123 protein-coding genes, 16 tRNA genes, 1 rRNA gene and 4 riboswitches are annotated in these 111,760 nt (G+C 51.0%); of the genes, 29 read left to right on the top strand and 111 right to left on the bottom strand.

Annotated elements, in window-relative coordinates; genetic code table 11:
- Positions 1-69 precede the first annotated feature (69 nt).
- The gene (locus AB9R92_RS06365; RefSeq protein WP_370668623.1) at positions 70-999 is read right to left on the bottom strand and encodes a phosphotransferase family protein; all 930 of its coding nucleotides are present in this window, start codon (positions 997-999) and stop codon (positions 70-72) included.
- A 196-nt stretch (positions 1,000-1,195) separates the two neighbouring features.
- On the opposite strand from AB9R92_RS06365, the gene AB9R92_RS06360 reads away from it, so the two are divergent.
- The 3 genes from AB9R92_RS06360 (at position 1,196) to AB9R92_RS06350 (ending at position 4,520) form a co-directional block, all read left to right on the top strand.
- Positions 1,196-2,524: a cytochrome P450 gene (locus tag AB9R92_RS06360; RefSeq protein ID WP_370668622.1), complete on the top strand. Its 1,329-nt coding sequence runs from the start codon at positions 1,196-1,198 to the stop codon at positions 2,522-2,524.
- A 717-nt stretch (positions 2,525-3,241) separates the two neighbouring features.
- A riboswitch (PreQ1 riboswitch) is annotated at positions 3,242-3,289 on the top strand.
- Between the two features lie 94 nt (positions 3,290-3,383).
- Positions 3,384-3,878 carry a preQ(1) synthase gene (queF, locus tag AB9R92_RS06355; RefSeq protein WP_058382035.1) on the top strand — a complete coding sequence of 165 codons (495 nt, stop codon included), beginning with the start codon at positions 3,384-3,386 and terminating at the stop codon, positions 3,876-3,878.
- A 12-nt stretch (positions 3,879-3,890) separates the two neighbouring features.
- Positions 3,891-4,520 carry a queuosine precursor transporter gene (locus AB9R92_RS06350; RefSeq protein WP_370668621.1) on the top strand — a complete coding sequence of 210 codons (630 nt, stop codon included), beginning with the start codon at positions 3,891-3,893 and terminating at the stop codon, positions 4,518-4,520.
- A gap of 64 nt (positions 4,521-4,584) precedes the next feature.
- Here AB9R92_RS06350 and AB9R92_RS06345 read toward each other — a convergent pair whose 3' ends face one another.
- The 6 genes from AB9R92_RS06345 to AB9R92_RS06320 form a co-directional block, all read right to left on the bottom strand.
- Positions 4,585-5,421: an endonuclease/exonuclease/phosphatase family protein gene (locus AB9R92_RS06345; protein WP_370668620.1), complete on the bottom strand. Its 837-nt coding sequence runs from the start codon at positions 5,419-5,421 to the stop codon at positions 4,585-4,587.
- Positions 5,422-5,518: 97 nt separating this feature from the next.
- Entirely contained in the window at positions 5,519-6,265 is a 747-nt protein-coding gene (locus tag AB9R92_RS06340; RefSeq protein WP_370668619.1) for an endonuclease/exonuclease/phosphatase family protein, read from the bottom strand.
- Positions 6,266-6,360: 95 nt separating this feature from the next.
- Complete coding sequence (locus AB9R92_RS06335) at positions 6,361-7,122, bottom strand: MerR family transcriptional regulator (protein ID WP_370668618.1); 762 nt, start codon at positions 7,120-7,122, stop codon at positions 6,361-6,363.
- Positions 7,123-7,184: 62 nt separating this feature from the next.
- Entirely contained in the window at positions 7,185-8,924 is a 1,740-nt protein-coding gene (locus AB9R92_RS06330) for an ABC transporter ATP-binding protein (RefSeq protein ID WP_370668617.1), read from the bottom strand.
- 32 nt (positions 8,925-8,956) lie between these two features.
- A complete protein-coding gene (locus AB9R92_RS06325) occupies positions 8,957-10,171 on the bottom strand; it encodes an MFS transporter (RefSeq protein ID WP_370668616.1) in 1,215 nt (404 codons plus the stop codon).
- A 140-nt stretch (positions 10,172-10,311) separates the two neighbouring features.
- The gene (locus AB9R92_RS06320; protein ID WP_370668615.1) at positions 10,312-11,502 is read right to left on the bottom strand and encodes a class I SAM-dependent rRNA methyltransferase; all 1,191 of its coding nucleotides are present in this window, start codon (positions 11,500-11,502) and stop codon (positions 10,312-10,314) included.
- 121 nt (positions 11,503-11,623) lie between these two features.
- Here AB9R92_RS06320 and AB9R92_RS06315 point away from each other — a divergent pair, with 121 nt between their 5' ends.
- Positions 11,624-11,827, top strand: coding sequence for a hypothetical protein (locus AB9R92_RS06315; RefSeq protein WP_370668614.1), 204 nt, complete (start codon positions 11,624-11,626; stop codon positions 11,825-11,827).
- A 709-nt stretch (positions 11,828-12,536) separates the two neighbouring features.
- Here AB9R92_RS06315 and AB9R92_RS06310 read toward each other — a convergent pair.
- Positions 12,537-12,893 (bottom strand): SpoIIAA family protein, encoded by a 357-nt coding sequence (locus tag AB9R92_RS06310; RefSeq protein WP_370668613.1) that lies wholly within the window; start codon positions 12,891-12,893, stop codon positions 12,537-12,539.
- 6 nt (positions 12,894-12,899) lie between these two features.
- Complete coding sequence (locus tag AB9R92_RS06305) at positions 12,900-13,259, bottom strand: SpoIIAA family protein (RefSeq protein ID WP_370668612.1); 360 nt, start codon at positions 13,257-13,259, stop codon at positions 12,900-12,902.
- Positions 13,260-13,422: 163 nt separating this feature from the next.
- Between AB9R92_RS06305 and AB9R92_RS06300 the strand changes: the two genes are divergently transcribed.
- Positions 13,423-14,085, top strand: coding sequence for a GntR family transcriptional regulator (locus tag AB9R92_RS06300; protein WP_370668611.1), 663 nt, complete (start codon positions 13,423-13,425; stop codon positions 14,083-14,085).
- Positions 14,086-14,130: 45 nt separating this feature from the next.
- On the opposite strand, the gene brnQ is transcribed toward AB9R92_RS06300, so the two are convergent.
- Positions 14,131-15,504 carry a branched-chain amino acid transport system II carrier protein gene (gene brnQ / locus AB9R92_RS06295; protein WP_370668610.1) on the bottom strand — a complete coding sequence of 458 codons (1,374 nt, stop codon included), beginning with the start codon at positions 15,502-15,504 and terminating at the stop codon, positions 14,131-14,133.
- Positions 15,505-15,839: 335 nt separating this feature from the next.
- Here brnQ and AB9R92_RS06290 point away from each other — a divergent pair, with 335 nt between their 5' ends.
- Positions 15,840-16,214 (top strand): CidA/LrgA family holin-like protein, encoded by a 375-nt coding sequence (locus tag AB9R92_RS06290; protein ID WP_370668609.1) that lies wholly within the window; start codon positions 15,840-15,842, stop codon positions 16,212-16,214.
- A gap of 2 nt (positions 16,215-16,216) precedes the next feature.
- Positions 16,217-16,906, top strand: a complete 690-nt coding sequence (locus AB9R92_RS06285; RefSeq protein WP_370668608.1) for an LrgB family protein — start codon at positions 16,217-16,219, stop codon at positions 16,904-16,906.
- Between the two features lie 96 nt (positions 16,907-17,002).
- Here AB9R92_RS06285 and AB9R92_RS06280 read toward each other — a convergent pair whose 3' ends face one another.
- From AB9R92_RS06280 to AB9R92_RS06265, 4 genes are read right to left on the bottom strand one after another with little or no spacing between them, the layout of a single operon-like run.
- On the bottom strand, positions 17,003-17,380 hold the full coding sequence (locus tag AB9R92_RS06280) for a VOC family protein (protein ID WP_370668607.1): 378 nt from the start codon (positions 17,378-17,380) through the stop codon (positions 17,003-17,005).
- Positions 17,381-17,393: 13 nt separating this feature from the next.
- Positions 17,394-18,995 (bottom strand): ABC transporter permease, encoded by a 1,602-nt coding sequence (locus tag AB9R92_RS06275; RefSeq protein ID WP_370668606.1) that lies wholly within the window; start codon positions 18,993-18,995, stop codon positions 17,394-17,396.
- Positions 18,995-19,900, bottom strand: coding sequence for an ABC transporter ATP-binding protein (locus AB9R92_RS06270; protein WP_370668605.1), 906 nt, complete (start codon positions 19,898-19,900; stop codon positions 18,995-18,997). Before AB9R92_RS06270 ends, AB9R92_RS06275 begins: the two co-directional genes overlap by 1 nt.
- The gene (locus AB9R92_RS06265) at positions 19,897-20,517 is read right to left on the bottom strand and encodes a TetR/AcrR family transcriptional regulator (RefSeq protein ID WP_370668604.1); all 621 of its coding nucleotides are present in this window, start codon (positions 20,515-20,517) and stop codon (positions 19,897-19,899) included. Before AB9R92_RS06265 ends, AB9R92_RS06270 begins: the two co-directional genes overlap by 4 nt.
- A gap of 221 nt (positions 20,518-20,738) precedes the next feature.
- Here AB9R92_RS06265 and AB9R92_RS06260 point away from each other — a divergent pair, with 221 nt between their 5' ends.
- The 6 genes from AB9R92_RS06260 to AB9R92_RS06235 all read left to right on the top strand — a co-directional run bounded on the left by AB9R92_RS06260 (position 20,739) and on the right by AB9R92_RS06235 (position 26,303).
- Positions 20,739-21,572: a transporter substrate-binding domain-containing protein gene (locus tag AB9R92_RS06260; protein ID WP_370668766.1), complete on the top strand. Its 834-nt coding sequence runs from the start codon at positions 20,739-20,741 to the stop codon at positions 21,570-21,572.
- 276 nt (positions 21,573-21,848) lie between these two features.
- Positions 21,849-22,547 carry a 5-oxoprolinase subunit PxpB gene (gene pxpB, locus AB9R92_RS06255; RefSeq protein ID WP_370668603.1) on the top strand — a complete coding sequence of 233 codons (699 nt, stop codon included), beginning with the start codon at positions 21,849-21,851 and terminating at the stop codon, positions 22,545-22,547.
- The gene (locus AB9R92_RS06250) at positions 22,531-23,511 is read left to right on the top strand and encodes a 5-oxoprolinase subunit C family protein (RefSeq protein WP_370668602.1); all 981 of its coding nucleotides are present in this window, start codon (positions 22,531-22,533) and stop codon (positions 23,509-23,511) included. Before pxpB ends, AB9R92_RS06250 begins: the two co-directional genes overlap by 17 nt.
- Positions 23,508-24,278 (top strand): LamB/YcsF family protein, encoded by a 771-nt coding sequence (locus AB9R92_RS06245; RefSeq protein ID WP_370668601.1) that lies wholly within the window; start codon positions 23,508-23,510, stop codon positions 24,276-24,278. Before AB9R92_RS06250 ends, AB9R92_RS06245 begins: the two co-directional genes overlap by 4 nt.
- A 22-nt stretch (positions 24,279-24,300) precedes the next feature.
- Positions 24,301-25,506, top strand: a complete 1,206-nt coding sequence (locus tag AB9R92_RS06240) for an NRAMP family divalent metal transporter (RefSeq protein ID WP_370668600.1) — start codon at positions 24,301-24,303, stop codon at positions 25,504-25,506.
- A gap of 14 nt (positions 25,507-25,520) precedes the next feature.
- Positions 25,521-26,303, top strand: a complete 783-nt coding sequence (locus AB9R92_RS06235) for a putative hydro-lyase (RefSeq protein WP_370668599.1) — start codon at positions 25,521-25,523, stop codon at positions 26,301-26,303.
- A gap of 211 nt (positions 26,304-26,514) precedes the next feature.
- Here AB9R92_RS06235 and AB9R92_RS06230 read toward each other — a convergent pair whose 3' ends face one another.
- The 8 genes from AB9R92_RS06230 to mtnK all read right to left on the bottom strand — a co-directional run bounded on the left by AB9R92_RS06230 (position 26,515) and on the right by mtnK (position 34,204).
- On the bottom strand, positions 26,515-26,991 hold the full coding sequence (locus AB9R92_RS06230) for an NUDIX hydrolase (RefSeq protein ID WP_370668598.1): 477 nt from the start codon (positions 26,989-26,991) through the stop codon (positions 26,515-26,517).
- Positions 26,981-27,451 (bottom strand): GNAT family N-acetyltransferase, encoded by a 471-nt coding sequence (locus tag AB9R92_RS06225; RefSeq protein WP_370668597.1) that lies wholly within the window; start codon positions 27,449-27,451, stop codon positions 26,981-26,983. Before AB9R92_RS06225 ends, AB9R92_RS06230 begins: the two co-directional genes overlap by 11 nt.
- 22 nt (positions 27,452-27,473) lie before the next feature.
- Positions 27,474-28,232: a hypothetical protein gene (locus AB9R92_RS06220; protein WP_370668596.1), complete on the bottom strand. Its 759-nt coding sequence runs from the start codon at positions 28,230-28,232 to the stop codon at positions 27,474-27,476.
- 93 nt (positions 28,233-28,325) lie between these two features.
- The gene (locus AB9R92_RS06215; RefSeq protein ID WP_370668595.1) at positions 28,326-29,357 is read right to left on the bottom strand and encodes an ABC transporter permease; all 1,032 of its coding nucleotides are present in this window, start codon (positions 29,355-29,357) and stop codon (positions 28,326-28,328) included.
- Complete coding sequence (locus AB9R92_RS06210; protein WP_370668594.1) at positions 29,329-30,837, bottom strand: sugar ABC transporter ATP-binding protein; 1,509 nt, start codon at positions 30,835-30,837, stop codon at positions 29,329-29,331. The genes AB9R92_RS06215 and AB9R92_RS06210 overlap by 29 nt, the downstream gene beginning before the upstream one ends.
- Before the next feature lie 39 nt (positions 30,838-30,876).
- A complete protein-coding gene (locus AB9R92_RS06205) occupies positions 30,877-31,959 on the bottom strand; it encodes a sugar ABC transporter substrate-binding protein (RefSeq protein WP_370668593.1) in 1,083 nt (360 codons plus the stop codon).
- The gene (gene mtnA, locus AB9R92_RS06200) at positions 31,956-33,017 is read right to left on the bottom strand and encodes an S-methyl-5-thioribose-1-phosphate isomerase (RefSeq protein WP_370668592.1); all 1,062 of its coding nucleotides are present in this window, start codon (positions 33,015-33,017) and stop codon (positions 31,956-31,958) included. Before mtnA ends, AB9R92_RS06205 begins: the two co-directional genes overlap by 4 nt.
- Positions 33,014-34,204: an S-methyl-5-thioribose kinase gene (gene mtnK, locus AB9R92_RS06195; protein WP_370668591.1), complete on the bottom strand. Its 1,191-nt coding sequence runs from the start codon at positions 34,202-34,204 to the stop codon at positions 33,014-33,016. Before mtnK ends, mtnA begins: the two co-directional genes overlap by 4 nt.
- Before the next feature lie 77 nt (positions 34,205-34,281).
- Positions 34,282-34,434, bottom strand: a riboswitch (SAM riboswitch).
- 315 nt (positions 34,435-34,749) lie between these two features.
- Positions 34,750-34,863, top strand: a riboswitch (SAM riboswitch).
- Positions 34,864-34,933: 70 nt separating this feature from the next.
- Here mtnK and AB9R92_RS06190 point away from each other — a divergent pair.
- The 4 genes from AB9R92_RS06190 to AB9R92_RS06175 are packed head-to-tail and all read left to right on the top strand — an operon-like array spanning position 34,934 to position 37,985.
- Entirely contained in the window at positions 34,934-36,157 is a 1,224-nt protein-coding gene (locus AB9R92_RS06190) for a 2,3-diketo-5-methylthiopentyl-1-phosphate enolase (protein WP_370668590.1), read from the top strand.
- Positions 36,154-36,819, top strand: a complete 666-nt coding sequence (locus AB9R92_RS06185) for a 2-hydroxy-3-keto-5-methylthiopentenyl-1-phosphate phosphatase (RefSeq protein WP_370668589.1) — start codon at positions 36,154-36,156, stop codon at positions 36,817-36,819. Before AB9R92_RS06190 ends, AB9R92_RS06185 begins: the two co-directional genes overlap by 4 nt.
- Positions 36,816-37,430 (top strand): methylthioribulose 1-phosphate dehydratase, encoded by a 615-nt coding sequence (locus AB9R92_RS06180; protein ID WP_370668588.1) that lies wholly within the window; start codon positions 36,816-36,818, stop codon positions 37,428-37,430. Before AB9R92_RS06185 ends, AB9R92_RS06180 begins: the two co-directional genes overlap by 4 nt.
- 21 nt (positions 37,431-37,451) lie before the next feature.
- Positions 37,452-37,985 carry a 1,2-dihydroxy-3-keto-5-methylthiopentene dioxygenase gene (locus AB9R92_RS06175; RefSeq protein WP_068871525.1) on the top strand — a complete coding sequence of 178 codons (534 nt, stop codon included), beginning with the start codon at positions 37,452-37,454 and terminating at the stop codon, positions 37,983-37,985.
- 109 nt (positions 37,986-38,094) lie between these two features.
- Here the strand turns inward: AB9R92_RS06175 and AB9R92_RS06170 are convergent, their stop codons facing one another.
- The 26 genes from AB9R92_RS06170 to flgB all read right to left on the bottom strand — a co-directional run bounded on the left by AB9R92_RS06170 (position 38,095) and on the right by flgB (position 59,058).
- Complete coding sequence (locus AB9R92_RS06170) at positions 38,095-38,445, bottom strand: PilZ domain-containing protein (RefSeq protein ID WP_370668587.1); 351 nt, start codon at positions 38,443-38,445, stop codon at positions 38,095-38,097.
- Positions 38,446-38,472: 27 nt separating this feature from the next.
- On the bottom strand, positions 38,473-38,907 hold the full coding sequence (locus tag AB9R92_RS06165) for a YaaR family protein (RefSeq protein ID WP_370668586.1): 435 nt from the start codon (positions 38,905-38,907) through the stop codon (positions 38,473-38,475).
- Positions 38,908-38,920: 13 nt separating this feature from the next.
- Entirely contained in the window at positions 38,921-39,334 is a 414-nt protein-coding gene (locus AB9R92_RS06160; protein ID WP_370668585.1) for a DUF6115 domain-containing protein, read from the bottom strand.
- Positions 39,335-39,355: 21 nt separating this feature from the next.
- Positions 39,356-40,114 (bottom strand): FliA/WhiG family RNA polymerase sigma factor, encoded by a 759-nt coding sequence (locus AB9R92_RS06155; RefSeq protein ID WP_370668584.1) that lies wholly within the window; start codon positions 40,112-40,114, stop codon positions 39,356-39,358.
- Between the two features lie 27 nt (positions 40,115-40,141).
- Entirely contained in the window at positions 40,142-40,999 is an 858-nt protein-coding gene (locus AB9R92_RS06150; RefSeq protein ID WP_370668583.1) for a MinD/ParA family protein, read from the bottom strand.
- Positions 40,992-42,077, bottom strand: a complete 1,086-nt coding sequence (flhF, locus tag AB9R92_RS06145) for a flagellar biosynthesis GTPase FlhF (protein ID WP_370668582.1) — start codon at positions 42,075-42,077, stop codon at positions 40,992-40,994. Before flhF ends, AB9R92_RS06150 begins: the two co-directional genes overlap by 8 nt.
- Positions 42,074-44,113: a flagellar biosynthesis protein FlhA gene (flhA, locus tag AB9R92_RS06140; RefSeq protein ID WP_370668581.1), complete on the bottom strand. Its 2,040-nt coding sequence runs from the start codon at positions 44,111-44,113 to the stop codon at positions 42,074-42,076. The genes flhF and flhA overlap by 4 nt, the downstream gene beginning before the upstream one ends.
- A gap of 238 nt (positions 44,114-44,351) precedes the next feature.
- Entirely contained in the window at positions 44,352-45,443 is a 1,092-nt protein-coding gene (gene flhB / locus AB9R92_RS06135; RefSeq protein WP_370668580.1) for a flagellar biosynthesis protein FlhB, read from the bottom strand.
- 1 nt (position 45,444) lies between these two features.
- Positions 45,445-46,221 carry a flagellar biosynthetic protein FliR gene (gene fliR / locus AB9R92_RS06130; protein ID WP_370668579.1) on the bottom strand — a complete coding sequence of 259 codons (777 nt, stop codon included), beginning with the start codon at positions 46,219-46,221 and terminating at the stop codon, positions 45,445-45,447.
- A 6-nt stretch (positions 46,222-46,227) separates the two neighbouring features.
- Positions 46,228-46,497, bottom strand: a complete 270-nt coding sequence (gene fliQ / locus AB9R92_RS06125; RefSeq protein WP_058382069.1) for a flagellar biosynthesis protein FliQ — start codon at positions 46,495-46,497, stop codon at positions 46,228-46,230.
- 17 nt (positions 46,498-46,514) lie between these two features.
- The gene (fliP, locus tag AB9R92_RS06120; protein WP_370668578.1) at positions 46,515-47,198 is read right to left on the bottom strand and encodes a flagellar type III secretion system pore protein FliP; all 684 of its coding nucleotides are present in this window, start codon (positions 47,196-47,198) and stop codon (positions 46,515-46,517) included.
- A complete protein-coding gene (locus tag AB9R92_RS06115; RefSeq protein WP_370668577.1) occupies positions 47,195-47,803 on the bottom strand; it encodes a flagellar biosynthetic protein FliO in 609 nt (202 codons plus the stop codon). Before AB9R92_RS06115 ends, fliP begins: the two co-directional genes overlap by 4 nt.
- A 25-nt stretch (positions 47,804-47,828) precedes the next feature.
- The gene (gene fliN, locus AB9R92_RS06110) at positions 47,829-48,872 is read right to left on the bottom strand and encodes a flagellar motor switch protein FliN (protein WP_370668576.1); all 1,044 of its coding nucleotides are present in this window, start codon (positions 48,870-48,872) and stop codon (positions 47,829-47,831) included.
- Positions 48,862-49,806, bottom strand: coding sequence for a flagellar motor switch protein FliM (gene fliM, locus AB9R92_RS06105; protein WP_370668575.1), 945 nt, complete (start codon positions 49,804-49,806; stop codon positions 48,862-48,864). Before fliM ends, fliN begins: the two co-directional genes overlap by 11 nt.
- An 11-nt stretch (positions 49,807-49,817) precedes the next feature.
- On the bottom strand, positions 49,818-50,033 hold the full coding sequence (locus AB9R92_RS06100) for a flagellar FlbD family protein (RefSeq protein WP_058382074.1): 216 nt from the start codon (positions 50,031-50,033) through the stop codon (positions 49,818-49,820).
- A 28-nt stretch (positions 50,034-50,061) separates the two neighbouring features.
- The gene (locus tag AB9R92_RS06095) at positions 50,062-50,844 is read right to left on the bottom strand and encodes a flagellar hook-basal body complex protein (protein WP_370668574.1); all 783 of its coding nucleotides are present in this window, start codon (positions 50,842-50,844) and stop codon (positions 50,062-50,064) included.
- Positions 50,845-50,875: 31 nt separating this feature from the next.
- A complete protein-coding gene (locus AB9R92_RS06090; RefSeq protein WP_370668573.1) occupies positions 50,876-51,334 on the bottom strand; it encodes a flagellar hook capping FlgD N-terminal domain-containing protein in 459 nt (152 codons plus the stop codon).
- 17 nt (positions 51,335-51,351) lie between these two features.
- Positions 51,352-52,641: a flagellar hook-length control protein FliK gene (locus AB9R92_RS06085; protein WP_370668572.1), complete on the bottom strand. Its 1,290-nt coding sequence runs from the start codon at positions 52,639-52,641 to the stop codon at positions 51,352-51,354.
- Complete coding sequence (gene fliJ, locus AB9R92_RS06080; protein ID WP_370668571.1) at positions 52,638-53,099, bottom strand: flagellar export protein FliJ; 462 nt, start codon at positions 53,097-53,099, stop codon at positions 52,638-52,640. The genes AB9R92_RS06085 and fliJ overlap by 4 nt, the downstream gene beginning before the upstream one ends.
- The gene (fliI, locus tag AB9R92_RS06075; protein WP_370668765.1) at positions 53,096-54,418 is read right to left on the bottom strand and encodes a flagellar protein export ATPase FliI; all 1,323 of its coding nucleotides are present in this window, start codon (positions 54,416-54,418) and stop codon (positions 53,096-53,098) included. Before fliI ends, fliJ begins: the two co-directional genes overlap by 4 nt.
- Complete coding sequence (locus AB9R92_RS06070) at positions 54,402-55,190, bottom strand: FliH/SctL family protein (RefSeq protein WP_370668570.1); 789 nt, start codon at positions 55,188-55,190, stop codon at positions 54,402-54,404. Before AB9R92_RS06070 ends, fliI begins: the two co-directional genes overlap by 17 nt.
- Positions 55,183-56,199 carry a flagellar motor switch protein FliG gene (gene fliG, locus AB9R92_RS06065; RefSeq protein WP_370668569.1) on the bottom strand — a complete coding sequence of 339 codons (1,017 nt, stop codon included), beginning with the start codon at positions 56,197-56,199 and terminating at the stop codon, positions 55,183-55,185. The genes AB9R92_RS06070 and fliG overlap by 8 nt, the downstream gene beginning before the upstream one ends.
- Before the next feature lie 11 nt (positions 56,200-56,210).
- Positions 56,211-57,860 (bottom strand): flagellar basal-body MS-ring/collar protein FliF, encoded by a 1,650-nt coding sequence (gene fliF / locus AB9R92_RS06060; RefSeq protein WP_370668568.1) that lies wholly within the window; start codon positions 57,858-57,860, stop codon positions 56,211-56,213.
- Between the two features lie 22 nt (positions 57,861-57,882).
- Positions 57,883-58,179: a flagellar hook-basal body complex protein FliE gene (fliE, locus tag AB9R92_RS06055; RefSeq protein ID WP_058382082.1), complete on the bottom strand. Its 297-nt coding sequence runs from the start codon at positions 58,177-58,179 to the stop codon at positions 57,883-57,885.
- Positions 58,180-58,204: 25 nt separating this feature from the next.
- A complete protein-coding gene (flgC, locus tag AB9R92_RS06050; RefSeq protein ID WP_058382083.1) occupies positions 58,205-58,657 on the bottom strand; it encodes a flagellar basal body rod protein FlgC in 453 nt (150 codons plus the stop codon).
- A 5-nt stretch (positions 58,658-58,662) separates the two neighbouring features.
- The gene (flgB, locus tag AB9R92_RS06045) at positions 58,663-59,058 is read right to left on the bottom strand and encodes a flagellar basal body rod protein FlgB (RefSeq protein ID WP_370668567.1); all 396 of its coding nucleotides are present in this window, start codon (positions 59,056-59,058) and stop codon (positions 58,663-58,665) included.
- Positions 59,059-59,135: 77 nt separating this feature from the next.
- Positions 59,136-59,222: riboswitch (cyclic di-GMP riboswitch) on the bottom strand.
- Positions 59,223-59,437: 215 nt separating this feature from the next.
- On the opposite strand from flgB, the gene AB9R92_RS06040 reads away from it, so the two are divergent.
- Together AB9R92_RS06040 and AB9R92_RS06035 are read left to right on the top strand one after the other, a co-directional pair.
- A complete protein-coding gene (locus AB9R92_RS06040; protein WP_370668566.1) occupies positions 59,438-60,241 on the top strand; it encodes a flagellar hook-basal body protein in 804 nt (267 codons plus the stop codon).
- 15 nt (positions 60,242-60,256) lie between these two features.
- On the top strand, positions 60,257-61,069 hold the full coding sequence (locus tag AB9R92_RS06035) for a flagellar hook-basal body protein (RefSeq protein ID WP_370668565.1): 813 nt from the start codon (positions 60,257-60,259) through the stop codon (positions 61,067-61,069).
- A gap of 184 nt (positions 61,070-61,253) precedes the next feature.
- On the opposite strand, the gene flgL is transcribed toward AB9R92_RS06035, so the two are convergent.
- The 13 genes from flgL to AB9R92_RS05970 form a co-directional block, all read right to left on the bottom strand.
- Positions 61,254-62,135 carry a flagellar hook-associated protein FlgL gene (gene flgL, locus AB9R92_RS06030; RefSeq protein WP_370668564.1) on the bottom strand — a complete coding sequence of 294 codons (882 nt, stop codon included), beginning with the start codon at positions 62,133-62,135 and terminating at the stop codon, positions 61,254-61,256.
- Positions 62,136-62,159: 24 nt separating this feature from the next.
- Positions 62,160-63,350, bottom strand: coding sequence for a flagellar hook-associated protein FlgK (gene flgK / locus AB9R92_RS06025; RefSeq protein ID WP_370668563.1), 1,191 nt, complete (start codon positions 63,348-63,350; stop codon positions 62,160-62,162).
- 27 nt (positions 63,351-63,377) lie between these two features.
- On the bottom strand, positions 63,378-63,854 hold the full coding sequence (locus AB9R92_RS06020; RefSeq protein ID WP_370668764.1) for a flagellar protein FlgN: 477 nt from the start codon (positions 63,852-63,854) through the stop codon (positions 63,378-63,380).
- A gap of 40 nt (positions 63,855-63,894) precedes the next feature.
- Entirely contained in the window at positions 63,895-64,167 is a 273-nt protein-coding gene (gene flgM, locus AB9R92_RS06015) for a flagellar biosynthesis anti-sigma factor FlgM (RefSeq protein ID WP_058382090.1), read from the bottom strand.
- Between the two features lie 20 nt (positions 64,168-64,187).
- On the bottom strand, positions 64,188-64,604 hold the full coding sequence (locus AB9R92_RS06010; protein WP_370668562.1) for a hypothetical protein: 417 nt from the start codon (positions 64,602-64,604) through the stop codon (positions 64,188-64,190).
- A 108-nt stretch (positions 64,605-64,712) separates the two neighbouring features.
- Complete coding sequence (locus AB9R92_RS06005) at positions 64,713-65,129, bottom strand: flagellar basal body-associated FliL family protein (protein ID WP_370668561.1); 417 nt, start codon at positions 65,127-65,129, stop codon at positions 64,713-64,715.
- Positions 65,130-65,139: 10 nt separating this feature from the next.
- Positions 65,140-65,919: a flagellar motor protein MotB gene (gene motB / locus AB9R92_RS06000; protein ID WP_370668560.1), complete on the bottom strand. Its 780-nt coding sequence runs from the start codon at positions 65,917-65,919 to the stop codon at positions 65,140-65,142.
- Positions 65,903-66,700, bottom strand: coding sequence for a flagellar motor stator protein MotA (gene motA, locus AB9R92_RS05995; RefSeq protein ID WP_370668559.1), 798 nt, complete (start codon positions 66,698-66,700; stop codon positions 65,903-65,905). The genes motB and motA overlap by 17 nt, the downstream gene beginning before the upstream one ends.
- A 315-nt stretch (positions 66,701-67,015) precedes the next feature.
- On the bottom strand, positions 67,016-67,390 hold the full coding sequence (gene fliS, locus AB9R92_RS05990) for a flagellar export chaperone FliS (protein WP_370668558.1): 375 nt from the start codon (positions 67,388-67,390) through the stop codon (positions 67,016-67,018).
- Between the two features lie 15 nt (positions 67,391-67,405).
- Complete coding sequence (gene fliT, locus AB9R92_RS05985; protein ID WP_370668557.1) at positions 67,406-67,786, bottom strand: flagellar protein FliT; 381 nt, start codon at positions 67,784-67,786, stop codon at positions 67,406-67,408.
- A complete protein-coding gene (fliD, locus tag AB9R92_RS05980; protein WP_370668556.1) occupies positions 67,786-69,294 on the bottom strand; it encodes a flagellar filament capping protein FliD in 1,509 nt (502 codons plus the stop codon). The genes fliT and fliD overlap by 1 nt, the downstream gene beginning before the upstream one ends.
- A gap of 18 nt (positions 69,295-69,312) precedes the next feature.
- Entirely contained in the window at positions 69,313-69,657 is a 345-nt protein-coding gene (flaG, locus tag AB9R92_RS05975) for a flagellar protein FlaG (protein ID WP_370668555.1), read from the bottom strand.
- A 126-nt stretch (positions 69,658-69,783) separates the two neighbouring features.
- Entirely contained in the window at positions 69,784-70,512 is a 729-nt protein-coding gene (locus tag AB9R92_RS05970; RefSeq protein ID WP_370668554.1) for a glucosaminidase domain-containing protein, read from the bottom strand.
- A 256-nt stretch (positions 70,513-70,768) separates the two neighbouring features.
- Between AB9R92_RS05970 and AB9R92_RS05965 the strand changes: the two genes are divergently transcribed.
- Positions 70,769-71,647, top strand: coding sequence for an endonuclease (locus AB9R92_RS05965; RefSeq protein WP_370668553.1), 879 nt, complete (start codon positions 70,769-70,771; stop codon positions 71,645-71,647).
- A 44-nt stretch (positions 71,648-71,691) separates the two neighbouring features.
- Here AB9R92_RS05965 and AB9R92_RS05960 read toward each other — a convergent pair whose 3' ends face one another.
- From AB9R92_RS05960 to AB9R92_RS05950, 3 genes are all read right to left on the bottom strand, one after another.
- The gene (locus AB9R92_RS05960; protein ID WP_211652903.1) at positions 71,692-71,868 is read right to left on the bottom strand and encodes a YjfB family protein; all 177 of its coding nucleotides are present in this window, start codon (positions 71,866-71,868) and stop codon (positions 71,692-71,694) included.
- Positions 71,869-71,938: 70 nt separating this feature from the next.
- Positions 71,939-72,040, bottom strand: coding sequence for a flagellin (locus AB9R92_RS05955; RefSeq protein ID WP_271853727.1), 102 nt, complete (start codon positions 72,038-72,040; stop codon positions 71,939-71,941).
- Positions 72,041-72,395: 355 nt separating this feature from the next.
- Positions 72,396-73,406, bottom strand: coding sequence for a flagellin N-terminal helical domain-containing protein (locus tag AB9R92_RS05950; RefSeq protein WP_370668552.1), 1,011 nt, complete (start codon positions 73,404-73,406; stop codon positions 72,396-72,398).
- Positions 73,407-73,605: 199 nt separating this feature from the next.
- Here AB9R92_RS05950 and AB9R92_RS05945 point away from each other — a divergent pair, with 199 nt between their 5' ends.
- Complete coding sequence (locus AB9R92_RS05945) at positions 73,606-74,055, top strand: PH domain-containing protein (protein ID WP_370668551.1); 450 nt, start codon at positions 73,606-73,608, stop codon at positions 74,053-74,055.
- 45 nt (positions 74,056-74,100) lie between these two features.
- Here the strand turns inward: AB9R92_RS05945 and csrA are convergent, their stop codons facing one another.
- From csrA to AB9R92_RS05910, 7 genes are all read right to left on the bottom strand, one after another.
- Entirely contained in the window at positions 74,101-74,322 is a 222-nt protein-coding gene (gene csrA, locus AB9R92_RS05940) for a carbon storage regulator CsrA (RefSeq protein ID WP_058382099.1), read from the bottom strand.
- Positions 74,323-74,325: 3 nt separating this feature from the next.
- On the bottom strand, positions 74,326-74,772 hold the full coding sequence (gene fliW, locus AB9R92_RS05935; RefSeq protein ID WP_370668550.1) for a flagellar assembly protein FliW: 447 nt from the start codon (positions 74,770-74,772) through the stop codon (positions 74,326-74,328).
- Positions 74,773-74,801: 29 nt separating this feature from the next.
- A complete protein-coding gene (locus AB9R92_RS05930; protein WP_370668549.1) occupies positions 74,802-76,610 on the bottom strand; it encodes an adenylate/guanylate cyclase domain-containing protein in 1,809 nt (602 codons plus the stop codon).
- A gap of 9 nt (positions 76,611-76,619) precedes the next feature.
- The gene (locus AB9R92_RS05925; RefSeq protein WP_370668548.1) at positions 76,620-76,964 is read right to left on the bottom strand and encodes a DUF3307 domain-containing protein; all 345 of its coding nucleotides are present in this window, start codon (positions 76,962-76,964) and stop codon (positions 76,620-76,622) included.
- Positions 76,961-78,106 carry an HD domain-containing phosphohydrolase gene (locus tag AB9R92_RS05920; protein WP_370668547.1) on the bottom strand — a complete coding sequence of 382 codons (1,146 nt, stop codon included), beginning with the start codon at positions 78,104-78,106 and terminating at the stop codon, positions 76,961-76,963. Before AB9R92_RS05920 ends, AB9R92_RS05925 begins: the two co-directional genes overlap by 4 nt.
- Before the next feature lie 228 nt (positions 78,107-78,334).
- Positions 78,335-79,165: an STAS domain-containing protein gene (locus tag AB9R92_RS05915; protein ID WP_370668546.1), complete on the bottom strand. Its 831-nt coding sequence runs from the start codon at positions 79,163-79,165 to the stop codon at positions 78,335-78,337.
- 142 nt (positions 79,166-79,307) lie between these two features.
- Positions 79,308-79,769, bottom strand: a complete 462-nt coding sequence (locus tag AB9R92_RS05910; protein WP_370668545.1) for a DinB family protein — start codon at positions 79,767-79,769, stop codon at positions 79,308-79,310.
- Between the two features lie 220 nt (positions 79,770-79,989).
- Here AB9R92_RS05910 and AB9R92_RS05905 point away from each other — a divergent pair, with 220 nt between their 5' ends.
- Positions 79,990-80,991, top strand: coding sequence for an EAL domain-containing protein (locus AB9R92_RS05905; RefSeq protein WP_370668544.1), 1,002 nt, complete (start codon positions 79,990-79,992; stop codon positions 80,989-80,991).
- Positions 80,992-81,282: 291 nt separating this feature from the next.
- On the opposite strand, the gene AB9R92_RS05900 is transcribed toward AB9R92_RS05905, so the two are convergent.
- The 4 genes from AB9R92_RS05900 to AB9R92_RS05885 are packed head-to-tail and all read right to left on the bottom strand — an operon-like array spanning position 81,283 to position 83,201.
- Complete coding sequence (locus AB9R92_RS05900; protein WP_370668543.1) at positions 81,283-81,816, bottom strand: GNAT family N-acetyltransferase; 534 nt, start codon at positions 81,814-81,816, stop codon at positions 81,283-81,285.
- Positions 81,817-81,855: 39 nt separating this feature from the next.
- A complete protein-coding gene (locus AB9R92_RS05895) occupies positions 81,856-82,224 on the bottom strand; it encodes an iron chaperone (protein WP_370668542.1) in 369 nt (122 codons plus the stop codon).
- Positions 82,225-82,256: 32 nt separating this feature from the next.
- Positions 82,257-82,703, bottom strand: coding sequence for a PaaI family thioesterase (locus AB9R92_RS05890; protein WP_370668541.1), 447 nt, complete (start codon positions 82,701-82,703; stop codon positions 82,257-82,259).
- Between the two features lie 27 nt (positions 82,704-82,730).
- Complete coding sequence (locus tag AB9R92_RS05885; protein ID WP_370668540.1) at positions 82,731-83,201, bottom strand: HIT family protein; 471 nt, start codon at positions 83,199-83,201, stop codon at positions 82,731-82,733.
- Between the two features lie 140 nt (positions 83,202-83,341).
- Between AB9R92_RS05885 and AB9R92_RS05880 the strand changes: the two genes are divergently transcribed.
- The 4 genes from AB9R92_RS05880 to AB9R92_RS05865 all read left to right on the top strand — a co-directional run bounded on the left by AB9R92_RS05880 (position 83,342) and on the right by AB9R92_RS05865 (position 87,503).
- Entirely contained in the window at positions 83,342-84,016 is a 675-nt protein-coding gene (locus AB9R92_RS05880) for a response regulator (protein WP_370668539.1), read from the top strand.
- Complete coding sequence (locus AB9R92_RS05875; protein WP_370668538.1) at positions 84,013-85,398, top strand: sensor histidine kinase; 1,386 nt, start codon at positions 84,013-84,015, stop codon at positions 85,396-85,398. The genes AB9R92_RS05880 and AB9R92_RS05875 overlap by 4 nt, the downstream gene beginning before the upstream one ends.
- A 396-nt stretch (positions 85,399-85,794) precedes the next feature.
- The gene (locus tag AB9R92_RS05870; RefSeq protein ID WP_370668537.1) at positions 85,795-86,835 is read left to right on the top strand and encodes an ABC transporter permease; all 1,041 of its coding nucleotides are present in this window, start codon (positions 85,795-85,797) and stop codon (positions 86,833-86,835) included.
- Positions 86,832-87,503, top strand: a complete 672-nt coding sequence (locus AB9R92_RS05865; protein ID WP_370668536.1) for an ABC transporter ATP-binding protein — start codon at positions 86,832-86,834, stop codon at positions 87,501-87,503. Before AB9R92_RS05870 ends, AB9R92_RS05865 begins: the two co-directional genes overlap by 4 nt.
- Positions 87,504-87,546: 43 nt before the next feature.
- Here AB9R92_RS05865 and abc-f read toward each other — a convergent pair whose 3' ends face one another.
- Together abc-f and AB9R92_RS05855 are read right to left on the bottom strand one after the other, a co-directional pair.
- Positions 87,547-89,187: a ribosomal protection-like ABC-F family protein gene (gene abc-f / locus AB9R92_RS05860; RefSeq protein WP_370668535.1), complete on the bottom strand. Its 1,641-nt coding sequence runs from the start codon at positions 89,185-89,187 to the stop codon at positions 87,547-87,549.
- A gap of 282 nt (positions 89,188-89,469) precedes the next feature.
- Positions 89,470-90,231, bottom strand: coding sequence for a TerC family protein (locus tag AB9R92_RS05855; protein WP_370668534.1), 762 nt, complete (start codon positions 90,229-90,231; stop codon positions 89,470-89,472).
- A gap of 589 nt (positions 90,232-90,820) precedes the next feature.
- Here AB9R92_RS05855 and AB9R92_RS05850 point away from each other — a divergent pair.
- Positions 90,821-91,876, top strand: a complete 1,056-nt coding sequence (locus AB9R92_RS05850; RefSeq protein WP_370668533.1) for a hemolysin family protein — start codon at positions 90,821-90,823, stop codon at positions 91,874-91,876.
- A gap of 172 nt (positions 91,877-92,048) precedes the next feature.
- Positions 92,049-93,098: a hemolysin family protein gene (locus AB9R92_RS05845; protein ID WP_370668532.1), complete on the top strand. Its 1,050-nt coding sequence runs from the start codon at positions 92,049-92,051 to the stop codon at positions 93,096-93,098.
- Between the two features lies 1 nt (position 93,099).
- On the opposite strand, the gene AB9R92_RS05840 is transcribed toward AB9R92_RS05845, so the two are convergent.
- From AB9R92_RS05840 to AB9R92_RS05760, 17 genes are all read right to left on the bottom strand, one after another.
- Entirely contained in the window at positions 93,100-93,858 is a 759-nt protein-coding gene (locus tag AB9R92_RS05840) for a DUF1129 family protein (protein ID WP_370668531.1), read from the bottom strand.
- Between the two features lies 1 nt (position 93,859).
- A complete protein-coding gene (locus tag AB9R92_RS05835; protein ID WP_370668530.1) occupies positions 93,860-94,189 on the bottom strand; it encodes a PadR family transcriptional regulator in 330 nt (109 codons plus the stop codon).
- Between the two features lie 150 nt (positions 94,190-94,339).
- Positions 94,340-94,762 (bottom strand): GNAT family N-acetyltransferase, encoded by a 423-nt coding sequence (locus AB9R92_RS05830; protein ID WP_370668529.1) that lies wholly within the window; start codon positions 94,760-94,762, stop codon positions 94,340-94,342.
- A gap of 8 nt (positions 94,763-94,770) precedes the next feature.
- Positions 94,771-95,139: a VOC family protein gene (locus AB9R92_RS05825; RefSeq protein ID WP_370668528.1), complete on the bottom strand. Its 369-nt coding sequence runs from the start codon at positions 95,137-95,139 to the stop codon at positions 94,771-94,773.
- An 18-nt stretch (positions 95,140-95,157) separates the two neighbouring features.
- Positions 95,158-96,024, bottom strand: coding sequence for a YitT family protein (locus AB9R92_RS05820; RefSeq protein WP_370668763.1), 867 nt, complete (start codon positions 96,022-96,024; stop codon positions 95,158-95,160).
- A 174-nt stretch (positions 96,025-96,198) separates the two neighbouring features.
- Positions 96,199-96,771, bottom strand: coding sequence for an NADPH-dependent FMN reductase (locus tag AB9R92_RS05815; RefSeq protein ID WP_370668527.1), 573 nt, complete (start codon positions 96,769-96,771; stop codon positions 96,199-96,201).
- A gap of 124 nt (positions 96,772-96,895) precedes the next feature.
- A complete protein-coding gene (locus AB9R92_RS05810; protein WP_370668526.1) occupies positions 96,896-97,771 on the bottom strand; it encodes an AraC family transcriptional regulator in 876 nt (291 codons plus the stop codon).
- A 141-nt stretch (positions 97,772-97,912) separates the two neighbouring features.
- Positions 97,913-99,715 carry a glutamine--fructose-6-phosphate transaminase (isomerizing) gene (gene glmS / locus AB9R92_RS05805; protein WP_370668525.1) on the bottom strand — a complete coding sequence of 601 codons (1,803 nt, stop codon included), beginning with the start codon at positions 99,713-99,715 and terminating at the stop codon, positions 97,913-97,915.
- Positions 99,716-100,171: 456 nt separating this feature from the next.
- Positions 100,172-100,354, bottom strand: a complete 183-nt coding sequence (locus tag AB9R92_RS05800; protein WP_370668524.1) for a hypothetical protein — start codon at positions 100,352-100,354, stop codon at positions 100,172-100,174.
- Between the two features lie 523 nt (positions 100,355-100,877).
- Positions 100,878-102,227, bottom strand: a complete 1,350-nt coding sequence (gene glmM, locus AB9R92_RS05795; protein ID WP_370668523.1) for a phosphoglucosamine mutase — start codon at positions 102,225-102,227, stop codon at positions 100,878-100,880.
- A 71-nt stretch (positions 102,228-102,298) separates the two neighbouring features.
- Positions 102,299-103,303 (bottom strand): CdaR family protein, encoded by a 1,005-nt coding sequence (locus tag AB9R92_RS05790; protein WP_370668522.1) that lies wholly within the window; start codon positions 103,301-103,303, stop codon positions 102,299-102,301.
- Complete coding sequence (gene cdaA / locus AB9R92_RS05785; RefSeq protein ID WP_370668521.1) at positions 103,296-104,132, bottom strand: diadenylate cyclase CdaA; 837 nt, start codon at positions 104,130-104,132, stop codon at positions 103,296-103,298. The genes AB9R92_RS05790 and cdaA overlap by 8 nt, the downstream gene beginning before the upstream one ends.
- A gap of 577 nt (positions 104,133-104,709) precedes the next feature.
- Positions 104,710-105,330 (bottom strand): zf-HC2 domain-containing protein, encoded by a 621-nt coding sequence (locus AB9R92_RS05780; protein WP_370668762.1) that lies wholly within the window; start codon positions 105,328-105,330, stop codon positions 104,710-104,712.
- Between the two features lie 12 nt (positions 105,331-105,342).
- The gene (sigW, locus tag AB9R92_RS05775) at positions 105,343-105,906 is read right to left on the bottom strand and encodes an RNA polymerase sigma factor SigW (protein WP_370668520.1); all 564 of its coding nucleotides are present in this window, start codon (positions 105,904-105,906) and stop codon (positions 105,343-105,345) included.
- A 269-nt stretch (positions 105,907-106,175) separates the two neighbouring features.
- Positions 106,176-107,084 carry an arginase gene (rocF, locus tag AB9R92_RS05770; RefSeq protein ID WP_370668519.1) on the bottom strand — a complete coding sequence of 303 codons (909 nt, stop codon included), beginning with the start codon at positions 107,082-107,084 and terminating at the stop codon, positions 106,176-106,178.
- A gap of 67 nt (positions 107,085-107,151) precedes the next feature.
- Positions 107,152-107,718 (bottom strand): GNAT family N-acetyltransferase, encoded by a 567-nt coding sequence (locus AB9R92_RS05765; protein WP_370668518.1) that lies wholly within the window; start codon positions 107,716-107,718, stop codon positions 107,152-107,154.
- A gap of 71 nt (positions 107,719-107,789) precedes the next feature.
- A complete protein-coding gene (locus AB9R92_RS05760) occupies positions 107,790-108,671 on the bottom strand; it encodes a LysR family transcriptional regulator (RefSeq protein WP_370668517.1) in 882 nt (293 codons plus the stop codon).
- A 103-nt stretch (positions 108,672-108,774) separates the two neighbouring features.
- Between AB9R92_RS05760 and AB9R92_RS05755 the strand changes: the two genes are divergently transcribed.
- Positions 108,775-109,854 carry a citrate synthase/methylcitrate synthase gene (locus AB9R92_RS05755; protein ID WP_370668516.1) on the top strand — a complete coding sequence of 360 codons (1,080 nt, stop codon included), beginning with the start codon at positions 108,775-108,777 and terminating at the stop codon, positions 109,852-109,854.
- Positions 109,855-109,916: 62 nt separating this feature from the next.
- Here the strand turns inward: AB9R92_RS05755 and AB9R92_RS05750 are convergent.
- The 17 genes from AB9R92_RS05750 to rrf all read right to left on the bottom strand — a co-directional run bounded on the left by AB9R92_RS05750 (position 109,917) and on the right by rrf (position 111,589).
- A tRNA-Ala gene (locus AB9R92_RS05750) sits at positions 109,917-109,989 on the bottom strand.
- A 24-nt stretch (positions 109,990-110,013) separates the two neighbouring features.
- A tRNA-Lys gene (locus tag AB9R92_RS05745) sits at positions 110,014-110,086 on the bottom strand.
- A gap of 12 nt (positions 110,087-110,098) precedes the next feature.
- Positions 110,099-110,173 (bottom strand) — tRNA-Gln (locus tag AB9R92_RS05740).
- Positions 110,174-110,188: 15 nt separating this feature from the next.
- Positions 110,189-110,272 (bottom strand) — tRNA-Tyr (locus AB9R92_RS05735).
- Between the two features lie 16 nt (positions 110,273-110,288).
- Positions 110,289-110,372 (bottom strand) — tRNA-Tyr (locus AB9R92_RS05730).
- 30 nt (positions 110,373-110,402) lie between these two features.
- Positions 110,403-110,478 (bottom strand) — tRNA-Val (locus AB9R92_RS05725).
- A 5-nt stretch (positions 110,479-110,483) separates the two neighbouring features.
- Positions 110,484-110,558 (bottom strand) — tRNA-Glu (locus tag AB9R92_RS05720).
- A 56-nt stretch (positions 110,559-110,614) separates the two neighbouring features.
- Positions 110,615-110,687: transfer RNA gene (locus AB9R92_RS05715), tRNA-Thr, on the bottom strand.
- A 47-nt stretch (positions 110,688-110,734) separates the two neighbouring features.
- Positions 110,735-110,810, bottom strand: a tRNA-Thr gene (locus AB9R92_RS05710).
- A 14-nt stretch (positions 110,811-110,824) separates the two neighbouring features.
- Positions 110,825-110,900: transfer RNA gene (locus tag AB9R92_RS05705), tRNA-Phe, on the bottom strand.
- A gap of 17 nt (positions 110,901-110,917) precedes the next feature.
- Positions 110,918-110,993 (bottom strand) — tRNA-Asp (locus tag AB9R92_RS05700).
- A gap of 3 nt (positions 110,994-110,996) precedes the next feature.
- Positions 110,997-111,073 (bottom strand) — tRNA-Met (locus AB9R92_RS05695).
- A gap of 43 nt (positions 111,074-111,116) precedes the next feature.
- Positions 111,117-111,192 (bottom strand) — tRNA-Val (locus AB9R92_RS05690).
- Positions 111,193-111,197: 5 nt separating this feature from the next.
- A tRNA-Glu gene (locus AB9R92_RS05685) sits at positions 111,198-111,272 on the bottom strand.
- A 21-nt stretch (positions 111,273-111,293) separates the two neighbouring features.
- Positions 111,294-111,383: transfer RNA gene (locus tag AB9R92_RS05680), tRNA-Ser, on the bottom strand.
- Positions 111,384-111,388: 5 nt separating this feature from the next.
- Positions 111,389-111,463: transfer RNA gene (locus AB9R92_RS05675), tRNA-Asn, on the bottom strand.
- A 10-nt stretch (positions 111,464-111,473) separates the two neighbouring features.
- Positions 111,474-111,589: ribosomal RNA gene (gene rrf, locus AB9R92_RS05670) — 5S ribosomal RNA — on the bottom strand.
- Between the last annotated feature and the right edge of the window lie 171 nt (positions 111,590-111,760).

Here is a 111,760-nt window from a genome sequence, read left to right as displayed (position 1 = left end):
CCTCCTCCAAATACTCGCTTGTGCTATATATATTGCCTTTCTCGGAGAAATCAAACCTCAGGGCGCAGCTCAGAAATCATCGAAGCGGTCCATTAAGCTCATCAAATACTCATCCAAACGGTAACGGACCAATTCGTCGGACAGGCCGGTCAGGCCGAATGTCTTCCATCCAGGATAAACCGCCGGGCTGCCGTCCAAAGTATCGATCAGCGACAGCAAGTCCCAGTATGGATCGTAAGCAAACGACTCGCCGGCATGGCGTTCGTAAGCATCCAAAAATTCGTTGGCGACCCGGGTGCCGTAAAGCTGTGCCAAATTGACGCGGCAATGCCCGACATCAACTCCCGCCGGCCCGCGGCACGTATTGACCCAATCAACGACCGCGCTCACACGCCCCTCTTCCCATAGAATATTTCCCGGGTGATAATCGCGGTGGATCAAGCAATACTCCACTGGCGGCCCACCCGCGGCTACAATATAGAACGCGCGCATCCAATCGCCTTCCACACGCGACCATTTCGGCCGCTCGAGGCGCCTCGCATCGTTATAGGCAAAATATTCATAAGGAAAGCCTTCTGCTTTGTGGCGATGGATCTCAGCTAGCGTCCCAGCAAGCCCGTCAAGCCACGCTGCATCATATGCAGGGGGCAAGATGACCGCCCCCGGAACTTTTGTCATCAACACGGCCGGCATGCCGCACGCTTCGCCGCTTTCGTCAAACGCCATAATGCGCGGCGCGGGAATGCCCGCTTTTTCTGCAAGCTCCAGGCTCATCGCTTCATGCTTCGCCAAGTCCGGTTCCTGGTCGAGCCACTCCCCTTTATGGTGAAGGCGCAACACGACGCTCTTTTGCTCTCCATCTTTACTTGCGCGAATTTCATAAAGCAGTGAAGAAGTCCCACCTTCTAACGGAACAGCTTCTTCCAACGCAGCTCCTGGCCATTTCGATTCGACCCATTCGAGTGCCTGGCGGGATAAGCCGCCGAATCCATTTGTCATCCTTGCCGCTCCTTTCAGCCTATCTTTTGCTTTAAGTGTACCATGAAAAAACGCCTACTCCAGCTTTTTGATATCCGCCAGCTCGAAATTTGGGAAGCGTTTACCGCGGCGCCTGAAGGGTATGGTTCCCTACAATGACTTTTCAACTTAACAGGTGAATCACCTGCATTGAACATACTGAAGGAGCTGACGTTACATGAAAGTGAAGCACCCGATCCCGAAAGCAAAAGAATTAGACAATACCCTCTCCCTTCTCGGAGAAGGATTTGATTTCCTGCCTGGCCGCCGCAAAGAGCTGGGTTCGGATATTTTTGAAACCCGCCTGCTCGGGAAAAAGGTAGTATGCATGGCCGGCGAAGAAGCGGCTGAACTGTTCTACAATAACGATTATTTCAAACGAAGCGGCGCAGCGCCGCTTCCGCTTGAGCAAACGCTATTCGGGCGAGGTGCGGTCCATGGCCGCGACGGCGAGGACCATCACCAGCAAAAGCGCATGTTCCTGTCGATGATGACACCTGAACGGTTGGAAGACGCCAAACGCATGATGATCCAAGAACTCGATGCCAAGGCCGAACAATGGGAGCAGATGGACGAAGTCGTCCTATTGGATGAAATCGAAGAAATCTTCACGCGCTCCATGATCCATTGGGCCGGCTTGCCGATGAAAGAAAGCGAAGTCAAGCAGCGCACATGGGAGCTCGTGACGATGGTCGATTCATTCGGCCTTACTGAAGGACGCTACCTTGAAGGCATGAAAGCGCGCAATGCGCACGAAGACTGGCTGAAAAAAATCATCAAGCAAATCCGTAAAGGCGAATACAACCCGCCAGCTTATACCGCAGCGTACATCGTCGCCCATCACCGGACACCGAACGGCAAGCTGCTCGACCTCGAGACGGCAGCTGTCGACTTGAATAACGCCTACCGCCCGATGATCGCCACGGCATACTTTATCGTCTTCGGCGTCATGGCGATGCACGAAAATCCAGTCACGCGCGGCAAACTCCAGGCAGACGAAAACAATTACAGCCACAATTTCGCCCAGGAAGTGCGCCGTTATTACCCGTTCGCACCCGTCATGGCAGCAATCTCCAAAAAAGATTTCAACTGGAACGGCGTCCACTTCAAAAAAGACATGCGCGTCATTCTGGACCTTTACGGCACGAACCATCACCCGGATTCCTGGGACAACGCCGATGAATTCATCCCGGAACGTTTCAGCACATGGGACGGCAGCCCGTTTTCTTTCATTCCGCAAGGCGGCGGTGACCACCATACCGGACACCGCTGTGCAGGTGAATGGATGACGGTCATGTATATGCAATCCATCTTCAAATACTTTGCGGAGAACTTGAAATACAGCGTGCCTGAACAAGACTTGTCCTACGACATGTCCCGCATGCCAACTATGCCAAAAAGCCGCTTAATCTTAAAAGACGTCCAAAAACTGAAAAACCGCCCGGACAATGTGTTCTATCACGAACAGAAGAATACGACTGTACAATCAGGTTGTCCGTTCCATTAATAGTTAAAAGCTAGAGATTCTGTCTCTAGCTTTTTTTATTTCTGGAAAAGAAGATAGTGAGGGTTTGCTTGTGGAATCATTCCTGTTCATTAAGTTGAGCTTCATGTTGGTAGTCGCCGCCCTGCTTTGGGTTGGCCTCTTGCAATAAGCCAGGAAGAACACCTGTCTTATTGCGTCGGCTCACCCTTGGCGCTGGGCAGCTTAGATATGTCGTTGTATGTTGAGTGTTTAAATCGATCTGCTTCTATATAAAGTTGCCGGCTAGCGGGGAAATCGCTTCCTGAGATGCGGCGTCTGATACATAAGTTCTTAAACCGAATATCTAGTTGGAAGACGAGGACAAAAACACACTCTCCTTGATCCAAACGATATGAACTATAAAATGTGACCCATTTTCTCATTTTCTGATGAGTGGACAGAAGTAGTTTTCTTCCCCTCTAAAACTGGAGACGGAGTGGAAGGGGGGCTGACTCCTGAGGGACCGCGCGGGCTGGCGAGACAAATGTACGGTGCTCTTTGCCGTACATTGGCTCAACACTCGCCCCTCGGAAAGCAGCCCCCCTGAAACGAAGTCGAAAAGCGGAAGCTTTTCTACTCACTCCTTCATATAGTTAAATGTATGACCCGCAACTTGAAAATGCTAATCCCTAACAAACCAACAATTGACAGAACCGCCCTCATCTTATACGATAAGGCAGGAAATTAAATAACCCGGCAACGGGAGAGGTTCATAGCATTCCACCCTCTATAAAAAACTATGGATTTTGAAATCAAGCCGAATCCACATGCGATTCGGCTTTTCTGTTGTCCGATTTTTTATAGCTCTCCCCCGCCGGCCCATTATAAGGAGGCCACACACATGGCAGGAAGAAACGAAGAAACACTCGAGCATTTGTCTTTGCTCGGCAACCAGAACACACGCTACAAATTTGAATACGACCCCGGCATTCTAGAAGCGATCGACAATCTCCACACGCGCGATTACTTCGTCAAATTCAATTGCCCGGAATTCACGTCGCTGTGCCCGCAAACCGGCCAGCCGGATTTCGCGACGATCTACTTGAGCTTCATCCCAGACAAAAAGCTCGTCGAAAGCAAAGCCTTGAAGCTTTATTTGTTCAGCTTCCGCAACCACGGCGATTTCCATGAAGACGTCGTCAACATCATCATGAACGACTTGATCGAGCTGCTTGACCCGCGCTATATCGAAGTATGGGGCAAGTTCACCCCGCGCGGCGGCTTGTCGATCGACCCGTATACGAACTATGGCAAGCCTGGCACGAAATACGAGGAAATGGCGACGTACCGGATGATGAACCACGACATGAATCCCGAAACGATCACCAACCGATAAGGAGAACCGCCAATGCTACTTTATTTAAACGGCGCTTTTGTCGGCCTGCTCATCCTGTCGAATATTTTGGCCGTAAAGTTATTTTCCATCAGCGAATGGGCCGTGCTGCCGGCTGCGGTCATCGTCTACGTCTTCACGTTCCCGATCACCGACACGATCGCGGAAGTGTACGGCAAAGAAGCCGCCCGCCAAACGGTCATGGCCGGGTTTATCACACAACTCGCGGCCCTGGCGTTCATCTTTGCGGCCATCCATTTGCCATCGGCACCGTTTTTTGCGGACCAGGCAGCGTTCGAGTCGATTTTCTCCGCCGGTTTTCGGGTGACGCTCGCAAGCTTAGTATCGTATTTCATTAGCCAAAACTTGGACGTCACGATTTTCCATAAATTAAAAGCACGTAATGGCGAATCGAAATTGTGGCTGCGCAATAATGCCTCGACGATGGCCAGCCAATTGGTGGATACGACGATTTTCATCACCATCGCTTTTTACGGGACGATGCCGTTGTCGGCATTGGCCGCCATGATTTTGACGCAGTATGTATTCAAATGGGTCGTCGCAGCAGCGGATACGCCGCTTGTCTACCTGCTCGTCAAACTCGCGCGCCGCTCCAAGACAGCCACTCAAAAAAGCTTTGCTTGATTATGGATCAATGCATAACAAAGCCGCCGGCAAACATTGCCGGCGGCTTTTGGAGTTGAATTTTTTAGGATGGCTGGACTGCAGGCACGATGATTGCGCCCAAATCCTGTTTTTGCGTCCAGACGAGCTCTGCGGTAATCGGCAAATGATCCGATACAGCCGTTTCGATTTTTTCTGCATCCCGTACGTCAAAACCGCGGTCAGCAAAAATGTAATCGATGCGTGTCATCGGCTTGAACGATTCACCGGTTTCGTGATTTTCATAAGGAGACGGATACGTATAGGCGTCGCCGCGCTTCGTTTTCAAGAAGACATCCGTCATGGTGTGATGGAGATGGGCCAAGTGGCGATGTGTCGGCGGTGCATTGAAATCGCCCGCGATGATTTTCGGGAAATGGCTTTTGCCGGCAATCTCCAGTATTTCCGCAACGCTCATTTCAAGCTCTTCATCTTTCAATGCTAAATGGGTATTTAGCACTTTGAGGTATGTGCCCCCGACTTCAATAACTGTCTCGAGAACGCCTCGCTGCTCATTATTGTAGATATCAGTAACGACTTGCGTCAAAAAATGGTTTTCTGCGTATTTGATTGGATAAAGGCTTAATGTGGCATTGCCGTACTGGCGGTTCGGGCGTTCCGGGTCATCCGGCGCCTGGTTCAGATTGGCGCCATATGCGGCGTACATTCCGAGCCGTTCGGAAAGCCATTCGACCTGATCCATATAAAAACTGCGGGCTGAAAAATAACGGTCGACTTCCTGAAGCGCCACAATGGTGGCTCCAGACGCTTCGATCACCTGTGCGGTTCTTTCTAAATCCACTTCGCCATCCATTCCCATTCCATGGGCAATATTGAACGACATCACTTTCACTGTTGGTGTCCTGCTGGCATCGCCGTGCATGAGACCATCTCCTTTTCTGGTTGAAACGAATCAGTGGCAGCTGCAATTGTCCCCTTCATTATAGCAAGAATGATGCTTTTTATAAGTTAAAAACAGGTTAAAAATTGTTAGAGTTTTGTAAATTTCTGATTTTTGCCACAATTGGAACGTGGTCCGATGCCTCACTTTCGAGGATCCATGCTTCTGTCGCTTGAAAATGGGCATCATGGAAAATATAATCGATTTTCTGGCCGTGGTCGCCCTGCTTTTTATACGTATCGGGATAAGGTCCCGAACCGAATGCGTTATAAAAATGTTTGGAGAATCGCTGGATGTGCTTCGTAGAAGGCGCAGCATTGAAATCCCCCACCAGCACTTGGGGCAGCGGGTTATCGCTTGTGATGGCGATGATTTCCGTCAAATTGCGGTCCACTTCCTTGTCAATGAGCGATAGATGCGTATTATAGAAAGAAAACCGTTGCCCTGCCAGTTCGATAACCGCTTCGAGCATTCCCCGCGGCTCGAATTTTGCCGGATGGACTTCGACGGCGCTCAGATCATGGTTGCGAAACGACACGATTGGGTAACGGCTCAAGATGGCGTTGCCGTATTCACGCTTCGGCCGCGCCCCCCCAGCTCCCCTGTCGATTAAATTTGGCCCATACGCCATGTGCATGCCGAGCCGGTTAGACAACCATTTGGCCTGGTCCCAAAAACGGCTGCGGGAAGAAAAATTCCGGTCCACTTCCTGCAATCCGGCAATATCCACTTCTCCTCGTTCAATTGTCCGGGCCGTTAGTTCAAGATCCAGCTTCCCATCGATTCGTTTGCCTGATGCAATATTAAAGCTCATCACTGTCAGCATCTTCCCCACCCCCGTCTTCTTTTATTGTTGTTTACTTCCATTCCCCCGCCTTGCCGAATGAAACCAAAAAGGCCCGCCTGTGAGCGGGCCTTTTTTTATTCACTTTGCTGATCTGTATAGGCGATGATGGCATCCCGCAAATACTGTGCTGCCCCTTCGCCGGCTCTTTCATAATAGGCCGCGAAGCGTTCATCCGCCACATACATCTCCGCCAGTCCTGCGTGCGCTTTCGGGTCGTAGCTGCCCCATGTAAACCCGAGCCACTGCCGGTGCAAAGCGGCTATTTCCTGCCCCGAGCTTCCTTTCGGTTCGCCGTCTGTTAGCGCATGCTCCAGCTTGTCCAGAATTTCTTGCTCAAGGCGCTGGAACGCTTCGTATTGTTCCTGGCCCATGCCGAGCATTTTGGCGTTTGAACGATCGACTTCTGCGTCGCCGTATCGCTCGCGGATTTCTCTCCCGTAAACCGCTTCATTGTCCTCAACCAGCTGCTTCTTGAATCCTTCGAACTTATCTTGATCTGCCATTCGACTCTCCCCTTGTTTTGCGGAAATCGTTTTCTCCACATTTGTAATCAAAAGGTCCAGGCGGCTGCGTTCCCGCATCAACTGTTCCCGCTGCCCGATCAATGCTTCGGTTTCATCAAAACCCGGCTCATCCAAAAGCTTCGCGATATCGTGCAGCCCAAAGCCGAGCTCCCGGTAAAACAAGATGAGCTGGAGACGGTCAACTTCCGCACTCCTGTACACGCGGTAGCCAGATTCATTTTTCTGCGGCGTCAATAAACCGATCGAATCGTAATAGCGCAAGGTCCGCGCACTCACGCCGGCAAGCCTAGCCAGTTTCTGCACTGTATACATGCCGCCACCTCCTGATAACTCCACTTTAAACCTTGACGCAGCGTCAAGGTCAAGAGAAAACACTACGTCAATTGCTGTTCGGCAAATTCGCGGTATAGCGCGTGTTTCCCGGTCAACTCCTGGTGGTTCCCAATGCCGGTCACACGCCCGCCTTCGATAAAGATGATCTGATCGGCATCGACGATCGTCGACAAACGATGGGCGATGACCAATGTCGTGCGCCCTTCCATCAAGCGGCCGAGCGCCTGCCCGACGATGCCTTCCGATTGGCTGTCGAGGCTTGCTGTCGCTTCGTCCATCATCAATAACTTCGGATCGCGCAAAAACGCTCGGGCGATCGCAATGCGCTGCCGCTGCCCACCGGACAATTTAACGCCGCGCTCCCCGACTTGTGTATCCAATCCGTCCGGAAACGAAGCGATGAATTCCTCGGCATACGCCATGCGGGATACGCGCCACAGCTCTTCATCCTTATAATTGTCCGCATCCGGCAAGCCATAAGTCAGATTCGCACGGATCGTCCCGCCCATCATGGCGCTTTCCTGTGACACATAGCCGATCTGGTCGCGCCAAGCAGTGATCGCCACATCCCCAATCGGTACATCACCGATTGTAATGATCCCGCCTGTCGGTTCGTAAAAACGCTCAATCAACCCAAAAATGGTTGTTTTGCCCCCACCGCTCGGACCGGCAAATGCAATCTTCTGGCCAGGGTGCGCTTCAAACGAAACGCCTTGCAGCACTGGCTCGCCATTTTCGTAAGCAAAGCTGACGTCTTCAAGGCGCAGCGTTTTGCCGCTGATGTCCATTTCCATGCCCTGCTTTTGTTCTTCAAGTGGCAGCTCCAGAATATCGATGATGCGCTCTGTGGCGCCTTTCGCTTTTTGCAATTCCGTAAAGAAACGCGCAAACGTAGCGAGCGGCACGACGATCTGGAACAAATACAGAAGAAAAGCGACCAACGACCCGGTCGACATGGACCCTTCCGATACACGGATGCCGCCGTAGCCGATGATCATCACGATGACGACCATGACGACTAGATACATGAGCGGGCCGATCAAGGCGTAGACTTTCGCTTCTCTCATGCCGAGCCCGTATAATTTCTGGATGCCCGATAGCCCGCGCTGCTCTTCTACCCGTTCCGCTGTCGAGGATTTCATCAAGCGGATTTCACCGAGCGTTTGCTGCACGTCGCCCGTGAACACGGCCGTTTCGTCCTGCAAGCTGCGGGAAATCTTCGCCATTTTACGCCCTAAAGGAATCATGATGGCGATTGTCAGCGGCACTGCGAGCATCATGATCAAGGTCATTTTCCAATCGAGCACAAGAAGAATCGTGACGGCCCCGATGATCGTAATGATGCCGGTAACGAAATTCGGGAAATGGTCGGTGATGAGATTCCGGACGATGCCGGTATCGTTGACGACACGGCTCACCGTCTGACCGCTTGCATGCTGGTCGAAATAGCCGACACGCAAACGCAGCAAATGAAGCCACATGCGCTCACGCAGTCCGGCCACGATGCGCTGCCCGACCATGCTCAATAAATAAATCGATACGCCGTTGATGACAGCCTGCACGATAAAAGCAGCGGCAAGCGCGGCAATCAATCCCGCGCTCAACGCTTCCACTGAAAACCCGTCCACCAATTCCCTCGTCAGCAACGGGACGAGCAAGCCGACGATGGTTGTGATTAAACTGGTCGCCAGCCCGAAAACAAGCGCCCATTTCGGGATTTTAATCGACGTTAAAAGCGCGAAAAACGGCTTGATTCCCTGTGTTTTCTGAATTGCTTCCATAACTCCATCTCCTATCTATCCGGTCAAACCATTCACGCAGCTGCAATTTTCCGGTCTTTCGGCAAAGCGAGGCCGACCAGCCCAAGAATCGGCAGCACGGAAATGATGATCATCGTTTCGTACACGCCGATCGAATCCATCAACACCCCGATCGCGACGGCACCGATCGCCCCCATGCCAAATGCCAAGCCAACCGTCAGCCCGGACATCGTACCGATTCTGCTCGGTACGAGTTCCTGGGCGTAGACGACCATGACGGAAAAGCTCAGCATGAGGAAAAAGCCCAATATGGAAAGAATGACGGCGACGATCGGCAATGCCACATATGGCAGCACCAGCGCCAGCGGAATCGGCACGATCAACGACAGCACGATGACGCGCTTGCGGCCGATGCGGTCTGCGAGCGGCCCGCCGAAAAAGGTGCCGAACGCCCCAATTCCAAGGAATAGGAAAATGAACATTTGCCCTTGCTGAATCGTCACGCCGTAATTATCCATTAAATGGAATATATAAAAACTCGTGATGGTCGTTATGTAAAAAGTGCGCGCGAAAATAATCAACAACAGCAAGGTCAAAGCAGTACCCACTTGCTTTTTCGTTAAAGGCGGCAAGGAAGACAGCACGGCTTTCTTCACTTTCTCCAATTTGTCACGCTCTAACTGCGCCTTGTACCACGCGGAAATTTTGGATAACACGAAAATGCCGAGTGCTGCGACGAAAAGAAATAATGCCGCGCCCCGTTGCCCAAGTGGCACGAGGATGAAGGCGCTGATCAGAGGCGCCAACGCTTGCCCTGAGTTGCCGCCGACTTGGTAAATCGATTGCGACAAGCCGCGCCTCGAACCTGCTGCCATATACGACACGCGCGAACCTTCCGGGTGGAACACCGCAGAACCGAAGCCAAGGAAAATGACCGACAACAAGATAAGCCAATACTCCGGCGCAAAGGCCAAACCGGCGATCCCGATAAACGAGAACACCATGCCAAGCGGCAATGCATAAGGCATCGGCTTTTTATCGCTCGCAAACCCGATGACCGGCTGCAAGACAGACGCCACCATATTGAGCGCAAAAGCGATCAGCCCGAGCTGCGTGAAGCTGAGACCCAGATCCTTCTCCAAAATCGGGAACATCGCCGGAATCACGGCTTGCAAGGAATCGTTCAGTAAATGGACACCGCCGATCGCGAACATCACCGGATAAACCGGATTCCCCGCGAGCGAAGATGAGGAAATTGCTTTTGTCATAGTGCTGCCTCCAAATTATGTAATCTTATTTTTTCCATTATAAACCAACCCATCCAACAAACGAAATACACAAAAAGCGCAGCTGCACATTCATCAATGAATGCCCATCTGCGCGCTTTGTTTCTGCTTATGAGCCCGCTTTACAGCAAACGGAGGAAGAGCACTTTCAAATAATCGCCTTCCGGAAATCTTCTATCGACATGGAAATCCGCCGGCAGGCTATACGTCTCCACAACTTTGTATTTCTGGTTTCTGTCTTTGAATGCTTTATCGATCATTTGCGTGAATTTCTTCATATTGAACGAAGCGCTGTTGGTCGAAGCGACAATCAAGCCACCCGCTGCCGTAATGTCGATCGTTTCTTTCATCAAATTGGTGTAATCTTTCGCTGCGCTGAAGACATGCTTTTTCGAACGCGCAAAGCTTGGCGGATCGAGGACTACTACATCAAAGCTCAAGTTTTTGCGCTTCGCGTATTTGAAATAATTGAAGACGTCCATAACCAGAATGTCCTGCTCGTCAAAATCGATGCCGTTGACGCTGAACTGCTCGATCGTTTTCGCTGAGCTGCGCTTCGCGAGGTCCACACTCGTTGTCTTGTCGGCACCGCCAAGCGCGGCCGCCACGGAAAAGGCTCCTGTGTACGAAAAGGTATTGAGCACAGTTTTGCCGTCCGCATACTTGGTACGGATTGCCTGGCGCACATCGCGCTGATCCAGGAAAATGCCGGTCATCGCACCGTCGTTCAAATACACCGCGAAGTTCATGCCGTTCTCTTTAACGATCAACGGGAATTCCCCGCGCTCACCCGATACGAAATCATCGTCTTCGATATACTGGCCTTTCGTATCGAAACGTTTTTTCTCATAGATGCCGATGCACTCCACGACATTCTCCAAAGCGGCCACGACGTCTTCGCGGAACGAATAGACCCCTTCGCTGTACCAGGACAGCAAGTAAAATCCTGCGTAATAATCGATCGTCAATCCGCCGAAGCCGTCTCCTTCGCCGTTAAAAACGCGGAAAGCGGTCGTCTCCGGATCGTTGAAGAATTTCTCGCGGCGGCTGAACGCCAATTCCAACTTGCGCTCGATAAAGGCTTGGCCGATTGCCTCGTCCTGGTTTCTCGTCAAGACCCAACCGGCGCCTTTGTTCTGCTCACCGTAATAGCCCGTGCCCAAATATTCCCCGTCTTTGTCGACCAGGCGAAGCAAGGTGCCTTCCGGTGCATCGATTTCACTCATCAATCCGTCTTTTGTGATGAGCGGAGACCCTTTCGCCAATTCATTTCTCAAACTATCCTTTACTGTTGCCGTCAATTCGTTTCTCACAATTCCTCATCCTATCTATGCCGTTGCGTTTTGCATTATAATCAGTGTAAAGGAAATCCGTCGCCCTGCCCACTTTCAAACGCCTTTTTCAGTGAATTGGATAAGGAAAGGAGGAGCCGTCGTGAAAAAGAAATTCTACGTCTACAACATCCTGCTGACCAACGGGGACATGCTGGAAGGCATCCGCATTGAAGGCGCGCTTGAAGACCATTTCATCGGCATTGCCGTCAGCCTGTTTCCGGTCGAAGATGCAGCGGGCAAGACGATTGTCTTGAATCTGTTCCACATCGTGCGTGCGGAGCTTGTGCGCATTGAAGAAATTTAGTGAAGATAGTGAGGGGTTGTTTGCGGAAATGCTGGGATGGTTCGAATGAAGCTTCCTCCAGACATTCGCCGCCGGGCTTTGGGTTGGCCTCTCACAGTAAGCCAAGAAGAACACTTGTCTCACTGTGTCGGCTCACCCTTGGCGCTCGGCGGCTGTGAGATTTCTTTGAGTCGGGTGTGTTTAATCAGATCTGTCTCTTTAGCCAGTTGCCGGCTAGCGGGGGAATCGCTTCCTATGATGCAGCGTCTGACACGTTGGTGCTTGAGTCGAGGATTTTGGTGATGGATCATAACTAACTAGTCTCTACCACAAACTCCAAAGATGACTTGGGCTACAAAATAGGAAGCATTTTCACATTTTCTATCGAATCGACAGAAAACATCTTATTCCACTCTAAAACTAGAGACGGAGTGGAAGGGGCGACGCCTGGGGGACCGAGCGGGCTGGCGAGACAAATGTGCGCCGCTCTTTGCCGCACCTTGGCTCAACACCCGCCCCATACACGGGCAGCTGAAAGCGCGACGTCCTGTCGCATCAGCTGCATGACTCGCATCCTGCGAGCCCCAAGCAGCCCCCTGCAACGAAGTCGAAAAGAGCAAGCTTTTCCACTCGCTTCTTTTCACGCCAAGCTTTCTAATTTCCGGTCTCAACGCTTCTCTCAATAGAAAAAAGCGCTCCGCAGCAATGCGGAACGCTTTGTATCCATTAGTCATTGTTGCATCCATTCCCAGGCATCGTTCATTTCGTCGAGGTTGAAATGGCGTGTTTCCAGGCCGGCTGCGAAGCCTTGCCAGCCGCTCGCTGCCTGTGTCCAGTCCTTTTCGCTGATGACCGCGAACTTGCGCGCTTGGCCCCAGCTTTCACGGTCGATGTCCGCACTGTCTGCCGCATCGAACAAGGTTGAATCTTCCACTTTGTAGATGATTGCGTACATATTGAAATGCCCTTTTTCGCTCACTTTGTCGCGGATGACGTGATCCAGTTTCTCGATATCGGCTTTGCTGGCACGCCCCTCTACTTCGATCGCAATCGTTTCGATATCTTTACTCGGTACAATTGACAGCATGTCTCTTCACCTCTCCTTTATCCAGTCCCAGGCTTGATCCATCTGGTCGATCGGAAAATGCTCGGCTTGCACGCCAGGAAATTTATCAATCGCTCCCGAAACTTTATCGAGCCAATCTTTTTCACTGACGACCGCGAGTTTATTGTATTGGCTCCAGCGTTTGGCATCGACAGCCAGCTCCTCGAATATGGCGCCCGCTGTAGGGGTGTCAATATCGCCGATCACGGCGTATACATTGAATTTCTCATCGTTGCGGAATTTTTCGAACACGATATTATCGAATTTCTCCAAATCATCTTTCGTCACTTTGCCTTCCACTTCGATTGCCAAGGTTTGTTCGTCTTTACTGGTAAAGAATGATAACATGGCGGCTCCTCCTTAAAGTTTCCTGATAATGCTGTTATTCCCTTTACAGAGGGCATCAAACTGCCATTTGAAAATCATCGTTTTAGATATATCGCATTCTGCATTTTATTGCTTTCCAGATTAGTGTATAATGGAGTCAGATAATTTCGAAAGGAGATTTACTATGCCGATTCCTGTAGACCATACAAGGCCGGTACGCGTTTCCGCTAAAGAAAGTGCCCACTTGCAATTGCAGCAATGGATCATCGATGGCACGTTGCAGCCTGGTGAGAAACTGGTCGACACTGAACTCGCTGAAGCGCTCAATTTGAGCCGGACGCCGATTCGTGAAGCCCTGCAGCTCCTTGAAGTACAAGGGTTCATTGAAATGTTTCCAGGCAAAGCGACACGCGTTACGGATATCCATATCGAAGACATCAAACACCTCCTGCCCCCCCTTGCTGTGCTGCAAGCACTTGCCGGTGAGCTGGCCATTCCAAATTTAACGCCTGAGATTTTTGGGCTTTTGGAAGAAACCAACCGGAAATTTGCGCGTGCCATCCGCAACAGCGATTCCTTCTCTGCTTTGAAAATCGATGAGGAATTCCATCAGATCATCGTGGATGCAGCCGGGAATCCATATATAGATTCCATGCTCGGCCAGCTTCAATCACACGTCCGCAGACAATTTTTCCACCATTCCTTAGTCTTGACGATGCGCTCACATGACGAGCATATCGAAATCATTGAAACGCTTAAAGCGGGAGACGCCGACAAGATTTCACACCTGATGAAATCCAACTGGGTCCGCACTATTGAAGAATTGACCGCTTCCAAAGGCATTTAAAAAAGCTGTTCCACAACGTTTTAGATACGTTGGGAACAGCTTTTTTTAACGGTTTGTATAAGCGGGGGATTCCGCTTGCCCGTGGTTTCTCAAGCGGACAACCACTCCCGAAATGATGATAGCAGCCAAAGCCGGTACCAGCCAGCCCAGCCCATCGCCATAAAGCGGCAGGACCTCCGCATAAAAGTCGATGATGCCTTGAAGCCAAGCCGGATTTTCCATGCCGAGCGATCCCGTCAAGGTTTTCAATCCGTCGATGATCGCGATGAAGAACGTCACGCCGATAGCTGATACGTAGACGATGCGGCTATGGTTGAAAAGCGGCGACATAAACGCCAGCATGATCAAGACGATGGCGAGTGGATACAAGAACATCAATACCGGAATCGAATACGTGATGATGTTTGACAGCCCGGCATTGGTGACGACCAATGAAAACACGGTGAAGATGAAGACATATGTGCGGTAGCTGATGCCAGGCGTCAGCTTATGGAAAAACTCTGAAGTCGCGACCGTCAAACCGACCGCTGTCGTAAGGCATGCCAAGGTGATGATCACGGCCAACAGCATCGCGCCGAACGTGCCGAAATAATGTTCAGAAGCCCCGCTCAGAACCGGCCCGCCGGTTTCCAATAGGCCAAGCTGAGAAGTGCTGGTCGCCCCAAGGAATGCGATGCCCGTGTAAACGACTGCCAACAACGCAGCCGCCACAGCACCGCTGCGAAGTGTCGCCTTCAGCAAGCCTTTAGATGAAGTGACGCCCATTTTCTGGACGGCTGAAATGACGATAATGCCGAACACGAGTGAAGCGAGCGCATCCATCGTGTTGTATCCTTCTGTAAAGCCGGTCAAAAAGGCACCGCTTGCGTAGCCGTCTTGTGCAGCGCCAGCCTCGCCCATCGGAGAAACGAACGCCGCGACCAGCAAGATGCCGAGGACGATCAAGATGGCCGGAGCCAGGAATTTGCCGATGCTGTCGACCATTTGTGTCGGATTCAACGACAACAATAAAGAAATCACATAAAAGATAAGCGAGAAGACGATTAAGCCGATGGCAATCGATCCCTCTCCGATAAACGGCACGATGCCCACTTCATAAGAAACGGCTGCTGTCCGCGGCAATGCGAAAAACGGACCGATCGTCAAATACAGCGCGGCAGTGAACAATAACCCGTACACCGGATGCACACGGCTCGAGAGATCTTGCAAGTCCCGGCTTTTCGAGAAGCCAATCGCCAAGATGCCAAGAAGCGGCAAGCCGACCCCTGTCGTCAAGAAACCGGCCATTGCCACCCAAACGTTCTCGCCTGCATACTGGCCGAGCTGTGCCGGGAAGATCAAATTCCCTGCCCCGAAAAACAATGCGAAAAGCATTGTCCCAATGATAAGATAAGCCTTCATCGATAATTTGCTGTCCATATTTACTAGCTCCCTCACTTTTTTGAATATTCATTCTCTTTTATCTCGGAATACTATCAAAGAATAATTGTATGCGATATATTGCATAAGGTAATAGTACAACATTCGCTATAAAATGCAAGGGTAAACTTTCTATTTTCGGAAAATTTCATTATTAACTCTAAATGCAGTTATACAGAGCTTTCCCGCTATAACATTTTCTTCCTTTCCTTACAGTTATTCCGACCCTATTCCCGAAAATCTTGACTCGCATTTCCAGCGCATTGCTGTAAAATATCTACATATATGAAGACGTCCATCGTTTTCCAAAACTGTCCGGAAGGCGGAGATGCCCAATGAAGATTATACGCATTGTTTTGCAATTGCTTGTCCTTTACGGATTTTTGCTGATCGGCGAAGCCATTCAAGCTTTGCTCCATTTGCCGATGCCCGGAAGCATCATCGGCTTTTTGCTTTTGTTCGCCGCTTTATCGTTGAACATCTATCCGCTTGAGTGGATAGACGCAGGTGCGACTTTTTTATTGAGCTTTCTTTCCTTATATTTCATTCCTGCAACGGTTGGCGTAGTTGACTACGGCCCCTTGTTTTCCGGAAAAGGCGTGTTGCTGCTGCCGATTGTGGCCATCAGTACGCTCATCACGATGGCCGCTGCCGGATTTGCAAGCCAGTATATCGCAAATCGAAGCGCAGCTCAAAAGGGGGAAACGTAATCATGGCATTTACCCCCGCTGCACTTATCTTTTCTATTTTGACCGTAGCGGCTTACGTCACCGCTAATTTTTTGTATCTGCGCTTTCGAAAAACACCTTTAAATCCCGTCATCACAGCGACGGTAGCGCTCGTGGCCATATTAATCCTGTTCGATGTCCCTTATGAAACCTATATGGAAGGCGGCGATTGGGTGGCATCTTTCCTTGGCCCGGCTGTCGTCGCACTTGCCGTCCCGCTTTATAAGCATCGTGACTTGCTCCAGAAAAATCTGGTCCCGATCGTTGCCGGGATTGTCGCCGGCGTCATCGCGGGACTTGTCAGCGGCACGCTCTTTACGCGCTGGCTCGGCTTTACGGAAGAACTGATTTTGACGGTCTTGCCGAAATCATTGACCACCCCCGTGGCCATGCAAGTCGCCTCAACAATCGGCGGCGTCCCGTCGCTGGCAGCTGTGTTTGTCATGGTCGCCGGCTTCACGGGCATCTTGCTCGGGCCGTATTTGCTGCAATTATTGAACATCGATTCCCCGATTGGGCGCGGCATTGGGCTCGGGGCTTCTGCCCACGGCCTTGGCACGGCGAAAGCGTTCGAATATGGGCCGGAAGATGCCTCGATGAGTTCAGTCGCGATGACCTTAGCCGCCGTTCTTGGCGCATTGCTCAGCCCGCTCGCTGCCTGGCTGTTGCTTTAGGCTTTCAGGTACAGCGAGGAATCATATCTTCTTACCATCACCGCAATTCAATAACTCCATAAAAAATCCCCGGTGCATCGGTGCACCGGGGATTTTCTATTTGATATTCACTTGCCAAGATACTCCGAAGCGGTCATTGCACCAGCCAAATTTCGGGCTGAAGCCATAATCGCCAGGTTCCATCAGCACTTTTCCGCCTTCGCTTAAAGCGCTATAGGTTCTATCGAATTGCTCTTCATCATCCACTTGGACAAATAGCGACACAGCTGGCGTAAAAGTGAACTCATGCGGAATCGGGCTATCGATGCACATATATTCAGTGCCTGCCAACGTAAAGCTCGCCCTCTCTACTTTGCCATCCTCCCGGTGCGTCACCGAATCGATACGGGAATTGTTGAAAATGGAGGTATACAATTTCATCGCCTCTTCTGCTTGGCCTTGAAACAGTAAAAATGTCGTAATCGTTTGAGTCATTTGATCAACCTCCTTAAGTTTTCAAATCACGCCGGCGAAAACCGTAGGCCCCTGCCACAGCTAGGAGAACTGCGATGGCGACCATCAACGCGAGCACGCCGTAATTGACCTCATCCAATGGAATGCCTGGAATATGCCCATAAGGCGTCAGCTTCTCCACCCAGTCCGGAAGCTGCAGCATCTCGCCGAGATAGACGACGAAAAACGACAAGCCCAGGTAAAGCCAAATGACACTTGCGAAACCAGGAAGAAAACCGATGAACACGAGTGCCAAAGCGACCATGATCAGCACCGCCGGCAAATACACGAACGAAGCGCCGATATACGTACCAAGCGGCAAATCATCTTCAAGCACGGCGTTGCCAAGAAGGCCGAGCCCAAGACCGGTCAAGAACAGCATCGTGATCGCCGTCAACGCCGCAAGCAGCCAATAGCTGAATGCCACACGCCAGCGGGAAACCGACCGGCTGATGACATGCTCCATGCGCCCATTCTTTTCTTCCGTCTTCACCTTCAGCATTGCCATGATTGCCGGAATCGATGCCAGTATTGCCATCACGGAAGACAGTACCGGGATGAACAGCTCGATCAAACTAAACCCACTTTGTTCAACGATCAATTGCTGGAACAAATCAATGCCTTCAAAAAAGCGTTCGATTTCACCGAGCACCGAACCATACGAGACGCCTAAGATAAATAAAGCGACCGCCCACGCAATCAATCCTGTGCGCTGAAGCCGCCATGCCAAACCGAACGGCCCGCGAAGCATTGCCGAGGCATGGGTGCGGCCTGACCGCGTCGGTAAAAACCCGGAGTCGTGGTCGCGGATGCTGTTCAAATACAACGCCAAGATAGATAGCGCAATTGCCAAACCGACCGACAGCATCACCGGCCACCAGAGGTTTTCAACAAACGGCTTGGCGCGCAGGATCCAGCCAAGCGGCGAACTGAGCGAAAGCGCCTCACTCATGACGTCACCGATCGCACGGATCATGTAAAACACCAGCAAAGCCGCAATCGACAAGCCGGTTGTTCCACGGGCATTTTGAGATAGCTGGGCAAATACGGCCGTTAAAGCGGCAAAAAACAATCCTGTCGCCCCAAGTGCTGCACCGAATAACAGCGAGCCGTGAAGATCGACGCTATCGATTTGGAGCGCAGCCATCGAAACACCGGTCAATACCGCAAGCAGTCCATTGACAAAAGTGAGTACCAGCAAAACTGCGGTTAAACTGGACAATTGCCCGACCGGCAGCGCACGGACGAGTTCAAGCCGCCCTTCCTCCTCATCGCCTCGCGTATGGCGGCTCACAAGCAGAATGTTCATCAAGGCGACAATTGCCGCGGTCATGACCAGCATTTCATGTGCCGTCATGGCGCCGGTCGTATAATTTTCCACGCCGTAATTGGGCCCGACCATCGCGACCATCGCCGGATTCTCCATTGTTTCCGCAATGGTCTGACGCTCGACATCGTCTCCGTATAAATTATCGAAGACAAGCACGGTTCCCGCGGACACAAAGACGAACGATAAAATCCAGATCGGCAACCGCACGCGGTCGCGCCGCAGGATGAAACGCACCAAACTCCATGTATGGTCAAAAAGCTGGCTCATCACACGCCACCTCCTGCTCCTGTCTCCGTTTCCTCATAATGACGGATGAACAAATCCTCCAGTGTCGGCGGCCGGCTCTCCATCCGCTTGATGCCAAATGCACTCAAATGCCGGACGACTGCATCCAGTTCATCGGCATCCACCTGGAACGACCAGCCCCCGTCAAACGCCTGCACGCGGTGTACGCCTGACAGCTCAGCCAAATCCGGTATGGGCTTCTCTGTTTCGATGAACATCAAGGAACCGGTCAAATGGCGCATTTCCTTAAGTGTTCCGGTTTCGATGATGCGTCCTTTGCGGATGATCGCCACCCGGTCGCACAGCTTTTCCACTTCCGACAGGATATGGCTCGACAACAGGATGCTCTTGCCCTGCATTTTCGCTTCGTGGACGTATTCGGAAAACACGCGTTCCATGAGCGGGTCGAGGCCTGAAGTCGGCTCATCGAAGATATAAAGGTCCGCGTCGGCGGAAAATGCCGCAATGAGCGCCACTTTCTGGCGATTCCCTTTTGAGTACGTGCGGCATTTCTTGCTTGGGTCAAGCCCGAAACGGCTGATCAGTTCATCACGCCGCTCTTTATCATAGCCCCCACGCAATCTTCCGAACAAATCAATCACTTCGCCGCCGGTCAGGTTCGGCCATAAATTGATATCCCCCGGTACATACGCTACTCGTTTATGGATATCGACCGCATCTTTCCAGACATCTTTGCCGAAAATCTCGGCGCTGCCCTCGGATGCTTTCAAAATCCCGAGCAGGACACGCAAGGTCGTCGATTTCCCTGCTCCGTTCGGCCCGATAAATCCGAATACTTCCCCTTCTTGCACTTCAATATCCACACCATCCAGCGCTTTGAACTCCCCGAACTTTTTACTGAGCCTTTGCGTCTTGACTACCGTCATCGTGACCCCTCCTCCGTTTCGTAAAAGCTCTTCTTCAAAATGGCCAAGTAAGCGTAGAATTCTTCCCAATACGGCGCGAAATCGATGTCTGCGAGTTTCTGCCCTGTCAAACGCGCAAGCAGTTCCTGCTGGTAACCGTCGATCGACCAACGAATCAAGTGGAACACTTTATCCGGGTCCGAATCTTTCCGAAAACGGCTCTTATCGATGCCTTCATACATGAGCTTATAGCCCGCTTGTTTCATTTCCTCTATATTGGCTGCCAGCTCTTGTGGCAAATGCGCTTCGCCTTCCTGCAAAAAAACAGCCGAGAACTGGAACACTTCTTCATTTTCCGCTTGTGCTTCCATTTTCAGGCGGGCCAGCTGCGTGAGCCGTTCAATCAGATCCCGTTCCGCTGCGTCCACTTTATCCAAGTAGCGGCTTTGAATGAATTCAAGGCTATACTTCACCAAATACTCATAAAGCTCCTGCTTGCTGGTGAAATAATAAAACAACATTCCTTTACCGATTCCCGCCGCCTTGACAATACGGTTAGTCGAGGCTTTCTCATAGCCATGTGCTGCAAATTCCGCAAGCGCAGCCTGGCGGATGGCCTGTTGCTTGCTTTCTTCCAAATTTTCAAATCGCGCGATGATGGTGCTCCCCTCCTTTTTTACTCTCGTAGACCACACTGGTCGACTTCAATATACAACATTCGACCACGCTGGTCAACTCTAAAAAAAACAGATTATTCCGCATTTCTTTCCGCAAGCATTCCAGCTTTCCTGAAAGCGCTTGTCGTGCTATGTTTTACATAAGTATGACAAGACAGGAGGAGCTTCTTTTGAATAAAATCATGACACCTAAGTTTTCTGTCGCCGCACTCACTGCAGCTGCCGCACTTACCTTGTCTGCATGCGGCAGCGACAGCGAAGAAACCGCTGAAACTGCAAGCGCGTGGGATGAGATCCAGGAACAAGGCACATTGACCGTTGCAACATCCGGCACCCTTTACCCGACTTCGTACCGTGAGGAAGGCACCGATGAATTGACCGGCTTTGAAGTCGAAGTGGTCCGCGAAATGGCCGAGCGCCTCGAACTCGAAGTCGAATTCTCTGAAATGGGCTTTGACGAGATGATGACATCCGTGCAGACCGGCCAAGTCGACATCGCCGCAAATGACATCGAGATCAACGAAGACCGCAAGGAGAAATTCGTCTTCTCCACGCCGTTTAAATATTCGTATGGTACCGCCATCGTCCGTGAAGGCGACCTTTCCGGCATCGAAACGCTCGAAGATCTCGAAGGCAAGAAAGCAGCCGGCGCTTCGACATCCGTCTATATGGAAACCGCCCGTTCTTACGGCGCTGAAGAAGTGACTTATGACAATGCCACGAATGAAACGTACCTGCGCGACGTGGCGATCGGCCGCACCGATGTCATCCTCAATGATTATTATTTGCAGACACTTGCCATCGAAGCGTTCCCGGAACTTGACATCGTCATCCATCCGACGATCAAATACCGCCCATCTGAAGGCGGCATGGTCATGAACAAAGGCAACGATGAACTGGTCGAAAACGTCAACAACACAATCGATGAAATGCTAGAAGACGGCACCATTGCTGAAATTTCCGCTGAGTTCTTTGACGGAGCCGATGTAACACAGCCAATCGACATTGAAGAATAAGTTCCACTGACTCGATGCCCGCTTCTGCGGCCATCGGGTTTTTTATAAAATGCTATTACTTTAATAGCATTCACTTCCCCTATTTCGAAAGCGCTTCCTTTTTTATTTCCACAATACCCCTGTTCACTGGGCCAAATTATTGATTCCTTTCGATGGTTTGAGCGATTTATTGTTATAGTTGCCCGTCAAATTCCAACTATTCTCCACTTTCATTCACTAGCGAAAAGCATTATACTGTTAAAGTATTTAGAATACTCTGCAGAAGAGGTGAACTTTTTGGAATTCACATTTTCCCCACTCAGCGAACAAGCGCTGGTCATCGAAACCGGCGCCATCATCAATAAACAGTCGGAACAGGCAGTGCGCAAATTGTCAGTGCTCCTGGAAAAACAAGCACCGGACTGGTTGATCGAATTCATTCCGGCGTTCACGACGGTGACGGTTTTCTACGATCCATGCCGCCTCAAGCAAGCGGAAGCCGAACAGGAACTGCGACTTCTGATTGCACAATTGGATGAAGCCGAAGCTCCTCCCCCGCGTCAAATCGAAATTCCGGTCTGCTACGGCGGCGATTTCGGCCCCGACCTCAGCTTTGTCGCAGAGCATAACGGACTCACCGAAGAAGAAGTCATCAAAATCCACACATCCGGCGTCTATAGCGTCCATATGATCGGTTTCGCGCCTGGATTTCCGTTCATCGGCGGCATGTCCGAAAAAATTGCCGCACCACGCAGGAAGTCGCCGCGCCTGCGCATACCAGAACGCACCGTTGGGATCGCCGGCATGCAGACCGGCGTCTACCCAATCGAAACACCGGGCGGCTGGCAATTGATCGGCCGCACGCCGCTGCGCCTGTTTATTCCCGAGCAAGACATCCCGAGCTTGCTGCGCGCGGGAGATGAAATCCGCTTCACGCAAATCGATGAAGCCGAATACCGTGAACAGGAGGCGATGAGAGATGCTGAGCATTCGTAAAAGCGGGCTGCAAACAGCCGTCCAGGACCTCGGCCGTACCGGTTTCCAGCGTTATGGCGTCATCGCAAGCGGCGTCATGGACCCATTTGCCCACCGTATCGCCAATCTGCTCGCAGGCAACGCGGAAACGTCCCCAACTTTGGAGATTGCCTTATCCGGGCCGGTCATCGAATTCGAAGCCGACCATTTCATCGCCATTTGCGGTGGCGACCTGTCCCCTTCACTCGACGGGGAGCCACTGGCCATGTGGCGCGGGCATTTTGTCCCAAAAGGCAGCGTCTTGTCGTTCGGCGAACCGAAACGCGGCGCCCGCAGTTATTTGGCGGTAGCCGGCAGTTTTGATGTGCCCTCTGTCATGAACAGCCATTCCACGTATTTAAGGGCAGGCATCGGGGGCTTCCAGGGGCGCGCGTTGAAAAATGGCGACGTCTTAAAGACGCTCTCCGTTTCGGCTGAGCGCATGGACGTCTTGAAAAACCAAAATGCCCAAACGCCTGATTGGCTCATCCCCCCTGCCCGCTACCACGAGCAGCCGATTGTCCGGATGATGCCAGGCCGGCAGTACGCACTCTTTAATGAAGCAAGCCGCACGCGCATATTCGAGGAAGCCTTCACCGTTTCGGCCAATTCGGACCGAATGGGCTATCGCCTGGAAGGCCCTGAACTTGCGCTCGAAAAGCAGGAGGAATTGATTTCGGAAGCGGTCGCCTTCGGCTCTGTGCAAGTGCCGGCAGACGGCAACCCGATCGTCCTTTTAGCCGACCGCCAGACGACCGGCGGCTATCCGAAAATCGGCCAAGTCGCATCGGTCGACTTGCCGCTGATCAGCCAATTGAAACCCGGCGAATCGCTGAAGTTCCGCCACATCTCAGCGGATGATGCACAACAGCTCTACATCGAGCAAGAACAACAGATTCGCCAATTGAAGATTGCCATCCAAATGAAACGGGAGGAATGGACATGAACCACAAAGTAGATTTGAACTGCGACATGGGCGAAAGCTTCGGCACGTATTCACTCGGCAACGACAAAGTGATTCTCGATTACGTCACGTCCGCCAATATCGCATGCGGCTTTCACGCAGGCGACCCGGCGACGATGCGCGAAACCGTTAAGCTCGCGCTCGACAAAAACGTCGGCATCGGGGCGCACCCCGGCTTGCAGGACCTTGCCGGCTTCGGCCGCCGCCATATGGCCGTAACCCCGCGGGAAGTATACGACCTCGTCATCTACCAGATCGGCGCGCTCTACGGCTTCGTCAAAGCACAAGGCGGGAAGTTGCAGCACGTTAAAGCACATGGCGCTATGTACAATATGGCGGCCGGCGATGCCAAGCTATCCGAAGCGATCGCAGAAGCGGTCTATAACATCGATCCGGAACTGGTCCTGTTCGGCTTATCGGGCAGCGAAATCGTCAAAGCCGGAAACCGCATCGGCCTGCGCACCGCCAATGAAGTGTTTTCCGACCGCACGTATCAGCCGGACGGCACACTCACTCCGCGCAGCCAAGCCAATGCGCTCATCACCGACCCGGACGCTGCGATCGAGCAAGTCATCCGCATGGTCAAAGACAACAAAGTCATCAACACAGAAGGCACCGAAACCGTCTTGAAGGCCGAAACGATCTGCATACACGGCGACGGCAAGACCGCGAAAGAATTCGCGATGCACATTTCCAGTTCCTTGAAAGAGGCGGGAATCGATATCCAGCATATCCATAAAATTGTTTAGAACCGCCTAAGGAGGAACTTCCATGAACAATGTCAAAAAGATGAAAAATACCAACCGCAGCGTGTTGCTCGGCGCTGCTTTCCTGATGGCGACTTCCGCTATCGGGCCTGGATTCTTGACCCAGACGACCGTTTTCACTGAAACTTTATTGGCTTCATTCGGTTTTGTCATTCTTATTTCCATCATCATCGATATCGGTGCGCAGACGAACATCTGGCGTATCATTGCCATTTCCGGCAAGCGCGCACAAGACATTGCCAATGACGTGTTGCCAGGACTCGGCTACTTCCTGGCGTTTCTCGTCGTCATCGGCGGCCTCGCCTTCAATATCGGAAATATCGCCGGTGCCGGCCTCGGTACGAATGTGCTGTTCGGCATTTCCCCGGAACTTGGCGCCGGGCTCAGCGGCTTGCTTGCGGTCGGGATCTTCATGGTTAAAGAAGCAGGCCGCGCCATGGACCGCTTTGCCCAGCTTCTCGGCTTTGTCATGATCGCTCTGACCATTTACGTCATGATCACGGCACAGCCGCCTGTCGGTGAAGCCGTTGCGAAAACCTTCGTGCCGGACACGATCGATATTTTCGCCATCGTTACGCTTGTCGGCGGAACGGTCGGCGGCTACATCACATTCGCTGGGGGCCACCGACTGATCGACGCCGGCATGACCGGCAAACGGCATTTGCCGCAAGTGACCCGAAGCTCCATCTATGCAATCGGTGTCGCTTCAATCATGCGCGTCATCCTGTTCCTCGCCGTACTCGGTGTCGTCTCGCAAGGGCTCGCGCTCGACCCGGACAACCCGCCGGCTTCGGTGTTCCAGCTCGCCGCCGGCAATATCGGCTATAAAATCTTTGGCGTCGTCATGTGGGCAGCCGCTGTCACTTCGGTCGTCGGTGCTGCCTATACATCCGTCTCGTTCATCCGGTCGTTCAGCCCGGTACTCGAGAAATATCACCGCTACCTGACCATCGGCTTTATCGTCATCTCGACGGTTGTCTTCATTTCCATCGGGCGCCCGGTCTTGATCCTCGTGCTCGTCGGTTCACTCAACGGCTTGATCTTGCCAATCGCACTCGGTGTCATGCTGATCGCTGCACATAAAAAGAAAATTGTCGGCGATTACAAACATCCACTGTGGATGACAATCTTCGGTGTCGTCATCGTTATCGCCATGTCCTGGATGGGCGGTTACACGTTATTGAACGGCATCCCGCAATTATTCAAATAAGGAGTGATTGAAACATGCCATACACATCTCCAGAAGAGCTGCGCAGCGCTATCCGGCAAGGCGACTTCCAAGCACCGACTGCCGGCTTCGCCCCTGGATTCATCCAAACGAATTTGGCCATTTTGCCGAAAGACATGGCATTTGAATTCTTGCTGTTCTGCCAGCGCAATCCAAAGTCCTGCCCGGTCATCGATGTCACAGAACCCGGCTCGTTCATCCCGGCCCTGTCTGCGCCGAACGCTGATTTACGCACCGATATCCCCAAATACCGCATCTACCGCGACGGCGTGTTGACGGAAGAAACGACGGATATCCGGCCATTATGGACAGATGACATGGTCGCGTTCCTGCTTGGCTGCAGCTTCACATTCGAAGAAGCACTGACGCAAAACGGCATCCCGATGCGCCATCAGGAACAAGGCTGCAACGTGCCGATGTACAAGACATCGATTCCCGCTGTCCCGGCCGGCCGCTTCCAAGGCCCGACCGTCGTCAGCATGCGCCCGATTAAAGAACAAGACATCGTCCGCGCGGTCCAAGTGACGAGCCGCTTCCCGAACGTCCACGGCGCGCCCGTCCATATCGGCAACCCTGCATCGATTGGCATCCAAGACATCACGAAGCCCGATTTCGGCGACGCGGTGGAAATCAAACCCGGGGAAGTCCCGGTCTTTTGGGCTTGCGGCGTCACGCCACAAGCTGTCGCCATGGAAAGCAAACCGTCTTTGATGATCACCCATGCACCTGGGCATATGTTCATCACTGACTTGAAATCAGAAGACTTCAGCGTATTTTGATCCACTAAAAAAGCGCTTGTATGGAATATTTCCATACAAGCGCTTTTTGTTTTTCTGCTTAACTATCCATCAATTGCCGGCGGATGCGGCTCGCCACTTGCTTCCAATAATCCATTTGATGCGGCACAAAATCGGACAAGCCGATCATTTGTCGGAATGGCCGCCTGCCCTCCGATGTTTCACTAAACCCACGGACATCGATGGCTTCCGTTTACTTCATGCACAATTCAAAGAATGCCTGGAAATCGACAGCCGCCACGCCCGCTACTTCTTCCGGCTGCAGGCGGTAAGCCGCCAAGTCGTTTTGCGTGCCTTCGTATAGATAGATGTAAGCCCGCTCCCGGTCGGTGAATCCAGGGAGTGAAATCTCGTCGTTCACTACACCAAGCGGCGTCAATTGCTCAAACGCCAGCGCGAGGCCAAGCTCTTCTTCGATTTCCCGCACGCCGTCTTTCATTGTTTCATGCGCTGCGATATGGCCCGCTGCCGTGATGTCAAAAAGCCCGGGGAAATCCGCTTTATCCTGGCTCCTTAGCTGCAAGTGGATCATCGTGCGGCCCAATTCCCTTGAGACGACCCAGCAATGAAAGGTCTCATGCCACAGGCCTTGCCGATGGATTTCATCGCGAGTGGCAACGCCTGTCAGCGCGCCATCTTCTGTCACACAGGCAATTTTCTCAATAGCCATCGCGCAATCTCCAAAACACCAATTCTTTCGACTGCGCGGTACGTTCAAACCCCAGTTTTTCCAGTACGCGGATCGATGGCATATTGTCTTCGTAGCATTCCGCCGTCACTTCCCGCACTTCCGGAAACGAAAAGGCCCAGTCGATTAAGCCTTGTACGCCTTCAGTGGCATAGCCCTTGCCTTGATAAAACTCTTTTACACCGTAGCCGATTTCCACTTTTCCGGCTTTATCCGGACGCCCTTTAAACCCCATATCGCCAATCGGCGCGCCGGATTTATCGAAAGCGATCCATGCGCCCCAGCCGTAAAGCCGCTGGTCTTGTTTCAAATCGTTCAAATGCAGGCCGATGTGCGCGCCCATTTCGTAGCTGCCATATAAATGGCGGTACAGCTCTTCTGTAATCGGGACCATCTTCAGCCGCTCCGTCTGGATTTCTTTCGGTAATGAATTGGTGTTCATGCGTTTTGCCTCCTTGCCTTGCTCAGTCCATGCTTTTGTAAAATGCGAGTGCTTCTTCTATTATATCGCGGTCATACCCTGACCGCTCATGGATACGCTCTACCCAGGCGTCAAAGGACGCAGCGGGCTCTTCCTGGAACAAGCCCTTGCTCGTACTGAGCTCGCTTTGCCAATCGTTAAATTCCCAATGCGCCACTTCGCTTTCGAAAGGGACACGGACTTCGATGAGCGGCGTTTTGCCGAGCTGATGCTGCGAATATTCCGCTGCCTGCCAAAATGCTTCTTCGCCGACCGGCTCCAATGAATATTTCTGCACCGACAATTTGCCGCCCGGCCGTTGATAAATGATCGTCATGCCATCAGGCTCAGCCGACAACTGCACGTCCGCTCCCGGGAAAAATCCTGCTTGGGGGTCATCCGAGAAAGCCGGATCCTGCGTGTCCACTAAAATCGGCTGTATCCATTGGTCCCCTAAATCACACAGAAAACGCCTGCCCTTTTCATCGAGCGCCAATACCGCCGCATGCGCGCCTTCTGTGCTAAGTTCCGAACCGATCGCATATGCCTCGATTCCCGCCTCGCGGAATTCTGCAATCACCCAAAGCGCCAAGTCGAAGCAATTTCCGCCAAGCCCGTAAGCCTCACGATGCTCCCGCATTTGCTCCAAACTGCGCTGCTTTTTCAACCCAGCCCGTTCGTAATTCCAGGCTTTCACCAAATTATCCATCGGCAGCCCGTCAAAGCGCCGCCATACATTCAGAAGATGTTCACCTGCCCGCATTTCCCGATCCCCTCTCCTCATCCATCTTCCATTACTTTCGATTCGAGACATCTATATTCCTGCATGAAAAAAAGAAGGCCGGGGCCTTCCTTTTCAAGTCTTGGCGAATCGCCTTTTTGCGTATACGTACGTCACCGCCAATGCAGCGACGAGTACGCCGCCTTTAATGATGTCGAATGCATAATAAGGCAAGTTTTGAATCGTCAGCCCGTTGAGCAAGATCCCGATGACCGCTGCACCGAAAAACGTGCCCAGCACATTCGGCCTGCCGGCTCCGAGCACCGCGTATCCGACGAAGACCGCGGCCACTGCTTCCATCAGCAGCGGCGCGCCCGCATCAATCTGGCCCGAGCCGACGCGTGCAGTGAACAAAATACCTGCCATCGAGGCCAGCGTACCGGAGACGATATAGGCGATCGTTTTCACCTTTTTGACATTGACACCCGATAAAGTCGCCGCTTCCGGATTGCCTCCAGTCATATAAAAGACCCGCCCCCATCTTGTATGCTGGAGCACGACATAGGCGACCGAAACGACAGCGAGCATGATCCACACCGGTACCGGCAAGCCGAGTAGATGCCCTTGTCCGATCCATAAAAATGCAGAAGACATCTCCCCCGATGCCGTGCCTCCAGATGTCAGCGGCATATAATTGTAAATCGAGTAGCCTTCCGTATAGGTCCGGTGAAGCCCGGCGACAATGTACATCATGCTGAGCGTCGCCAGCAAATCCGGAATGCCGATGATAACGATCAGGAAACTATTGAACAAACCGACGAGTACACCGATCACCAGTGGCAATAGAAGAACGAGCCACAGCGGCAGATCGTACCACACCATCAATGATGCCGTGAATACCGTCGACAGAGACATCGTTGAACCGACAGAGAGATCGAAGCCATCCACCACTAAAGTGAACGTGACCCCGAGCGCCAACAAAGTGACGATGGAAATCGACCGCAGGATATCCGTGAAGTTGCCATAGCTGAAAAAGGCGCTGCTGATGGAGCTGAAATATAAAATGATGATGGCGAGTAAACCGATCGCCCCGTATTTATACAGAAACCCGATGACTTTCTCTTGTGTCGTATGCTGTTTAGACAGCTTCTTCTCCACCGCTTGCATATAACAAAATCCTTTCCTGGGTCGCTTGTTCCCTTGTTAATTCCTTGACGATGCGGCCGTCGCACATAACGAGAATGCGGTCGGAGATGCCAAGCGCTTCTTGTATTTCGCTCGTAAAGTACAAGCAGGATTTTCCGCTTTCCGCCAACTCGCGGATCAAATGGAAAATGTCCACCTTCGCTCCGATGTCGACGCCTTTTGTCGGTTCGTCAAACAGATACAAACGGGAATCCAAAGACATCCATTTGCCGATTGCCACTTTTTGTTGGTTGCCTCCGCTCAAATGGGTAAGTGGTGTTGTCGTATCGGAAGTTTTGACCTTCAGTTTGTCAATAATCAAATGGGCAAATCGTTGTTCCTCCACTTTGTTCATAAACAAACGCCCAGAGAACTTGCGCAAATTCGGGAAACTGGCATTCGCTTCAAGCGATTCATGCACGAATAACCCTTCTTTGCGCCGTTCTTCGGGGATGAGCGCGATTCCGGATTTGATCGCGTCAGCTGAATGCTTCAAGCGCAGCGGTTGGCCGCCGAGCGAAATTTTGCCGCTCACCTGTTCTGCAGCGCCGAACAGCGCTTTAGCAAGTTCGCTTTTTCCCGCTCCTACCAGCCCGACGATCCCGACCACTTCACCGGATGCTGCCGTGAATGAGATTTCTTTTAATTTCCTTGTGTCAGACAAGTTTTCCACTGTCAGCAACGTATCTCGTACGGCATGTTCTACGTGCTGCAACTCACGGCTCAGCGCGCGCCCGAGCATCGCTTCGACGACTTCCTGCTGTTCGGCTTGCGCTGTAAGGAACCCAGCGACATGACGGCCGTCGCGCATGACGGTAATCCGGCTGCACAGCTCGAACACTTCCGGCAAGCGGTGCGAGATGAAGATGCAGCCGACGCCTTGTGCACTGAGCGAACGGATGACCGAGAACAGCTTGTCCGCTTCATGGACCGACAGCGGAGCCGTCGGTTCATCAAATATAATGATTTTCGCTGAATGGACCAGCGCACGGGCGATGAGCACCAATTGCTTGTCCGCTAAGCTCAATTGCGACACTTTCTGCTCCACATCGATGTGTTCGGATTGGAGGCGCGACAGCACTTCCCGCGCTCGGCTTCTTATTTTTCGCTTGGAGACGAACAAGGGTCCCGCTGCTGCAAAGCTGTCGAGCAAGATATTTTCAGCGACGCTCAAATCCGCAATGAGCGCCGTATCGACTTCTTGGTACACACAATAAATGCCGTTCTTCTTCGCCGCTTTTGGTGAATTGAGTGCGAGTTCTGTCCCATCTAGCCAGATGCTTCCGGCGTCTTGTGGATAAACGCCCGATAATACTTTGATCAATGTGCTTTTGCCGGCGCCGTTGACGCCAAGCAAGGCATGAATTTCACCGCGCTCCAGCGTAAACGCCGCGCCGTCCAGGGCTTTGACAGGCCCGAAACCTTTTGTGATCGCTTGCATCTCCAATAACTGGCCGCCCATTCGCTTGCCTCCCCTTTCGAAAATCAGCAGCGCTTTTCTTTAGCGCCCTTCTAGTTCTTCCAATGCTGCGCTGTAACCTTGTTCACTCGCGCCCCAGCCTTCGATGTATTCGCCCAATTCTTCTGTGGTCACGGCCGTCTCCGGCAATTTGTCCGCATCGATGAAGATCGGGTCAAGCGTCACTTGTTCTTCCGGTGTCTCCCCGCCGATCAATTGGTACGCATAACGCACTTGGATGCGCCCGATATCCTGTGGATCAACCGCAGCCGATGCGACCCACGGGCTGCCGTCTTTTTGGATCATCTGCAAGTCTTCATCGCTCATATCGATGCTGTACACCTTGATATCGTCGCGCCCTGCTTGTTCAATGGCCCGGACTGCACCTTTGGCAAATTCATCCCATGCCGCCCAAACTGCTGTAATTTCGCCTTCTTCAGGGTATTGCTTCAACACTGCTTCCATCTGCGCTTGCGTATCGAGCGCCGTGTTTTGTGTCGCGGCACCGAATGCCGTCACTTCCTGGATGCCTGGATTGTCAGCGAGAAACTGTTCGTATGCCACTTGGCGCCGTTCCATCGGCGCGAAACCGGCTGTCCAGATTTTGACGATATTGGCTTCCCCGCCGTGATCTGCAGCTAACTTTTCAAGCGTCAACTCTGCCATCAACTGATCGCCCTGCTCGAGCGATACCACGCCATCGACATCAACGCCTGCATCGAAAGCGACGACCGGAATGTCTTGTTCCACTGCGCGTTCAACGCCTTGATTCAACGCTTCTTTCGTTCCGTGGTCGATCAATATCGCGTCAAATCCTTGGTTGATCGAGGCATCCAGATTGGACGCCATTTTCGCGAGGTCGCCATCTGAAGTAAACACCGTCACGCTGCCGCCGAATTTTTCCACTTGCTCTTCTACGCCTGCAATGTACTGCGCAGAAAAAGTCCCTAGATTTTGCTGCATGATGAGTGCGATTTTCTTGTCTGAAAGCGGATGGTCCACTGCCGCTTGCTGATCGTCCGGAGCCGTTTCTTCCGCTGTCGCTTCTCCTTTTGGTTGGCATCCTGAAAGCAAGATGGCGAATACTAATCCGAATAAAATGAACCATGCTGATTTGTTTTTCATATCGTTTCTCCTTTTAGCGGCACCGCATAAAGCTGGGCCTTGATTGTTTGTCCATCATTCGGGCGGATGACGCCGCGTTCGGTGATGATCGCCGTGATGTAGTTGGCCGGTGTGACATCAAAAGCCGGATTGAACACTTTCGTTCCGGCCGGCGCGATTTGTTGCGTGCCGATCGCAGCCACTTCTTCCGCTGCCCGTTCTTCGATTGGGATGGCGCTCCCTGTTTCAAGCGATAAGTCGAATGTCGACACCGGCGCCGCTACATAAAAAGGGATGCCGTATGCATGCGCCAAAATCGCTAAGTTGAGCGTGCCGATTTTATTGGCCGTGTCGCCGTTGGCCGTAATGCGGTCCGCCCCGACAATGATTGCTTCGATTCCTTTTGCGCCGATCGTGTGCGCTGCCATGCTATCGGTGATGAGCGTGACGTCGACTCCTGCCTGCTGCAACTCCCAAACGGTCAAGCGCGCCCCTTGGAACAGCGGCCGCGTTTCGCATGCGTACACTTCAAACTCACGGCCACGCTCTTGGCCGAGATGAAACGGTGCGAGTGCAGTGCCGTATTTGGCTGTCGCGATCGACCCGGCATTGCAGATCGTCATGACTTTTTCTTTGTCTGCGAGCAACTCAAGTGCAAGTTCGCCGATATTGCGGCATGCCGCTTCGTCTTCGTCGCGGATGAGTTGGGCTTCTTCGATCAGCTGCGCTTTTGCTTGCGTGACCGTTTTTGCCTGTTCGATCCGGTTGACTAACCGTGCGATCGCCCAGGCCAGATTGACCGCTGTCGGGCGGGAAGCGACGAGATAGTCGGCATCTTCTTTTACACGATGGCGGAACAACCCGACATCTGCCGTGTCGTGGCGTTTTGCCGCAAGTGCCAAGCCATAAGCTGCTGCGATGCCGATCGCCGGTGCTCCGCGCACTTTCAATTGAAAAATCGCTTCATGCACTTGTTCCAAAGTCTCAAGCGTTTCATAGTGGACGGTCTGCGGAAGCAGCCGCTGATCCAAAATGGTTAGTTGTTCATCTTTCCAGATGACCGATATTGGGATGGTCATTTACTCAGCTCCTTGATCGCCGTTTCGAGTTGCTTGATGGACTGATACTCCCGGCGTGTTTGGATCAATGTTTCCCCGGCTTTCAAAGTTTGCCGCTTGCGATCGATTCGGGTCGACTCGTCAGCGATGTCATCCAAGTCGCGGACATGTGCCAATCCGATCGTCCGGCGGATCAATTCACATCCGGCAAAGCCGATCGCATCGTGGAAGATTTTTTCGATGGCGTATTCGCGGTAGCCGGCTGTCGTTTTATAGGTCTCGATTCCGTCGCTTTCCCATAAACCTGAAAATTGCTGTTCGAACACCTGCCATGTGTGGGTGATGTCTTGCACAATCAGCTCGTGCTCTTCGCCGCTGCGCGTAATCGCCTGGACGATCAAGTTGGCGAGAAATAGCCCGACATCAAAACCGATCGGTCCGTAGAAGGCGAACTCCGGATCGATGACCTTCGTATCGTCTTCGTCGACGAAAATGCTGCCGGTATGCAAATCGCCGTGTAAAAGTGCTTCCGCTTCCGTCAAAAAGCTGCGCTTTAGTTTGGCCACTTCGAACTTCAGCGGCTCGTTGTCCCAAATCGCCTGTGCCGCTTCGCGCAGCGGCTCTTCAAAATCATTGGTGTCGTGGTCGAAAAACGGATCGGTGAAAATGAGGTCTTCGGTGATCTTGCACAGCTCCGGATTGGAAAACTCAGCCACAAGCCGCTTTTTCTCGAACGGATGCAAACCGAAATCCGAGGTGTGAAACAAGGTATGCGCTAAATAACTGCCGATATGTTCCGCAAGCTTCGGGTAATGCTTGCCGTCGATCAAGCCGTTGCGCAAAATCGTCAACTGCGACAAGTCTTCCATGACGGTGAACGCAAGCGCAGCGTCCGTCGCATACACTTCCGGCACACGGCCTTTCGCGAGGCTGCCATGCAGCTTCAAGGCATTTGCTTCAATGGTCGCCCGGTGAAGCGTCAGCGGCCAGCTTTCGCCGACGACTTTCGCGTACGGCAAGGCTTGTTTGATGATGAGCCCTTGCCCAGTGGCGGAGTCAGTGATGCGGAATACGTAATTCAAGTTGCCGTCGCCGATCTCTTCACATTGGAGTGTTGCGGACGACGCAAAAACGTCCAAACTCTGTGCCAGCCGAATCGCTTGTTGTTCAGTCAATGCTTTGTATGTAGACGGTGCTGTAAGTGTCATATTGATTGCCTCTTTTCTGCGGAATAATAAAAAGCCTCTTTCCCGAAAGAAAGAGGCGCAGAATAAGAGATCCATGCCTCTTATCTTTCAGAAATGTACATTTCTGATGGAATTAGCACCGTGCCTTAAGGGATCGAATCCCGGCGCCAAAGCGCCCCGTCTCACAACGGTATTACGGTCGGTTGCTGGGCGTCATCGGGCCATTTCCCTCTGCCTGCTCTTGATAAGAGTTTGCTATGCAACATTTATGAAGTTCTGAAACGAATGCTAGCACGATTCAGAATTCATTGTCAATAAAATATTTTGAAAAAATGAAAACCTTTCCGCTAAAGGCGAGTTTCATACTCGGGTTTTCTAGTTCATCAATTACTTGCTGCACTTTTCTTAAATACCCGCTGCCGGTTGGGCATGCTCTTTTTCTGGTGAACGCACCCTGAAGTGGTCAACTGACATTTTTCAGACATTTTTGATTTTCTCCGTTGACAGATACCGCCCGTCATGAAATAATCAGAATTACTTTGCAACAGCCACAATTTCATAATCTATTCTTATTCAGAGCAGGTGGAGGGACAAGCCCTACGAAGCCCGGCAACCGGTCCGATCATGGACACGGTGCTAATTCTTGCAGCCAACGCAATCGATTGGCTGGGAAATAAGAAGGCGTTAATCATTAACCTCTTCTTATTTGCGAAGAGGTTTTTTTATGTCCACTAAGCAGGAGGGTTATTCATGAGCGGTGTTATCGCGACATATCAATTATTCGGCAAAGCCGGTTCATTCGAAAAAAAAGCAGAAGCCATTGCACTCGGTTTGACGGTCGGTTCGTGGACCGATCTGCCATTGCTCGAGCAGCAGCAATTGCAACAACATAGAGGGAGCGTCGTGTCGGTCGAAGAATTCCCGCACGTCACCCACCCCGCACGTCAAGGCGTCATCCAAGCACGCCTGAAAATCCATTACCCGGCGGCCAACTTCTCAGCGGATTTGCCCGCCATCCTGACGACCGTCTTTGGCAAGCTGTCGCTCGACGGCGAGATCAAATTGATCGATTTGGATTTTGAAGAATCACTGCTCCGCCAGTTTCCGGGTCCGCGTTTTGGGATCGACGGCATTCGCGAAACGCTCGGTGTCAACGGGCGCCCGCTCGCCATGAGTATTTTCAAGGGCGTCATCGGCCGCGATCTCGATTATCTATCAGATCAACTTCGCCAACAGGCACTCGGCGGCGTCGACTTGGTGAAAGACGATGAGATTTTATTCGACAATCCACTGACGCCGTTTGACACGCGCATTACCGCAGCGCGTCATGTGTTAGACGAAGTGTACGAAGAAACCGGCCATCGCACGCTGTATGCCGTCAATTTATCCGGACGGACATCAAGCTTGCGCGACAAGGCGCGGCGGGCACGTGAACTCGGGGCGGACGCTTTGCTGTTCAATGTCCATGCCTACGGATTCGACGTCTTGCAGGAACTGGCAGAAGACGAAGAAGTGGCACTCCCGCTTATGGCGCATCCTGCGTTCAGCGGCGCGTATACGTCATCCGATTTTTACGGCGTGTCCACAGCGCTTGCACTTGGCAAACTGACACGACTGGCAGGAGCTGACTTCAGCTTGTTCCCCTCCCCATACGGCAGCGTCGCCCTCGAGAAAGAAACGGCGTTGCAGCTCGGTCAGGAACTGGTCAGCGAAGGCCCTTTGAAGCAAAGCTTCCCGGTGCCATCCGCCGGCATCCACCCCGCCCTCGTGCCGCTATTGTTAGAAGACTACGGCACCGACAGCATCATCAATGCAGGAGGCGGCGTCCATGGCCATCCAGACGGCGCTGCTGCTGGCGGCAAAGCGTTCCGCCAAGCGATCGACGCCGCACTGCAAGGACAGGCTTTAACGGAAGCCGCCAAACAACAGGATGAATTACAAAAAGCGTTAGCATTATGGGGGGAAACCGTATGAACAAGCCGGTCATATTTTGCGACTTCGACGGGACGGTGACTTCCCGCGATAATTTGATCGCCATCATGAAAGAGTTCGATCCGCCGGGTTGGTCGCCGATAAAAGATCAAATTCTCGATCAGCGCATTTCCATACGCGAAGGCGTCCAGCAAATGTTTGCCTTGCTGCCATCTTCCGCCAAGCAACAGATCATCAACTATGCGCTCGACCAAGCGGAAATCCGCGAAGGCTTCGCCGATTTCGTCGCCTACACAAAACGCCATGACATCCCGCTCTATATCGTCAGCGGAGGCATCGACTTTTTCGTCTACCCATTGCTCGAGCCATACGGTCCATTCGCCGGCATCTATTGCAACGAAGCGGACTTTTCGAATGACAAGATCCATATCCGCTTCCCGCACGGCTGCGACGAACAGTGCGACAGCCAAGGCTGCGGCTGCTGCAAACCGTCCGTCATGCGCCGCATCATGTCGGAGCAATCGACGAGCATCGTCATCGGCGATTCCATCACCGACTTGCAAGCCGCCAAACAAGCGGATCTCGTCATCGCCAGGGATTTCCTGGTCGACAAATGCGAAGAGCTCGGCATTGCCTATGAAACTTTCGAAAGCTTCCACGACGTGACGGATATTCTCGACGCCAAGCTAGGAGTGATTTCATGAGCGCTTTCGAAACCCGCTGGCAAGAACTCGCCGAAGTGAAACGGGCGCTTGCTGCGCGCGACTGGTTTATGGGAACAAGCGGCAATTTGGCGATCAAAGTTTCGGATGAGCCGCTCGAATTTCTCGTCACCGCCAGCGGCAAAGACAAATACAAAGAAACAGCGGAAGACTTTCTGCTCGTCGACAAAAATGGGCAGCCCGCACAAGATAGCGCGCTCAAGCCTTCAGCCGAAACCTTGCTGCACCAGGCCGTTTATTCCGAAACCTCAGCCGGCTGCAGTTTGCACGTCCATACGGTCGCGAACAATGTCATCTCCGAGCTCTATGGAGATGAGGGGGTTATTGAATTTCAAGGACAGGAACTGATCAAAGCGTTCGGCTTATGGGAACAAGACGCCAAGCTGTCGATTCCGATCATCCCAAACCATGCCGACATTCCAAAGCTCGCAGATGAGTTCAGAAGCTTCGTCACCGCCGATAAAGGCGCCGTACTCATCCGCAACCACGGCATCACCGTGTGGGGGAAAGATGCTTTTGAAGCGAAAAAACTGCTCGAAGCGAGCGAATTTTTATTCCAATACCAATTGGCGCTCCGCCAATTCCAATCCTAAAACAAGAGAGGAAGATCCATCATGGCCATCATTAAAATTCAAGGAACAGACGAAACAATCGAATCCCAACAAGAGGTTGCCGCATTTCTCGAAAGCCAGGAAGTCGTCTACGAGCATTGGGATATCCATAAATTGCCGGAGCCATTGCGCGAGAAATTCGATTTGAGCGACGAGGAAAAAGAACAGATCCTTGAAGCGTTTCGTTCGGAAATCGATGACATCTCGGCACGTCGCGGCTACAAAGCAGCAGACGTCATCTCCCTGTCCGATTCGAACCCGAAACTCGATGAACTGCTGAAAAACTTCCAGCGCAAGCATATCCATACAGACGACGAAGTGCGCTACATCGTCAGCGGCCACGGCGTCTTCATCATCCAAGGCCAAGACGAACGCTTTTTCGAAGTCCACCTGACTCCGGGCGATTTGATTTCGGTGCCTGAAAACATTACGCATTATTTCACGCTCGCTGAAGACCGCAAAGTCGTCGCCGTGCGCATCTTTGTCACTACGGAAGGTTGGGTTCCGGTCTACGAAGACGAAACCGTCAACAATTAAAAAAGAAACGAAAAAGACATGCCCCCTGTTAAAGGAGCATGTCTTTTTTGCTTTTTCTTATCATTTTGTTGGTATCGCGGAGATTAAAATTTATTGAAAAAGAAACTTTTCAATCATTCAACACGCTTTTTCTTTTGCGGATCTGGTATGTATTCAATTGCTGAAATAGTTTTGATACAGAACGCTGGCCGGCATTGAATTGCACTGCATATTCAAAATTATGCTCTTTGGCCACTTTTCGGATGATTTTTCCTTCCAGTTGGAAAGGTTCACCTAGCAATTCGAAGCTGCAGATTACCTGTTCATACAGCGCGAAATCCAGGTAGGCTTCAAAAACAAGCCCTCCGGCACTCAAGCTGGAAATATCTACAAGAACCTCTTCTTTCTCAGATAACTCTACCTTGCCGCTGATCGCGCGGACAAAAGACACCCGAAAAAACTCCCTGCGGTTATCGCTCACATTGTTACTCCCTTTCCCCCAAGCTTGTTACATATACAGATTGAGCAGCAAGCCCTTTATTTCTCCTACTGTTTCCAGTATGCCAATATATTCCACTTCATTATCCAATAATTGATCCTGAAGCGCAATCACTTTTTCATCGATGACCTTCACGATTTGTTGAGGCGGCGCCCCTTCCCCGAAACCGGACGCAGCTTGGTCGCTCAGCTGGATTCCGTGGCGAAGCGATTCCCCGAGAAATTGCTTGATGGATTGTTTATACGCAACCAAGTTCTGCAGAGTCCGGTGTTCCGCGAGCCGTTTTCCGCTCAGTTCGACATTCGCGAGTAAGGGCGTGAGCGCATCCCGCCTCAGCTCAGTCCGCGACTGCTTCATGGCTTCTGCAAATGCGCCGCCTGGCGGTTTGGCAATTGCCGTATTGGGTTGTTCTGAAGGCCTCGGCCTTGCTGCATCAATGCGCATCTCCATGTCCCACCTATCGAGTCTGTCTTTTCTTTTCTAATTGGACGGCGACTTCCGCTTCGCCGATCGGAAATTCCAATAGCTTGGCGATATGGGCAGCCGAGAAGCCCTGTTTCGTCAGCTGACGGACTTTCTCGCGCCGGCTTGTTTCCACCGGAGGCTGATCGCCGGAAAAATCCGCGCTTTTCGGCTCTTCTGCTTGATGCTCCGCTTTTTCCCACTGCGCCATTTTCGCTTCCGTCTGCTCCAACCGGTCCATCAATTTATCGTATAAGGCATCGTTTTCCTGTTCGACGGCTGTGATGAATTCCGCCATGGCCGCTTCCAGCCGTTCGGATTCCTGTTCGACCATCAGCTTTCTCGACATCATCAGTTTGACGTTCAGCAATAACAATAAAGTGCTGACCACTATCAACAGTGCTACCATCTGCTCCCTGCTTTCCTTCGATTAATAATGTTCATGGACCGACAACATCGCTGCGTGCAGCCGAAGCATCGCTTTCGAATGCAGCTGCGACACCCTGGAAACGCTGAGCCCGAGAATCTCTGCGATTTCGGTCAGCTTCATCTCTTCAAAATAACATAACGAAACCGTCAACTTCTCTTTTTCCGGCAATGTGGCAATGGCTTTCGCTAACGCCTCTTTGGTCATCTGCCCAGACAGCTCGCGTTCCGGCGAACCGATACTGGCACGCGGCATGCGCTCTTCCAAGTTCGACTGCTCGTCATCCATCGACAGCATTGCCGATAGGGCAGCTTCCGAGACGGCGCGGTTCAATTCTGCCGGGGTCATCCCCAAGTATTCGCTCACTTCCTGGTCACTGGCACTTTCGCCTTTTTGCTGTTCCAGTTCAGCGTACGCTTTTTCGATTTTCTTCACTTTGTCCCGCAATGAACGCGGCAGCCAGTCGCTTTTCCGGAGGCCATCAATGATTGCCCCTTTGATGCGCCAGGCGGCGTAGGTTTCGAATTTCCAGTCTTTCTCCGGCTTGAATTTATCGAGTGCGTCCAGCAAGCCTTCATAGGCGTAGCTTCGGACTTCGTCTTTGTCGACGGTTTTCGGCAGGCTGATAAGAAAGCGTTGAATCACATAATCCACCAAAGGCAAATACTTCGCGACTAAATAATCGCCGGCATCCTGGTCCCTGTGCTGCTGCCAGTTGCCCCATTGGGCTAGTTCTGCATTCGACAATTTCTGATTTACCAAGCTGTCCACCCCAATTCTGCTATGCCTTTATTTGAAGAATAATTTCATGACGAATCCCCGAAGCCCGATCTTGAATGGCGACGGCAACTCCAGATACGCCGCTGCGAGCGTGCGTATTGCTTTGCTCGCCGAACTGCCCGGATGTGCCAGCAGGAACGGTTGCTGCTTTTTGACCGCTTGCGGCACATGGAGATCTGATGGCACTATGCCGAGCGTCCGGATGTCTATACCCAGGAAACGCTCTGCGACTTCCGCAAAGTTTTCGGCTGTCTGATGGCCTTCTTTTCCGTCGGTGCATTGATTGACGACGAGGCGAATGGCCAAATCCGGGTCTTTCGCGTGCATCATCTTGACGACCGAATAGGCATCGGTGACCGATGTCGGTTCAGGCGTCGTGACCAACAGCACTTCATCCGCTGCCAGCAGAAAGCGCATATTGTTCTCCGACAATCCCGCTCCCGTATCGAGCAGCACAAAATCCACTTTTCCTTGCAGGCTGCCAAGCTGTTCCATAAAACGCTTCATTTTTTCGGCGTCCAGTTCAAACAATCCCGAAAAGCCTTGCCCTCCGGCAATCAATTGCAAGCCGAGCGGGCCGCGCTCGATCACGTCTTCGATCGCCAATTGCTTGTCGAGCATGCCGGCGATCGTTTCGCGCGGCGCATGGCCGAACAAAATATCGATGTTGGCAAATCCCAAGTCGACGTCGATGATCAGCACCGATTTCCCTTGTTCGATCAACGCAAGCGCAAAGTTCAACGTGAAATTCGACTTGCCGACGCCGCCTTTGCCGCTTGTCACGGCCAAAACGCGCGTATTGCGGGTGCTGGGCTTCGTTTTTTTTCGCGACATCTTTTCCCTTAACTGAACGGCCTGGTCACGCATGGCGCTCTTCCCCTGCGATGTAATCGGCGATACGCATTGGTGTTGCCGCAACCAAATCATCCGGCACGTTTTGGCCGGTCGCGATGCGGCGAAGCGGAATCCGGTAGCGGTGCAATAAATTGAGGATGACACCGGCAGAAGCCGTTTCATCTTTTTTCGTCAACAGCAACTCATCAATCGACAGCGCTTCGAAGTTGCCGATGATCTGGACCATGTCTTCGTATTTTGCCGTCAAGCTCAATACCAAAGTCGTATGGATATGCTGCGTTTCCGGCAGCAGCTTCTGTAACTCTTGAATGTATTCGGCCTGCTGGTAATTGCGCCCTGCCGTATCGATCAAAATGACGTCGCACGCTTTCAAGGCATCGAGTGCCCCGGCCAGCTGATCACGTGATTCGACCACTTCGACCGGCACATCCAGGATTTCACCATAAGTTTTCAATTGCGCTACCGCTGCAATGCGGTACGTATCGGCGGTGATCAAACCGACCGTGCGTTTATGTTCCAGCAATTGCTCAGCCGCCACTTTCGCGATGGTCGTCGTTTTGCCGACACCAGTCGGGCCGATAAAGCAAGCGATCGAAGGCGAGGCGTTCTTGACGGCCTGTTGGTGCTGCTCAATAAAGCGGACGAGCTCTGCATGAAACGCCTCCTGCACCGGTGCTTCGTTTTCCGGTGCCTGCAGCAATTTGGAGAGCAGCTCTGTCTGCACTGCCTGTTCAACGCCTTGTTTTTCCAGCAAGCGGCGCACCGGGCGCAATGATTCAGGCAACCGGTCTTCCGGCCCTTCGCGCATCATGAGCCGCTTCAAACTTTGCAGCTCGTCCATCAGTGCATCGTTTTCCTGGTTCTTTGCCGCCATCGCTTGCCCTTTGACTGGTGCAACAGTTTTGGGTGCCGGTTGTTCCGCCGTTTCGGCCGCCGCGGTTACTTCCAGTCGGTCTTTTCGGAACAAGCCGAACAAGCCGCCAGTCTTCACTTTTTTCGTATTGAGGATGAGGGCATCATCGCCCAAATCTCTTTTGATGAGTACCATGGCTTCGGCCATCGTAGTGACTCGGTAAGTTTTTAATCTCATGGGATGTTCACGACTCCAACACTTTGAATTTCGATTTCAGGTTCCAATTCGTTATAGGACAAGACCGGCAGATCCGGCGCAAAGCGTTCCACGAACTGGCGCATATAGATGCGGATGGCAGGCGAAGTGAGCAAGATCGGCTGGACGCCGTTTTGCTGCAGCTGGCCGGCTTGCTCGGTGATTTTCTGGAAAATCGTTTGGGACGATTCCGGATCGATCGACAAGTAATTGCCTTGTTCGGTGCGGTGGACCGAATCGGCGAATTTCTTCTCCAGGCTCGCTCCCGCCGTTATGACTTTCAGCGCTTCATTGTCCGGCGCGTACTGGCGGGTGATCTGTCTTGCGAGTGCCTGGCGCACATATTCCGTCAGCAAATCGACGTCTTTTGTCTGCGGCGCGTAATCGGCCAAGGTTTCCAAGACAACCAATAAATTGCGGATCGACACTTTTTCCTTCAATAACTTCATGAGCACTTTTTGGACTTCGCCGATGCTCATCAAATTCGGAATCAATTCTTCGACGACAGCCGGAGAGGAATCACGGATGTTTTCGATCAGTGACTTCACTTCCTGGCGGCCGACGAGTTCATGTGCATGGCGTTTGATGATTTCCGTCAAATGCGTCGAGACGACAGACGGCGGATCGACGATGGCGTAGCCCGCCATCTCGGCTTCTTCTTTCATGTCTTCATCGACCCATAGTGCCGGCATGCCAAACGCAGGCTCGACCGTTTCGATGCCAAAGACGTTCTCATCGTCGACACCCGGGCTCATCGCCAGATAATGGTCGAGCATGATGTCGCCGCGCGCCACCCGGTTGCCTTTGATCTTGATAACATATTCATTCGGCTGCAATTGAATATTGTCGCGGATGCGGATGACTGGAACAACAATGCCAAGTTCCATCGCGCATTGGCGGCGGATCATGATGACCCGGTCCAATAGATCTCCGCCCTGGTTCTTATCAGCGATCGGAATCAAGCCGTAGCCGAATTCGAATTCAATGGCATCGACATGAAGCAGGTCTGTAACGCTTTCCGGGCTTTTCAGATCGGCCGCTTCCTTTTCCCCCGGGTCGCTGTCTTTGTCGACCGCTTCCTCGGCATTGAGCGTTTTTTGCATCCTAAAGGCGCTGAACGCGATGACCGCAGCGACTGGCATGATGAGCAGCGGACTGATCGGTGTAAAAACTGCGAGCATCATCAGCGTTCCAGCGACGACGTACAGCATTTTCGGGAAAGCGAACAATTGACGGGTAATATCGGATCCGAGGTTGCCATCCGACACGGCACGGGTGACGACAATCCCCATTGCCGTCGAAATCAACAGCGCCGGAATTTGGCTGACGAGCCCATCGCCGATCGACAGCAAGGTAAACAATTGCGCAGCTTCGCCGATCGGCAAGCCGTGGACGATGACGCCGATCATCAAGCCGCCGATGATATTGATGATGGTGATGATGATACCGGCGATGGCATCGCCTTTAACGAACTTACTGGCCCCGTCCATCGCGCCGTAGAAATCGGCTTCCTGTCCGACTTTTTCGCGGCGTGTTTTCGCTTCGCGGTCAGAGATCATCCCTGCGCCCAGATCGGCATCGATGCTCATCTGTTTACCGGGCATCGAATCGAGCGTGAAACGGGCCGCGACTTCTGCCACGCGCTCCGAACCTTTGGTGATGACGAGAAATTGGATGATGACCAAAATCAAGAACACCAAAGTCCCGATGATGGCACTGCCCCCGACCACGAACGAGCCGAATGTTTCGATCACTTGCCCGCCGGTTTGATTGGTCAGGATCGAGCGTGTCGTCGAGACGTTCAAGCCGAGGCGGAACAAGGTCGTCAGCAGGAGGAGCGTCGGAAAGATCGAGAACTGCAACGGTTCTTGCGTGTTCATCGCCACCAGGATGATGGTCAGCGCCAAGCTGATATTGATCATGATTAAAATATCCAATAACAGCGGCGGCAGCGGGATAACCATCATGATGACAATCATGATCACCGATACCAATATCGCATAATCTCTGAATTTCAAACTGCTTCCTCCTCTTTCGTGTTACTGTTTGCTATGTATGTTGAAGTTGAGTTTTGGATATTACGCAAAGCAGCTGCGCTTTCCTGCGGGCGAGCGCCAAGCCTCCTCAGTCGCTACGCTCCTTGCGGGGTCTCGGCTGTCTCGCTTTCCCGCGGGAGTCTCCGCGGCTTTGCTCCATATCCTTTTATTGTAATGACTAAAAAGCGTCCGCCTGGAGCAGTTTCACATTCGAGAAAACTCACGAAAGCTTCCCTTTCAAAGCATAGATATAAGCCAGGACTTCAGCGACGGCTAGGAATAGTTCTTCGGGTACGGAATCGCCGATGGATACTTGTGCGTAGAGCGAGCGGGCGAGGGGCTTGTTTTCCATCGTCACGATGCCGAGCTCTTTCGCTTTTTCCTTGATTTTGAGCGCCGTGAAATCTTTTCCCATCGCAATGATTTTCGGCGCTTCCATCGTTTCGGCGTCGTATTGAATCGCGATCGCATAATGCGTCGGGTTGGTGATGACGACGTCAGCGTTCGGCAAATCCTGAATCATGCGGTTCATGCTCATTTGGCGTTGCTTTTCCTTGATCTTCTGTTTGATCAACGGGTCGCCTTCCGCCTTTTTGTATTCGTCTTTAATGTCCTGCTTCGACATCCGGATGCCTTTTTCGAATTCGTATTTCTGGTACAAATAATCAAGTGTCGATAAGGACAGCAAAATGAGCGCCGCGACCATGCCCATCTGGACAACGAGACCGCCGACGAGGCTCAAGGAGTCGCGCAGGCTTTGCCGCGACAACGAGAAAATCTCTTCCTGCCCGAACCACAACACGCCAAAGGCCGCTCCCCCGACAATCGCAATCTTCATCAAGGATTTGGCCAGTTCCACAAGCGCCCGAACCGAGAAAATCCGTTTTGCGCCTTTGATCGGATCGAGCCGCTCAAGCTTCGCTTTCAACGGTTCTGCCGTAAAAAGCGGCCCCACTTGCATGTAATTCCCGAGAAACCCGAAGACCACGCCGACCAGCATGATCGGTACAATGACCAAGAATGCATCCATGGCCAATTGCTCGAATATCAGCCGAATCGTTGCCGGCGTAATGTCCCAACTGATGTATTGGATATAATTGATGCGGTAAATGGCCAGCAATTGGTCGAGCATCCACTCTCCGAGAAAACTCAGGACGAGGATGCCGCCGAGCATGATGAGTGCGGCCGCGACTTCCTGGCTTTTGGCCACTTGGCCTTTCTTGCGAGATTCCTGGCGCTTTTGGGGCGTCGCCTTTTCGGTCTTTTCACCGGCAAAAAACTGCAGGTCCAGGTTCAATGGATAGCGTTTCATCCTATCCGCCTCCCAATAAGCTGATTAATTCGCCCATGCTGCCCATCATTTTTTCAAAGAGAATTTGCAGCAAATAAAAGAACACGGTCATCGTCAACAGCAAGAGCACAAAGCCGACGAAAATCTTCAGCGGCAAGCCGACCGCAAAGATATTCAATTGCGGCACAGCTTTTGTCAGGATGCCAAGCGCCACGTCGATCAAAAATAATGACGCAACGATCGGCAGGGAAATCTGGAAAGCGATGATAAACATTTCGATAAACAAATCGGTCATGAAACGTGCGATGGCTTCCGCACCGACCGATAAAAACTCTTCCGCCGGGAGAACGCGCAAACTCTGCATCACGCCGTCGAGCATCATATGGTGGCCATTGACCGTCAACAAGAACAACAGCGCGAGCGTGTATTTGAATTGCCCAATGATCGGCACTTGGGCGCCCGTCTGTGGATCCAGCACATTGGCGATGGCAAAGCCCATCTGAAAATCGATGAACGCTCCAGCGATTTGCACCGCGTAAAGCAATAGCGCGGCCGTAAAGCCAAGCGCCAAGCCAACCGCCAGTTCCTTGAAGATCAATAGCGTGTAGCTTCCATCAAGCACTAAAGCATTTTCAGGAGCCCAAGCAGCCGTCGCGGTCAGTGCGAGAAAAGCGGCGATGCCGATTTTGAATTGATTGGGCACGCCCCTCATCGCAAACAGCGGCGCAATCAGGAAAAAAGCGGTAAGGCGGATGAGCACGAGCAGGAAGAACGGCAGCAGATTAAGAACATCATTCATCGGCGCTTATCCGATAAACCGTGGAAGCTGCTCGAACAAATCGCGCGTATAATCCAGGAGCATCGTCAGCATCCAGGGGCCGAAAATGACGAGCGACAGAAAAACCGCCAGTATTTTCGGGATGAATGCCAGAGTTTGCTCCTGGATTTGAGTCATGGCCTGGAACACGCTGACCAATAGCCCCACTCCCAGTGCGATGAGCAATAACGGAGCTGAAATGAGAATGATGAGGTAAATGGATTGTTCTGCTAGTTTGATGACCATATCCGGCGTCAAATAAATTCTTCCTCTCGCTAAAAGCTGACAAGCAGCGATTCGATGATTAAGTACCATCCATCCACCAGGACGAACAATAAGATTTTAAAAGGCAATGAAATCATGACCGGCGGCAGCATCATCATCCCCATCGCCATCAAAGTTGACGCGACGACCATATCAATGATCAAAAACGGGATAAAAATGACGAAACCGATCTGGAAAGCGGTCTTCAATTCGCTCAGTGCGAATGCCGGGATCAGCGAAGTTAACGGGATGCCTTCGATGCTGTCCGGTTTTTCCAGTTCGGCGTATTTGAAGAACAACGCCAAGTCTTTCTCACGCGTATGCTGCGCCATAAACTCCTTGATCGGGAGCATCGCTGCATCGAGCGCTTCTTCCTGCGTCAGTTCTTCATCCAAATACGGCTGGAGTGCGGTATCGTTCATTTCCGTCGCGACCGGCGCCATAATGAAAAAAGTTAAAAACAAGGCCAGCCCGACCAGTACTTGGTTCGGCGGCATCGATTGCGTCCCGAGCCCCGTACGCACGAAACTCAAGACGATGATGATGCGCGTGAAGCTCGTCATCATGATCAGGATGCCTGGCGCGAGCGACAGCACCGTCAGCATCAATAATAATTGCAACGTTGTCGAGACATCGCCGGGATCGGTATTATCGAGCGAGATGCCGGGAATGGCCAATAATAATTCTGGGATCATCGCTGGTCCTCCCTGTCATCTGCGCGCTTTTCGCCGAAAGACAAGCGCCGTTCTTTTTGTTTATCCAAACTACGGGCGAAATATTGCTCAAAATTCGTGAATGGCGTTTTCGCTTTGCCGCTATTGCCGAACAACGAAGAAGTTTGCGGACGCTGCTGTTCCAAGTCTTGTTCCAAAGCGGCAATCTCCGCTTCTTCCGAAAACTCCTTGATCAGTGTCACTTCATTCCCCACGCCGATCAAATAAAATTGGCCGCCGACTTTAACTAGCTGCAACGATTTGTTCTGCCCGAGCGGCGAGCCGCCCATCAGCTGAACCGCGCGCTGCGACTGCACGCCTTTTTGGCGCATCGCCAAAAATTTGATGAGCCCATAGATCAATCCAGCGATCAGCAGCGTATAGAAAATCAATTGCCCGATGATCGCAGCAAAACTTTTCTCCTCGATCTCCGGCACCGCTTCCGCTTCTGCCGGTTCCGTTTCGCTTGCCGGGTCTTCTTTCAGCCAATCGGCCACATTTCCCGTATCCGCAGACGCCATCAGGGGGGTGGCAAGCCAAAGGGCAGCGAGCGCTATGAGTAGTAAAATCCATTGTCTGTAATTCACACTTGCCGTACTCCTTCGCCTTGCATCAACGCAATTTGGAAATGCGCTCTGCCGTACTTAAAATATCTGTCACTCGCACGCCGAAGTTTTCGTCGATGACGACCACTTCGCCGACAGCAATCAGTTTGTTATTGATGAGAATGTCCACCGGCTCTCCTGCCAGTTTGTCGAGTTCGACAATCGACCCTTGCGACATCTCGAGAATTTCCTTGACCATCCGCTTCGTCCGGCCAAGCTCCACCGTCACTTGCAGGGGAATGTCCAAGAGCATGTCGAGGTTGTTTGGCGCCGATTGTTCGGCAGCGATTTCATCGAAGCTCGAAAATTGGACGGACTGGACACTTGGCCCATTGGCCTCCGGTTGTGAAGTTTTTTCCGGTTGTTGCTGTTCATTTGATGACATATCCTGTGTCTCCTTCGCTTCTGGCGCTTGCTCGCAGCCTGCCAGCTCTTCGGCCAATTCTCGGCACGGCCCAGCTGGCAAATACATGCGGAACGCTACATTTTGGCGGTCGCCGACAGTCAGCGTAAACAGCGCTTCAGCAAACCATTGTTCTTTGGTGAAATGAGTGAACGGAAACTTCTGCCCCGCTTCCAGAATGTCCATGCCCGATAAGGAATAACCGACCTCCTGGCCGCTCACCATCGACAAAGCAGCTGCTGATGACCCAAACAAGCGCATGAGCATATCCTGGACTGCCGCGAACAGTTTATCGCCGTCCGTTTCATCTGACAGCTCCGAAGCCATCGCATCGGCTTCTGCTTGGCCAAGCGTGACGATCTGCGGCATTTTCAACAAGCCGCTATATTCCCCGAGCGCGACGTAAACCGGCGTCTCGGTTTCCGCAAACAGTTCGTCTTTGCTTTTCACGGTCCACACCGGCCCTTTGATGGCGGCCGTTTCCGGGAACAGCGGGTCGCGAAGGGCCGCGGTGCCGCCGAGTGCTGTGCAGAACAACTCTTTCAATACGCCAAGTTCATGGCTGCCCAACGCTTCCTGCGGGACCGTGTTATCGGCTTTATTCAGCAGCCCTTTCATCTCTTCAGGCGATAGGCGCTCATCCTTCATCGCAAACTTCCCCTTCCACACACAAGCCTGTAATTTGTACCGCCAGGCGGCCTTTTGAAATTCCCGGCTGTGCGAGGAATTTCTGTTTCTGGTCGATATACAGCTTTACCGGAGCATCGATTGCTTCATCCAAACGCAGGATGTCGCCTTTTTTCAAGTCCAGAAAATCCTTGATATCGATAGCCACTTCTCCCAGCACTGCCGCTACATCCATCTTCGTTGCCTGAAGGCGCTTTTCGAGCACTTCCACTTCCTGATGCTCGACCGCTTTTTTCTGGCTTGCGAGCCAGTGGCGTGCAGATAATTTCGGCAAGACCTGTTCTAGCACCAAATGCGGCAGGCATAACTGAATTTCGCCTTCCGTTTCGCCAATCTTCGCCTGTAAGTTCACGATGATGACGGTTTCGTTCGGCGAAGCCATCGGCAAGAATTGCGGATTCACTTCTACCTCCTTTAATTCGGGCGTTACTTCAATAACCGATGTCCAGGCTTCCTGAAAGCAACCTAGTGATTGAGCAAAGATCCGGTTGATGACACTGATTTCAATCTCGGTCAGATCACTCGATCTTTGCATCACATTTCCTTGCCCGCCGAGCAAGCGGTCGAACATGACGTACGCCACTTCCGGCGAAAACTTCATCACCATGCTGCCGTTAAGCGGAGGTGCTTCAAATACACCGAGAATCGACTTTTTTTCAATATTCTCAAGGAAATCTGTATAGGCTACTTGCTCGACTTTTTCAGCGGTGATTTGCACATAGGTGCGCAATTGGGTCGAAAAATAGGAAGTCAACAGACGCGCAAAATTCTCATGGATGCGGGATAGTGTCCGAATCTGGTCTTGTGAAAACCGCAAGGCCTTCTTGAAATCATAGGTATGAATTTTCTTGCTGTTCAAGGCTTCTGTATTGATGCCTGAAAAATTTGTTTCCATACTGACTCTCCTTACTCTTCCATGGGTGCATCGTGCAATTTTGGCAGAATGTTGATGTCACGGTAATAAGCTGAAACTGAGTCAATCACTGTCTGTACTGGCTCCAACACATGCACTTTTCTTCCGGTAGTAAGCGTGACAACCGTGTCCGGCATGGCTTCAATGCGCTCAATATAAACCGCATTCAAGACGATTTCAGAACGGTTCAGCCTTGTTAAGCGAATCATTGCGCATCACTCCGTTCGGCTGGGTTTATCATCGTTTCAAGTTCACGACTTCCTGAAGCAGTTCATCTGAAGTCGTGATGGTCCGTGAATTCGCTTGGAACCCGCGCTGCGCGATAATCATTTCCGTAAACTCTTCCGTAAGGTCAACGTTGGACATTTCAAGCATTCCAGAACCAATTTCTGTACCCGCTTGTGCAGCATTTTCTATTACCAGGCCACCAGGGCTTGCGATATTGGTCATTTCATACAAAGAACCGCCAAACTTGCGCAGGCCAGCTGGATTTTCAGGAGTGGCGATGCCGATATTCGCTGCGACTTCCTCTGTGCCATCCGCTTGCTTGCCAATGACTTCGCCTAGACGGTTGATCGTGTAGGAATCGTAGCCGCTGATATTGATTGGCTGTCCATTGTCATTTAATACGTTATAGCCTTGAGCCGTGACCAGGTTGCCGTCAGCCGTGACCGTGAAATTACCCGCGCGCGTTAAATATTGCCCTTCACCGCCTGGTGCTTCCGGATCTTGTACGACAAAGAATCCGTCGCCCATAATCGTCAGATCAGTTCCGACGCCTGTCGACATGGCTGACCCCGCGTTGTGATTGACGTTCAAAGAAGCGCTGGTTGATCCAAGGCCGACTTGCATTGGATTAGCCCCGCTATTGGACATATTTTGGCTCAATAGATCTTGGAACGTGATCGTGCTTTTCTTGAATCCGACCGTATTGACATTGGAAATATTATTACCGATAACATCCAATTTCACCTGGAAGTTTTTCATGCCGGAAATCCCGGAGTACATGGAGCGCAACATTTTTCATTTCCCCTTTCAGCTGGCTGCAAGTTTAGGCTTGCTCGGCCGCCTGTTCGTTTTTGATTTCGCCTTGCTGTTCGATTCGTTCAATGGCTGACAATGGAATTTTCGTATCTTCGCCTTCCAGCTCGACCATGATCTCGCCGTTCTTCATCGTGACCGCTTTGACAATGCCGGTGCCGGCTTGTTCATTGGCCGACCAGCTGATTTCGGTCCCGAGCAAATGGGCAGAACCTGCAAGCGATGCGCTTCCGCCTTCTCCGGCGTAGCCCGTCATCGTCTTGTTCAATTGCGTCAATTGCTCGAGGCTGCTGAACTGTGCCATCTGCCCAATGAATTCCGCATCTTTTTGCGGTTCCATCGGGTCCTGGTATTTCAGCTGGGCGATCAGGATTTTCAGGAAAGCGTCTTGCCCGAGTGCATCCGGTTTTGTTTTTTCTGCAGCTGCCGTCGGCTGGTTCGCCGCCGTTGTTGCTGTGGTGATATTCATCCAATCAGTCCCCTTCATTAAACGGTGTAATTCACTTGGCCATTGGCTGAAGTTGCGTCACGCTGGCGCCTTTTCGGGATCTCGGCATCATCCGAAACGGATTCGCCGCCGCTTCCGTCGCGCCGTCCAGCACTATTTCCAGACGCATCTGTGAAAGGCGATTCCTGCTGTCGTTCGTGCTGTTGGAATTCGGATGAACTGCGCTCTTCCCGCACTTCCAAGCGATCGATCTCCACGCCTTGCTGAGACAACGACATGCGCAATTGATTTAATTGAAACTCGACCGCCTCTTTTGCTGCGCCGTGGCTCGCGATGATTTGCGCGCTCACTTTGCCGCCTGCTGTGCTCACCAAAATCTCCAGATGGCCGAGATGCTCAGGAAAAATATTGATGCGCAGGCGCGCTTCATTTCCGCCGGCGCTCAAGCGGGCCGGTGAGCTGATCCATTCCGCAAGCGTTTCCGACAGTTTCTGCACCGGCACTTGCCGAACCGGGACGTCCACTGGCTTTTGATCAGCAAATGCTGACGTTAGCACGGCGGCCTGCGTTTGCCCCTCTGCTTTTATAGGAGTTGCGGCTTGAACCGCTTCCGCTTTTGGAACCGGCTCTTCTGCAGGCACCGCTTTCGCAGCTTGCGTGTCAGGCGCTTGCTGCTCAACCGCATTGTTGGCTTGAGCACTTTCCTTCGATAGCGCATGAAGCCATGCGGCAGGTGTCTGCGCAAATGGCAGGCGCGCTTCTGGTTTCACAGGCGCGAGTTCTTTCAATAGCAGCAATTTTTCTGAAGGAAGCGTTTCTTCTTTCAGCTGCGCAGCCAACTCAAGGAGCGGGCGCAACGCTTCTTCCGGCGCTGCTTCAGCCGAAGCACTTTCTTTTTCCGCGACCCCCGAAAATCCGGCGGGCTGTGCGAATTCTTTAGCAGTCAGCAATAAAGATTTTAGTTGTTTTACCAGTGCAGCCAATTCACCCTGCACCTCTTCGTCGGTACTAAAGGATTCGATGGCTTGCTGGAGCTGCTCCCCGTTCGCATCCGCGAGCAATTGGAACACCGCATATTGCAAAGCTTGCTGCTCTTCGGTCAATTGCTCTTGCGGCATGCCCGACAATTGCTCGAGGAGCGCGGCGAGTTCTTTCATCGGCAAGGCGTCTTGCGCCATTTCAGGCTCTGCTGGCGGCTGCGTCGCATCCGCCGACAGCGCCATGAGCAATTGCCCGAACTGGCCAGCGGGCTCGTTGCTTGACTGCGGTTTCACTACAGCTGCGGGTGCAGCGGGCCGTGCGGTTAATGCGGACAGCAGCGCGTTCACTGTGCGTCACCGGTTCTGCCAAGTCGGTAATAGCGGCTGCCGGCCAAATCATCGAAAAAGTTCTGCTCTGCCGCTTGATGTTCTTTCTGGTGGGCGGCATAGTTCTGCTCTTTTAAATTGCCCCAGGTTTTTTCTTCACGTGCTTTTTCTTTCAAGGCATCTTGGCTTTTCGATACATTGCGTTCATGCGTCGCGACTTCCCGGTTCGCCATGAACGATTGCTCATAGAGCTGGTGGATGTAGTCTTCGAGCATGCGCAGCTCGGAGATCGGGATGCCTTTTTGCTCTTTTGCTTTTTTCATTTCTTCCGCCTGGGTAATCTTGCTGTGCAATGCTTCACTTTGTTCGCGGACAGCTTGCTCTTTTTTCAACGCTTCGGCCATCTCCACTTGCGCCAGCTGCGTTTCGTTTTCTTTCAGGTCGAGAATTTTCTGGAATCGGAAATTGAATCGTGTCACGTTTCAGCACCTCCAAATTGTTGTGCGAGCCGATCGACGCTTTCCGCCAATTCGGCCTTCTCGTATATATCTTGCTGTAAATATTCGCGAATCAATGGATACGCGCGGATCGCTTCATCGATTTCTTTATTGGCGCCGCTTTTATAGGCCCCGATATTGATCAAGTCTTCCGCCGAATCGTGGGCTGCGAGCAATCGTTTCAATTCGGTCGCGGCTTGTTTGTGCTCGCGCGTCGTCACTTCATTCATGATACGGCTCACGCTCGCCATGATATTGATTGCCGGGAATTGCCCTTTTTGCGCCAATTTGCGGTCCAAAACGATGTGGCCGTCCAAGATGCCGCGCACCGCATCGGCGATCGGTTCGTTCATATCGTCCCCGTCGACCAGCACAGTGTAAAAGGCGGTGATCGAACCCTTAGAAGAAGTTCCAGAGCGCTCGAGCAAACGCGGCAATAACGCGAAAACGCTCGGCGTATAGCCTTTACTGGTCGGCGGTTCACCGACCGCCAGCCCCACTTCACGCTGCGCCATGGCGAAACGCGTGACGGAATCCATCATCAACATGACATTTTTCCCTTGGTCGCGGAAATATTCCGCAATCGCGGTTGCCGTCAGCGCCCCTTTGATGCGCTGCATCGGCGTTTGGTCAGACGTCGCAGCGACCACAACTGAATTTTTCAAGCCTTCTGGCCCGAGATCGCGTTCGATAAAATCGCGCACTTCCCTGCCACGCTCGCCGATCAGCGCGATGACGTTGACATCGGCTTCGGTGTTGCGGGCGATCATGCCCATGAGCGTGCTTTTTCCGACACCGCTTCCGGCGAATACGCCGATGCGCTGGCCTTGCCCGACCGTCAGCAACCCATCGATCGCGCGCACCCCGACTTCCAAAGGCTTATCGATACGCGGACGTTTCAGCGGGTTCGGCGGCGTGTTTGTCGTGGAATATTTCTTCAAGCCTTTCGGCAATTTATTGTCATCCAATGGCTTTCCGGTGCCGTCGAGGATTTTCCCGAGAATGGCCGGGCCGACGCGGATCTGCAACGGCACGCCCGTCGCGACGACGAGGCAGCCTGGACCGACTTGTGCCAAATCACGCAATGGCATGAGCATGATCTTGTTTTCCTTGAAGCCGACGACTTCTGCCTCGATCGGCGGGTCAAAACGGCTCGGATACAATAAGCACAACTCGCCGAGCTTGGCGTTCGGGCCTTGCGCTTCAATGGTGAGGCCGATGACTTGCACGACTTTTCCGTGTTTTCTCACCGGTTCGATTTCTTCCAGCAGCGTCAAATATTCGCTATCTATCAGCTTCATCATTGGATTTCTCCTCACAATAAACGAGCAGTTGCTTTTTGATTTCGTTCAGCTGGCTATCCAGTGTCGCATCAAACGAACCGCTTTTCGTATGGATCGTGCATCCCGAAGGCGCTTGCCCTGCGACTGGCATCAGCTTGAGTTCGGCCCCTGCCCGGATATAGCTTTTCAGTTCGTCTTCAAACGGCAGCATCGCGGGATAATCTTCAAGCGCCACGTGGATGGCGACTTCTTCCGAATCGTCCACTTGCCTTAGCGCATGGCGGATAATCGACAACAGCTGCACATCGTCTTGCATCAATTCGTTGCGGATGATTTTCCGCGCGATTTCAGTGCTGAGCGACAGCAAAAACGGCTCCGATTCACGGATGATGCGGCGCTGTTCTTCGTAAGCCGCGGCAATCAAGCTTTCCATCAGCTCGCGTTTTTGGAGAAAATCCGCCTCCGCTTGTGCAAGCCCTTGTGTGAAGCCTTCTTGAAAACCGGCTTCCGCCGCAGCTTGCGCCTGCTGCTCTGCTTGTTGTAGCGCTTGTTGCTGCTGAGTTTCGCGCCATTCGGCCAGTTCCGCGTGTGCGTGCTGCTGTTCTTCGGCCAATTGTTTTCTCAACGTATCCAATCGCTGCTCCAAACCGCTGATTTCCTCTTTTAAACGTTCACCATACTGTTCGATGTCTGAATCCGCTTGTGCTTCGAACGGCCGGCGGGTTTCCACTTTGCGCAATCCGATGATTTTCGTGCCGCTTTGCTCGGTGCTGCGGATGATGTTAGACAATCAGTTCATCTCCCTCTTCCCGGGAAACCGTGATTTCTCCCTCTTCCTCAAGCTTGCGGATCAGCGCGACGATTTCTGTCTGCGCATTTTCTACATCCTTCAGCTTCACAGGCCCCATCACTTCGATCTCTTCCCGGATCAGTTCTGAACGTCTTGAAGACATGTTTTTGAATATGCTTTCTTTCACTTCATCACTGGCCGCCTTCAATGCCAGGCTCAATTCCACATCGCTCACTTCGCGAATTACCCGCTGTATCGAACGCACATCCAGTTTGACCAGGTCTTCAAAGACAAACATGAGTTTCTTGATTTCCGCGACAAGCTCTGGGCTGCCGCTTTCGAGTTCAGACAAAATGGCTTTTTCTGTGCTGCGGTCGACTTGGTTGAGGACGCGGACAATCGCTTCCACCCCGCCGGTTGCTGCGTAGTCTTGCACACCGTTGACAGAAGATAATTTCCGCTCCAAAATTTGTTCCACTTGTTGAATAACATCAGGCGACGTACTTTCCATTAATGCGATGCGCTTTGCGACTTCTGCCCGCTGCTCAATCGGCAACTGCGAAAGGATCTGTGAAGATTGCTTTGGATCAAGATAAGACAATACTAATGCAATCGTCTGTGCCTGTTCGTTCTGCAGCACGGTTACAAGCCGGACCGGATCCAAACGCCTCGCGAAATTGAACGGCTTGACTTGCAAACGGTTTGACAGGCGGCCAATTGTGTCGATGGCCTTTTCTTTGCCGAGCGCTTTTTCGAGAACTTCCCGCGCGTAGCTGAGCCCGCCTTCGTTCATATAATCTTGCGCCAGAACCATTTCGTAAAATTCATTGATAACTTTTTCTGTCTGGCTGTTCTTCAATTGGCGCACATTGGAAATTTCCATCGTCAATTGGTCGATTTCCCTTTCCGATAAGCGCTTGAATACTTCGACGGAAACGTCAGGGCCCATGCCCACAAGCAACACAGCGACTTTTTGGATTCCTGTCAATTCTTTAATGCGTTCTACCATTCAATTCTCCCCTAATCATCCGCCATCCATGAGCGCAGTAGATTTGTAAAATCATCAGGACGCCCTTTAGCAAGCTTCTCGATGGTTTTGCGCTTCGGATTGGTCCGATTATTAAATTCAGACAAATCGACTCCACCATCTTGTTCGCTGGTGGCGGTTGCTGCCGGCTGCATTTTTGCGGCCGCCCGCTCGAAATAATCCATCTCAAGTTCTGCTGCCAATTCTTCCTGCTGCCTTTTACGTCTCTTGGCTACGAGGAGAATAATCCCCGTCAACAAAATCACAGCCACTCCGGCGAGTACGTACCAAAGAAGCGGAACGCCTGTCCAGAACGTCGTCACCGGCTCTTCTTCAGCCAGTTCCGGACGCCCTTGGAATTCTGTCGCAAAGATTGAAATGCGGTCATCGAGTTCGGCCGGCGTCGGCTGGAACTCGTTCATGCTGAGTGATGCGCTGACCGTATTCCCGAGTAGATTGCGGATATCGGTCATGTTCTGCTCGGTCAAACTGGCCGGATTGTCCGGCACCGGCGGCTCGACGCCGACATTGATCGTAATGTCATCGATGACATAAGGGCTCATCTCGATCTGGCGGCTGATGCGGTTGACTTCGCGGTTGATGCGCTCTTCAGTCCGTTCAGAGTCACTCGTCCCGGTGCCGTCTGCTGCGGGGTAATTGGCGATATCCGTTTCCCCGGTTCCGGCATCATCTGCCAGGGCGGCACCTTCACTTGCGTAAGTTTCGACGATCCGCTCGACGCTGATATCGATGCCTTCACCCGTTTCGAGATCGACCGGCTCCACCAATTGTTCTTCACGTTTTTCCTTCGTAAAGTCGATATTTGCCATTACGGACACAACCACTTTGTCCTGCCCGAGCAATAGCCCAAGCATTTGCTGCAACTCACGCTGTATGTCTTGTTCGATGCCTTGCTGGATTTCACGGTTTTGCTGGTACACCGTCAAATTGGTATCGGGTGCCCCGGTATCCTGCAACTCGAACACTTGCCCGTTCTGGTCCATGATGACGATTTGCTCCATCGGCAGATTCGGCACCGACTTGCTGACCAAATGGTATAAGCCGTTGATTTGTTTTTGGTCCAGATTCAAGCTGCCATCGCCTTTGATGACAATCGATGCGGTCGACACTTGCTCTTCATCGGTCAACCAAACATTTTCTTTTGGCAAGGTGATCATGACGTTGGCATCGGTCACCCCCGAAATTTGTTTCACCAAATACGCGAGTTCGTTTTGCATCGCGTCGCGTTCGACAACATCAAAATGGCGGTCGGTCATGCCAAGCCCCATGTTTTCACTGAATATGCCGTACGTGACATTGCCGTTTTTGGGCAAGCCTTCTGCCGCTAAACTCACTTTCAAGCCGGCGACTTGTTCTTCGGGAACGGAAATCGTCGAACCGTCCGTCGACACTTCGACCGGAATTCCTTGGCTTTCGATCGCTGCCTTGATTTCGCCCGCTTCCGCTGGGTCCAAATTGGAATACAAGGGCGACATATCGGATTGGCTATTGAAGAAAACAAAAAGCCCCAAAGCAAGCAAAGTGATGAAAAAGGACGCGGCCATCAGCCATTTGGTCGCTTTTGATAAACTGCCCCAGGACTCTTTTGTTTTGGTTTTATAGGTTTCGAACTTTTCTTTCATTGATCGCACACCTTAGTTTTTTTCATACTTGCATTCTCATCACTTCTTGGTACGCTTCCACCACTTTATTGCGCACTTGCATCGTCATTTGCAGCGACAAGCTCGCTTTTTGCGACGCAATCATCACTTCATGGACATCTTTCACTTCACCCGTCAGCAACTGGTCCGTCTTTTTATCAGATACATTTTGTGCCGCGCTGACTTCTTTCAACGCATTTTTGAAAACATCCCCGAACCCTGTCGCTTGCGGCTCCGGCTGCATTTTTTCCAGGAATTGATTTTGCAGAAACGGTGTCTGCAGCTGTGCAATTTTCTCCATGCTGCCCCTCCTTAACTAAACTTCGTTACTTCCCGATTTCGAGTGCTTTCATGAACATGCTTTTCGAAGCGTTCATCGCCGTGACGTTCGCTTCATAGGAACGTGTCGCCGACATCAAATCGACCATTTCCTTAATCGGATCCACATTCGACGTGCGGACATACCCTTCCGCATCGGCATCCGGATGTTCCGGATCGTAAGTGACTGGAAACGGCGTCGCATCTTCCCGGATGGCGCTCGCTTTAACGCCTGCCCCGGCCCCTTTATTTTCCATGGCGGCCGTTAATTGCTTGGCGAAAGGTGATGCGCCGGCGGTCGACAATTCCACGGTCTTGCGGCGGTACGGCACCCATTCCCCGTTGACCAATTCGGCACGGTTCGTATTGGCATTGGCGATATTCGAAGACACGACATCCATCCGCAAACGGTTGGCGGTTAATCCGGACGCGCTAATATTCAGACCATTAAACAAAGACATGCGTTTTATCTCCCTTCATTGATGACCGAACGCAAGCTCGAGAACTTGCCGTTGACCCGCTCTGTAACGGCGTTATACCATAACTGGTTTTTCGCCAGTTCCGCCATTTCAAAATCCATGTCGACATTATTGCCATTCGGCGTCATTTTCGTATTGTGGTTGACCGTCACTGGCGTTGCCCCCGCCCCGCTCTGGAACTCCAAATGGCGTACATCAGTGCGGTAACTATTCATACGCGAAGCGCTCGCCTGCTCCATTGCCTGCTGAAAATTCACTTGCTTGCTTTTATAGTTCGCCGTATCGACATTGGCGATATTGCCGGCATGGACACGCTGTTTCAATGTCGAAGTCGACAAGGCCTGCTCCATTTTTTGAATGCTTGATGGAAAGATATTCATCATTTTTCTCCCCCGTCCCGAATTTGACCAAATAAAAAACCCACTTTGAAAAAGGTGGATTTGAGACAAATCTACCATCTTTCGGCGGCTCGGCGATCATGTGTCTTAGACAGTTAGACCCGTAGCTTTGCGTCCTTAACTTTCGTATAAGTTTGCTATTATCGTCATGATATGGGTATATTTTTCTTTAAACTCGTCTTTTCGAATCATTTTTAGTCTTTACTACCTCGGTATAGTATCATGCTTTTTTTATTTTGGCTATTTTATTTTATAAAAAAATTCTACTATTTTTTCCATTTAATCTACGGTTTTCTGTTAAAATAGGGATATGACAATGAAATTATAGTCTATAAGACTATATTTTAAGGAGTGAATAGGTAATATGTTCCGAGGATTATACACAGCCACTTCAGGAATGATGTCTCAAAACAGAAGTCAACAAATATTGACAAATAATCTATCAAATTCCAATACTCCCGGATTTAAGACAGACGAAGCAGCGATTCGCTCGTTTCCACAGCAATTGATTAAAGCGCAGAATGCCAATCAGCCTGCGCCGATCGGCCGGCTTTCCACTGGTGTTTACGTGCAGGAAGCGATTCCTTCCTTTTTGCAAGGGCCGATACGCGAAACGGGCAATGCGACCGATTTCGCTTTGGTCAATGATAATTTGCCGCTAGACGATGAAACCGGCGAACGCGGAACTTTATTGTTTGCGGTTGAAACAGAAGAAGGCGACGTCCGCTATACGCGCAACGGGCAATTCACGGTCGACGCGGAAGGATTCCTTGCGACCAGTTTCGGGCAGCGTGTGCTCGGTGACAACCTCCAGCCGCTGCAAGTCGGCGATGGCGAATTTTCTGTCCAAACGAACGGCGAACTCACGCGTTCGGATGGCGTAGGTGCCGGAAGCATCTGGATCGGGGCAACGGATGAACCGGAACAATTGATCAAGCAAGGCCATAACTTGCTTGCGTGGGCAGGAGACGATGCAGGCGCCCCGGCACTGGCCGGTGACGCCGAGCGTTTCGTCAAGCAAGGCTTCATCGAACAGTCGAATGTCGATTTGACCCGCACGATGACCGACATGATGACCGCTTACCGCGGATTCGAATCCAACCAAAAAGTGATCCAGGCCTATGACCGCAGCATGGAAAAAGCGGTCAACGAAATCGGCCGGGTCTGATAAGGAGCCAAGCATATGAACATCCAAATGAATGCAGCGAGCAGCTCGATGCGCGAACTGCAGAAAAAAATCGACATGATTGCCAATAATGTCGCCAACGTCAATACGACCGGCTATAAAAAACAAGAAGCCAATTTTGCGGACGCGTTGCTCCATAGCGTGAATAAGCAAGCCGGGCCTGCCAATGAAATCGGCCGGAGCACGCCGAACGGGCTGCGCATCGGCGGGGGCACACTGTTATCCGATGCCATCACCCGCCATTCGCTCGGGCAGATGCAGGAAACGGGCCGCGAACTGGACTTTGCGATCGATTCCCCGAATAGCTATTTCCGCGTTTCCAATGAGGATGGCGTTTATTACACCCGAAATGGATCGTTCCAAGCCGAGCCGATTCCAGGCAGCGGCCGCTTGGCACTTGTCACCGCTTCCGGCGATTCGGTTTTGGACGCTGACGGGACACCAATTACGTTTGCTGCCGGATACGATGAATTGAACATCGGGTCAAACGGCGTCGTGACGGCAACTTATGCCGGCCAAGCAGCTGAAACCTTCCAATTCGGTACCGCTCAAATCAACCGTGCCGCCCTTCTGGAAAAAGCAGGCGATAATCGCTACCGCTTGCCAGGCACTGAAGCTGAACAAATTGCCACCGGTGCCTTGGAACTAGGGGGTTCCCCCATTTCTCAAGCGGTGCTGGAAACTTCGAACGTCGACATGGCGAGTGAAATGACCGAACTGATCGCAACGCAGCGCCTGTTTCAATCACAAGGCCGCGCCATTTCGTTTGCAGACGATATGATGGGTTTGGTCAATACGATGAAATCCTAATATTCTCCAATTATATTTGATTAATATAGCAACGAAAAAACCCGCATTTCCAGGAATCATCTGGAAATGCGGGTTTTTTATGCAATGCGTTGGATAATAGCTATCAAACAATCAGCGTATCCTTCAAGCTTATGCAGCCGATTAGGTAAAAACAAAACAGCCGATGCTTGTGTGCATCTGCTGTTTATCGAAGAAAGTCCATTAAGTTGGTCTGCATAATCTTGGCAGAAGATGACAGGCTCGCTTGGTAAATGCTTTCTTCACCTTTTAATTTTATTAGTATCTCAGCATAATCTACATCTTCTATAGAAGATAGCGCAGATCCAAGAGAAAGTTTGGCGTCCAACAAGCGGCTTTCGGTCGCTTCGACACGATTTTGGCGTGCGCCGTTTTCAGCGGCTGAGGTCAACAAACGCTCCATCGCATCATCGATTTCATCGAGATTGACGGAATCGCCAGCTTGTATACTGTCAGCGAGTTTTCCAACTGCCCGGAACAAATTGCTGGGCTCGTCGCCGCTCCCGACCAGAGTTTCCGGCAAGATGCCGATTTCAAGCTGCAGCCCGACACCGATTTTCGCCGTTTTCAGCGGCCCGTTCGCTGGTGCTGCTTCAAAAGAAACGGCATCCGCAAAAGGCTTTACCGTGCCGTCGCCGCCTCCGAACAAATATCGGCCGTCGACTTCGGCATTGGCGAATTCGCGCAATTGCTCATTGAGCACGCTGACTTCCTTGAAAATCAGTTCACGATCTTCGGGAGACAATGTCCCGCTGCCCCCTTGAACCCCAAGCTCCCGGATGCGCTGGGTGACATCGACCATCGCTTGGATGGAACGATCGTTTTCATCCAGCCATAAATTGGCATCTCCGATATTACGCTCGAATTGGTCGTTCGCCGACATGACGCTTTTCAAGCTCATCGATTTCGCCACCGCTTGCGGATCGTCAGACGGTTTGTGAAGCAATTTTCCGCTGGATGCCTGCAAATTGGTTTTCTCAAAGCGCCCGAGATTTTGCTGCATATGGTTGACGGAATTTTGATGCATCATTTGTTGGGTTACTCTCATTGGACTGTCCTCCGTTTATCAGCTTTAGCGTGCAGCCATCCGGTTAATGATCGTATCGAGCATTTCATCGGTAGTTGACACCAAGCGGGCTGCCGCATTATACGCATGCTGGAATTTCACCAAATTCGACATTTCCTCATCCAGCGAAACACCGGCGACTGACTGGCGGCGATTTTCGGTCGAGGCCATCAATTGCTGTTGCGTCGAAACCGCATAGCCTGCGCTCTGTGCTTCCGCACCCAAACCGCTGACCAGTGCCCGAAAATCGGCTTGTACTTTTTTCACGTCTGCGTCGAGCCCTTTTGGCAGTTGGAGCTGGACATCTTTCACTACACTCAACTCACCCGTCGGCGAACTTTCAAAAACATTGCCGTTCGCTTCAGCGAACTCTGTCACCGCGACGCTGATTTTTTCTTGGTAGCTCGCGACAGTGGCTGTGGCTTCTGCGAGCCCGCCAAGTTTGCCGCCTGCTGTTTCAAGGTCGATCGCTTCGCCGGCTTTCACTGGCTGATTGTTCGATGCCAGCGTTAGTGCATAGCTGCCATCTGTTTTTTCTGTGACTTTGATGTCCATCAACTGAGACAACTCATCGACAGCCGCATCGCGTTCGTCGCGTAAATTGTTTGCCTGCGGGCCTGTTCGGATGATGTTTTTGTTCAATTCTTCAATCCGCGAAATCAAGGTCTGCGCATCTTTTTCTGCAGCCGTTAAACGCTCTTTTAATTCTGTGGCCAAATCGCCCATCGACCGGTCAATTGTTTTTGCCACGTCCGCAAAAGCTTGCGCCCGTTCTTTTACGACTGCTTGTACGGCAAGATTCGACGGATCACTTTCCAGGTCTTGCCAGGCGCTCCACAAACGGCCCATCGAAGCGTTGAGGCCATTGTCTCCCGGTTCCCCGAGAATCGTTTCGACGTTTCCGAGTGCCTCGCTTTTCGTTTGCCATTCCGCAAGTTCTGCCGTATGTCCCCGGTACTGCTGGTCGAGAAAGCGGTCACGCACGCGCATCACCGAATCGACGGAAACGCCGGTGCCAAGTTGGCCGGCACCTTGACTGGTCCAGACTTCAAGGGAAGCAGAGGAACTCGTATTCACTTGTTGGCGCGAATAGCCTTTCGTATTGGCATTCGCGATATTTTGGCCGGTCGTAGAGAGACTTGCCTGGCTTGCAGACAAGCCGCGGTTGCCGGTTTCCAAAGTATGAAAAGTTGACACGTGATCCCCTGCTTTCTTCTCGGGACTTTATGCTTTTGTATCGAAAAAGCCCCGATTGGTTGACTGTGTATTTTTGGTGCCGGATTGAGGCTTGTAATTGTAGGGCTGTTTAGCAGGCGTCGTGATATGCCCGATCATGCCTGCGATAAAATCTACGGAGTCCTGTACCAATTTTTCGTTTTGGCGGTTTTTCGCTTGCAGCTCCATGAGCAATTGCTTCAAGGTCGTTAATTGGTCCTGAAGCGCTTGTTTTGCCGTCTCATCCGACAATTGTTCTGTGAACTGGCTGAAGCTGAGTCCGGGATGTTCTTCGAGAACTTCCACTACGAGGCGTTCCCGTTCATCTTCCAGTTGTCCGAGCCTGCGGATGAGCCGCGTCTCTTCTTTGACGAGTTCTGTCAGCTCATCGACTTTATTCTCGATCAACACCGTTTGCTTGCGTTCAGCGTAGCGGATCAATTGCTGCTGGATTACGATCAGCTCATCCAGTGTTGTGGTCATCATTTTCAGCACTTGAGTTCCCTCTCTTCCCATCGCTCAACTGTCATTTATCAAACCAGTACTGATGGATTTTCTCAGCTACCTTGTCTTGGTCCACCTTGTATTCGCCGGAAGCTACTTGGGCTTTCAGCAGCTGTATTTTTTCCTGACGGGCGATATCCGCTTCCGTATTCTTCTCGAACATCGCCTTCGCCTCACTTGAAATCTGCAGATGGTCTTCCTGTTGGAGCGGGCGCGCCTTTTGGGCCGGCGTCACCTGCATTTGTTTTTGATAAGATTGTATAAAGGAAGAACTATTCGTTTTATCAATATTCATTCCTTCACCACCTCTTAAGTTTATTTCTTCATTTTCCAATGCGCCTGGCTGGCCATTAACTTGCCGCCTGGCGCCTCTTCAGCTAAAATTTCGTTCGCACTTCTGATGAACGATAAGCGGCAATCCTCACATAACATGTGCCGATGGATTAACTTCTTGCAATGCGGGCACGGGTACCCCAAGTTCGGATAGTCCCCGGTCAAGATCCGCCCTTCCCGCAAGAACTCTGAAATTCGATGCACAGAAACGCCGGTGAACAGATGGACATCCTCGAGCGAAGCATTCTGGTGTTCATTCTCTTGCAAAAACGCATAAACTTTTTCAAAAGCTATTTCATTTTCGTGATGGCATTTCAAGCAGTAAGCAATTTGATCACGAAAAAAGAGTGCTCCACAACTCGGGCAGTTGTCCAGTTTCGGGGTTGTCAAATAGATCACCTTTTTCCTTCTTACAATCAGCCCTGGATGGACTTGAATTTCGATTTACTAGCTATACTACTATTATCGGCTATTCCTAAAAAATGTTTAGCCTTTTTTTAAAAAACATTATTGCACTTTGAACTGCGTGACCAACACCCGTTCGACCTTCCCTTTGCCGACCAGACTTTCGAGCTGCGCTGTCATTTCATCCTGGAGCAAGGCAATGCCTTCTGTGCCCACCAATTGCTCTTTTTCCATGCCGGCCACAGTCGCAATTGCCGCTGCCCGGACTTCCGCATGGCGTGTTTCCATTTCTTCTTTTATTTTTTTATCCGCTGATAGAATATTAAACTGCACCACTGCATAAGATGCTGGCGTGGCGAGATTCGTCGTAATTTCTTCCGTGTCGATGCTCAGTTCGACCATTTCGTCGGCCGTCAGCGGTGCATCTGCATCTACTTCTTTTTGCGTTAGGAGAAAATAGATTGCTCCTCCAGCACCTAAAAGCGCCGCAATCAATAAGACCAACAATATTTTTTTCATCATCCACCTCTTACTCTTCGGTTTCCGGCTGACTCTCATAAGGAGAAATCAGCACTTCGACGCGGCGATTTTGCGCACGTCCCTCTTGTGTATCGTTCCCGGCGATCGGCTGGTATTCGCTATAGCCGGTTGCGCTGAATTTTCTCGGGTCCAAGTCGCCGTTTTCCAGTAAAATCTTCATAAAGTTGATGGCGCGGGCCGAACTGAGTTCCCAGTTCGATTCGAACTCGCCGCCAACTGCCGGCACGTTGTCCGTATGGCCTTCAATATAGATCATTCGCGGCGGATCGCTGACGAGCAGCTCTGATAACTCGCTCGCGATGGTGCGCGCCTGGTCGTCGATATTCGCGCTTCCGGACTGATACAAGACGCCTTCATTGATTGTCAGCATGAGCCCTTTATCGGTCAACTCCGTTTGAAGTTTGGGCGATAAGCCCTTTTCATCAATATACGATTCGATTTTCTCCTGGAACTCCCCCAGTTCCTTTCGGTCGCGCATTGCTTCCAGATCTTCCATCATTTCTTTGGTCATGCCTTCTTCTGGAACAATCGCAAATGGCGAAGTGTCGGTATCCAGTTCCACAGGGGCGGACTGGTCAAGTAGGCCGGTGCCTCCTTGCAATTCCACATTGAACGATTCGGAAATGGCCTTGAATTTCTTCGCATCGACATCACTTGCCGCAAACAGCACGATGAATAGCGCCAAGAGCAGCGTCAAGATGTCCGCATACGGAATGAGCCAGGATTCGTCGACATGTTCTTCGTGCTTTTTTTTACGCTTCAACTTCAACACCACTCTTTTGTTCGTCTTCTAGCACACGGTCTTTAGCCGGCAGATACGTCAAAAGTTTTTCTTCTACACTCCGTGCAGGCAAGCCTTCCTGTACGGCAAGCAAGCCTTCGAGCATGATTTGTTTCACGCGCGCTTCCTTCTCGGATTTGCGCTTTAATTTATTGGCGAATGGGTGCCACAAAACGTATCCTGTGAAAATCCCGAACAGCGTCGCAATAAATGCTGCGGAAATCGATTTTCCCAGCAATGCCACATCGTCCAAATGGCCGAGCGCTGCGACGAGACCGATAACGGCACCAAGTACGCCGAGCGTCGGAGCGTACGTCCCGGCTTGGGTAAAAATTTTCGCCCCGAGTTCGTGGCGGTCTTCCATCGCCGCGATGTCTTCTTCCATCAAGTCACGGATGTGCTCGAGCGATTGGCCATCGACGACCATTTTCAAGCCGCGCTGCAAAAACGGGTCTTCCACTTCTTCTGCGCGCTCTTCCAAGGCGAGCAAACCTTCTTTTCTTGCGACCATCGCCCAGCCAGTGAACATTGGGATCATTTCTTTGATCGACAATGTTTTCTGTTCACCGAACAATACTTTGAACAACCCCGGGATGCGCTTTACTTCTTCCATCGGAAAGGCGATCAAGATACAGGCGGCGGTGCCGATGAAAATGATGACCAATGCGGCGGGGTTATACAGTGCGGCCGGGCTGGACCCTTTCAAGGCCATGCCGCCGACGAGCACAAGTACGCCCAAGATGATGCCTAACCAAGATGTCTTATCCACGTCCATACCTCATTTCACTTTGGATATTTGTTGAGTTGAATAATTTGGAAAAATATATGGGCGATGAAGTCGCTGCAGGCGGACGCTTTCCGCGGGCATGGCTTGAGCCTCCTCAGTCGCTTCGCTCCCTGCGGGGTCTCAAGACTCATGCTATTCCCGCTGGAGTCGCCGCCTTCCGCTTTTTTCAGCACTGAAACGCTATTGTGCATCACAGCTTTCCCGGTGAACCGAAAAGATTTTTGCGGGAAGAGATTTCGTTGTTTAGGAGATCCGCAAGAGTTCCACTTTTTTCAATACTTCAACCCAACATATCCCTTATTGTTTTGCCAGTGCCATGGCTTGCTTCCATGTGTTGCGCAGTTCTGTTACATCCGCGAGTACAGCATCGAGTGCCTCGGCGTCGTTTTTCATATTCGCTTCCATGAGCGAATTGTTCTGGTATTCATAGAGCTGTTCGAGTTCTTTCGACAGCGCGATGTCCGGGTTCAAAGTGCTGCGCAGTTCCTGGATGATGGCCTGCGCTTTCAGGAGGTTTTTGTTTTTTTCTTCAAACTGTTTATCAAGCATCGCTTTTTTCGCGAGTTTGATGAATTTCAAGCAGCCGTTATAAAGCATCAAGGTTAATTCCTCGGAAGATGCAGTCATGACAGAATTTTGCTGGTAGGTCTGGTAAGGATTGATCGTTGCCATTATTGTTCCCCTTTCTTACTTGCGTTGGTCGATAAATGAGCCGCCGCTCGTCGGTTGGCGGTAAGCGCCAGCGTATTGTCCGGAGACTTTCCGCGTTTGGCCGAGCCGGGTCATCTGTGCGGAAAACTGTTTCTGCACCGTCTGCATGAGCGGCTGCAGCTGGAGTTCCGTCTGCTGGATCTCGGTGATAATCGCTCGTTCATCCGCCGACCATTCGCCCGTTCCTTGTGCAGCGAGCGTTTCAATCGTTTCTTGCCGACTGTCGAACAACTCCTGAAGCCGTTCGAGCGCTGCTAGTTCATTTTTATCCATATCTGAATCGATCAATTGTGCTTGTTCGTAAATCGCTTGCGTCTGCGCCAAAAATTCGGTGAGGCCATCAATTCTTTTTTCCATTACATGCCTCCGAACATATTCTGCTGCATCCAGGCGCTTTGTGAGTTCATCTTGCTGAGCGCTTTTTCCATCGCCGTGAACTGGCTCCAGTAGCGGTCTTCGATGCTCGTCAAGCGGTCTTGCCAGCGCGTGATTTCCGTTTCCATGCGGCGCAGTTTCTTGGACATTGTGCTATTGTCTACGGCGCTTGCCGGGCTGCCCGCCTGTGTGCTCAAGTTCTTGACGATGTCGTTGAGCTTGGCATAGACACGCGCACCGATGCCGTCGCCCACTGCACTGCGGACCGTGAACAAGTTCATCATTTCATCTGGTTTTTCCGAAAGAGCGGTCCTCAATTTGTCTTCATCGATGAATAGCTTGCCGCCTTCACGGTAATCGCCTGTGTTGATGCCAATCTGGGACAATAAATTGATGCTGCCGTCCCCGATGCCGCCGACTTTATCCATGAATGCACGGCGCAAATCCTGCAACGCTGATTTCATGATGGGGTCGTTGCGCAACAAGCCGCTGCGTGCTTTTTCTTCCCATAATTCGATTTCGTTGTCGCTCATGTCTTTTTTCTGTTCGTCCGAGAGCGGCTGGAAATCAGGGTAGCGTTTTTCAACGATCTGTTTTTGCAAGTCTTCGATTGTTTTGTTGTACGCTTCTACAAACTCCTTGAGCATCTGCACCGGTTTTTCTGGATCTGATTTGACGGTTATGGACGACGAGCCGTTTGTATCAACTTTGAGCATTTCTATCGTCAGCCCGTTAACGGTTGTTTTATTGCTGGTCAGACCGGTTACTTCAACGTCATCGATAACAATAGAACCATTTGCCCCGTTGGTTGTTGTAACCGACAAATCGTTTGTTCCCGTAATTTGTTTGCTGAGCTCCGGATTATCTTCAGCCCCGTCAGCAGTCTTGAAAGACAAGCTAAAGTTTTGCGCCTCGCCCAGTTCTTTCGAGGAAATGAAAAAGCGGGAAGTGGTGTTATCAAAATTGACGCGAAGAGCGGGTACGCTGCCGGCTGTTTTCGACTGCAATAAATCTGCAACCGCTTTATAAGTCATGTCTGCTGTAATGTCTACCTCGACATCAGTCTCTCCTCCGACGTTTACGAGAATTCTTCCGGCAACACCAATGGCATCAGTCGATTTTGCTGCTTCTTCCGATGTCTTTTGAATCGCTGCTGTAGAAGTATATTTCGCGGGAGTTGCCAACGCAGTAACCTGCACATCATACTTCCCGCTCATCGCCGTTGCTCCCGCTGTCACTTTCGCACTGCCGGAGCCTGTCGCTTCGGCACTATAGGCGTTGAAGCTCGACTGAAGGCGCAGGTTGCTGGCGCTCGTCCGCAGACTCGAGAACGCGAGATTTTGTTCGCGCGTCGCTTCTTGTTGCCACTCGGTCCAAACTTTTTGCTGCATCAGTTTATCTAAGGGCATTTTCTGTATTTGCATCATTTGTTTTACGATGGAGTCGGTGTCCATCCCGGAAGCTAATCCGCCGATTCGCATTGCGCTCATAGCTCGTTCACTCCTGTCTTATCGTTTTTCGTCGATCATCATGCCGGCTATTTCGGCCATCGAGGCGTACATGTCCAAAAATTTCCGGTTTGGAATTTCCCGCAGCACTTCTTCGGTTTTTGTATCGATCACTTGTACATAATAGACTTCTAATTGTTCGTGCAACTGGAATTTGACGTTCGTTGCAGTAGGCTCTAAAAACTCGTTCATGACGGCGACTTTGTCCGTCACCATTTCTTTCGTGATAGCTTGAGCCGGTTCTTGAAATTGTTCTTTTTCAGGAATTCCCGTTTGTTTTGCAGTAATCGGATCTATTTTGCCAAGCTCTTGAAACTGTGGCATTGATTGATTAGTGACTTCCATGACGACACTCTCCCGTCTTCTCATATCGACCTAAAAAGCTCTCTATCCTTATTATCGGCACGATTCGCTTTTTTTTTAGTACAGAATCAAAAAAATAAGACAAGCCCGTAAAGAGCCTGCCTTATCTTATGTGAGTTGCGTATAAAATTTGCTGACGCCTTGTGTCCAGTGGTTGTTGAGGCCAGTCGGATCGTTCGCCGCGCCAACAGGGGCATATTTCGCGCCGATTTGCGCGATGCTTTCCTTGCCTTGATTCAAATAATTCTGCCGCAAATTGCGCGCCATGTCGTAAATACTATCGGCAACAGACTCATAACTGCGCAGTCCGTTTTTGCCCATCATGCCGGCGATATTGTTTTTCTCATTCGCCGCGCGCGACGAGCCGTTGCCGGTTTCATGCACCGCAATCGCAGACAAAAGATTCGGGTCGATATCGTATTTTTTGCCAGCTTCGATGAAATGCACAGCGGTGCCGCTCAATTTCCCGGCGAGCTGTCCATCCAATTTCAAAAACTGGACCGGCCGGAATTTCAAATCGCTTTGGTCGGCAGCGCTCGTCGCCACGTCTTTATGCTGCATCGTCAGATTCGCGACAGCCGGATTGTACGACGAACTTGCCGGCGTCATGAACGACAAGCTGTTCGCGGCCGGCGCTTGTTGCGTTGGCATTTGCTGTGACTGCATTTGCTGGACATTTTCTAGCATCGCCTCCATCAACAGCATCATAAACGACCCCGGCCCCGCCATCCCGGGCATTTGGCTGTTCGCTGCACCACTTCCGTTTGTGGCTGACGACTGCTGAAGCGAACTCATCGCCGACTGAAACAGCCAATTTGAATTGATCGGCCCCATCATACTCTTCCACACCTTCCGTTTCCATTTATTCGTTTAGTTTACAAGAAGATGTTGGAAAAAAGAATAGGCGGATGGATAGGAAGGCTAGTATTAAGAGAATTTATTTTAGGAGGGAAGCTGTGACTTTTTCCATGTTCTATTCATGAGCTTGTGAAGTGAAAACTTGTGCTTGAATGCTTTGTTCTGTTTTGCATACATCACTTTAAATTCATATAATTATTTAAAGACTTCTCTAGACCAAGGAGGAGATATACGTATGGAAGATATGATGTGTGGAAAACTGCTTGGAGATGGCTGCTTAACAAAACAGAATGAAAGAAAACCTAGGTTTCAGTTTACTCATGCTTTAACTGATAAAGGCTGGTCAGAACACTGCTTCGAAGGTCTTTCAGAATTCTATCCACTAGCTCCTCCAAAATATAAAAGAGTAATAGACTCAAGGGTCGCTCAAGGGTTTACAGAATGCTATGTAGTTCAATCTCGCACTTCTCAGGAATTAAATACTTTATATGAAACATGGTATCCTCATGGCAAAAAGGAATTACCCTTCGCTTATATCGAACAGCATTTCACTGAAAGATCCTTATCTTGGTGGTACCAGGATGATGGCCATTTAAATCAGCAAAACGGGCTAGTGAAAAAAATCATTCTTTCTACTGACAGTTTTTCTCCTACAGAAAACCAGTTCCTCATTGATTTTCTCAACATAAAATTTGGTTTCAACTTTTCTATAGATGGCCAGAACCGCCTCGTCCTCTATGATCAATTTCAGATTAACTATTTCTTGAGATTAGTTACACCATATATTCATGTCTCAATGACTCGAAAAAAGCCATTTCAAAGAAACATGAGACCTATAGCGAAAAGGTCAACTATCTATTTACCTGAAGATTTAATTCTTGAAAAGCCGACTTCAGAAATCAATGACCAGTATGAAAAGCTGCCCATCCTCCAGGAACTGCTTCAAGATCACATCAGTTTTTTCAAAATGGCTACCTCTGTAAAAAGTACAATCATTCACACAAAGCCATACCAAATAGAAATCAAGGAAAGTTATAAAGCCCAATTAATCAAGTTGAAACTTGAGACAGGCTTGAACATCAGTCAGATTACCAATCATTGTTTCCGCATATAAAAAGGGCTGCCGATTTTGTTAGCAGCCCTTTCGTTATAACTATTTCAGCCTTTCAAATCTATCGATCCGCCAATATGCGGCTGCACGGATTGTTCAAGCATCTTCACGACACTCGCGCTATTGGTCTCGGCCTGGTCCATCGCTTTCTTAGTCACTAACACACTTGCTTCCTGCCGGACATTCATCTGGCTGAGTGACATCGATAAAGCAGCGATATCCATATGAACTCCTCCTTGTGAACTTGCTTATAAAAAAAGGAGCCTAAAATCAGGCTCCTTTTCGTATTTAAAATTAACGTAGCAATTGAAGAACTTGCTGCGGCGCTTGATTCGCCTGTGCCAACATTGCTTGTGATGCTTGTGCAAGAATCGAGTTCTTTGTTTGTTCCATCATTTCTTTCGCCATCGTGCGAACATTTACTTTCATAAATGACTAGACTATATCTTCACCCTCTAGTATTAGTAGGGGCCGGGCACTTCGGATCTGCCAGTGCTGATGGACACTGTGTCACCTACGGATTTCATCATCATAGCTCTCGCCTTAGATGGTCTATCCTAGTCGTTGAACCTTCTCCACTCTTTCGAGACAGGAGTTTGGCTGCTGATTGCCCAATCTTTTATTTTCTCAAGCCGTCACGTCTGCCGTTTCCAGCTGCGTTGTGGCAATAAAAGCTATCAGGGCTTTCCAGCAATTCACCCGGTTGTAATCTCTGATCGTTACCAATCAGGACGACTGTACCTCCACTCGCTTACGCGGCTTCGGCATAATCAACGTCGCGGATACGTGATTCCGCAGCTGTCAGGTTTTCAGAAGATGTGTTCAAGTTGTTGATTGTGTGTTCAAGGCGATTTTGATTTGCGCCCATAGAAGAACGTTCTCCTGAAACAAGTACAATAGCGTTGTTGATAGCTGTGATAGCTTCGCCAGCTTTTGTATGATCTGAAACATCCAATCCAGCAAGTCCTAGAGCACTAGTATCCATGTTACCGATTGTGATTCCCAATCGTTGCCCTTCGTTAGCTCCAATTTGGAGATCGGCTCCAGTTGCCGCTGTTGTGACTATCTCTCCTGTATTTAAAGGGTTACCCAGCGCTGTGGTGTCCAAATCCTTAACGCTGATTTTAATACCTAAGTTATCAAAGTTTAATGTTCCAGTGTGGGATGCGCTTAAATTCTTAATAGTTTGTTCATTACCTTCGTCATCTGCAATCGTTATTTCTCCATCTGCTGCTGAAGTTAATGTGTAAGTAGTACTTGCTTTAGCTCCGGCAATATCTAATCCTGTAACACTATCAGAACCAACACTAATTGTGGAGTCTACATCATCAATTTTAACTCCTAAAGTTCCATCAAGTAGATTTTTTCCGTTAAATTGAGTAGTCTCAGCAATTCGATCAATTTCCCCAAGTAAAGCAGCATTCTCTTTCTGAATTTGCGCTCTGTCATCGGCGGTGTTAGTGTCGGATGCAGATTGAACAGCTAGTTCGCGCATACGTTGAAGAATATCTTGAGTTTCTCCTAATGCCCCCTCCGCAGTTTGAATCATCGAGATTCCATCTTGTGCATTTCGTGATCCTTGTTCTAGTCCACGAATCTGTCCACGCATTTTCTCAGAAATTGAGAGTCCTGCTGCATCATCCGCCGCTTTATTGATGCGAAGTCCTGAAGACAATTTCTCCATGCTGTCCATTTGCGCGCTTTGAGCTGTGCCCATTTGGCGGTGTGTGTTAAGTGCTGCGATGTTGTGATTGATAATCATTGTGTATTACCTCCGTGTAATGTTTTTTTGTTTTTTTTGCAAGCGCCCAAATCCGTTTGGACTGCCTTACACTCTATTTATCGGTAGGCGTTTTAAAATGTTTAGCCTTTTTTGAAAAAAATTCTAAAAATTTTTGAAGCCGCTTCTGTTCCATTGCGTATTAGTAGTAAACCCCTTTATATAGAAGGAGGAGCTACCCATGACATTCCGCTCCAAGATTGACCGACCGTTTCTGACGCTTTACGGTGCGGCGACGCTCTTGATTGCTGTTTCTTGTTTTTGGCCATTCTTTTTCGATGAGGACATGCCACTGTCCGCTGCTATTATTCTCATTTTAATATTTGTCGGCACTATCAGCTTCATGCTGTGGCTCATACTCGGCATTTCTTATGTATTCCGTGACGAGCATCTATTTGTGAAAGCGGGACCGCTGCGAATAAAAATTTCTTATGAGGACGTTTCACTCATCGCACCGACTTCTGACATTCTTACAGGCACACGGATGCTTTCTTCACGAGATGCACTCGAGATCTTTTACCCCAAAGCATTTATGGGCAGCGTGAAAATCTCCCCTGCCGAACAACAACGGTTCCTTGATGAATTGATGAAGCGGATGCCGCGTGATAAGTTTCACCGCTCTTTGCTTTAAATCAAAAAACCTGAAGCAAGCTCAATTTTGAGCCCGCTACAGGTTTTATTTTTTCATTTTCAAAAAATCACTAATATCAATCACATTCGATACCGCATTCTTGTTCTCTTCCTGAATCTCCAAGTAAATCTCTTTCCGGTGGATCGGAATTTCCTTCGGCGCGGAGATTCCCAGTTTGATGAGGTCGCCTTCGATGGAAGTGACCGTGATTTCGATGTTGTCGTCGATGACAATTGATTCGCCGACTTTGCGTCCGAGTACGAGCATCCCTTACACCTGCCTTGCCGCTTGTTGGAACAGCGGATGTTTCACTTGGTAGTTCGGGTTGTTCAGGACAATTTGCTTGCCGAGCTGTTGTTTATGATTGATTACGACCGGCGCTTTCAAGTTCGCCGTGGCATCCACGATTCGTTTATTTGGCGTGACGGTCACCAAGACGATCGCATCGGACGAGTCTTCCAGTTTCAATTGCCCGGTCAACGTGTCATCCAGCTTCACTTCGTAGTCCGGCAAAAAGACGAACGGGTCCGCCATGAAGAAGCTGATTGCCGCGTGTTCCGTCGACTGGAGAAAAAAGAATGGCGAGTCGCCTGATGGGTCTGCCGGAAGCAAGACGAATGTCGTTTCGTCTTCGAAGCCCGGGATGCCGCGCTCGAATGTGAGCAAACGATTGTCTTCAAGTTCGAGCTCGCCGAATTGTTCGGTGTGGATTTTCATGGCTGACTTCCTTTCTATATGAACCTGATTTAGCCTGCTTCTATATGAGCTATTTCTTGCATGCGCAAACGCACTAAAGCTTGCTCGCCTTCGATGCCTTTTAATTCAGCACTGAACGATTCAATCGACAGCAACGGAGAATTCAGCAAAGCTGCCACGTCCGGTTGCTCAACAAGTGCTTGGCTGATGATCACTTCGCCCGCATCTCCCTGCCCTTGCACACGCGCCGCCAAATTGACCGTGCGGCCGAAATAATCGAGCCGGTCGTTCGAGTTGACGGCAATCGCCGGCCCGCTAAAGAGGCCGAGCCTTAGTAGCAGTGTATCATTTGTCTGTTCGTTAAAGGCACCCAGTTTTTCCTGGATCGCGAGCGCCGCTTTGACGCCGTCCGCGGGTTTCGAGAACACCGCCATGACTGCATCACCGATAGTCTTGACGACGCTGCCTGAATTCTGTTTGATGTGTTCGGTCAAAAAATCGAAATGGCCGCGTACGCGTCCGTAGGCATTGGCGTCTCCCGCTTCTTCATACAGCGCGGTCGAGCCTTTCAGGTCGGTGAACAGAATCGTCACGTGTCCAATGGCGATTTTCTGCCCCGGCGCCAACACTTCCGACGAAAACAAATCGCGGAATTCCTGCATGGCGGTCACTTTCGCCGCCGTCACTGTCTCTTCACTCCAGTCGGCGTTTTCCAGCGCGACGACAATATCTTTCGCACTGTCGTTGATGACGGAAATGTTCGATGCTTCACGCGATTCCTCTACCCATCCCGCTTCCGCATAACGGAACGAGCCCTTTTGCCCGACTGGCACTTGGTGATTTTTCTGCAACACCCGCAAGCGCATTGACGCCTGATCCGCCAGTGAAAATTCTGCCGTGCCACCCGGTTGCAAAATCCGCTGCGCTTTAACATGAGGCGTGATCACCGGGCCGCCGACGCAATACACTTCCGCATAGGCCTGGCGGACATTCGGATGCACCGCGAATTGCAGCTCAACGGACTGGTCGAAATTCGCATCGTACAAAACGCCGCACAGGTCGCAATGGAATTGCTGCTCGAGTTCGGACAAGCTGCGGTGGTCGTCTTTGGACACGCGGCAATTCGGGCAAATGACGTGCCAGCTCATTTCCGAAAGTCCGATTTTTGTTGCATACAATAAGCCTCTCAGCACTTGTTCACTGCCCATCCCCCAAAGCTTGGTGAGTTGGCTTGGCACCAATCGCGCCGCGTCTTGGTCGCTGCTTTCAGCAAGATGCGTTTTTAGCTGCGCGATAAATTCCGGTGCAACGGGATAAGCGCCTAGCTCGTTCGACAAGCGTTCCAGTTCGGCATGGTTCACTTTCGGCGCTGGCTTTTTTGCAGGCGCGGCCTGTCCCGTATCCAATTGAACGTTTTCCAAATACAACAGGATCTTTTTGACCGCTGGCAGACCCGTCGTTTGGATCGCCGCATAACCAAGCGCATTGCGCGGCGCGAACTCGGCCGTTAAGCGAATTTTTGTTTGCATGCCGACACTTGCTGCATCGGACAACTCGACTTTCAATTTATAGTACAGCAGCGGGCCTGACAAATAGCGCCGCTCGACCGCATAATACTCCTGTTCCTGCCATTCGAACGGGAACTCCTGCCACTTCATCGGCACAAGCCCCATCACTTTCGCTGCCGCTTCCCGGTAAAACACGCCGCCGGTTTCCGTTTTTGCCTGTTCGAACGCTACAGGAAACAAGCCGATCGCGTCATTCATCCGGTTGTTGTCGGCGAGCAGCTGCCATGCCGTTTCACGGCCAATTGGAAATTCCTGTTCGAGTATGTAGATTTTCGGTTTCAATTTCATCATCGTTCACTCCTATGTCAACGCAATCGCCAAAGCCAGAAACAATAGGTGGAAAATCTGATCTGCCATTATCGTGAGCCACTTGCTTTCGGCTCCTGTCGTCATTTGGATGCGCTTGACCCAAAACTGGACAAAGCGGCGCCGATCCAAGATCACGTGGCTGATGAAAATCACCGCGATTGCCGTCAGCGACAAGCCGCCCGCAAGCTGCGCGAACAAACTGACGATGGCGGTATAAACCGTCACATGCGCCAATAGCGGCAGCCACTGCGTCGCTTTGTGTTTCGCCATCCACGAAGTCTGGAACAAAAAATCACCGACCAGATGTCCCAGCAGTAAAACATCAAACATGCTCATATCCGGTATCTCCGCTCTGTTTTATACGTGCTTAAATCGTAATCGCATTCTTCCAGGATCGAAATCATCGCATCGACCAATTCCGCCTCGAACAACTCGCCCCGGCAGCGCAGCAATTCTTCTGCGCCTTCTTTAGTGGTGAAGCCTTTGCTGTACGGGCGGACAGTGGTCATCGCGTCAAAAGTATCCGCGACGCCGACAATGCGCGCGAATAGCGGAATCGCATCGCCTGTGAGCCCTTCCGGATAGCCGCTGCCGTTCAAGCGCTCGTGATGGGATTTTGCCGTTTCCACCGAGCGCTCCATGGCATGTGTCGGCTCCATGTTCGCGAGAATCCCTGCACCGATCACCGTGTGCTGTTGGATCGCGTGGAATTCTTCTTTTGTTAAGCGGCCCGGTTTTTGCAGCAAGTCGTCGCGGATGCCAATTTTCCCGATATCGTGCAGCAGCGCCGCTTTATACAGTTCTTCGCATTCAGCAGGCGCCATCCCGATTTTCTGCGCGATCCATAAGGCATAATTCGCAACGCGGCCCGAATGCCCCGCCGTGTAAGGATCGCGCGCATCGAGCACCGTCGCGAGCGTGCGGATCATGCTGATGAGCATGCGGTTCAGCTCATCGTACATTTGGCTATTGTGCAGCGCGAGCGCGGCTTGATGCGCCAGCGCTTCGGCTAAGCGCAAGTCCTGTTCGGTGAAAAATTCGCCGCCCCGCTTATTGAGCAATTGCAAAGAGCCAAGCAATTGGTTTTTGACGATCAACGGCACGGTCAAGAGAGAACTCGTGATAAATCCGCTCTCCTGGTCAATCCGTTCGTTCCAATCGGCATGCTGCGTGACGTCTTCGATGCGTTCGGCCCGGCCGGTTTCGAGCACTTTCCATACGATGCCACGCCCTCTTGGCACTTTCACGTCGAGAATTTCTTTGGCTGCCACACCGAATGCCGACACGGCCTGCAAGTGCTGCCCCTCTGTATCCGCGACCCACAATGTGCCGGCTTCCGCGCCGATGACGTGGATCATCTGCTGCAAAATATTGTCGAACACTTTATCCTGCTCAAGATGGGAGTTGAGCTCTTTCGATGCATCCCATAACGCCATCAGCTCCTGGATGCGCTGCTTCAATTGCTGCGTTTCGTTCATGAAATGGCCTCCGCTATAAGTTTTTACCTTGATATCAAGATGAATTATTTAATCCAAACGATAGCTCATTATCACGTTTCCCACAATACCTTATGGATGGTTAAATGAAAAAATTTACATTTTTGACTGCATCCAGTCTATCGAACTGTCACTTTTATTATCGGCAGTTTCAATAAAGTATTTAATAAACGCCATAAAAAAACCGGACCCCACAGAGTCCGGCTTTGTTTACGATTCGATTTTTTCCAAGCTTTCCAGTGCCTGCTTGACGGTTGCATAGGCGTCCGCGGATGCTAATTGAATGCCCGACTGGACGATCGTCTGCACCAAGTCCGGCCGCAACCCCGCCACGACGACGTGGATGCCCATCAAGCTGAGCGTGCTGCCGATATGGTGGATCGCTTCTGCGGTCTGGTCGTCGATTGTCAAGACGCCCGAGAAATCCGTGATGACGTGATACACGTCCATCTCCGCAACGCGCGGGATGACATTCGTCAAAATGTGGTTGACCCGGTAGCTGTCGAGATAGCCGATCAACGGCAAGACGACGACATCATCCGCGACCGGAACGATGGGTGCCGACAGCGCGATCATCTCGCTCTGCACTTCCGCTTCGTATTTTTCCTGAAGCCGCTCGAACGCAAAGAAGGTTTCGTTCAGGCTGACATCGAGCAAGGTGTTGACGCGTTTGATGACTAGCGCGTTTTCTTCCAGGCTGAGCCCGGATTTGACGCCCAGTTCCGTGAACAATTCCGCCATGACGACGCGCGTCGGCGGATAACGCACGACGATTTCTGAAATCTTGCCGCCGGAAGACACTTGCATCTCGGCATTTTGCTTACTCCACTCGATGAGTGCATCCGGCACCTCGAGGTCGGCTTCATTGCCGATGGTCTCGCCGAGATAACCAAGCAATTCCTCGTACATGTCCACCGCGCGCAAGCGTTCCTCTGCCGGGATGTCCTGGTCGATTTTCGCAAGCACCCGGTCCACTACTTGTTCAGCGAGCGTACGCGGGCTCGCTGTGATATATCCGCAAAACTCCGTAAATGAAGACATTCCGCCTGCCACCTTTTCCAATGAATTGCTTTCAGTATACCATTATGTATAAGCTCAGGCACGCCGATTTGACCATGGAAATGACAATGTCATACTCCTGTAACAAAGCCCCGCCTGCAGTTTCAGGCGGGGCTTCATGCGCTTATTGGATTTTGATCGTTTTTCGGATGGCGCTCATCGTCCCGAGATGAAGCGCATCGTGTGAAATCATGAATGCCAGGACTTCCCCGAGCGTCTCCATGCCAAGAAATGGCTCGAGCAATTTGTTGTCGAGCTTGCCGGCGGTCACGTGTTCGATCTGGTCGGGCTGATCCCGCAGCACTTGCTTGAGCTCTTCCAGCGACGGCACGTCGCTTTCCCAGTTTTGCGGTGAGGTGCCGCTCGCAAACAGGGCTTTGTAATGCTCTGGCAAAAACGGTTCCGTGTCGAGTGATTTCGAGACGAAGCTATCGATGCCCGTGGCCAAATGCCCCGCGTTCCAGCGGATAGAATTGCGAAACGGCGCCGGCATTTGGTCCGCTTCTTCTTCACTTACCTTGTCCAGCAGCTTAATGATCATGCCGCGCCAGGTTTTCCATTGCCGAAACATTATTTCTTCATTCATCCTATCGCCTCCTGAAGTTATGAATATTCCCATTTTAGCGTTTTCACTGGAAGCTACGCAAAGTTTCCGGCTCATCTTTTAATCGCCAAGTCAGAAAACTAACTATTTTTTGGTGAAAAAATTGCCTTTTATGGTTATACGGCCTGTTTTGTAAATTTTCATTGTGTATTTAGTCACATTCGATATACTTTAATTACCACAAATATAAGGAGGAACATGTGTGAGCTGTAATAATTGTTCTGTTTCGACACTGACATTTGATATTCGCCTAAGCGGTGAATTAAACCATTCCATCATTCCCATTGCCATAGACCATCTAGAGCGCCAAGGCTTGGACGTCTCTTTGAAAGACAGCCGGCTGCGTATGGGCGAGTTCGGTGCGCGTGAATTTTTGAGTTTTTGTGAAGACTTGCTTGAAACTGAGTCGGCGGAATTTCGCATCAACCAGGAAAGCTACCAGCCAATCACCAATATGCACCAAGTATTCGATATGGAATGGATCGATGAAGTCATCCAAAATGAACGCATCATTTCCCATTTCCAGCCGATTGTCGATCAAGACCGCAATGTCTTCGCTTACGAGATGCTCGCACGTTTCCACGACGCCGACGGGCAAATCATCTACCCGAATACGATCTTCCCCGCCGCAAAAAGCCGCGGCCGCTTGTATGCGCTTGACCGCGTCTGCCGGATGACCGCTGTGCGCGCGGCCGGCCAATTGTCCAGCGAAAAAGCGTTCATCAATTTTATCCCGACGTCGATTTACTCGCCGGAATTTTGCCTGCGGTCGACGATCGATCTCGCCCATCAGACGGGCGTCGACCCGAACCAATTGGTGTTCGAAGTCGTCGAATCCGAGAAAGTCGATGACCTGGAGCACCTGAAACGCATACTCGGCTATTACAAATCGAGAGGCTTCCAATATGCACTCGATGATGTCGGTGAAGGCTATAGCACCGCCGAAGTGCTCGGCGAACTGAAGCCCCATTTCATGAAACTCGATATGAAATACGTCGACGGCGTAGCGAACGACAAAGCGAAACAGGACGTTGCGCAAAGCTTCCTGGAAAAAGCCCAGGCAGTCGGCTCAACGCCGCTCGCAGAAGGCATCGAAAGCGAAGAAGATTTCCTGTGGCTGAAAAAACAAGGCTACGAATTATTCCAAGGCTATTATTTCGGCAAGCCGGCGGCAGCACCGCTCGACGCCAAGACGGCATCATAAATAAGAAGAGGAAGAGACATTTTGGTCTCTTCCTCTTCTTATTTTACAGCTTGTCGAGAAAGATAAGGAATCGTATTTTCCGAAGCTCATCGCTCGCTTTCCGTGTGGCGGGAATCGAGCCTCCTCAGCCGCTATCGCGGCCTGCGGGGTCTCTCAAACCCGCTGGTCCCACAGGAGTCGAACGAACGCTTCTCCAAATACTTAGCTAGATCATTGATTTATATCTATCAAAACGCAATCACCTTTTTAAAAGTTTAGTAGATTTTAGACTTATTCAACACTTTTCTTATTTTAGGATGAAAATTCATCTGCATACCGTACCACACCGCTCACACTATACAGTGCACCTGGTACCAATTCCAACGCCATGAAGGCCTCCTCTGGAACTTCAAACGGCGCATGGACATTCCAGCGGATTGCAGGTTCGAAACCGAACTTCGGGTAGTATCCTGGATGGCCCAGCACAATCACGGAAAGGAAATCCAGTTCCTTCGCGCGTTCAAGTGCAGAACCGATCAATGCGCTTCCGATGCCCTTGCCCTGGTGTTCAGGCAATACCGATACTGGAGCCAGCGCCAAAGTCTCGCGTGACTTCTCCCCCTCTACAATCTGCGCTTTAGTTAGCAAAATATGGCCGAGCAATTCGCCAGACGGGAGTTTGGCCGTCAACGACAATTCCGGTACATAAGCCCGGCTCTCTCTTAGGCGCTTCACAAGCCGATGCTCCGTCTGGTCGCTAAACCGCTCGCCGAGGAAGGCTTGGCGAACGATGTCTTCTACTTGTTCAAATTCCCTTGTGCGCTCTTGCTCAATAATTACTTTCATTCAACCGCCCCCCATACTCTACTGCATCGTTATAGTTTGTTAGCGCCAAAATTTCTCATAACCCGCTTTGTCTTCGATGTTGAATTCAATCAATTGGCCAAGCAACGTGTAATCGACGGGACGGTCCCAGCCCATGCGGATTAATTGCTTTGTGCTCGAGTGTCCCCCTGCTTTGATGGCCTCTTCAAAGCGGTCGATCGCCGCTTTTTCCGGCGCTACCGCCATGTGTTTTTTCGCGGTGCTGAAGGCGATGATAAAAGTGCCGTGATCGGTAAACATCGGTTGATTCCATGCTACACGCGGGGCGAGCTGGGGATAGCTTTCCATGACCCAGTTCAACACTTCTTCCACCCGCTCGCGGTGATCCGGGTTATCGATCGCCGCCAAGTACTCTGCAAATTCATTCACGTCTTCTTCCTCCTTTAAATCGAAACTTCCTCTTATTCCGTTTCCACGAAATACTGGTCTTTCCGGTACGCTACCCCGTCAACCGTCGCGATGACCTCACCGCCGCGCAGCACATCGACGCGGTAAAAGCCGACACGGAAATTGCGCTTCGTCTCGATGGCGCGCGCCGTCAACAAGTCTCCAGGTTGTGCCGCTTGGATAAACTGGGCATTGGTCGACAAGCCGACCGACGCTTTGCCGTGCGCATTGCTCGCGACCGACATGACATGGTCCGCGAGTGCATAAATGACCGCACCGTGCGCAGTTCCGTAGGCATTGACCATATGATCTTGCACGACCAGCTCCGCTTCAGCTAGCGTTTCCTCGAATTTCGTCAAGCGAATGCCGAGCGACCGGGCATACGGGTCGCTCGCCACTGTATTGCGAATTTCTTCGTAATGTTTTTGATGGAGCGCTTGTTCATCGATTCGTTTTGCCATAGGAACCTCCTTCATATTCGCTGTAGATCATTTCCCGGGAAATCCGGCCAGCTGCGATTTCACCGCCGCCGCTATGTTTGTCCGCGTATCGGCCAGTTGGCTCTTCAACGCTTCGTTACCCCACTCATCTCCTGCATAAAAACCCGCAAACGGCTGGTTTTTCTTTCTTGGCACGACATGCAAATGAAAATGCGTCAATTCGTCGGGCCCGCCGCCGTTTTGCGTTTGCGTGATGCCGAATGGTGCGTACAGTTCCCGGATGGCCCGGCTCATCACTTGTGACGCGTTTAAAATGGCGAGTGCCGTCTCGCTGTCCATATCGTCGATAAACCGGTAATGGGCTTTTGGCAATATGAGCACATGCCCTTCATTGAACGGATCATGGTCCAAAAAACACGCGACCCACTCGTTTTCATACACCATATGCACCGGCAGTTCGCCTTTTGCCAGCTTGCACCCTAAGCAAGCTTGTTCTTTATGACTTAAAATTTCGCTCATCGCTCATCGCCCATACCCCTTATCCCCCGCAGCACAACCATTGATGCTGCAGTCATTTTCTTTCCATTATACATCCACAAAAGGAAAATCTAACGCCTTTTCGCACGATGTCCTATACTAAGAGGCAAGGAGGAGTTTAGATGATCCGCATACTCGCAGTAGACGACGATTTACATATGCTCCAGTTTGTCGCTGGGGAACTCCGGCAAGCCGGCTACGAGGTGGTATCTGCTGAAAACGGTGACGAGGCACTCGCACTTCTTGAACAGCAACCGGTGGACCTCGCCATTGTCGATGTCATGATGCCCGGTATCGACGGGTTCGAATTAACCGAACGCATTCGCACAGACTATGGTATCCCCGTCATTTTATTGACAGCGCGCCACCATATCGAAGACAAGGAACGCGGATTTCTCGCGGGATCCGATGATTATTTGGTCAAACCGTTCGAGTCCAAGGAATTGCTGTTTCGTGTCAAAGCGATTTTGCGCCGCTACGACCACCCTGAAAACAATACCCTCACGGCAGGGTCTTTAACGATCGACTTGAAAAGCTACGAACTGCGCTCGCCGAACGGCTTGTCGTTCATCCCATTGAAAGAATTCGAGCTGCTCGCCTTGCTCGCCTCCAAACCGCGCCACGTCTTTACGCGAGATGCCATCATTGAAAGCGTATGGGGGCTCGATTTCCAGGGGGACGAACAGACCATTAACGTTCACATCAAACGGCTGCGCACGAGGCTCGAACAATTCGCACCGGACGTCAAAATCGTCACGGTGCGCGGCGTCGGTTATAAACTGGAGGCCGGCTTATGAGCTTGTATGTCAAATTCATCTGGTTCACGTTCCTGACGATGCTCATCAGCAGCGCCATTTCGTTTTTTGCGATGAACACGCTCTATCACCAATTTTTGAAAGAAGACAATAACAATAAAAACCTGGCGATTGCCGAATCGTTTGCGGGCCATTTGAACAGCCTGCCGCCCGAACAAATAGCAGATACTCTCGCTGTGCTCGGCGACGCCGGCTACCAATTGTATTTAACAGATGGCCGCGATGTCTCGCGCTTCGGCGGTGAATTCCGCGATGAAACAATCGCCCAACAAGATATCCAGCACGTGCTCGGCGGCGACATCTTTAACGGCATCCGTGATTTTCCGCGCCAAACTTTCGTCACCGGCTTTTTCGCCAATGAACTGCAAAATTCCATCGGCGTCCCGGTAACACTCGGCGGTGAACCTTATGCTTTGTTCCTGCGCCCCGACATCGAGCTGTTGTTCCAGGAACTCCACCTGCTGTTCGGCGGCTTGGCTGTCGGGATTGTGTTGTTGAGCTTTCTCGGCATGCTGGTGGTTGCGCGTTTGTTGATCCAGCCGATCACGAAATTGACCGAAGCGACCGAGAAAATGGCGACGGAAACCTTTGACGTGCCGCTCGCGATCGACCGAAGAGACGAAATCGGCCGTCTCGCCGATCAGTTTCTATTGATGCGCTCGCGCATTGAACAATCGACCATCAAGCGCAAGGAATTCGTCCATAACGTCTCCCACGATATCCAGTCGCCGCTCCATACGATCCAAAGCTACCTCGGCTTGCTCGAAAAGCCGGGCATTTCTGATTCCGACAAGCAGCACTACGCGGAAATCATCCGTGAAGAGACGGCGCGGCTATCGCTGTTGACGACGCAACTCTTGACCTTGGCATCGGTCGACAAGGAAACGCCGGAAGCGCTCGAAACGGTTGCGCTTCACGAACAATGGCGCACGACGCTCAGCCATTTGCGCCATGCCTTCGACGACAAAGAATTGGCGCTGTCTGCACAGCTCGCCCCGGCCTATACGCTAGGTAACGCAGTGCTGCTGCAAACTGTCTGGGAAAACTTATTGACCAATGCGGTGAAATACAGCGAACAGGGCGGCTCGGTCGACATAACCCTTACGCAAAGTGAGGGTCATGTCCATGTTACGGTGCGCGATTACGGTATCGGCATGACCGAGGACGAAACGAAACATGCTTTCGAACGCTTTTACCGTGCCGACCAAGCCCGCACCCGCGGCCAAAAAGGCTCCGGCCTTGGCCTATCGATCGCCAAGGAAATCATCGAGCTCCACGGCGGCCGGATCGAACTCGACAGCGCGCCGGGTGCTGGCACAATCGTCACGGTCACTTTGCCGGCTTCCCAGAATGAAGGATCTTAGTAAAAATTCTCTATTTCTAATTAGACAGGCAAATATATAGTGAACAAGTTAGTTAGTATCGAAGTGTTTGGAGAAGCGTCCGCTCGACTCCGGTGGAGCAGCGTAAGCGACGAGACGACCAAGACCCCGCAGGGAATGAATGTGCGAAGCAGCGCTGAGCGCATTCATTTGCGATGCTTGAGCATAGCGAAAGTAGAGCAAACCGAGGAGGCTTGGGCGCGAGCCCACGGAAAGCGAGCGGTAAGCTTCGGAAAACACGTTTCTCTAATGTTAGTTGAAAATTTTTAGCCCTCCACAACTGGAGGGCTTTTTTTATTCCAAACTGTTAACGCCCGTTCACCTTCCATTAATCTTGCCTCTGTAGACTGAAAGTACAACAAAACGGAGGCGAACAACGTGAACTTAGCATGGAAAGAAATGAAGAAAAGCAAAACGAAATTTGTGATTCTCGGCTCAATCGTCTTTTTGATCAGCTTACTCACCTTCATCATCTCAGGGCTTGCGAACGGCTTGTCCCAAGATAATGCCGCCCTGATCAAGAATTTGCCGGACGGGACAATCTATCTGGAAACGGCAGCGGAAGAAACCCACGCCTTGTCCGCGATCGACAAAGAAACGCAGCAATCAGCCCTATCGGAAAACGATGGCGCGTTTGCGTTCTCCATCCAGATGGGCTTTTTATTGAATGAACGAGACGACCAGCAAAGCGTCGCCTTCGCGACAGCAACGGATTCCACTCAATTCCCTGATGTCGAAAAAGGCGAGATCGTCCTCGACCGCTCGCTCGAAGAAGACGGCATCAAGCAAGGGGACCGATTCACCAACAGCCAGTTTGATGGCGAATTTACCGTAGCCGGCTTTACCGACGGCGCGAAATACAGCCACGCCGCTGTCGCTTTTATCCACCCGGACGACTTTGCGGAAATGTACCGAACAGAACAGATGCAAGTGCTGTTCCTCCCAGAGACGGCAGAACCCGGCGCAATCCCCGGCCTGCAAAGCTTCTCTACAGATGAATTCCTCAACACTTTGCCGAGCTATAGCGCTGAACAATTATCGCTGTCGATGATCGTCTGGTTTTTGGTGGTCATCAGCGGCATGCTGTTTGCGATTTTCTTCTATATGATGAACATCCAGAAACTCGGGCTGTACGGCATCTTAAAAGCAATCGGCGTGAAGACCGGCGCCTTGTTCCGGATGATCTGGACACAAATGCTCGTCATTACTGCGATCGCACTCATCTTATCGGTCGCCATTAGCCAATTGTTCGAACGCGTGGCACCAGGCGATATGCCGTTTTACTTGCCGATTGACGCCACACTGCAATTAACAGCGGTATTCTTTGTTATCGGATTTGCCGGAGCTACCTTGTCCGGCCTTCAAATCCGAAAAGCTACACCGCTTCAAGCCATTCAACAAGGAGAAGGATCCGCATGATTTTCACGACACAAGACATCCGAAAGACCTTCCAAACCGGTGAGCTAGCAGAAGAGATTTTAAAAGGCATCGACCTGTCGCTGATACCAGGGGAAATTACCGCACTCGTCGGCGCATCAGGCTCCGGAAAAAGCACGCTTCTGACGATCGCGGCTGGGCTTCAACCCGCTTCCGGCGGCGAGATTCGTTTTGAGGGCGAGGAATTGACCGCCATGAACTCAGAACAGATCCGAAAAATCCGCGCGCACTCGTTCGGCTTTGTGTTCCAGTCCGCGCATCTTGTACCATTTCTTACCGCCGAGGAACAATTGCTGCTCATGCTTGAGACAGCCGGCTCCCCGCTTTCGAAAAAACAGCGCCGCGAAGAAGCGGCGCGAATGCTCCATTCGGTCGGCATGGGCCACCGGAAAACCGCCTATCCCGCCTCAATGTCGGGTGGTGAAAAGCAGCGAGTCGCCATCGCACGCGCCATCGTCCACCAGCCCAAGCTCTTGTTCGCGGATGAACCGACCGCAAGCTTGGATTCCACCAAATCGCACGAAGTGATGGACTTGCTGCAGCAGCTCACGAAAACATTGAACATCGCCACCTTGATGGTCACCCACGAAGAAGACATGCTCGCCTACGCGGACCGCGTCATCACCATGAAAGACGGCCGCTTGGCATAAAGAAAAGAGACGGCCGCAGCCGTCTCTTTTTCGTTATCGCTCTCTACTCCAGTTCCTTCAATTGCTTTGTCAATTCCATAAAGCGCCGGTCGAGTTCTGCATAGCCCTTGTCTTTCGGCTGCATGAAGCTCAGTTTGCCGAGCACGGCCTGGCGCTCCGTCTCTAGTTTCAATCGGAGTTCACCGGTGCTTCCAAGCACTTCTTTTTGCGGCGCTTCCCCGAGCTGCTTGCGGATCGTTCCGTTTTCAAACACCAGTTTGCCATCCGTCGCCTTGTCGAGCAAATAGCGGTCATGCGACACGACGAGAAGCGTGCCGCGGTAGTCCGATAAGGTCGACTCCAATTGTTCGCGCGACGGCAAATCCAAATGATTGGTCGGTTCATCAAGCAATAACGCGTCTTTGTCTTCCAATATGAATTGCATCAATTTGCATTTGACCCGCTCGCCCATGCTCATCTCACGGATCGGCTCCAGCCATTGCTCTTTACGAAAGCCCAAATGCTTCAATAAGTTCTGCACACGCCCCCGGTCCTTGAAGGTGAATTGCTCGAACAATTCCGCAGGCGCCCGGTCAAGCGGCAAATCAAAGACGTCTTGCGTCAAATAGCCAATGGACGCGGATGGTGATAACCACAGCTCCCCCACGCTTATCGGCTCCTCGCCCGCAAGCATCTTCAAAAACGTCGTCTTGCCGCTGCCGTTTGCGCCGACGACCGCGATTTTCTCCCCATGCTGGACCGTAAACGAGGCGTTTTTGAATATTGGCATGTCGCTAAAAGATTTCCCGGCATCTTTCACTTCCAAAAAGCGTTTGCCGGCTTTCGGATTGGCGCGGAACGCGAAGTCCACCTCGTATTCCGATTCGACAGCGTCGACCGCCTCGTTCGCCAATTCCTTCTCCAGGCGCTTTTGCTTCGATTTCACCTGAGCATCCATGCTTTTCGCTTTGACCCGGTAATATTCTTTGAAACCCTCCTGCTTGGTCGAATTGGCATGCGCCGATTCAGACCACGAAGAAAGCTGCTTCATTTGGCTCTCAATTCGTTCAATGCGTTTTTGCTGTGTGTCATAAGCGTGCTGCTGGCTTTTGCGCTGTTGTTCGCGGAATTCCATATAATCGCTGTAATTGCCGTTATGACTATGGACCTTGCCGTTTTCGATCGACCAGATCTTCGTCGCGATGTGGTCGAGAAAATAACGGTCGTGCGAGACGATGGCGATGGCGCCCGGATAAGCTTCTAATTCGCGCAGCAGTTGCGCTGTGCCTTGTGCATCCAAATGATTGGTCGGCTCATCCAATAACAAGAGATCCGCTGGCTGTGCCAAGCCTTTCGCAAGCCTCGCCTTTAGTTTTTCGCCTCCACTCAATTGGGCGAACTCACGGAACGGCACTTTCCATCTATTCAATAGCGCTTGTTCCGTTTTCGTTACGTCTTCAAAAGCGTAATCCGGCAATTCCTGTTCGACTGCCCGCACGCTCATACCCGGCGTACCTTGAATCAACTGTCCACTGGCCGGTGCGATGTCTCCAGCGATCAACCGCAAAAGCGTCGTTTTTCCGGCGCCGTTTTTCCCGATGATGCCGATGCGGTCGTGGCTCATGATGTTTTCAGTGACGTTCTCGAATAGCGCTTGTTGTTCGATTTCCACCGATACGTCTAATAATTTCATTAGTTCTGTCATGCAGAACCACCCCTTCTCGTGTTGACAGGGAGAATTAAAAAAATCCTCCCAAATCTAAATTTGGAAGGATTAGCCAGTACATTTGGGTGCGCCGAATAAACAGCAACACCTGTTGGATGAAATGGGCAGACTAATCCTATGTTTTCGTCTTCGAAAAATAACTATTTCAAATGACTAAAAATATAGGTTAGTTACGCATTGTCCACCCATCAACTCGTTTCATTTCAGAATTGAGTTGATTTTATCATGCAAAAACTTTGTGTGCAACCGGGCAAGCCCGGATTACGCAGCGCTTTGTTCGCGCTTTTTCTTGACGCTGACGAGTGCACCGACTGCCACGATGGCAAGAAGGACGCCCCAGAAGATCAATTTCCATTCCGTCGAGTGGGCGAAATCGTACGGCAAGATACCGACGCCTTCGTGCCCGAGCGTCAAAACGGTCAATTTCACGCCGACCCAGCCGACGATGACGAACGCAGTTGTTTCAAGCTGCGGATAATTCGCCAAGAGTTTCACGAATTTATGCGCCGCAAAACGCATGATGACAAGTCCGACCAAACCGCCGGTCAACATGACGGCGAACTGCCCGCCGTTGATGCCGCCAATTTCCATCGAGCCAAGATGCGGCAAGGTAATCGCAAGTGCTACCGCTGCAAGCATGGAATCGACCGCGAACGCGATGTCCGCAAGTTCTACTTTCAATACCGTCATCCAGAAGCCAGAACCTTTCGTCGCTTCCGGCTCGATGGTATGTTCCTTGCCTTTTCGCTGATCGTAAATATGCTTAAACGCTATGAACAAGAGATACGCTGCCCCGAGTGCCTGGATTTGCCAAACATCGACGAGCAAAGTGATCATGAATAATGCCGCAAAACGGAACACGAACGCTCCGAGTAATCCGTAGAACAATGCTTTCTTTTGCTGTGCTTTCGGCAAGTGCTTGACCATGACCGCCATGACGACGGCATTGTCCGCAGCAAGCAAACCTTCAAGTGCCACTAAGACGAGCAGCACCCATAAATACTCCAATAAAATTGCTTCCAACTGAAAAACCTCCTTAAATTTGGCAACAAAAAAGACCTCTGCCTATAGAAGGCAAAGGTCTTGCTAAGCAAAATGATTTTGCTATCACAACCGATGGAACGGGTCCATGTAATGACGACTGTGAAATAGGTTTCCCCATAGCTACTCCCCTTTGACGTGATGTCAAGGTCTATTGAGTTGTTAAAAAAAGTATAGCACAAAAAAAGAAAAAAGCTACTACATAATATCGCCAAATGCACTGCTGAATTTTCGAATAATTGCGCATGGAATTTCTACTATCTGCCAGTATATATGGTATTATACTTCTTAATCATAAAAGGAGGGGAACCCATTGGGAAGGGATTAGCGCATTTTGATCTTAAAATCGAGCATTTCATTTGTTTAGCCAGCTTCGTGGCAGGCTGCCGCAAGTGCCAAGAGATCAAGGTTCACAAACTCATTGCCTGATTGGTTCCTCTCTTCGGCAAACGGCAGATTTCTGTTCTCGACTGGCAGAATCCGAAACACTCAGCAGGCAAACCGGGATTTTTTTACGCCCCCGCCTGTCTGAATTACTTATGGAGGTGAATCCCTTTTTAGGGAATCTTACGTGGACATAATCACATTACTGAATTTAGCTTTGCTTGTACTATTGCTCGCATTGACCGCTTTTTTCGTCGGCTCCGAATTTGCCGTCGTCAAAATCCGCATGTCGCGCTTGGACCAGCTCATTGCAGAAGGCAATAAAAAAGCCGTGCGCGCCAAAGAAGTGGCAAACAAACTCGATTATTACCTGTCTGCCTGCCAGCTGGGCATCACGATCACGGCATTGATTCTCGGGGCACTCGGGGAACCGACCGTCGAACGGCTGTTGCATCCGTTGTTTGAAGCGTTCGACTTGTCCCCTGCCATCGCCACCTTGCTGTCTTATGCCATCGCCCTCAGCATTGTGACTTTTTTGCACGTCGTCATCGGCGAACTGGCCCCGAAAACTTTGGCAATCCAATACGCAGAGCGCATGACTTTATTGCTCGCCCCGCCCCTGTACTGGTTCGGTAAGTTGATGAGCCCATTCATCTGGCTATTGAACGGCTCTGCTCGCTTGTTTTTGCGCTTGTTCAAAGTGGAACCAAGCGGCCATACGGAAGCCCACTCCGAGGAAGAATTAAAGTTGATCATGGCGGAAAGTTTCCAGAGCGGCGAGATCAACCAGACCGAGCTGACGTATTTGAAAAATATTTTCGATTTCGATGAGCGCATCGTCAAGCACATCATGATCCCGAAAGAGAAAATCGTCTCGGTCGAAAGTTCTTTGACACAGGAACAACTTTTCAAAGTCCTCGATGGCCATGAATATACACGCTACCCCGTGACAGAAGGTGGAGATCCCGACCGTCTGCTCGGCTTCATCAATACGAAAGAATTGTTGACGAGCATGGCGGCCGGCAGAACTCAAGCGCCGGAATCGTTCCTGCATCCGATGCCAAGCTTCCCGGAAAACACGCCGATCCAAAAAGTGCTCGCCAGCATGCAGCAAAGCCGGACGCATATGGCCGTCATTACCGGAAAAGACGGACGCATCGCAGGCCTCGTGACGATGGAAGACATTCTCGAGGAAATCGTCGGCGAAATCAGCGACGAATCGTTCGAAGCCGGCACCATTTAATAAATCCATAAAAAAGAAGAGCTGCTGCAGCTCTTCTTTTTTCATGGCATATTATTGGTTTCCTCGAATTTTTCAGCTAAACTGGAGCTAATCAGCACCTTCACCACTCTCCGTTTTCGTTAGGCTGTCAGGTTCAACCGGCTCGACTACCGATGATCACAAGGGGGCTTCCATGATGGGATGGGCACTTGGAGTATTGATTGCATTGATTTTCGCCAATGCCTTGTTTGCAGCGTCTGAAATCGCGTTGATTTCGTTGAATGACTACAAGATCAAGAAGATGGCCGAGTCAGGCAATAAAAAAGCCCAGCTGATCGACACCATGCTGGCACAGCCGAGCCAATTCCTCGCGACGATCCAGATCGGCATTACACTCGCCGGCTTTTTGGCGAGCGCTTTCGCCGCGGATAGCTTTGCGGATGAATTGTCGCTCTATGTCCAAGGCACGTCGCTTGCCGTCTCCCCTGGCATCGTGCAAATCACTTCCCTGATCTTCATTACCTTGCTGCTGTCCTATTTCACGCTCGTCTTCGGGGAACTGGTGCCAAAACGCCTCGCCCTCCAAAAGCCGCAGCCCATTGCGATGGCCATGATTTACCCGCTCCGTGTGCTCGCCGTCCTCACCAGCCCGTTCGTCACCATTCTTTCCTGGTCGACCAATGCGGTAATCCGCCTGTTCGGCATCGATCCCCATCAGCCGGTGCCCGAAGAAACAGAAGAAGAAATCCGCCTGATGCTCGAAGCCGGGAAGGAAAAAGGCACTATCGAAGACATGGAACAATTCATCATCACGCGCGCGTTTGAATTCAACGATAAAACCGTCGAAGACGTTATGGTTCACCGGACGGAGATCATCGCCGTCTCCGCGGATGATTCGCTTGAGGACATTGTGCGCCTTGCCGCGCAGCACCCTTTCACCAAATTCCCGGTCTATCAGGGAGATAGCGACCACATGATCGGCACGATCCATATCAAAGATTTATTCCGCTATAGGGAAAACCCGCCTCAGCAAGCCTTCGATATCCGCCAACTCATGCGGGCGCCCCATTTTGTGTTTGAAAAGCGCGAAATTGATGAAGTGTTTCTGGAAATGCAGAAAAGCCATGACCATTTAGCCATCGTGCTCGATGAATACGGCGGCACCGCTGGCCTGATCACTTTGGAAGACTTGCTCGAAGAACTGGTCGGCGACATCCAAAGTGAAGACAAGCCTTCAGTCTGAGTCAAGCGGTTTTACGGCTTTTTCGCATCAACAACCAGACGACTGCGATGCCGGCCAAAACGAAAACCCCGATGGCCACGGCGATGTAAACCGGATTTTCATTCACATCCTGTGGGATCCATTTTTCCGCAAGCGGCCCCGCACTCATCAACGCCGCGACGATGATCGTAATCCAGGATTTCGTGTAGAGCGCATAGGCGATAAAAGCGACAAGGCAGACCGCGAGAATCACGTAATTCTGTTCAGCGGTGGCAGTGAAATAAGCTGATGGAGCCTCGGGAACCATCCACAGATAAAATGCCACCCAAAAGCCGATGACCAAAGTGGAAACCGCCACTGCGATCACGCCGAGCTTCACCGGCTGATCATGAAATTTCGGTAACACCTTGAAAATCAGAAAACTGTAGATCGCGAGACTTAAAACGACCGGAATGATGCCCCAAAGCACCGTTTGCGATAACTTGAAATCCCCTGACAAGGCCGGCACATACGCCAAATACGCGAGAATCACCAACACCGTTGCTGGAATAAGGACCATCAATTCTTTCGCCGCAATCGGCAGCGACGCCCCGATGCTCTTCATATAGTGTTTTGGGTCTTTCCCGACGATACTCTCGACGCTTTTGCCGTGTTTCTCCGATTCGATCAAATGGCTTTCCAGTTCATCGACCACTTCGTTGATGTCTTCATCGCTTTTTCCCCGCTGCATTAAATACATGCGCAGTTCGATCAGAAATTGTTCAGATTTAGCTGATAGCATATCATTGCCCTCCTTTAGTGATGACCGCATCGACCGATTGCTTCAACTCAGCCCAGCGCCCAAGAAATTGCTCCAGTTCCGCTTGTCCCGCTTCCGTCAATGAATAATATTTGCGCTTCGGGCCGGCTGTCGATTTTCGCTGCACACTCGACACGAGCCCTTCTTTTTGCATCCGCAATAGCAGCGGGTAAATGCTGCCTTCGCTGAATGATCGAAACCCGTAGTTCTGCAGCTTTTCGGCCAGTTCGTAGCCGTAAATCTCGCCTTCTTCGATGATCGACAAGATGCAGCCGTCCAAAATCCCTTTGAGCATTTGTGTAGAATCCGCCACTTTGCGCATCCGTCCTTTCTTTGTCGCACCACTACCTTGCAATGCAAGTGTTATAAATTCATCATAATCGATAAACCCTTGCATTGCAAGATAGTGAATGAAATTTTTTCCATGGAAAAAGCCAGCCTGCAGTTAGGCTGGCCTCGCATTTTAATTGTCTAATCGTTTTTGCAGGAAATACTGGCTGAAGCCTTTCGGGTGGTCTTCAAGCATGCCAAACACTTCGTAGCCGTTCCGCTTGTAAAAATCAGGCGCCTGGAAACTGAACGTATCGAGCGTAATCAGACGGCAGCCTTTTTCTTTCGCCGCCTGCTCCATGTTCTCAAGCAATGCACTTCCTTGGCCTTGCCCTCTCAGGCTATCATCCACCCACAGGAAATCGACATGCAAATGCTGCCAAAACGTGGTTGCCGTGAGCCCGCCCACAATGGTCCCGTCATTGTCTTTCAATAAAAAGTTCAAATGCTCGACCGGCGTCTTCACTTCGTCAGGCAAGTTTTTCATATTGTGTTCGATCACTTTCTTTCTGATGAACTCGCTGTCTTGTTGATCCGATCCAATTATCACTTTCATCGGCTTCCTCACGCCCCTTCAGGTTGAATCATTTCCACACGGTTGCCGAACGGGTCGCGGAATTCAAACCGAGCAAATCCCGGAATCGGCACCGCTTCCAGAATCTCCAAACCGCTTTCTTCCAGGCGCTCACGCCAGTATCCGATCTCTTCCACTTGATACGCGAGGTGCGCTTTTGTCGCAAAACGGTCAAAGCCCTCTTCAGTCCCGACATGCACTTCCTGTTGGCCGACTGAGAGCCAAAAGCCGCCGCGTCCTTTCAAGGCTTCCGGCTTGTCGATTTCCTGCAAGCCCAATAGTTCGCAATAAAATGCTTTTCCTTCTGCTTCCGCCCCTTTTGGGATGGTGATTTGTGCGTGATGCAATCCGATGATCATCCTGAGTCCCCCTGTTCATTAATGGATATCGCGTTTCTTGAAGTTCCCGCCTTTCACTTCAGCGACATCGTACACCGCCACAAAGGCCTGCGGGTCGATTTCGTAAATGATTTCCTTCATCTTGCTGTCTTCGAGGCGGTTGATGATGCAGGTGATTTCCTTGTAATCTTCATTGGTATACGCCCCTTTGACCAAATTGTATGTAGCACTGCGCCCCAAGCGGTCGCGGATCGTCTCGACCATATTCTCGGGGTGACTCGTGATGATTTTGTATGTCTTCGACCCGCTCAAACCTTCTTCCACCATATGGATCACTTTGGAAGCAATAAAATAAGCGATCCCCGACAAGAATGCACCCTGTAATCCGAATACCGTCGACACGACGATAAAGACAAATAAATTCAGGAATAAAATCAAGTCACTCGTGCCAAACGGCAGTTTCCGCGACAGCAAGACCGCGAGCATATCGATGCCGTCCAACGCGCCGCCGTTGCGCAAAGCAAGCCCCATGCCAAAGCCGATGATGATGCCCCCAACCACGGTCACGAGCAGCGAGTCGCCTTCGACAATCGGCGGGACATGGTGCATGATGGTCGTCCCGTATGCCAACGCGGCAATGCCGATCACCGAATAGATGGCAAAACTCTTGCCAATCTGTTTGTATCCAAGATAGACGAACGGGATATTCAGCAGGCCGATCAAAATTCCGAGCTGCATGCCCGTCAGCTGTGAGCCAACAATGCTGAGCCCCGTCACGCCGCCATCCGATACATTATTCGGAATCAACACGGCTTCCAAACCATAGGCAGTAATGAATCCGCCGATGATGACCGCAACAGCCCGCAAGATCTTCTTGGCGCGCTTGCTGGTTCTTTTTTCTGTTATCTTCCCCACTCAAATTCCTCGTTTCCCGCTAAACTCTTTGCTGTCTCCTTTAATGATACACTTTCTTCCATGCGGGTTGAACTGATATGCCAAGCGTTCATTCTTAACAAAAATAAAATCCTGGATAAAGGACGCTGCTGTTCGCGTCGCTCATCCAGGATAAAGTGGAAATTGTTATTCGTTGGAACCTTTGCGCAAAGGTTCCAATGCGTTCGTCCAGGCGTTCACTTGGTCAAGCATGATATTGACCGATTTTTCGTGGAATGCTGCCGGCTTGAATTCGCTCATTTTCACGAAATCCGTAAACAAAGACATGGCCGGATGCGCACGTACCGTGGCCACTTGCAGTTCTGCCATGATGATGCGCAAGGATTCCGCTGCCCGGACGCCGCCTGCCGTCCCGTAACTGACAATGCCTGCCGCCTTATTGTTCCATTCGATGTACAAATAATCGATGGCATTTTTCAACGCCGACGTAACGCCACGGTTATACTCCGGGCAAATGAAGACATAACCGTCCAACTCCTCAATCTTTTTCGCCCATGGAATCGCTTCAGGGGTCTGATAATCCTGGCTGCTCGCCGCAGAAACCGGTTCTGCATACATCGGCAAATTGTATTCAGCCAAATCCACAAGTTCATAATCAGCGTCGCCGCGCTGGTCGGCGATGCCTTTTACCCATTTCGCCACTTGCAAACTATTGCGTCCGGGACGTGTGCTGCCGGTAATGATGCCAATTTTCGTCATAACTCTGCCTCCTTTATGATGACCGCATGTATGCAGCTCTCGATGTTCTTTCATCATAGGAGAAAACCCATTTCTTTTCAATTAAAAGATTGAATATTCTTTCAATAAAATCAGCTTGCTTCCATCACTCTCTTGAAGCCGGCTTCTTCACAGCCATCCAAATCTCGCTTTTCACATGGGCGGGATCTGACAAATCACCGGTAAATGAAATTTCCGGGGCTTTGGCCAGTTCATAACCGGACGATGGGAGCCATTCAGAGACGATCTTTCCCCAAGTCTCTTGCATCACACGGGGAAATTCCCCTTCTGCCGCAAAAACTGCCCAGGTGAGCGCGGGTACTTCTACACGATCGAGGCCGTTTCCAGGGGCAGCATCTTTCGACGTTAACATGCCGATCATGTGATCCAAACTGCCTTGTTCATCCATTCGTCCTTCGTCAAAATTGAACGATACATTAACTACTTGATGCGGTTCCATATCCGCATAGCTGCGCATTTCCTCACGTTGTTCCGTCGAGATATTTTTGGCAAGCGCCGTAATTTCTTCATTTTCCCCTTCGAATTGGATTGCCACCCTTTTCTTCACGCCGATAATTGCAAACGCCTGTTTTTCTTCGATTCGGTATTCCATTTCCACTCCTCCTTTTATCGTTAACTGGAAGGTCAATTTCGGGAATGACTTCAACGTGCCGCTCTTTTGGACCGTTGAAGGGTTGATGCCTGCCCATTCCTTGAAAGCACGCGAGAACCCATCGGCTGAATCATAGCCATATTTAAACGCCGCTTCCGTCACGCTCATACCGCTATACAAATCCGCTGCAGCATTCGACAGCCGCCGCTTTCTCATATATTCGCCCAAGGTAAAGCCCGACAGGAATGAGAACATCCGCCGGAAATGGTAAATGGACGTGCCGGCTATGCGTTCGAGTTCCCGGTCGTCGATTTCCTCTTCCAAATGCGCTTCGATATAGGCAAGCGCTTCATTCATTTGTTTCAGCATATCCCCTGCCCCCTTCCTGCTTTCATTATAGCTGCCCGCTGTTTCCCATACCCGATAAAAACGATACGGCTTTTGGCGGATTTCGGGATATTCCCCAGGAAATAAAAAACCCCCGCGCATAGGCGGAGGTTCATTCATTGCTTATTCAACTGTTACGGATTTTGCCAAGTTGCGCGGCTTGTCGACGTCACAATCGCGATGCAGCGCAGCATAATAGCTGATCAACTGAAGCGGGATGACCGATACAAGCGGCGTCAGCAATTCATGGACTTTCGGCAAGACGTGGCTGTCGCCTTCTTCGTTCAAGCCTTCCATCGAGATGATGCACGTATTTGCGCCGCGTGCCGCCACTTCTTTGACGTTTCCGCGGATGTTCAAGTTCACGGATTCCTGTGTCGCAAGCGCGATGACCGGCGTGCCTTCTTCGATCAATGCGATCGTGCCGTGCTTAAGTTCCCCGCCAGCAAAGCCTTCTGCTTGGATGTACGAGATTTCTTTCAGTTTCAATGCGCCTTCAAGGCCGACGAAATAATCCATCAAACGGCCAATAAAGAAGCAATTGCGTGTCGTCGAAAGGTAATCCGTTGCGATTTGTTCAAGTTCTTCTTTCATATCGACTTGTGCCTGCACGGCGTTCGCCACGATGCCCATTTCCTGGACCAAATCGAAACCGATGTCGCGTCCGCGGCGTTCTGCCGTTACTGCTGCAAGGATTGAAAGGACAGCTAGCTGTGCTGTATATGCTTTTGTTGATGCAACCGCAATTTCAGGGCCTGCATGCAGCAAGAGCGTATGGTCCGCTTCGCGTGAAAGCGTAGAGCCTGCCACGTTTGTGACCGTCAGTGATGGGTGGCCCAATTCTTTGATGCGCACCAATACTTGGCGGCTGTCCGCTGTTTCGCCGGACTGGGAAATGAAGATGAACAACGGGTTTTCAGAAAGAAGCGGCATGTTGTAGCCGAATTCACTCGCTACGTGCACTTCTACCGGAATGCCTGCCATTTTCTCCAAGTACTCCTTGCCGATCAAACCAGCATGGTAGCTCGTGCCTGCGGCAATGATGTACAGGCGGTCTGCAGCTTCCAAAGCGTCCAAAATGTTCGAGTCGATCGTCAATTGATCGTTCTCATCCTGGTATGCTTGGATGATTTTGCGCATAACTGCCGGCTGCTCATCGATTTCTTTTAGCATATAGTGAGGGTACGTCCCTTTATCGATATCGCTCATGTCGATTTCTGCCGTGAACGGATCGCGCGCCACTTCTTCGCCGTCGAGCGTCAGGATCTGCACGCTTTCTTTTTTCACGATGACGACTTCTTTGTCCATCAATTCAACGAACTGGTCCGTCACTTGCAGCATCGCCATGGCATCGGATGCGATGACGTTGAAGTTTTCGCCAAGGCCGACAAGTAGCGGGCTCTTGTTTTTCGCTACGTAGATCGTCTGTTCTTCTTCTGCATCAAGCAAGGCGATCGCGTACGAGCCTTTCATCAATTTCAAGGCTTTGCTGAATGCTTCTTTTGTCGTCATGCCTTCTTCGACGAATTTGCCGATCAGTTGCACGATGATTTCCGTGTCTGTATCCGACTCCATTTCCACGCCTTCCAAATGGTCGCGCTGGATGTGGTGGTAGTTCTCGATGACGCCGTTATGAACGAGCGTGAAGCGGTCTGATGCATTCTGATGCGGGTGAGCGTTGACTCTGCTCGGCTTGCCGTGCGTTGCCCAACGTGTATGCCCGATGCCTGTGTTTCCTGTCACATCGTCTTCCACGACTCCGCGCAGATCCGCAATGCGGCCTTTTTCCTTGAATACTTTGATGCCTTCGCCGTTGCGCACTGCAATCCCCGCTGAATCATATCCACGGTACTCCAGACGCTCCAAGCCTTTCAATAAGATCTCTTTTGAATCCTGTTCTCCAATATACCCGACAATTCCACACATAGTTTATATTCCTCCAATTTTCTAAATGTCAAAATAAGCGTTCACCAACGCTTTATGGTAAGCCCGTGCAAGCTGGTTGTCCAATCGATCACTCGACTGTTTTAAGCTTGCACATAACGACCGGGCTTCGCGGCCGGGAGGTATCCGCCGAAATCTCGATACTCCTCCTCCTCGTCTACTGAAGACTGACTGGTCCGTCCGAGTTCTTCAGTACAGGCGCTATAATTGGTTTCCTTCGCACTTACCTCTATCCCCCTTTTGCATCGGCATTAAACTGACCTCCTTATCATAACCGCTCCTTACAATTCCGTCAATCAATGCACAACTTTCATTAGGACAATCTGCACAGTCATCTTCCAGCGGATGGTTCATAGTTCCTCACGTTTTCTAACCATTTTCAGCTCCGGACAATTTACAGACTGTACCAAACACTGCGAGGACAGGGATTCTTGCTTTTCATGGCGCATTTGTGCCAAAAACCCCGAAACCTATCTTTTTGAATTCCTTGGTAAACTTTTGACGGCGCAGCCCCTTGAAATGACGATAAATAGCCATAAAGGTTTCCGCTAATGAAAATCTTGTGGGGTGGAGTCGGACAAGCGAATGAGAAGAAGCTGTCATGGACCCTTTCATCGTCAAACAGCCGCCTCCCGCTTAGGGCATGCCTCCCGCCTTGAGCCAAGAAGAACATTTGTCTCATTGCTCCGGCTCGCCCTTGTGCGCGGTTCGGCTATTAGATTTCATTGATTGCTTTGAGCGACTGAGCTTCAGCTTCTTTTATTGCATCCACTGGTTGTCGATGCTTAGTGGGATGTGTGAGTGTGGGGTTATATGGCCGTTGATTGTTTCATCTGTAAGAAGAGGCCTAGCTAGAGTTGATAGTGGAAAAGCTGGTTAACTAGCTATTCTTTATGTAATTACAAAACTGTCTAAAACTATTCCTGCTAATTTCAATGACAGTTGAATTTGATTTCCGTACTACACTTAGAGATGGAGCGGAAGGGAGGCGACTCCGGGAGGATTAGCGAGACAATTGAGACCCTGCAGAGCGCGCAGCGATCGAAGCGGCTCAATGCGAGCCCTCCGGAAAGCGTCCTCCCTGGAGCCTCTCCACTTTTTCAACAAAAAAAGGCCAGAGCATCCGCTCCGGCCTCTCGCTTATTTATTTCATGCCCATTTCTTCGCGCACAACCGCCGCGATCCGCTCCACGTACTCTTCGCACGCTTCTGCAGACGGCGCTTCGACCATGACGCGGACCAATGGCTCGGTTCCGGAAGGGCGCACGAGCACACGGCCATCGCCGTCCATGTCGCGTTCCACTTCCGCAATCTTCTCGGCCACGACCGCGTTATCCGTCACGCCGTGCTTGTCCGTCACGCGGATGTTGACCAGCTTCTGCGGGAAAATCGTCATTTCATTCGCCAGCTCAGACAATTTCTTCCCCGTGATCTTCATGATGTTCACCAATTGAAGGCCTGACAACAAGCCGTCGCCTGTTGTGTTGTAATCAAGGAAAATGATATGGCCCGACTGTTCGCCGCCCAAATTGTATTCATTCTTCTTCATTTCTTCCACTACGTAACGGTCACCGACAGCCGTCTTCACGCTCTTCATGCCGTTTTCTTCAAGTGCTTTGTAGAAGCCCATATTGCTCATAATCGTCGAAACGACGGTATCCTGCTTCAAGCGGCCTTCTGATTTCAAATGCTTTGCGCAAATGTACATAATCTGGTCGCCGTCGACGATTGTTCCTTTTTCATCCACCGCGATCAAACGGTCGCCGTCGCCGTCAAAGGCAAGGCCCACATCAGCGCCTTTTTCCACGACCAGCTTAGCGAGTGCTTCAGGATGTGTCGACCCGACGCCTTCATTAATGTTCAAGCCATTCGGCGAAGCGCCCATCGAGCTGATGTCCGCGTCCAAGTCGGCAAACACATGAGTTGCCAGCGTCGATGTGGCACCGTGCGCACAATCTAGCGCCACGTGGATGCCATCGAATTCCTCGTCCACTGTTTGCTTCAAATACTGGATGTATTTTTGGCCGCCTTCGAAATATTCGGTGATGCTGCCAAGGTCCCCGCCTGTTGGACGTGGCAGGTCGTCTGTTTCTGCATCGAGCAAGGCTTCAATTTCGGCTTCCTGATCATCCGACAATTTAAAGCCGTCCGAGCCGAAAAATTTGATGCCGTTATCTGCGACCGGGTTGTGGGAAGCAGAGATCATGACTCCCGCTTCCGCGCTCATGACGCGTGTTAAATATGAAACCCCTGGAGTGCTGATGACGCCGAGGCGCATGACTTCTGCACCGACTGACAACAATCCAGCCGCCAATGCATTTTCAAGCATTTCCCCTGAAATCCGCGTATCCCGCCCTACGAGCACTTTCGGTTTTTCCTTTGAGCTTTTCGTTAAGACATAGCCGCCAAAACGCCCGAGTTTAAATGCCAGTTCCGGCGTCAATTCGCTATTGGCCACCCCTCGTACACCATCGGTCCCAAAATATTTTCCCATACTTTTCGCTCCTTCAATCACTCTGTATTATGATTTGTTTATATTAACCTAATTTTACATTTTTAGCTATTTTATTCTTCATCGTTGCTGTCGGCAATTTCCGGATTTTCTAATTCTTCCGGCACGATCAAAGATTCATCCACTGAAATATCCGCTTCTACCTGCATCTCACCTGGAGAGACCCCGGATGCGCCCGATGGAATCGGCAATTCCACTGTCACCGTCGTATCGGATGCGGTGACGCTGTTCGCTTCCACTTCGATGACATATTCCCCCATCGCATCTACCACGCTGCGCGGACCGAAGACCCGCACTCGCTCGCTTGAAGGCGCCCATGAATTGATAGTGATGCCCGTTTGCGGATCGCCGGTCGATTCGATGCGCACCGGCAATTCACGGCTGTATTCCTCTACCGTAACGTCGACCGCTACGGATTCCGGCTCGATCGTGACATTGTCGAGTTTCGTCAAATCCTCTGCCAGCACGCGAACACGCGCTTCCGCAGTAAAGGATTCCTTGATTTCCGGCTCCCCGGTCACCGTCGCTTTAACGAAGCTGATTGCGTTGATGACGCTTTGCGGTCCCGTCACGGTAACGGTATCCGGTTCAACTGACAACCCATCCAACACAAACCCTTCCGCCAGCAAGCGTTCATTCATTTCCGCATCGATGTCGAATTCCTGGGACACCCGCTCTTCCAGCACGACATTGACAAATGCCGGGTCCACGCGGGCGCTCAATTGCTCCGATAAGTTCTCTGTCTGGATCGGCACTTGATGCTCACCTAACGGCAGGCTGCGCAAGTCGATGAACAGCGTGTAATCCTCCAGCTGCCGCGTCGTCTGGATAATGCTTGCCGGGCCGCTCAAATACAGGTCGACCGTATCCGGCACGCCACTGACCATCAAGCTTTCATCGTAATACACTTGCAATTCCACGTCTTCGATCATTTCCGACACTCTTCCCGTTTCGGTCGTGGTCGTATTGTTTTCCGTCTGGACGGAAAAGAAGAGCAGAAAGGCCAGGAATAATGCCATGATTCGGAGAAACCACGGATTGTCCATCATCTTATCCATTCTTTTTCCCCCTCCAATTCCACCAGGAAGTCGCCGCCTGCTGTTGTTCGGCACCGAACCAAATGCGGCGGAGCTTCACTTCAAAATCTTCGAGCGACAAATTGCGGTGCAAATCGCCGTTTGCCGTCAAACTGATTGCACCGGTCTCTTCCGACACGACAATGGTGATGGCATCCGTTACTTCACTGATGCCGAGTGCTGCACGGTGGCGCGTCCCCAGCTCTTTTGAGATGAACGGGCTCTCGGACAGCGGCAAATAACAGGCAGCCGCAGCGATGCGGTTTTTCTGGACGATGACCGCACCGTCGTGCAGCGGCGTGTTCGGGATGAATAAATTGATCATCAATTCCGAAGTGATATCCGAATTCATCGGAATGCCCGTCTCTATGTATTCGCTGAGCCCGGTTTCGCGCTCGATCGAAATGAGTGCCCCGATGCGGCGCTTCGCCATATAGCTGACCGATTTGCTCATCGCCTCGATCAAGCGGTTGCGCTCGGATTCTTCATTTAGCGTGCTGCTCGAGAACAATTTCCCGCGCCCGAGCTGTTCGAGTGCGCGTCTCAGTTCCGGCTGGAAGATGATGATGATGGCAAGAAAACCCCATTCGAGCACTTGCTGCATGATCCAGCCAAGCGTTTCCAGGTTGAGCGCCTGGGTCACAAGACGCGCGATGATAATAAAGAAGATTCCTTTTAATAATTGGACAGCCTTCGTTCCCTTGATGACAGTAATAAGTTTGTAAATAACGAACCAGACCAACAGGATGTCGATAACATTTCCGAGCATCTGAAGCGGCGTCTGGTCATTGAAGTTTTCCAAAAAAGGCATCTGCAACCCTCGCTTTTCTCCATGTACATATAGATTCAGTATATCATATCCCGAGACATCTGCCCCCATGCAAAAAGCCCATCCATTAAATGGATGGGCTTTACAAGGGTATGAAGAAGTCTATTAATCCGTTATGACTGAAAAAGGGATTGTCTTTCTTACATTCAAAATTCAACGACCTATCTAAGTATTTAGAGAAGCGTTTGCTCGTAAACCCTTCTGCTCAATAATGCTGCGCATTACTTCGCAAAGATAAGGTCTCACGTAGTTCGACCTCATCTTTCCTGTGGGAGCAGCGAAGCGACGGGTTTGAGAGACCCCGCAGGCAATGAATGAGCGAAGCTATGCTGAGCACATTCATTTGCGACGCATCTGCTTGCAAATCTTTTTTGCGATGCCCGAACATAGTGAGGGTTGAGCAGATGTGGGAGCACAAGGGTTTTCGATAGCGACTGAGGAGGCTCGATTCCCGCCCGCGGAAAGCGAGCGATAAGCTTCGGAAAATACGGCTTTTTAACTTTCTCGACGAGCTGAAAAAGCCCATCCATTGAATGGATGGGCTTTACTTGTCTATTGATTAGTCATTGCCGCCAAAAAAGCTGACGGCATCCTGGAATGTCCCTTTGATCGTATACCAGAGCCATTCGAATACTTGGTCGATTTCTTCGATCTCACCGTTGATGACGCCACTCGATGCCATATACTGGCCGTTGACGATCGTTACGTCGCCTTCAAGTTCACCGTCCACGCGTAAGTCGCCATTGCGGATCGTCAAATCCCCGATCACCGTCTGGCCTTCCGGTACGACGACCGTCTGCCCCTCAACCACCAAATTCTCCTGTTTGGTGAATGAAAATTGCTGGTCGTCGCTAAAGCTCGACATCATCGCTGCACTCATCAACAAGACGAAAAGCGCTGCGGCGATCATCAACGGGTGATGGCGCATAAAACGTTTCACCCCGACGCGCTGGGATTCTTTCGGCAAGCCCGCCATCGTCTTTTGCACAAAATCCGGCGGTGCCTGGACATGTGAAGCGCTTTGGACAAACGCGACGGTTTTGCTTAGTTCTTGATATATTTTTCTGCAGTCGCTGCAGCTCTGCAAGTAACCTTTCAGTTCTTTTTCCTCTGATGGACTGATTTCCCCATCCAGGTAATCGTCCATCATGCGAATGACTTTTTCCGGACACGCATTCATCATGCTCGCCTCCTACAAATTGCTCAATTGCTTGCGAAGTGCTTCGCGCCCGCGGTGTATCCGCGTTTTCACCGTGCCAAGCGGCAAATCCAGGATTTCGCTGATTTCGGCCAGCGGCAATTCTTCGATATATTTTAACACAATCGCTGCCCGGTACTTATCCGGCAAGCGGCTTATCTCGTACTGCACCCGCTCCTGGACTTCCATCCGCATTAATTCCTCTTCCGGAAGCTCCTCATCATTGGCAATCTTCGAATACATATTCAAGCCTTCCGTGCCTTTGACTTCCGCATCCAAATGGTAATCCGGCTTTTTCTTGCGGATCCGGTCAATGCACAGATTGGTGGCGATGCGGTAAAGCCACGTCGAAAATTTACGGTTCTGGTCGAAGGTGTGTATGTTCACATAGGCCCGCGTAAATGCTTCCTGTGCAATATCTTCCGCTTCATGCCGGTTGCCGAGCATGCGGTAGCAAATCTGGAACAACTGATGTTGATACAGCTCCACGATTTCAGCAAATGCGTCTTGGTCGCCCTTCATGACTTGTTTTATTCGTTTATTCACTAACGCATCCATGATCTCATTTCCCTCCGCCATGCGGCTGTCTTTTATATACGGTCCAGTTCTTAAAAGGTTTCATTTTTTTCTCTTCTTCTATCCTATCAAACCAGCCCCGGAAAAAACCAGCCAATTTCCAGTTCTTTGAATGAATTCATCAGTTTCTTATTTCGCTGTTAAAAATCGCGCGCTTAGCCATTTAGCGGTCCTACACCCTTCTCCCTAATTCCTTATACATGGCGCATAATAAAAAAGCTGCCCGGAAATTCCGGACAGCCGCTTCATTCTTATACCAACTTTTCGCCTAGCAACGAACCGATCAATGCGACCGCCACATCAGCTGTACGGTTCTTTTCATCAAGGATCGGGTTAACTTCGACAAACTCTGCAGATGTAATCAATCCTGCATCGAACAGCATTTCCATCGCCAAATGGCTTTCCCGGTAGCTGATGCCGCCTGGCACCGGCGTACCGACGCCTGGTGTATACATCGGGTCGATCCCGTCGAGGTCAAGCGACAAATGGACGCCGTCGGTTTTACGCTCTTCGCGCAAATAGCGGATTGACTCCTCCATGACGTGGTCCATGCCCATCTTGTCGATTTCGTGCATGCTGAACACTTTGATGCCGTGCTCTTTGATCAATTCGCGCTCACCCGGGTCGACAGAACGCGCCCCGATGATGACGATGTTTTCCGGCTTCACTTTCGGTGAGTAGCCGCGGATGTTCGTCAATTTCTCATGGCCATGGCCAAAGCTCGCCGCAAGCGGCATGCCGTGGATATTACCCGATGGCGAAGTTTCGCTCGTGTTCATATCTGCATGCGCATCATACCAGATAACGCCCAAATTCTCGTAATGCTCAGAAATGCCGGCAAGCGTACCGATCGCGATACTATGGTCGCCGCCTAGCACCAATGGGAAATTCCCGGCTTTAGCCACGCCTGAAACGGTTTCTCCAAGTGCTTCTGTCGCTTCGGTAATCACGTCCATATTGCGCAAATTGGTGTTTTCATCCACTTTTCCGTCCGCTTTGCGGATTTGGATATCGCCTTCGTCTTTTACGTCGTGCCCAAGGTTTTCAATGCGGTCCACCACGCCCGCATAACGGATTGCGCTTGGCCCCATATCGACGCCGCGGCGCATTTGCCCGTGGTCCATTGGTACACCTATTATAGAAACATTTAATTTATTCATTATTTTATACCCCCTCAGTAAGATACATTCATTGTACCCTCTGAGGTTCTCTTGGCTCAACCTGACATTATTCCGAATATTTATTCATTTTATCTTCCAGTGATTTTTTCACTTCCGGCCATTCCCGGTCAATAATCGAATAGACAATCGCATCCCTCGGTTCACCCGTCGAACGGATCCGTTCATTGCGCAAATGCCCTTCTTTCACCGCCCCTATCCGCTCGATCGATTTTTGGGAACGGATATTTTCAGCATCGGTTTTGAACTGCACGCGGATCATCCCTCGTTCTTCAAAGCAATAGCCTAGCAGCGCATGTTTGACGGCCGTATTGACATGCGTGCGTTGTGCTTTTTCGCTATAGAACGTCGCCCCGATTTCACAGCTTTTGTTCGTCTCATCAATCGAATAAATGCGGGTCGTTCCGACAATCTCACCGCTTTCCGGCAGCTCCACGGCAAACACCAGCACATTGGATTGGTTCATTCCAGCCGATAACCACGCCTCCAAATCTTCGAAACGTTCCACCTTTGTCAGCATGTATTCAAAGATGTCCGGTGTATAAAGCGCCCATAATGCCTCAAAATCCTCACGTTTCAACAAGCGAAGCCGAATATTACGCTGTTCAATATACATATCCATCCCCCTCCTTATCTGCAGTATACCAATAAATCCACCATTTTCTATCCTAGTGTCGCCTCTTTACTCTACTGAAAATAAACCGATTGGACGCGCTTTAAGAAGTCTTCTTCAAGCTCCCCCATATTGCGCGATAAAAAATATGTCGCAACGCTGGGCAATGGAAACAAATCGAAGCGGGCTTCCATCAAACGCCCTTCAATCAACTCACGGCGCACCATCGATCTCGGCAAAAACGACACGCCCAGCCCTTCCTGGATAAAGCGTTTCGCAATATAGGCCTGCGTCACTTTCATTGTGCGAAGGCCAGGAAGCTGCACGCGCAATTTCACCAATAGCTCTTCCCAAAAAACAGGATGATGATGCGTGAAGATGAAATTTTGCTGCAATATTTCTTCCCCTGAAACTACCGGGCCCCGCTCATCATCATAAGCATCCCTCGGCACGATGAGCAGCAAAGGGTCTTCATAGACCACTTCATGGAGAATCACTCGTTTCGTGGGCGGCAACGCCGAAATGCCTGCAGACACTCCCCCGCTTTCCACCAGGTCTTCAATCGCTTCCGATTCTTCCACACGGATGACCAGTTCAAGGTCTGGATGTGTTTTCGTAAATGACTTTAGAATATACGGCAGCACCGTCTCCGCCATCAACGGGGAAATCGCGATGGTCCATTTTCGCCTGTAGCCCTGGGCAAACGACTGAAGTTCATCTACCGTCGAATCGAATGTCTCAACCAATCCTTCTGCCTGCTGTTTAAAATGCCTCCCTTCCTCGGTTAACACCACCCGGTTCTTGATGCGGTCGAACAAGCGAATCCCCAAATACTCTTCCAATTGCCGGATATGCACCGTCACACTCGGCTGTGACAACATCAAGCGTTCTGAAGTCTTACGGAAATTCAAGGTTTCCGCAGCATCTGCAAATGTCCTGAGCCATTGCATCTCCATTTCGGTTCCCCCTTCAATTAGTTTTTTTAATTATTTAAATTATAAATCTTTAATTTTCATAATTAAAGTAGTGGCTTATACTTGAAAAAAAGGAGGAATTCACATGTTTCAAAAAGGCCTCAAAGGCGTTGTCGCGGTCCAAACTGCCATTGCTTCAGTTGAAGGGGATAAAGGCGAACTTCGTTACCGTGGAACATTGATCAATGAAGCGATAAATCAAAAGAGCTTCGAACAAACAGCTTATTTCCTGTGGCACGGCCATCACGCTTCAAAGGAAGAGCTCGCAATTCTCACTGAACAACTAAAAGCTCATCGTGAATTGCCGGATTATCTCATATCTATCGCCCAGCTCCTGCCCAAAGAGACTTCCTTAATGGATGGAATCAGGACACTCGTCTCGGCTTACCAGCATGCCGAATTCAAGAAATTGGCGAGTCAACAACAAGCCATTGCTTTGACTGCTGCCCTTCCGGTAATGACTGCTCTTCTATACCGGCTAAGTACTGGGCTGGAATTCCTCGCACCAAGAAACGACCTGGGCCATACCGCTAACTATCTATGGATGATCAAAGGGCAAGTGCCAACATACGCCCAAACCGAAGCTTTGGAAACCTACTTGAACTTAACGATGGAACACGGCATGAATGCCTCCACTTTCGCTAGCCGTGTCACCATTTCTACAGAATCCGACCTAAGCGCGGCCATCGTTTCCGCACTCGGCACAATGAAAGGCCCTTTGCATGGAGGCGCCCCATCCGGAGTTCTAGAGCTACTAGACGAAATCCAGTCTCCTGAAAAAATAAAACCAGTAATTGAACAAAAGCTCGCGCAAGGCGAGAAAATCATGGGGTTCGGACACCGCGTGTACCGCACAGAAGATCCACGCGCTATCCTGCTTCGCGAAAAATGCCAGCAGTTGCAACAAGAAGACCCATGGCTGAACCTTGCAGTCATAGCAGAAACCGAAATTACCCAGCTATTAAATGAACGGAAGCCGGGACGGGCCCTCTATACAAATGTAGAGTTCTATGCAGCAGCGATTATGCGGTCTATCCAAATGCCGCCTGAATTATTCACTCCTACCTTCAGCATTGCTCGGATCGTCGGCTGGACTGCACATGCCTTAGAACAACAGCAAGATAACGTGATTTTCCGGCCGCAATCCGAATACATTGGAAGCTAAAAAAACCCCGTATCCAATTGAATGGATACGGGGTTTTTACACATGGATTGCACATGGAACAATGGAGCCTAGGGGGCTCGAACCCCTGACCTCGACGCTGCCAGCGTCGCGCTCTCCCAGCTGAGCTAAGGCCCCGCGCGAAAAATGCGCAAAGATAAATGAGCCATGAAGGATTCGAACCTTCGACCCTCTGATTAAAAGTCAGATGCTCTACCAACTGAGCTAATGGCTCAAAATAAAAAAATGGCTGGGGTACCTGGATTCGAACCAGGGCATGACGGGATCAAAACCCGTTGCCTTACCGCTTGGCTATACCCCAAAGCAATAAAAAAACTGGTGGTGGGGGGCAGATTCGAACTGCCGAACCCGAAGGAGCGGATTTACAGTCCGCCGCGTTTAGCCACTTCGCTACCCCACCTAANCAATAAAAAAACTGGTGGTGGGGGGCAGATTCGAACTGCCGAACCCGAAGGAGCGGATTTACAGTCCGCCGCGTTTAGCCACTTCGCTACCCCACCGTTATTCGATTAACATCCTAAATGGACACATGGTGGAGGATGACGGGATCGAACCGCCGACCCTCTGCTTGTAAGGCAGATGCTCTCCCAGCTGAGCTAATCCTCCATGAATGGTGACCCCTACGGGATTCGAACCCGTGTTACCGCCGTGAAAGGGCGGTGTCTTAACCGCTTGACCAAGGGGCCGTACAAAAATTATAAAGAAAACAGTTTCCGATGTAAAGAAACTTCAAAGAATCAAAAGCTTCCAACCGGGCTCGAACCGGTGACCTCTTCCTTACCATGGAAGCACTCTACCTACTGAGCTATGGAAGCAAGGTAAAAGAAATCTCGGTACAAAGTAAAAAAAGATAANCACCTAATGGTGCCGGAGAAAGGACTTGAACCCTCAACCTACTGATTACAAGTCAGTTGCTCTACCAGTTGAGCTACTCCGGCATGGAGAAAAAATATGGTGGGTCAGGACGGAATCGAACCGCCGACACTTAGAGCTTCAATCTAATGCTCTACCGACTGAGCTACTGACCCATATTATTTAATAAAGATGGCGGTCCCGACCGGGATCGAACCGGCGATCTCCTGCGTGACAGGCAGGCATGTTAACCGCTACACCACGGGACCATTTGGTTGCGGGGGCAGGATTTGAACCTGCGACCTTTGGGTTATGAGCCCAACGAGCTACCGAACTGCTCCACCCCGCGATAATATTGAAATTTCCTTCTACACTGATATGAATGAAAGAAATGGTGGAGGATGACGGGATCGAACCGCCGACCCTCTGCTTGTAAGGCAGATGCTCTCCCAGCTGAGCTAATCCTCCATGAATGGTGACCCCTACGGGATTCGAACCCGTGTTACCGCCGTGAAAGGGCGGTGTCTTAACCGCTTGACCAAGGGGCCTTTATTTTGAGCTTAAGATACTGGCGGAGAGCAAGGGATTCGAACCCTTGAGACGGTTGCCCGCCTACATGATTTCCAATCATGCTCCTTCGGCCACTCGGACAGCTCTCCATAATTGGCTCCGAAGGTAGGACTCGAACCTACGACCATCGCATTAACAGTGCGGTGCTCTACCACTGAGCTACTTCGGAATAATAACCAGACTAGCGACGTCCTACTCTCACAGGGGGAAACCCCCAACTACCATCGGCGCAAAAGAGCTTAACTTCCGTGTTCGGGATGGGAACGGGTGTGGCCTCTTTGCCATCATCACTAGACTGCATTAATTTGAAAGACAAGATTTATTATACCAATAATACCGATTTTTTCAAGCATTATCTTTAAAAATATTATCTTATTCTTTCAAAACCGGATAAATCGACATTGGAAACGCATGTTCAGTTTGTTGGTTAAGTCCTCGATCGATTAGTATTCGTCAGCTGCACGTG

The organism is Planococcus sp. SSTMD024, from assembly GCF_041320495.1.
Lineage (GTDB): Bacteria > Bacillota > Bacilli > Bacillales_A > Planococcaceae > Planococcus.
Note: the sequence above shows the minus strand (reverse complement) of the source record. Positions and strands in the feature narration are given on the sequence as shown.

Bases quoted from the DNA above. Each gene is read 5' to 3' on its own strand.
- AB9R92_RS06365 (WP_370668623.1), bottom strand. From the start codon at position 999: ATGACAAATGGATTCGGCGGCTTATCCCGCCAGGCACTCGAATGGGTC.
- AB9R92_RS06360 (WP_370668622.1), top strand. From the start codon at position 1,196: ATGAAAGTGAAGCACCCGATCCCGAAAGCAAAAGAATTAGACAATACC.
- queF (WP_058382035.1), top strand. From the start codon at position 3,384: ATGGCAGGAAGAAACGAAGAAACACTCGAGCATTTGTCTTTGCTCGGC.
- AB9R92_RS06350 (WP_370668621.1), top strand. From the start codon at position 3,891: ATGCTACTTTATTTAAACGGCGCTTTTGTCGGCCTGCTCATCCTGTCG.
- AB9R92_RS06345 (WP_370668620.1), bottom strand. From the start codon at position 5,421: ATGCACGGCGATGCCAGCAGGACACCAACAGTGAAAGTGATGTCGTTC.
- AB9R92_RS06340 (WP_370668619.1), bottom strand. From the start codon at position 6,265: ATGCTGACAGTGATGAGCTTTAATATTGCATCAGGCAAACGAATCGAT.
- AB9R92_RS06335 (WP_370668618.1), bottom strand. From the start codon at position 7,122: ATGTATACAGTGCAGAAACTGGCTAGGCTTGCCGGCGTGAGTGCGCGG.
- AB9R92_RS06330 (WP_370668617.1), bottom strand. From the start codon at position 8,924: ATGGAAGCAATTCAGAAAACACAGGGAATCAAGCCGTTTTTCGCGCTT.
- AB9R92_RS06325 (WP_370668616.1), bottom strand. From the start codon at position 10,171: ATGACAAAAGCAATTTCCTCATCTTCGCTCGCGGGGAATCCGGTTTAT.
- AB9R92_RS06310 (WP_370668613.1), bottom strand. From the start codon at position 12,893: ATGCTGTCAATTGTACCGAGTAAAGATATCGAAACGATTGCGATCGAA.
- AB9R92_RS06305 (WP_370668612.1), bottom strand. From the start codon at position 13,259: ATGTTATCATTCTTTACCAGTAAAGACGAACAAACCTTGGCAATCGAA.
- AB9R92_RS06300 (WP_370668611.1), top strand. From the start codon at position 13,423: ATGCCGATTCCTGTAGACCATACAAGGCCGGTACGCGTTTCCGCTAAA.
- brnQ (WP_370668610.1), bottom strand. From the start codon at position 15,504: ATGGACAGCAAATTATCGATGAAGGCTTATCTTATCATTGGGACAATG.
- AB9R92_RS06290 (WP_370668609.1), top strand. From the start codon at position 15,840: ATGAAGATTATACGCATTGTTTTGCAATTGCTTGTCCTTTACGGATTT.
- AB9R92_RS06285 (WP_370668608.1), top strand. From the start codon at position 16,217: ATGGCATTTACCCCCGCTGCACTTATCTTTTCTATTTTGACCGTAGCG.
- AB9R92_RS06280 (WP_370668607.1), bottom strand. From the start codon at position 17,380: ATGACTCAAACGATTACGACATTTTTACTGTTTCAAGGCCAAGCAGAA.
- AB9R92_RS06275 (WP_370668606.1), bottom strand. From the start codon at position 18,995: ATGAGCCAGCTTTTTGACCATACATGGAGTTTGGTGCGTTTCATCCTG.
- AB9R92_RS06270 (WP_370668605.1), bottom strand. From the start codon at position 19,900: ATGACGGTAGTCAAGACGCAAAGGCTCAGTAAAAAGTTCGGGGAGTTC.
- AB9R92_RS06260 (WP_370668766.1), top strand. From the start codon at position 20,739: ATGACACCTAAGTTTTCTGTCGCCGCACTCACTGCAGCTGCCGCACTT.
- AB9R92_RS06250 (WP_370668602.1), top strand. From the start codon at position 22,531: ATGCTGAGCATTCGTAAAAGCGGGCTGCAAACAGCCGTCCAGGACCTC.
- AB9R92_RS06245 (WP_370668601.1), top strand. From the start codon at position 23,508: ATGAACCACAAAGTAGATTTGAACTGCGACATGGGCGAAAGCTTCGGC.
- AB9R92_RS06240 (WP_370668600.1), top strand. From the start codon at position 24,301: ATGAACAATGTCAAAAAGATGAAAAATACCAACCGCAGCGTGTTGCTC.
- AB9R92_RS06235 (WP_370668599.1), top strand. From the start codon at position 25,521: ATGCCATACACATCTCCAGAAGAGCTGCGCAGCGCTATCCGGCAAGGC.
- AB9R92_RS06230 (WP_370668598.1), bottom strand. From the start codon at position 26,991: ATGGCTATTGAGAAAATTGCCTGTGTGACAGAAGATGGCGCGCTGACA.
- AB9R92_RS06225 (WP_370668597.1), bottom strand. From the start codon at position 27,451: ATGAACACCAATTCATTACCGAAAGAAATCCAGACGGAGCGGCTGAAG.
- AB9R92_RS06220 (WP_370668596.1), bottom strand. From the start codon at position 28,232: ATGCGGGCAGGTGAACATCTTCTGAATGTATGGCGGCGCTTTGACGGG.
- AB9R92_RS06215 (WP_370668595.1), bottom strand. From the start codon at position 29,357: ATGCAAGCGGTGGAGAAGAAGCTGTCTAAACAGCATACGACACAAGAG.
- AB9R92_RS06210 (WP_370668594.1), bottom strand. From the start codon at position 30,837: ATGGGCGGCCAGTTATTGGAGATGCAAGCGATCACAAAAGGTTTCGGG.
- AB9R92_RS06205 (WP_370668593.1), bottom strand. From the start codon at position 31,959: ATGAAAAACAAATCAGCATGGTTCATTTTATTCGGATTAGTATTCGCC.
- mtnA (WP_370668592.1), bottom strand. From the start codon at position 33,017: ATGACCATCCCAATATCGGTCATCTGGAAAGATGAACAACTAACCATT.
- mtnK (WP_370668591.1), bottom strand. From the start codon at position 34,204: ATGACACTTACAGCACCGTCTACATACAAAGCATTGACTGAACAACAA.
- AB9R92_RS06190 (WP_370668590.1), top strand. From the start codon at position 34,934: ATGAGCGGTGTTATCGCGACATATCAATTATTCGGCAAAGCCGGTTCA.
- AB9R92_RS06185 (WP_370668589.1), top strand. From the start codon at position 36,154: ATGAACAAGCCGGTCATATTTTGCGACTTCGACGGGACGGTGACTTCC.
- AB9R92_RS06180 (WP_370668588.1), top strand. From the start codon at position 36,816: ATGAGCGCTTTCGAAACCCGCTGGCAAGAACTCGCCGAAGTGAAACGG.
- AB9R92_RS06175 (WP_068871525.1), top strand. From the start codon at position 37,452: ATGGCCATCATTAAAATTCAAGGAACAGACGAAACAATCGAATCCCAA.
- AB9R92_RS06165 (WP_370668586.1), bottom strand. From the start codon at position 38,907: ATGCGCATTGATGCAGCAAGGCCGAGGCCTTCAGAACAACCCAATACG.
- AB9R92_RS06160 (WP_370668585.1), bottom strand. From the start codon at position 39,334: ATGGTAGCACTGTTGATAGTGGTCAGCACTTTATTGTTATTGCTGAAC.
- AB9R92_RS06150 (WP_370668583.1), bottom strand. From the start codon at position 40,999: ATGCGTGACCAGGCCGTTCAGTTAAGGGAAAAGATGTCGCGAAAAAAA.
- flhF (WP_370668582.1), bottom strand. From the start codon at position 42,077: ATGAGATTAAAAACTTACCGAGTCACTACGATGGCCGAAGCCATGGTA.
- flhB (WP_370668580.1), bottom strand. From the start codon at position 45,443: ATGAAACGCTATCCATTGAACCTGGACCTGCAGTTTTTTGCCGGTGAA.
- fliR (WP_370668579.1), bottom strand. From the start codon at position 46,221: ATGAATGATGTTCTTAATCTGCTGCCGTTCTTCCTGCTCGTGCTCATC.
- fliP (WP_370668578.1), bottom strand. From the start codon at position 47,198: ATGATCCCAGAATTATTATTGGCCATTCCCGGCATCTCGCTCGATAAT.
- fliN (WP_370668576.1), bottom strand. From the start codon at position 48,872: ATGAAGGATGAGCGCCTATCGCCTGAAGAGATGAAAGGGCTGCTGAAT.
- fliM (WP_370668575.1), bottom strand. From the start codon at position 49,806: ATGGAAACAAATTTTTCAGGCATCAATACAGAAGCCTTGAACAGCAAG.
- AB9R92_RS06100 (WP_058382074.1), bottom strand. From the start codon at position 50,033: ATGATTCGCTTAACAAGGCTGAACCGTTCTGAAATCGTCTTGAATGCG.
- AB9R92_RS06095 (WP_370668574.1), bottom strand. From the start codon at position 50,844: ATGTTGCGCTCCATGTACTCCGGGATTTCCGGCATGAAAAACTTCCAG.
- AB9R92_RS06090 (WP_370668573.1), bottom strand. From the start codon at position 51,334: ATGAATATCACCACAGCAACAACGGCGGCGAACCAGCCGACGGCAGCT.
- fliI (WP_370668765.1), bottom strand. From the start codon at position 54,418: ATGAAGCTGATAGATAGCGAATATTTGACGCTGCTGGAAGAAATCGAA.
- fliG (WP_370668569.1), bottom strand. From the start codon at position 56,199: ATGGTAGAACGCATTAAAGAATTGACAGGAATCCAAAAAGTCGCTGTG.
- fliF (WP_370668568.1), bottom strand. From the start codon at position 57,860: ATGAAAGAAAAGTTCGAAACCTATAAAACCAAAACAAAAGAGTCCTGG.
- fliE (WP_058382082.1), bottom strand. From the start codon at position 58,179: ATGGAGAAAATTGCACAGCTGCAGACACCGTTTCTGCAAAATCAATTC.
- flgC (WP_058382083.1), bottom strand. From the start codon at position 58,657: ATGTCTTTGTTTAATGGTCTGAATATTAGCGCGTCCGGATTAACCGCC.
- flgB (WP_370668567.1), bottom strand. From the start codon at position 59,058: ATGATGAATATCTTTCCATCAAGCATTCAAAAAATGGAGCAGGCCTTG.
- AB9R92_RS06040 (WP_370668566.1), top strand. From the start codon at position 59,438: ATGTTCCGAGGATTATACACAGCCACTTCAGGAATGATGTCTCAAAAC.
- AB9R92_RS06035 (WP_370668565.1), top strand. From the start codon at position 60,257: ATGAACATCCAAATGAATGCAGCGAGCAGCTCGATGCGCGAACTGCAG.
- flgL (WP_370668564.1), bottom strand. From the start codon at position 62,135: ATGAGAGTAACCCAACAAATGATGCATCAAAATTCCGTCAACCATATG.
- AB9R92_RS06020 (WP_370668764.1), bottom strand. From the start codon at position 63,854: ATGATGACCACAACACTGGATGAGCTGATCGTAATCCAGCAGCAATTG.
- flgM (WP_058382090.1), bottom strand. From the start codon at position 64,167: ATGAATATTGATAAAACGAATAGTTCTTCCTTTATACAATCTTATCAA.
- AB9R92_RS06005 (WP_370668561.1), bottom strand. From the start codon at position 65,129: ATGAAAAAAATATTGTTGGTCTTATTGATTGCGGCGCTTTTAGGTGCT.
- fliS (WP_370668558.1), bottom strand. From the start codon at position 67,390: ATGGCAACGATCAATCCTTACCAGACCTACCAGCAAAATTCTGTCATG.
- fliT (WP_370668557.1), bottom strand. From the start codon at position 67,786: ATGGAAAAAAGAATTGATGGCCTCACCGAATTTTTGGCGCAGACGCAA.
- fliD (WP_370668556.1), bottom strand. From the start codon at position 69,294: ATGAGCGCAATGCGAATCGGCGGATTAGCTTCCGGGATGGACACCGAC.
- flaG (WP_370668555.1), bottom strand. From the start codon at position 69,657: ATGGAAGTCACTAATCAATCAATGCCACAGTTTCAAGAGCTTGGCAAA.
- AB9R92_RS05970 (WP_370668554.1), bottom strand. From the start codon at position 70,512: ATGATGGGGCCGATCAATTCAAATTGGCTGTTTCAGTCGGCGATGAGT.
- AB9R92_RS05965 (WP_370668553.1), top strand. From the start codon at position 70,769: ATGGAAGATATGATGTGTGGAAAACTGCTTGGAGATGGCTGCTTAACA.
- AB9R92_RS05960 (WP_211652903.1), bottom strand. From the start codon at position 71,868: ATGGATATCGCTGCTTTATCGATGTCACTCAGCCAGATGAATGTCCGG.
- AB9R92_RS05955 (WP_271853727.1), bottom strand. From the start codon at position 72,040: ATGATGGAACAAACAAAGAACTCGATTCTTGCACAAGCATCACAAGCA.
- AB9R92_RS05950 (WP_370668552.1), bottom strand. From the start codon at position 73,406: ATGATTATCAATCACAACATCGCAGCACTTAACACACACCGCCAAATG.
- AB9R92_RS05945 (WP_370668551.1), top strand. From the start codon at position 73,606: ATGACATTCCGCTCCAAGATTGACCGACCGTTTCTGACGCTTTACGGT.
- csrA (WP_058382099.1), bottom strand. From the start codon at position 74,322: ATGCTCGTACTCGGACGCAAAGTCGGCGAATCAATTGTCATCGACGAC.
- fliW (WP_370668550.1), bottom strand. From the start codon at position 74,772: ATGAAAATCCACACCGAACAATTCGGCGAGCTCGAACTTGAAGACAAT.
- AB9R92_RS05930 (WP_370668549.1), bottom strand. From the start codon at position 76,610: ATGATGAAATTGAAACCGAAAATCTACATACTCGAACAGGAATTTCCA.
- AB9R92_RS05925 (WP_370668548.1), bottom strand. From the start codon at position 76,964: ATGAGCATGTTTGATGTTTTACTGCTGGGACATCTGGTCGGTGATTTT.
- AB9R92_RS05920 (WP_370668547.1), bottom strand. From the start codon at position 78,106: ATGAACGAAACGCAGCAATTGAAGCAGCGCATCCAGGAGCTGATGGCG.
- AB9R92_RS05915 (WP_370668546.1), bottom strand. From the start codon at position 79,165: ATGTCTTCATTTACGGAGTTTTGCGGATATATCACAGCGAGCCCGCGT.
- AB9R92_RS05910 (WP_370668545.1), bottom strand. From the start codon at position 79,769: ATGAATGAAGAAATAATGTTTCGGCAATGGAAAACCTGGCGCGGCATG.
- AB9R92_RS05900 (WP_370668543.1), bottom strand. From the start codon at position 81,816: ATGAAAGTAATTATTGAGCAAGAGCGCACAAGGGAATTTGAACAAGTA.
- AB9R92_RS05890 (WP_370668541.1), bottom strand. From the start codon at position 82,703: ATGGCAAAACGAATCGATGAACAAGCGCTCCATCAAAAACATTACGAA.
- AB9R92_RS05885 (WP_370668540.1), bottom strand. From the start codon at position 83,201: ATGAGCGAAATTTTAAGTCATAAAGAACAAGCTTGCTTAGGGTGCAAG.
- AB9R92_RS05880 (WP_370668539.1), top strand. From the start codon at position 83,342: ATGATCCGCATACTCGCAGTAGACGACGATTTACATATGCTCCAGTTT.
- AB9R92_RS05875 (WP_370668538.1), top strand. From the start codon at position 84,013: ATGAGCTTGTATGTCAAATTCATCTGGTTCACGTTCCTGACGATGCTC.
- AB9R92_RS05865 (WP_370668536.1), top strand. From the start codon at position 86,832: ATGATTTTCACGACACAAGACATCCGAAAGACCTTCCAAACCGGTGAG.
- abc-f (WP_370668535.1), bottom strand. From the start codon at position 89,187: ATGACAGAACTAATGAAATTATTAGACGTATCGGTGGAAATCGAACAA.
- AB9R92_RS05845 (WP_370668532.1), top strand. From the start codon at position 92,049: ATGATGGGATGGGCACTTGGAGTATTGATTGCATTGATTTTCGCCAAT.
- AB9R92_RS05840 (WP_370668531.1), bottom strand. From the start codon at position 93,858: ATGCTATCAGCTAAATCTGAACAATTTCTGATCGAACTGCGCATGTAT.
- AB9R92_RS05830 (WP_370668529.1), bottom strand. From the start codon at position 94,762: ATGAAAGTGATAATTGGATCGGATCAACAAGACAGCGAGTTCATCAGA.
- AB9R92_RS05825 (WP_370668528.1), bottom strand. From the start codon at position 95,139: ATGATCATCGGATTGCATCACGCACAAATCACCATCCCAAAAGGGGCG.
- AB9R92_RS05815 (WP_370668527.1), bottom strand. From the start codon at position 96,771: ATGACGAAAATTGGCATCATTACCGGCAGCACACGTCCCGGACGCAAT.
- AB9R92_RS05810 (WP_370668526.1), bottom strand. From the start codon at position 97,771: ATGCTGAAACAAATGAATGAAGCGCTTGCCTATATCGAAGCGCATTTG.
- glmS (WP_370668525.1), bottom strand. From the start codon at position 99,715: ATGTGTGGAATTGTCGGGTATATTGGAGAACAGGATTCAAAAGAGATC.
- glmM (WP_370668523.1), bottom strand. From the start codon at position 102,227: ATGGGAAAATATTTTGGGACCGATGGTGTACGAGGGGTGGCCAATAGC.
- AB9R92_RS05790 (WP_370668522.1), bottom strand. From the start codon at position 103,303: ATGGATAAGATGATGGACAATCCGTGGTTTCTCCGAATCATGGCATTA.
- cdaA (WP_370668521.1), bottom strand. From the start codon at position 104,132: ATGCCTTTTTTGGAAAACTTCAATGACCAGACGCCGCTTCAGATGCTC.
- AB9R92_RS05780 (WP_370668762.1), bottom strand. From the start codon at position 105,330: ATGAATGCGTGTCCGGAAAAAGTCATTCGCATGATGGACGATTACCTG.
- sigW (WP_370668520.1), bottom strand. From the start codon at position 105,906: ATGGATGCGTTAGTGAATAAACGAATAAAACAAGTCATGAAGGGCGAC.
- rocF (WP_370668519.1), bottom strand. From the start codon at position 107,084: ATGAATAAATTAAATGTTTCTATAATAGGTGTACCAATGGACCACGGG.
- AB9R92_RS05765 (WP_370668518.1), bottom strand. From the start codon at position 107,718: ATGTATATTGAACAGCGTAATATTCGGCTTCGCTTGTTGAAACGTGAG.
- AB9R92_RS05760 (WP_370668517.1), bottom strand. From the start codon at position 108,671: ATGGAGATGCAATGGCTCAGGACATTTGCAGATGCTGCGGAAACCTTG.
- AB9R92_RS05755 (WP_370668516.1), top strand. From the start codon at position 108,775: ATGTTTCAAAAAGGCCTCAAAGGCGTTGTCGCGGTCCAAACTGCCATT.